This window comes from Comamonas fluminis, from assembly GCF_019186805.1.
GTDB classification, from domain to species: domain Bacteria; phylum Pseudomonadota; class Gammaproteobacteria; order Burkholderiales; family Burkholderiaceae_C; genus Comamonas; species Comamonas fluminis.
In genome coordinates, this window is record NZ_CP066783.1 from 2,524,485 (window position 1) to 2,639,827 (window position 115,343).

A 115,343-nucleotide genomic window follows, 5' to 3' on the forward strand; every position below is an offset into this window, starting at 1 on the left:
TCTGCTGGGTATCGTCGGCCAGACGAATACACTTGGCGCTATCAATGACCGAGACAGCACCTGCGGGTGCGGCCAAACCATAAGGACAATCCTGCACACCGTGAATCGGCACCACCGCACCGCCTACCGTGATCTCCAGCCCGTTGCGAAAGTAGATCGTGGGCTCCTTGAAGGAAGTCTGCACCGAATGGTCTTCAGCAGGGGTGCAGGCGGCAATGGCAGCCAGTGCCGCAAGAGAGGTCAGCAAAAAGGCGGGAATACGTTTCATGCAGAAAGCAGCGGTACACAAGTACGCCGCGCAGGCCAGTTGAGTTTGAATGTGTGGCGATGCCATCTGACAGCCCGAGGCTTGACAACATCAAGGACGCGCATCATGCCGCATAAAAACATGACACTTTGTTAACTACACATCAAACTTTTTTATTCAGGCTGGCTGCTCGTCCGCACCCTGGAAACTTCCGCGCCTGTAAGTCAGCACCAGCGTGTCGCGCACGCCCGCATCGCCCAGCGGCTGAATCGGCGTGGTTTCATGGATCATGCGCGCATCATCGAGCAGCAGCACCGACCAAGGCTCGGTCAGCGTAAAACGCTGGCCGCTGGGGCCGGTGGCTTCAAACACCCGCGTCTCGCCGCCTTTGACATCCTGACGGTGCACCACCACGACCACGACCAGATCCACACCATCGCGGTGCGCACCCTCGGGTGTGGGGCGGCCAATGCCGTCGGACGTGTCGATACGGAACTGATGAGCTTCCACAAACCATTGCTCATGCTGGCCTGCGGGGCAAAACACCTCGTCCGACAACTCGGCCAGAGACTCCAGCATGTGCTGCCAAGCAGGGCTTTGCACCGTGGCGTCCTGCATGGGCGCGAATAAGCGCTGCATGCCGCCGTGCAAGGCGTTGTATTCCACAGGCTGCCAGTGCGCACGGTGCGGCACCTGCGCCAGTTGGTCTGACCTGGCCACAAAGCAGGAATGGCGACGGCGGCGATAGCGTCCGCCATCCTTGAGAAATTCATCGGGCGGCAGACCTTGCCAGTCCGCACTCAACGCCTGCAGGTCTTCGAGATTCACCCCCATCCACTGCGCGAAATCATCGGGCCTGAGCACGGCAAAGCCCTGTGCGCGCAAGGACCGGGCGGCGTCCGCAGCCGCTGTATAGGGAGGAAGAAAGGAGATATGCGCCATAAGACGGGTGAGCTTACTCCTGCGCAGGCAGATGCAGCGCCGCTGCGGCCACGAAATTTGCGCAAGGCTGCATCAACCAAATTGCATGGATACAAAAAAACTGCCTGCATCGCTGGGGAGATGCAGGCAGTTAAACACTGGCGACAGGTCTGGCGCCAGCGGTTCATCACGACAGTGACGAGAGCAATCAGAGATTTCTGGCTCAGACCAGAGGCAGGCCCACGTAGTTTTCGGCCAGCGAGGTAGAGCCCGCTTCGGAATGGACGATGTAGTCCAGCTCGGCTTCCTGCACCTTGGTGTTGAACTCGCCCTCATTGGGGAAGTTGTGCAGCATCGATGTCATCCACCACGAGAAGCGCTCGGCTTTCCAGACGCGGCGCAGGCACTGCTCGGAGTAGCGGTCAATACCGGCTTCGGACTTGTCCTGGTAATACTCGACAAAAGCCTGCGACAGATAGCCCACGTCAGAAGCAGCCAAGTTCAGGCCCTTGGCACCTGTGGGGGGAACGATATGCGCAGCGTCGCCCGCCAGGAACATGCGGCCAAAGCGCATGGGTTCGGTCACAAAGCTGCGCAGCGGCGCTATGCTTTTTTCCAGCGATGGGCCGGTCACCAGATTGGCGCGGGCTTCGGGGTCCAGACGCTTTTTCAGCTCTTCCCAGAAAGCTTCGTCGCTCCAGTCTTCGACCTTGTCGGTCAGCGGCACTTGCAGGTAGTAGCGGCTGCGGGTGGCGCTGCGCTGGCTGCACAGGGCAAAACCGCGCTCGGTGTTGGCGTAAATCAGCTCGTGAGATACGGGTGGCGTATCGGACAGCAGGCCCAGCCAGCCAAAGGGATAGACCTTCTCGAAAGTCTTGATCTTGTCCTGAGGGGCGCTGGCGCGGCAGATGCCATGGAAGCCGTCGCAGCCGGCGATAAAGTCGCATTCGATTTCATGCACCTGGCCGTCTTTTTCGTAGCGCACCTTGGGCTTGTCGCTCTCAAAGTCGATGGGCGTGACATTCGAGGCTTCGTACACTGTGGTCAGGCCCTCTTCGGCGCGCACTTCCATCAGGTCGCGCGTCACTTCAGTCTGGCCATAGACCATCACGCGCTTGCCGCCGGTCAGGTCATGCAGATTGATGCGGTGACGCTTGCCCTTGAACAGCAGCTCGATGCCATCGTGGGGCAGGCCTTCTTCATTCATGCGCTTGTCAGCACCGGCTTTCTTGAGCAGATCCACCGTCACCTGCTCCAGCACGCCTGCGCGGATACGGCCCAGCACATAGTCAGCGCTGCGCTGCTCGATGATGATGTTGTCAATGCCTGCCTTGTACAGCAGTTGACCCAGCAGCAGGCCCGAGGGACCGGCACCGATGATGGCGACTTGAGTGCGCATGATGTATGACTCCTTGTTATGGCTCAAAACTTCGTCAACCGGCTCGCTTGAAGCAGCGGTTGCGACATGCCTGCAAGACTAAGTTTTGTGCTGCATCAAAGCACAGGCCCCATGCGCTTGTTTGCGCGATAATCGCACAAGCAGATCGATAATCGCACAAAACCATCATCCCGCCCGCCATGACAGACCGCCCCCCCGCCTCCATCGCCCCTGCAGACTTTATTGCCGGCCTGGCCAAAGGGCTGGCAGTGCTGGAGAGCTTTGATACCGAACGCCAACGCCTGAACGCCACCATGGCTGCAGAGCGCGCGGGCATTACAAGAGCCGCAGCAAGACGGCATTTGCTGACGCTCACCTATCTGGGCTATCTGGAAACCGATGGCAGCTATTACTGGCTGGCGCCCAAGGTGCTGCGACTATCAGGCAGCTATCTGGCGTCGGCGCGGCTGCCGCGCATCGTGCAGCCCATACTGCACCGGCTGGCGGCGCAAACCGGGCTTTCTTACTCCTGCGTGGTGCGCGAAGGGGCGGAAGTCGTCATCGTGGCGCGCAGCGCTGTGCATGAAAAAGGTGAGCGGCTGATGGCCCACGGCCTGCACCTGGGTACACGCCTGCCCGCACACGCCACGTCCACAGGTCGCGTTCTGCTGGCATCCCTGTCGCCCGCAGAACTGGATGACTGGCTGCAGCGCTATGACCTGCCCAAGCTGACTGCCCATACCGTTACCGATATTCCGGCCCTCAAACGCGTGCTCGACGAAGTGCGCCGCCTGGACTACTGCCTGGCCCAGGAAGAGCATGAGCTGGCCATTCAAGCCGTGGCCGTGCCGCTGCGCGATATGCAGGGCCGCACGGTGGCTGCGTTGAATATGGTGACTTCGGCCAAGCGCATGAGCGGCCAGGTCATGCAGCAGGAAATACTGCCGCTGCTACAGGAAGGTGCGCGAACCTTGCGCCCACTGGTTTGACGATATCGTTTGACGCTATATTTTTAAAAGCTGCTACCGCTTATTGCGCAATCATTTCAGGCAGTTAATGATGTGAAATCAATCAATATCAAGCGCTTGCAGCCATCATATTCATAGCAAACACTATGAATGAAAGCTGCATGGCATTGCGCTGTCACACGCTTGAACTTCATCACTTAGATATGCCCGCTCTCCACAGAGCACACCTGCAGGCTCAGGCGGCGCAGCAGCTCGGCCGTGCGGCGAATCAGCGGCGTCGATTTCTTCTTGGCAGACTGCACCAGACACAGCGTGCTCACAATATGCGGTGACTTGATCGGCACCTCAACCAGTTTCGCGTCCGTTGCGTGGCTGTGCATGGCACTGTCCGTCAGCGCCGCAAAGCCATAGCCACCGCGCACCAGATCCAGAATGGCAGGCACACTGGAAACTTCCCACACCACATTGAGCTTGACCTGCGACAGCGTCGCCTGCGCCTCCATCAGCTTGCGAAAAATCTGCCCGCGCTGCGGCATGATGAGCGGAAATTCGTTCAGATGCTCAAAAGGAATGCTGGTGCGCCCGGCCAGGGCGCTGGCGGGCCCAATCAGGTTCAGCCGCTCTTCCAGAACAGGCGCCACTTCGATGTGCGGGTGTGGCTCGGGCGTATAGACCAGCCCCAGATCCATGCGCCCCGAAGTCAGCCATTCCGAAATATTGACGGAAAAGCCCTCCACCACCGCCAGTCGCGCCTTGGGCATTTCGCGGCTGAAGCCATCGATCAGCGGCAAGGTCAGGCGCCGTGCAAGGCTTGGCGGCAGGCCCACGGTAATACGGCCCACGGGTTCATCGCGCTGGCTGCTCAGATCTTCCTTGGCCATGGCCACGCGCTGCATGATGGCGTGACCGTGTTCCAGCAGACGGCGCCCCGCATCGGTCAGCGTCACGCCGCGCCCTGTGCGAATCAGCAGCGTCTCCCGCAGCTCGGTTTCCAGTGCGCGCACCTGGCGACTTAGCGCGGGTTGAGCAATGTCCAGTAACACGGCGGCTTTGCTGAAGCTGCCTGCTTCGGCCACCTGAACAAAGGTTTCTATCTGCTGCAAATTCACGGCTCACTCCCATCACTCAAGCCATGCTATTTTGCTATAACTGCTAGCAGCTGGTAGAACTATGAACACAGATCTTGAATGCCACAATGGAAAAACTGGGCATAAAGAATCAAGATAACAAGCCGACGATATCAATAGTGCGTGATAACACACGCCGCTCATCATCGACAGTCCTATCCAGGGAGACAAAATGAACCAAAAGTTCAACATGAGCCGCCGCCAGGCCGCATTTGCGCTGGGCGCCATCGCTGCATCTGTAGCAGCCCCTTCTTTCGCCCAAGGCGAAAAGTGGCCCACCAAGTCATCGCGCATCATCAACCCCTTCCCCGTCGGTGGCGGCCCTGATGGCGTTTCGCGCCTCGTGGCCGACAAGCTGGGCCGCGCCTGGGGCCAGCCTGTGGTGGTGGAAAACCGACCCGGTGGCAACGGCTTCATCGCCATCGAAGCCTTCAAGCGTGGCACGACTGACGGCACGGACATGATCCAGCTGGACAACGTCCACATCGCAGCCTACCCCCACCTGTTCAAAAAGCTGCCCTACGACCTGAACAAGGATTTCGACATCCTGATGCCCTTGTTCCGCAACTACTTCTTTGTCTGCGTGCCGGTCAACAGCCCCTACAAGACCATCGCCGACCTGATTGCCGATGCCAAGGCGCACCCCGGCAAGCTGAACTACGGCTCCTGGTCCGTGGGCAACCCCGTGCACCTGGGCTCGGCCCTGCTGGAAAACCAGACCGGCACCAAGATGGAACACGTCATCTACAAGGAAACCAGCCAGCTGTATCAGGGCGTTGCCAATGGCGAACTGACCTTTGCGCTGGGTTCCCTGGGCACGGCTGGCCCGCTGGTGCGTGGCGGCAAACTGCGCTTCCTGGCCGTGGCAGCGCCTGCCCGAATTGCCGGTTTCGAGAACGTGCCCACGGTGTCCGAATCGGGTGGCCCCAAGGATTTCACGGCCATCGGCTGGAACGCCCTGGCCGTGCGCCCTGGCACACCAGCGGCCGTGGTCGAGAAGATTCGCAACGATGTGCGCCAGGCCCTGACGGGCCAGGATGTCAAGGACAAGTTCGCCGCCTTCGGCTACGAATCCTTCAACCCCACACCTGCCGAGTTCAAGGCCTTCATGGCCTCTGAAAGCAAGCGCTTTGGTGAAGTGATCAAGAAGGCAGGCCTGGCACTGGATTGATCTCCAAGCTTATGCCTGCGCTTTGAAAAGCCGCCTCTTTCAGGCGGCTTTTTTCATGCCTGATCAAAGGCGCGACAGACATCAGCGAAACAAAAAGCCCGGTGCATGCACCGGGCTTTTCTAATGTCGCCCTATCCCTCTATCGCTCTGCACCTTAATGCGTCAACCAGCGCGGGTCTTCAACGATGCCCCTGTCTGCGCTTGCGTGTCTGTCTTCCGGTCATGCATGTCTTTGGCCACCAAGGCAGCAGCAACTACCAATGAGGGAATCATCAGGAAGTTGAACACATGCTCAAAGTTCCAGCCCCAGCTGATCATTTGAGCGCCAGCAAATGCGCTCAGAATGCCACCCCAGCGCCCCATGCCATGCATCCAGCTCAAGCCAGTGGCTCGCGACTCCAGCGGGTAGTACTGTGCAGCCAGCGCACTGGTACCCACGCTGGTTCCAGTGATGCAGATACCAGCAAGAAAGGCAAACACAGCCAGCAGTGCAAACTGATGCGAGGACTGCCCCAGCAGATAGACCACGGCAGCCCCCACCACATAGATAAGAGCCATGGCCTTGTGCCCATTGACGCGATCAAGGAAGTAGCCAATGGTCAATGCGCCAGTCGTGCCGCCGATCTGGTAGAGCGAAGTCACAATGGCAGCCTCACTGACCGTGTAACCAATATCTTTGACCAGCGTAGGCAACCAGCTACCCAGCAGATAGACCAGAAACAGGCCCACAAAATACGTCACCCAAAGCATCAGAGTGCCAAACAGGTAGCGCCCTGAGAGAATCATCTTGATCGGGTTGCTTTGCTGGGCTGAACCAGACTTTTCAGCAGACTCAGACTGCTCCCAGAGAAATTGAGTCTTGGCATTGGCAACACCCGGAGCCACCCGATTGACCACCCTGGCGATTCGCTCCCGGGGTGCCCCTTTGACAATCATATGGCCGACGGATTCCGGCATCCACAACCACAGCACCGGCACCAGTATCAGCGGCAAAACTCCGCCCACCAGCACCACGCTTTGCCAGCCAAAGGCCGGAATCATCCAAGCAGCCAGAAAGCCACCGCCTGCCGCGCCAAAGCTAAAGCCAGTGAATGCCAGCGTGACCACCAGAGCGCGTCGTCTCTTGGGGGCAAACTCTGCAACCAGCGTTCCGGTATTGGGCATGGCTGCGCCGAGACCGATTCCGGCAAAGAACCGGTAAATCACCAGCTCGGTGACTGACGTCGAAAAAGCCGTCGCAATGGTCCAAACCGCAACAAAAGCCACACTGATCAGGAGCACGCCTCGGCGCCCGAAGCGGTCCGCCATCGGGCCTGCCACGACTGCGCCTACCGCCAGCCCGATCAAGGCTGCACTGATGACCGGCCCCAGCATCTGCGCCGTAATGCCCCAGCTGCTGCGCAACTGCGGCGCGATAAAGCTGATGACGGACACATCAAAGCCATCCATGGCAATGATCAAAAAGCCCAGAAACACCACCAATTTCTGATAGCTCCCCATGGGACGCTCGTCAATCATCCTGCCCACGTCCAGGGCATTGTCTCGTTTCATTTTTCAACCTCTTATGGATCGGTAATCAACATGCCCAAGCCGTGCAAGACTTGGGCATGCGTTTTTCTCCGCGTCAGGCCTGTGCAGTACGCAGGCTGGGCAGATCAATGCGTTTGATCAGGCGGTCTTCCTGCGCCACGATCAAACCTTCAGAGGCCTTCAGGTAAGCCGCGAAGTCGGGGTGCGTATCACGTGCGTTGCAGCGCCGCTCGTAATCCGCCATGTCCTCATAGGCCCACAAATGCACAACCTGATTCAGCGGGCCGACATGGCTCATGTAGAAGCCGACCGGAGTACCCAGGGTCTGCAGCAGCACAGGCATGGCCAGGCGGTCAAAGACCTCCAGAAACTGCCCCATCTTGCGCGGCTGAATGGTGTAGATGCGGTGATCGATCAAAGGGCCGCTCATGCCGCCTCCTTCTGGGCTTGCTTATTTTGTTGCTTGCTACCTGTCTTTTGCGAGGCCTGGTCTGCGATGTAATTGCCCGTGACATAACCAAAGGTCATGATTGGGCCCAGAGTGATGCCCGCGCCGGGGTAATTGCCCCCCATGATGCTGGCCCGGTCATTGCCCACGGCAAACAGGCCTGGAATCGGGTGGTTACCATCGGCCACCACCTGCCCTTGCACGGTGGTGCGCAGGCCGTCGAAAGTCCCCAGATCCCCCATCACCACCTTCAATGCATAGAAGGGCCCCTTGGCAACCGGTGCCACACAGGGATTGGGCTTGTGTTCGGGGTCTGCCAGATAGCGATTGAACGAGGTCGTACCGCGGCCAAACTGGCGATCTTCGCCTTGGGCAGCGCCTTCGTTGAACTCACGCACCGTGGCTTCCAGTCCCTTGGCATCGATACCGGCTTTCTGCGCCAGCTCGCCCAGCGTTGCCCCCTTGACCAGATAGCCGTTCTTGATCAGATCACCCTTGGGCAGTGGTGCAGGCTTGGCATAGCCCAGGCCGTATTTGTCGATGGTGGGCTGATCGCAGATCAGCCACATGGCCGTCTCCTTATCGCCCTCGCAAGCCTTGACCATGGCTGCGCCCACATCGTGATAGGACTCCGACTCGTTGCAAAAACGCTTGCCATGGCGAGTCACACCAATCATGCCGGGCTTGTACCGATCAAGCAGATGCGGAAAGACACCGTGCGAGCCATCCTTGCGCGGCACCAGAGACACAGGCATCCACGCTGCTGCCGATGGGTACCGAATATCCAGCTTGCCACCAACAGCCTCGGCCATGCGGCTACCATCGCCAGTGTTTTCCTTGGGCGCTGGCGAGAAGTGCTTGCCGCCATTGCGCACATGGGTGAAGGCCTGCTTCACACGCTCCTGATCCTGCGGGAAACCACCGCAAGCCAGCACCACGCCTTGCTTGGCTGTCAGGCGCAGTTCGCCATCAGCGCCCAGAGCCACCACACCGCTGATACGTCCGTTATCTTGCAGCAAGCGCGTCACCCGAGTACTGGTGAGAATCGGAATGTCCAGATCCAGCGCTGACTTGGCCAGACGTGCCGCAAGCGCATTGCCGCTAGTCACGTTAATGCCTCGGCGGTATAGCGCCAGCTCCTTGATATGCAGAGCCAAGCGCTTGGCTACATACATGGCCGACTTCAGAGACTTGGTCGCCTGGAAAAAATGCTTGAGGTCGGCATTGGAGGAGTTAAACATCATGCCGATAAAGGTGATGGTTTCCAGTGGCGGACGCAGACGCGCCATATCCTTGCCCAGGCCACGGATGTCAAAAGGTGCAGCCAAAATCGAGCGTCCGATATCCACACCACCCGGCACTGTGGGGTGATAGTCCGGATACAGCGTAGGCAGAAACTTGACCGAGGTTTCACGCTCAAAAAATTCCACCATCCTGGGTCCATTGCTCAGGAATTCCTGAACAGCAGCATCGTTATAGAAACTGCCAGCCTCATTGCGCAGATAGCGCTCGGCCTCTTCAGCGCTGTGCTTGATACCCGAGCGCGCAGACACAGGGTTGCCCGGAATCCACAGCACGCCTCCCGAAAATGCAGTTGTGCCACCAAAGACATCGGCCTTTTCCAGGACGATGACCTTGAGGCCACGTTTGCGCGCCACTACGGCCGTTGAAAGTCCACCTGCGCCTGAACCCACGACGATCAGGTCGTACTCCTGCTGCTCGACTGGCTTGTTTTGATTGTTCATCTTGTTTCCTTGTATTTCTCAGAGTTCTTCGCTTGCCTGATGAGCGGCAATCCAGATCCCGCAATAGCTCAGCTCACGCCTGCTGGAGAAAAGCCCGGCCGGGGGACCATGTCCATCAACTTGGCCGACATGCCTCCATCCACAACGAGTTCGGCAGCGTTGACATAGCCCGCCCTTGGGCTGGCCAGAAAAGCCGCCACCTGCGCAATGTCTTCTGGCTCTCCGACTCGACCGCTGGCCGTCATGTGCGCGCGAGCCAGCTCGATCCCTGGGTGCGAATAAATGCCGGCACTCAACGGCGTGCGGATCATTCCGGGGCTGATGACATTGCTGCGAACGCCATCGGCTCCCCATTCGATTGCGATCTGGCGAGAGAGCAAACAGACCCCCGCCTTCGCTGCGCTGTATGCCCCGCTATAGGCCTGCGGAAAATGTGCGGCAATAGATGCAACGTGAACCACGCCAGCCCCTCCAGCCGTTGCATGAGAGCGAAGCTGTTCACCAAAGGCCTTGGAACAAAGCCAATACGCGCTGAGGTTGACTGACAGCACCTCGTTCCAGTCGTCCAGGCTCATGCTGTCGAGCGCGCCTGCACGCAGTATTCCCGCGCAGTTAATCAAGACCTGCGCCGCCCCTTGCTCCTGTTGAACCTTCTCTGCAGCAGCAACCAGTTGAGCTTCACTGGTGGTATCGCATGCGACAGCGCTTGCCTTGATACCGCGCGCGCTAAAGCCCTCCACAGCCCGGTTGAGCAGCTCTGCATTCCTGTCAAGCAGCACCAGGCGCGCACCATGTCGGGCCAGCTCCTCAGCGATTGCCAGGCCAATACCACTGGCGGCCCCCGTGACCACGCACACCTTGTGCTGCAGCTGCAGCCATTGAGCGCAAGCAATTTCGGTTGTCATTGCGACCCTCCTTGAATTCGAAGAGCCGCATTGTTTAATCCAAATCAAAAACTTTCATTTCACAAATGGAGCAACAAATAGGACATTTCATGCATTACGATCGATACAAGGGCAATCCCCAAAAGACATTTCGTGCATGAGTTAGGACATTTCACGCATGCCAGCGCACTCCAACGAACACACACCCAAACGCCAACGCTCTCGCCGCATCCCCAACTACGCGCTGTATGGAGACAACGCACCTGCTGGCGGCAGCAATATGTTCAATTTCGAGTGGATTCCCGAGCGTTCCCCTCTTTACGGTTGGGAAATAGACCCGCATGAGCACCAGTCACTGATCCAGATTCTGATGCTCACCGAGGGGCACGGTTCCACCCTGCTCGAAGACGTTCACTGGCCTTTGCGCGCACCGGCTCTGGTTGTCGCCCCAGCCGGACGCGTTCATGGCTTTGACTTCAAGCCCCAGGTCAACGGAGTGGTTGTGACCGCTGCCCAGAAGCCACTGGAGGCCATGGCACAAATCGTCATGCCCGAGTTGCTCAATACCTTGCGTAAACCGCTGGCCATCAACCTGCCAGAGCAAGGCCGATATTCCGATGGACTAATGCCCATCTTTCTGAGCATCGAGCGTGAATGGCGACTGGCTGCACCCGGCCAAGTTGCCGCAGGCCTCTCGCTGATTACTGCGCTACTGGTGCAAATTGCAAGGTTGAACGAGACACTGGAACCGTCCACATGGCCCGCACAATCACGCAAAGCCCTGCAACTGGAAAGGTTCAGAGATCTCATCGACGAACACATGCGCCACCGCTGGGGCGTGAGTCAATACGCAGAGCAGTTGGGAATCAGCGCTGGCCAGTTGACTCGGCTGACGCAGGAAAGCCTGGGAAAATCCAGCAATGCACTCATCAACGAGCGTGTCCTGGTTGAAGCGCAGCGAGAGCTGATCTACACCAACTCCAGCATCAAGCAAATTGCAGATGGCCTTGGCTTCGAGGACGAGAGCTACTTCGGGCGCTTCTTTCGCAAGCACACAGGCCTGAGCCCTCTGTCCTTTCGAGACCAGGAGCTTGAACGCCTTCGCTCGACGCAATAAGTCTTTCCGCATACAAAAACGCCCGGGCAAGCCGGGCGTTTTGCGCAAAGAGCGATGGATTACTGATCGCGTGCCTCAATGGCGCGGTTGATGCCCAGAGCCGCCAGAGTGCACAGCGCACCGGACAGCAGGTAGATGCCCAGAGCGACCAGACCGAACTTGGCAGACACCCCCAGAGCCACCAGCGGCGCAAAGGCTGCACCAATCAGCCAGGCCATATCGGTGGAAAGCGCTGCACCGGTATAGCGGTAGTGCGCCGAGAAGTTGGAAGTCACCGTGCCCGAAGCCTGACCGTAAGACAGACCCAGCAGGATGAAGCCCACAATGATGAACACATTGTTGCCCACCGTGCCACTACCCAGCAGCCAGGGCGCCAGGAAGCTAAAGATACCAATCAGGCAAGCCATGGTGCCCAGTGTGTTGCGGCGGCCCACGCGATCAGCCAGCCAGCCCGAGAGCATGATGGCCGCACCCGCCAAGATTGCCCCAATGATCTGCACCACCAGCACATCCGTCATGGACTGGTCGGAGTACATAGAGATCCAGGACAGAGGGAAAACCGTTACCAAATGGAACAGCGCAAAGCTGGCCAGTGCAGCAAAGGCACCGATCATCACATTGCGGCCCTCATCACGCACCAGGCTGGTCACGCTGATGGGCTCCAGTTCTTTTTCCTGCAGCAGCTGTGTATAGGATTGCCCCACCACCAAGCGAAGACGCGCGAACAAAGCTACTACATTGATAGCAAATGCCACACAGAACGGATAGCGCCAGCCCCAGCTTAGAAACTGATCGGCAGTCAGACTGGAATAGAGGTACGCAAAGATGGCTGCGGCAATGATGAAGCCCAGCGGCGCGCCCAGCTGGCCGATCATCGAATACCAGCCTCGCTTGTCCTTGGGTGCAGACATGGCCAGCAGCGATGGCAGGCCGTCCCAGGTTCCGCCCAGTGCCAAGCCCTGCCCCACGCGCAAAATCACCAGCGCCCAGACGGCCTTCATGCCAGCCGCCTCGTAACTGGGCAAAAAGGTCATGCCCACCGTGCAGACGCCCAGCAGCAGCAGGGCCAGGGTCAGCTTGGTTGCGCGGCCCCAGCGCCGCTGCACGGCCATGGACAGCGCGGTGCCCACAGGCCGCGCCACAAAGGCTAAAGAGAAGATAGCGAAAGCCGCCAGCGTTCCATCCAGCTTCGAGAGGTAGGGGAAAAGAAGGGTCGGAAACACCAGCACGCAGGCGATGCCGAACACGAAGAAGTCAAAGTACTCGGACGAGCGACCAATGATCACACCAACCGCAATTTCACCAGGAGTGACATCCTCATCGGTGTTTGCATAGGCCAGCTTTTCCGAGTTGTCATAGTCTTGCGGAGTAAGACCAACGGATGGGTTCATGCTACTCATATAGATACAGCTCCTTGTCTTACTTGTCTTGTCCCTTGGACAGTTCTGTTCTACGCCCAAGCATGTGCAGCTGCAATAGAGTTTTTGCCCTCAGGGATGTCGGCAACAGGCTGATGCGCCAGGCTCTGTGGGGCATCTTCTATCTTTTACAAGAGCTTTCTCACGCTTCTTCAGGCAAGCTTCCGACAACGCTAAGCCCTTGTCACATAGCGGATTTCACCTTCAAAGACCTTGACCTTGGACAAAATGTCCAATGGACAAATGTTAAGTTGGTATTACATTTGACGAGATCCAGTAATCCGCGTTTACACCTAAGCGAGACTTTGTCACGCCCAAAGCATGTTAAAAATCAAGGAAATCCGTGGGCCCGCGTGGCTCACTGCGGCCGCGTTGACCGCAAGCCTCGCTGGTTGCAGCAAGGCTGTCGTTCTCAACCCGGCTGGCGATATTGCCAAGCAACAAGGCGATCTGGTCGTTACGGCCACTTTGCTGATGCTGCTCATCATCGTCCCCGTCATCTTTTTGACGCTGCTGTTTGCCTGGAAATACCGCCAGTCCAACACCGAAGCCAAGTACGACCCCGAATGGCATCACTCCACAGCGCTGGAACTGGTGATCTGGACGGTGCCTCTGCTCATCATCATTGCCCTGGGTGCCATCACCTGGATCAGCACCCACAAGCTGGACCCCTATCGTCCCCTGGACCGCATCTCCTCGACCAAGGCGCTGGACCCCAACGTCAAGCCTCTGGAGATTCAAGCCGTGTCGCTGGACTGGAAGTGGCTGTTCTTCTACCCCGAGCAAGGTATTGCGACGGTTAACGAAGTGGCTGCCCCGGTGGACCGCCCTATTCACTTCAAGCTGACTTCCAGCCACACCATGAACGCGTTCTACGTTCCTGACCTGGCAGGCATGATCTACACCATGCCCGGCATGCAGACTGAACTGAACGCAGTGATCAACAAGCCCGGTGTGTATGGCGGCAAGTCCTCCCACTACAGCGGCGCTGGTTTTGCAGGCATGACCTTCAAGTTCCATGGCCTGGAAAACGATCAGTTTGACCAGTGGGTTGCCAAGGCCAAGACCGAAGGCAAGGCCCTGACTCGCGATGCGTACCTCGACCTGGCCAAGCCCAGCGAGCGTAACCCTGTCGAGCGTTTCGCCACTGTGGACGAAGGCCTGTACAGCAAGGTTCTGAACCGCTGCGTGGAAGACGGCAAGATGTGCATGAACGAAATGATGGCCATTGACGCTGCTGGCGGCAAGGCTCCTGCACACCACAGCAAGGCCTCCAGCGCGATCCTGCCGATGGACGTCTGCACATCGAAAGATGCTGACCGCGTTGTCGCTTTGCTCGACGAAGTCGCCACCTCCGGAGCTGTCGCACAGCAATAAGTAGTTCACGGCGCGGGTGAGCCTCTGGCTCTACCGCTCCAATACGACAAAAGAGACTCAACATGTCTGAAACAACAACCCCGGCCGCCCACTGGCTGTTGGGCCGCATCACATGGGATCAGATTCCCATGACGCATGAGCCCATCGTGCTCATGACCTTTATTGCCGTGGTGCTCGGTGGCCTCGTCGTCATGGGCGGCATCACCAAGTTCCGCCTGTGGGGCCCGCTGTGGCGCGACTGGATTACGTCCATCGACCACAAGAAGATCGGCATCATGTACATGATCCTCGGTCTGGTCATGTTCCTGCGCGGCTTCGCGGATGCCGTGATGATGCGTCTGCAGCAGTCCATGGCCTTTGGCGACAGCATGGGCTATCTGCCTCCTCACCACTACGACCAGATCTTCACCGCCCACGGCGTGATCATGATCTTCTTTGTGGCCATGCCTTTCGTGACCGGCCTGATGAACTACCTGGTTCCTCTGCAGATCGGCGCACGTGACGTGTCCTTCCCGTTCCTGAACAACTTCAGCTTCTGGATGACCACAGGCGGCGCCGTGCTGGTGATGATCTCCCTGTTCCTGGGCGAGTTCTCCACCTCCGGCTGGCTGGCTCTGTCCAACCTGGGGCACCAGAATCCTGGAACCGGTCTTGACTACTACATCTGGGGCCTGCAGGTCGCAGGTGTCGGCACCACGCTATCGGGTATCAACCTGATCGTGACCATCATCAAGATGCGCGCTCCTGGCATGAACCTGATGAAGATGCCCGTCTTCACATGGACTGCTCTGTGCACCAACGCCCTGATTGTGGCTTCCTTCCCTGTGCTGACCGCCGCTCTGGTGCTGATGTCGCTGGACCGCTATCTGGGTACGCACTTCTTCTCGAACGACTTCGGCGGCAACCCGATGTTGTACGTGAACCTGATCTGGATCTGGGGTCACCCTGAGGTTTACATCCTGATCCTGCCTTGCTTCGGTGTGTTCTCCGAAATCGTGGCAACGTTCAGCCGCAAGCGTCTGTTCGGTTACACCTCGATGGTTTACGCCACCGTGTGTATCACAATCCTGTCCTACCTGGTGTGGCTGCACCACTTCTTCACCATGGGCTCGGGTGCCAGCGTGAATACCTTCTTCGGTATCACCACGATGATCATCTCGATTCCTACTGGAGCGAAGATCTTCAACTGGCTGTTCACCATGTACCGTGGCCGCATCCGCTTCACAGTGCCTATGCTGTGGACGATCGGCTTCATGGTGACCTTCGCCATTGGCGGTATGACCGGCGTGCTGCTGGCCGTTCCTCCCGCAGACTTTGTGCTGCACAACTCGCTGTTCCTGATCGCCCACTTCCACAACGTGATTATTGGTGGCGTGGTGTTTGCCGTGTTTGCCGGTATCAACTACTGGTTCCCCAAGGCTTTCGGCTTCCGCCTGAACGAGTTCTGGGGCAAGGCTTCCTTCTGGTTCTGGCTGGTCGGTTTCTGGGTTGCCTTCACTCCCCTGTACATCCTGGGTCTGATGGGCGTGACTCGTCGTGCCAACCACTTTGACGATCCTTCTCTGCAAATCTGGTTCATCGTTGCTGCCTGCGGCGCTGCCCTGATTGCTGCGGGTATCGGCTGCTTCTTCATCCAGCTGGGCGTGTCCATCTGGAAGCGCAACGAACTGCGTGACGAAACTGGCGACCCATGGGAAGGCCGTACCCTGGAATGGGCCACCTCCTCTCCTCCTCCCCAGTACAACTTCGCTTTCACCCCCGTGGTGCACGAAATTGACGCCTGGACTGACATGAAGAAACACGGCTATCAGCGTCCGCTGACCGGTTTCGAGCCCATCCACATGCCTGCCAACACTGGCGCTGGCGTGGTGATCGGCGGCCTGTCCACCGTTCTGGGTTTTGCGCTGATCTGGCACATGTGGCCTCTGGCGATCGCTTCGTTCGCCGCGACCATCCTGGCTTCGATCATTCATACCTTCAACTACAAGCGTGACTACTACATCCCTGCAGCCGACGTGGCAGCAACGGAAGCAGCACGCACCAAGCAGCTTGCAGCAGCCCATGTCTAATACACATATCAACGCTGGCGGCGCGGCCGCCCTGGCTCCACGCGAGTACCACCTCGCGCACGAGCCCCACCCAGAAAACGGCACCTCGCTGGGCTTCTGGCTCTACCTGATGAGCGACTGCCTGATCTTTGCAGCCCTGTTCGCCACCTATGGCGTACTGGGTCGCAACTATGCAGGTGGTCCTTCCGGCAAGGATCTGTTTGATCTGTCGCTGGTGGCCATCAACACGGCCTTCCTGCTGATGTCATCCATCACCTTCGGCTTTGCCATGCTGCAAAAGCAAAAGAAGAACGTGAACGGCACTCTGCTGTGGCTGGCCATCACCGGCCTGCTGGGCGCAGCCTTCCTGGCTGTGGAACTGTATGAATTCCACCACCTGATCCACGAAGGTGCAACGCCTCAGAGCAGCGCCTTCCTGTCGTCCTTCTTCACACTGGTGGGCACCCACGGTATCCACGTGACCTTCGGTCTGATCTGGCTCATCACCCTGATGATTCAGATCAAGAAGCACGGCCTGATCAATGAGAACGTGCGCCGTATCAACTGCCTGTCCATGTTCTGGCACTTCTTGGACGTGGTCTGGATCGGTGTGTTCACCTTTGTGTATCTGATGGGGGTGCTGTAAATGAGCGCACACGATATCCACGCTGGTCACGACGATCATCACGATCACGACGACCTCCACGTCACCATGGGTGACTATGTGAAGGGCTTCATCCTGGCCGTCATCCTGACTGCCATCCCCTTCTACCTGGTCATGAACAATGTGATCACGGACCGCAGCACGGCTGTGCTGGTTCTGGGCCTGTTTGCCATTGTTCAAGTGGTGGTGCACATGGTGTACTTCCTGCACATGAACGGCAAGATTCAAGGCGGCTGGACCATGCTGTCCACCATCTTCACCGTCATCTTCCTGGCGATTGCGATCTCCGGCACCTTGTGGGTCATGTTCCACATGAACACCAACATGATGCCCGGTCATGAGATGCACCAGCCTGCCAGTCAGGCCGATCATGCTGGTCACACTGCTCCTGCAGTTGTTACACCTTGACTGACCCCATGAAGAACCAGAGCGCTGCGCGGCAGCGCTCTCCCTTCGCCAAGGCGATGCTCGCGATAGTGGGCATCGCCTTGTTTTTAGGGTTTATGACTCTGGGCACCTGGCAAGTCCAGCGCCGCGCCTGGAAGCTTGATCTGATCGAGCGTGTGGACCAGCGCGTGCATACCGCCCCCACACCCGCACCAGCCTCCGGGCAATGGCCACAGATCAATGCTGCCAGCTACGAATACCTGCCCGTCAGCGCCCAGGGCGTATGGCTGGACAAGCAAACCGTACTGAGCAAGGCTCTGACCGAAGCCGGTGCCGGTTTCTGGGTCATGACCCCGCTGCAGCAGGCCGATGGATCGCAGATTCTGATCAACCGCGGCTTTACCCCCGAAAACCTGCGCAGTACCTGGCTCAAGCAGGTTGCCGAATCCACGCCTTCCACCGAGACGGTAAACGTCATTGGCCTGATGCGCATGAGCGAGCCCGGCGGCGGCTTTCTGCGCAAGAACGATGCGGGCAATGGCCAGTGGTTCTCGCGCGATGTGGCAGCCATGTCCCAGTCCATGGGCCTGAGCCATGCCGCGCCCTACTTCATCGACCAGGGCGTGCCTGCTGGCAACCCCGCCTATACCAAGGACGCCTTCGGCGCCGATGTACTGCGCCCCGGCATGACCGTCATCAAGTTCTCTAACAGCCATCTGGTCTACGCCCTTACCTGGTACGGGCTTGCAGCTATGGTTTTAGGTGCAGCATGGCTGGTTCGCCGCCATGACAAAGCCCTGAGCAAGCAGGACTGAAGCCACCGAGCTTTGTCCATTTGTGACCATGAAGCGCCCTTTCAAGGGCGCTTTTTTTATCTCCACTCAAGCACAGCCCTGCCCGCCTACACCAAAAGCGCATAGCCCCAATGCCTCAGGCAGTTGATGAGTCAAGGACAATTGCAGGGTGAGCAAAAATTCTGATTCCCTGTTCCGCGTACAGCGCCTGACCGAACGGCAGAACATGCAGCTGCTGATTCAGCTGCGCTGGATCGCCGTGGTGGGTCAGGTCGTCACCATCTCGCTGGTGCACTATGGTTTTCATATCACCCTGCCCTTGCTGCCCATGGCTCTGGTGCTGGTGGCACTGGTCGCCACCAATCTGGCCTACATCTACTGGAGCCAGGGCCTGCACCGGCGCGTCACCTCGCGCAGCCTGTTCTTTGCGCTACTGGCCGATGTGCTGGCCCTGACGATTCAGCTCTATCTCAGCGGCGGCGCCAGCAACCCCTTTATTTACCTGTATCTGCTGCAAGGCATCTTGAGCGCCGTGCTGCTGCGCCCCCACTACACTTGGTGCGTGGTGGCCGCCTCGTTTGTCGGCGTGATTGGCCTGACGCTGTTTCACCAGCCGCTGCATGTACAGTTTCATAGCCAGGAAGGCCTGCCCAGCCTTTATGTGGTGGGCGTGCTCATCAGCTTTGCGCTGACCAGCATTCTGACCATCGTATTTTTGACCCGCATTGTGGACAATATGCGCCGCCGCGACACCCGCCTCTCGGACATGCGCCAGCGCGCCAGCGATGAAGAACACATCGTGCGCCTGGGCCTGTTGGCCACCGGTGCGGCCCATGAGCTGGGAACGCCCATGGCCACCATGTCCGTCATTCTGGGCGACTGGCAGCATATGCCCGCCCTGATGCAGGATGAAGACCTGCGCGAAGACCTGCATGAGATGCAGCGCCAGTTGCTGCGCTGCAAATCCATCGTCTCCGGGGTGCTGCTCTCAGCCGGAGAAACCCGGGCCGAAGGTGCAGAAAGCACTACCTTTGTGAGCTTTGTCCAAGGCATCGTCAGCCACTGGCAATCGCACCACAGCGTGGTTCACTTCGCCCTCAACAACCAGGGCGTGGACGATTTCGCCATGCTCTCAGATACTGCGCTGCAGCAAATGATTTGTAATTTGCTGGACAATGCACTGGAAGCCTCACCGGACTGGGTGGAGCTGAGCCTGAGCAGCGATGCCCAGCAAGTGCTGCTGCAAGTGCGCGATCATGGCCCCGGCTTTGATCCTGCCGTGCTGCAGCAACTGGGCCAGTGCCATGTCTCCACCAAGCAAGAGCGCCCCGGCCGTGGTCTGGGCCTGTTTCTGGTGATGAACGTGGTGCGCGCACTCAACGGTCAGGTTCAGGCCCGCAATCTGCCCGCCCACCAAGGCGGCGGCGCGCTGGTCGAAGTCCGGCTGCCGCAGGCCGCCATGGCGATTTGAACCGTTTGTTTGCATGCAAGAAGAACGACTACTGCTGCTCGTCGAAGACGATGCAGCCTTTGCCCGAACCCTCAAGCGCTCTTTTGAGCGCCGCGGCTACCGCGTGCTGCATGCCGTCAGCGGTGAAGATGTGCATTCTCTGCTGCTGCACCACCAGCCCCAGTATGCGGTGATGGACCTCAAGCTCGCGGGCAATGCCTCGGGCCTGAACTGCGTGCAGATGCTGCACCAGCAAAACCCTGAAGCCCTGATCGTCGTGCTGACCGGCTACGCCAGCATTGCCACCGCCGTCGAAGCCGTCAAACTCGGCGCCTGCCACTATCTGGCCAAACCCTCCAACACTGACGACATCGAAGCCGCATTTGGCCGCATCGAGGGCCGCACCGATGTGGAAGTCAGCAACCAGACCACCTCCATCAAAACACTGGAGTGGGAACATATCCACGAAACGCTGGCCGAAACCGGCTTCAACATCTCTGAGGCCGCACGCCGCCTGGGCATGCACCGCAGAACCCTGGCACGCAAGCTGGAAAAACGCCAGGTCAAATAAGGCCTGAGACGGTAACGCCTTACTGCTTTCATTATTTTCATAGCAGTCAGCGCATAGGTCTCCTTGGCTTTCTCTGCAAAAGCACCTGAAAACCTTAGATCGCTTACGCAAGCTGCTTCATAAGCAAGAGCAGCGCCAGCACTCACCAGCGAAATTGCTGCGGGCGACATTCCCCTGACAAACAAGCGCGCAAAAATCACAGCCCCCGCCCCCTCGGGGAGGCTTGATTTCACGACAAAAACGCGATGCATAAAGCAATTGGTTGCAGCATACAACTTTATAGTTGTATCATGCAACCATCCTGCTTTCATGTATCTGCCATGACGACTTCCGAAGTTGATTCCATCCGAAATGCCTCTCGCTTGCTGGTGAGAGAGCTGGGCTTTATGCAGCCAACGCTTGCCTCCACGAATTACTCTGCATCTGCAGTACATGCGCTGCTGGAAGTTGATGGCAGTGAAACCATGACGTCGGCACAGCTTGTGCAGCGACTGGGGCTGGAAAAATCCAGCGTCAGCCGCATGCTGGCAAAGCTGATTACAGCCGGAGAACTGTACGAAGAAGCAGACAGCAGCGATGCACGCATCAAACTGCTGCGGCTGACAGGGCAAGGCCGCACCACGGTGGCGCACATTCATGCGTTTGGGCAGGCACAGGTACAAAGTGCGTTCAAACACCTCAACCGTTCTCAGCAGCAAGCCGTCGCACAAGGACTGTCTGCCTACGCGGGCGCGCTACAGGCGCATCGCCTGAACAGTCAGGCGCCAGAGCCATCAAGTGCAGTAACGGTGACCACCGGATACCAGCCCGGCATGGTGGGGCGCATTACAGAGATGCACGCCACTTTCTACGCGGCCAATTCAGGGTTTGGGCAGTTTTTCGAGAGCCAGGTTGCTACAGGCGTCGCCGAATTTGCGGGGCGCCTGCAAGAGCCCTGCAACCGCGTGTGGCTGGCCATGCTCAACGGCCGAATCGTTGGCTCATTGGCCATCGACGGTCAGGACCTGGGCGACAACAAAGCTCACCTGCGCTGGTTTGTGCTGGACGACGGCTGCAGAGGCAGCGGCATTGGCCGCGCCATGATGGCCGAAGCGATGGCGTTTTGCGATCGCCGAGGGTTTGCCGAAGTCCACCTCTGGACTTTCAAGGGCCTTCATGCAGCACGCAAGCTGTATGAAGCCTCGGGCTTTCAGCTGATGCATGAAGAGCAAGGCGAACAATGGGGAAGCACTGTCACAGAGCAGCAATTTGTTCGCGTGTGCCAACCTGCTTGATGGGACGGCTTCATATGGCCCACACATCAAGATGCAGCAAGCGAGTCTTATTCAATATTGATAGCTGTCAGCGCTTGCCACATCTGAATTTCACAAATAATTCATTTAAATCTGGCGTGTAGAAAGCGCTTATCGCTCCTGCAACAAGAGCAATCGCCAGCAAAGTGCAGACAAAAAAACCGGCAGCGTCACCACTGCCGGTTTTTTTTGTGGGGTTAAAGACTTTCGTCTTTGGCCTTAATCGGCCACCGCCTGCTCAGGCTGGTCCTTGGGCTGGTCCTTGGGCAGTTCGGTGATCTCGAGCTTGACATCGCCCTTGCCTTCGTTACCGGCTTCGTCCCAGTCCACTTCCAGGCGACCGCCGTTGACCAGACGGCCAAACAGCAGCTCATCAGCCAGCGAGCGGCGGATGGTGTCCTGAATCAGGCGCTGCATGGGGCGCGCGCCCATCAGCGGGTCAAAGCCCTTCTTGGCCAGATGCTTGCGCAGGTTGTCGCTGAAGGTGACATCCACCTTCTTCTCGGCCAGTTGCTGCTCCAGTTGCAGCAGGAACTTGTCGACCACGCGCAGAATGATCTGTTCATCGAGCGGCTTGAAGCTGACGATGGCATCCAGACGGTTGCGGAACTCTGGCGTGAACAGGCGCTTGATGTCGCCCATTTCATCACCCGCCTCACGGGGGTTCGTGAAACCGATGGTGGCCTTGTTCATGGTCTCGGCACCCGCATTCGTGGTCATGATGATGATCACGTTGCGGAAGTCGGCCTTGCGTCCGTTGTTGTCGGTCAGCGTGCCATGGTCCATGACCTGCAGCAGCACGTTGAAGATGTCCGGATGCGCTTTCTCGATTTCGTCGAGCAGCAGCACCGAATGCGGCTTCTTCGTCACAGCTTCGGTCAGCAGACCACCCTGGTCAAAGCCCACGTAGCCGGGAGGCGCACCAATCAGGCGCGACACCGCATGGCGTTCCATGTACTCCGACATGTCAAAGCGGATCAGGTCCACACCCAGGATGTAGGCCAGCTGCTTGGCGGCTTCCGTCTTGCCGACGCCCGTGGGGCCGGAGAACAGGAAGGAGCCAATCGGCTTGTCTGGCTTGCCCAGACCCGAGCGCGACATCTTCACGGCAGACGACAGCACTTCCAGCGCCTTGTCCTGACCGAAGACCACGCTCTTCAAATCACGCTCCAGCGTCTGCAGCTTGCTGCGGTCGTCGTTGCTGACGTTGGCAGGCGGAATGCGCGCAATCTTGGCCACAATGGCTTCGATCTCGGCCTTGCCAATGGCTTCCTTGCGCTTGTCCTCAGGGGCAATGCGCTGGGCAGCACCGGCTTCGTCGATCACGTCAATCGCCTTGTCGGGCAGGTGACGGTCGTTGATGTACTTGGCCGACAGCTCCGCCGCTGCCTGCAGGGCTTCCTGCTCGTACTTGATGGCGTGGTGCTCTTCAAAGCGCGACTTCAGGCCCTTGAGGATGTCCACAGTCTCGGCCACGGTAGGCTCAACCACATCCACCTTCTGGAAACGACGCGACAAGGCCGCGTCTTTTTCGAAGATGCCACGGTATTCCGTGAAGGTGGTTGCACCAATGCAGCGCAGCTGACCGCTGGACAGCGCAGGCTTCAAGAGGTTGGACGCATCCAGCGTGCCGCCAGAAGCAGCACCAGCGCCGATCAGCGTGTGGATTTCGTCGATGAACAAAATCGCGTGCGGCTTGTCCTTGAGGGACTTGAGCACGCCTTTGAGGCGCTGCTCGAAATCACCACGGTACTTGGTACCCGCCAGCAGCGCGCCCATGTCCAGCGAGTAAACCACGCCGTCCTTGAGCACATCGGGCACCGTGCCTTCGGTGATGCGCCATGCCAGACCCTCAGCAATCGCGGTCTTGCCCACGCCAGCTTCGCCCACCAGCAGCGGGTTGTTCTTGCGGCGGCGGCACAGGATCTGAATCGTGCGCTCGACTTCGTATTCGCGCCCAATCAGCGGATCGATCTTGCCTTCCTTGGCGGCCACGTTCAGGTTGAGCGTGAACTGCTCCAGTGGCGAGGCTTTTTCGTTTCCACGCTCACCACCAGCGCCCTCTTCACCTTCCGAAGGGGCTTCGGACTTGGCGGGCTCTGGAGGCTCACCCTTTTTGATGCCGTGGGCGATGAAATTGACCACATCCAGGCGCGTCACGCCCTGCTGGTGCAGGTAGTACACGGCATGGGAATCTTTTTCACCAAAGATGGCGACCAGCACATTCGCGCCCGTCACCTCTTTTTTGCCATTGCCTGTGGACTGCACATGCATGATGGCGCGTTGAATCACACGCTGGAAACCCAGCGTGGGCTGTGTATCCACCTCTTCGGTGCCCTCGACCTGCGGGGTGTTGTCCTTGATGAAGTTGGACAGCGATGCACGCAAATCGTCGATATTGGCCGCGCATGCGCGCAGCACCTCGGCTGCACTGGGGTTGTCCAGCAAGGCCAGCAGCAGATGCTCCACGGTAATGAACTCGTGGCGCTGCTGCCGGGCCTCGACAAACGCCATGTGCAAGCTGACTTCCAGTTCCTGAGCGATCATGTGCGACTCCTTTCGGCTTGCTTGGTTTGACTCACTGCTAACTAATCTTGGGGCGACTGGCGCTTATTCAACAGGCTCAAATGTCGCCTGCAGCGGATGGCCTGCTTTTTGTGCGGCCTGCAGCACCTGCTCGACCTTGGTGGCCGCCACGTCCTGCGAATACACACCGCAGACACCGCGACCATCGAGGTGGATCTTGAGCATGATCTGGGTGGCGGACTCACGGTCTTTACCGAAAAGCTCCTGCAGCACGGCGATCACAAACTCCATGGGCGTGAAGTCATCGTTGAGCATCACGACCTGGTACATGCGCGGCGGCACAAGGCGCTGACGGCGGCGCTCCAGCACCACGGAATCACCACCGTCAGGCGGATTGCTGATCGCTGGTGGAACCGGAGGAATTGAAGGGGGTTGGGTAGCCATGAAATCCATTCTAGCGAGCCATTGCGCTGTTTTTGCGCTGGCATATGCATAGCATTGTTAAGGATTTCAAGCCCTGTTGTGCGGAATCAATGACTTAGGCCAAAAACCACGGTCAAACCCTGATAAATAAAGCGCTCGCCGCTATGAAATTAAGTAGCGAGCGCTTCAGGGATTTGCGCGGCACGCACACCGCGCCATTCATCAGTCGTAAACCACCTTGACCTGGCCCGAGCCGACCGAGCCAAACCAGGCCGCCAGCGCGGCGTCTGAGGGGTAGAAGCGGCTGCTCTCGCCCAGCGCCAGCTCGCAGCTGGCCGAGCCGCGCTGGTCGCGGCAGATCAGATCCAGCCGCACCTTCACACCGTGGTGAATATTGCCGTTCTCGGTTTCTTCCACCTTGGCCGGGAACTGGCGCAGCAGCGCCGGCACATCGGGCATGTGTTCGCCCACGCTGACCTGCAGATAGCGGGCAAAGCGGCAGCGTGCATCGGCCAGACTCCACGCCTGCTGCACCTTCATGCGCAGGCCGCCGCTGAAGCGATCGGGCTGCAGACGGCCTGAAACGACGACAAATTCGTCTTCCTTGAGCACATCCGCGCAAAGGGCCATGGTTTTTTCGTCGATGGAGGCTTCAATCGTGGCCGATTTATCGTCCAGCGCAAAAATACTGAGCTTGCCGCGCTGGCCGTTGATGGTGCGCAGCCCGCTGATGATGCCTGCCATGACCTGGGGCTCGCGGCTGTCGCGCATCTCGCCAATGGGCGTGCGCACAAAGCGCCGCACCTCGGTTTCCACCTCATCGAACAGGTGCCCGGTCAGGTAAAAGCCAATGGCCGTCTTTTCCAGCGTCAGCTTTTCCTTCACGCCCCAGGGCAGTACATCGGCCATGGGTGGCTCTGCCGTGCTGGAGCCCAGGGCATCGTCGCCCATCATGTCGAACAGACCGCCCTGGTCGGCATTGGCAATCGAGGTTGCCGCAAAGCCAAACGCGGTATCCAGCGTGGCCAGCAGCGAGGCGCGGTTCATGTCGATGTTGTCGAACGCACCACCCTTGATGAGCGCTTCCACCGTGCGTTTGTTGAGCTTGCTGCGATCCACGCGCAGACAGAAGTCAAACAGGCTCTTGAACGGGCCTTTTTCATGGCCGTTGGGACCCGTGCCCTCGCCGTTACGCGCAGCCACTATCGCTTCGATAGCAGCCTGCCCTGTCCCCTTAATGGCTCCAAGGCCATAACGTATGACTTTATCGGTCACCGGCTCAAAACGGTGCACGCCGCGGTTCACATCGGGCATCTCGAAAGTGATGCCCTGCTTGAGCGCGTCTTCGTACAGCACCTTGAGCTTGTCGGTGTTGTCCATTTCCACGGTCATATTGCCGCAGTAGAACTCTGCCGTGTAGTGAACCTTGAGCCAGCCCGTGTGATAGGCCAGCAACGAGTAGGCCGCCGCGTGCGACTTGTTGAAGCCGTAGCCCGCGAACTTTTCCATCAAGTCGAAAACTTCGTCGGCCTTGGCTTCGTCCAGCCCGTTCTTGGCCGCGCCTTCCCGGAAGATCATCCGGTGCTTGGCCATTTCCTCGACTTTTTTCTTGCCCATGGCGCGGCGCAGCAAGTCGGCGCCGCCCAGCGAGTAACCGCCCAGCACCTGGGCGGTCTGCATCACCTGCTCCTGATAGACCATGATGCCGTAGGTCTCGGACAGCACGGGTTCCACCAACGGATGCGGGTATTCCACCACCTCCTTGCCGTGTTTACGGGCAATAAAGGTGGGAATCAGGTCCATGGGGCCGGGACGGTACAGAGCGTTCAGGGCAATCAGGTCTTCTAGGCGCGAGGGCTTGGCTTCCTTGAGCATCTGCTGCATGCCGCGCGATTCAAACTGGAAGACGGCTTCGGTCTTGCCTTCCTGGAACAGCTTGTAGGTCGGATAGTCGTCCAGCGGAATGTTCTCAAACTGGAAGTTCTCCTGGCCCTTGTGGCGCTTCATGATGAATTCGCGCGCAATTTCCAGAATCGTCAGCGTGGCAAGGCCCAAGAAGTCGAACTTCACTAGGCCGACGGCTTCCACGTCGTCCTTGTCATACATGGCCACGGCTGAGGTACTGCCGGGCTGCTGATACAGCGGGCAGAAATCAGCCAGCTTGCCCGGCGCAATCACCACACCACCGGCGTGCATGCCGATATTGCGGGTCATACCCTCCAGGCTTTGCGCCATCTCGATCAGGGTCTTGACGTCTTCCTCGCGCTCAATGCGCTCGGCCAGAATCGGCTCTTCCTTGATGGCGTAGGTGTATTTATCGCCTTCCTTGGGCGGATTGGGCGGGTACTTGAGCGTGACGTGCAGACCCGGCTTGTTCGGGATCAGCTTGGAGATGCCGTCGCAAAACGTATAGCTCATGTCCAGCACGCGGCCCACGTCGCGGATGGCGGCGCGCGCCGCCATGGTGCCGAAGGTCGCAATCTGGCTCACCGCATCGCGGCCATAACGCTGCTTGACGTACTCAATCACCCGGTCGCGGTTCTGCTGACAGAAGTCCACGTCAAAGTCAGGCATGGAAACGCGTTCCGGGTTCAGAAAGCGCTCGAACAGCAGGTTGTATTCCAGCGGATCAAGGTCGGTCACCTTGAGCACATAGGCCACCAGCGAGCCAGCGCCCGAGCCACGGCCCGGGCCCACCGGGCAGCCATTGCCCTTGGCCCATTTAATAAAGTCCGACACGATCAGGAAGTAGCCCGGGAAACCCATCTGCATGATGGTGTTGAGCTCGAACTCCAGCCGCTCCACATAGCGCGGACGCTCAGCCTCGCGCTTGGCCGCATCGGGATACAGGTGAGTCAGGCGCTCATCCAGGCCGTGGTAGGACTCATGGCGGAAGAACTCGTCCATAGTCATGCCATCGGGCACAGGGAAGTTGGGCAGTTGCGGGTTGCCCAGCACCAGCGTCAGGCTACAACGGCGGGCAATTTCCACCGTGTTTTCAATGGCGCTGGGAATGTCGGCAAACAGCTGCTCCATCTCGGCAGCGGTCTTGAAGTGCTGATCGCGCGTGAATTTGCGCACGCGCTTGGCGTTGCCAAGGATTTCGCCCTCGGCAATGCAGACCCGCGCCTCGTGTGATTCGTAGTCGTCCGGCTTGAAGAACTGGATGGGGTGCGTGGCCACCACGGGCAGATTCAGGCGGCTGGCCAGCTTGACGGCAGCCGTCACATGCGACTCATCATCGGCGCGGCCACAGCGCTGCAGCTCGATATAGAAGCGGTGCGGGAACATGGTGGCTAGGCGCTGGGCAATCTCGGCAGCGCCCTTTTCATCACCACGGGTCAGGGCAATACCCACAGGGCCGGCCTGCGCGCCGGAGAGCACGATAAGCCCCTCGCCCAGCTCCTGCAGCCATTCCCACTTGTGCTGCGCCTGGTCCTTGACCACGCCGCGCGTCCAGCCACGGGCCAGCAGCTCGGCGATGTTGTGATAGCCAAGCTTGCTTTGCACAAGCACGATGATGCGCGAGGCAGGCGCGTCTCCCACGCCCTCCATGACGATTTCGGCGCCCAATACGGGCTTGACGCCCTTGGCGCGACCTTCGCGGTAGAACTTGATACCGCCAAAAAGGTTGTTGAAGTCAGTGATGGCCATCGCCACCTGCCCGTCTTCGGCGGCAGCCTTGATCAGGGCATTGACGCGGTTGGTTCCGTCAACGACGGAAAATTCTGTGTGCAGGCGCAGGTGGACAAACATGGGCGCTATTGTAGAAAGAGCGACTCGCCCCTGCCCGCTCAATGACTCTGCAATTGGCTCAAACGGTAAAGACTGGCCCAAGTGACGACGCGCAGCAACATCAGCCCATTACAATGCCTTGCTTCCGGTCCCCCATTGTGCTGGTGTATGGTGTAGGTTTTACGCCCTCTCACAGTGCCTGACCGGCCTGTTCTACTTCCAGCCAATGTTTGTCAGAAAACTGTCCACCATGCCGCGTATTTCACTGACTCTAGTTCCTGCCGTGTTAGTTGCCGCTGCCCTGGCAGGCTGCTCCAGCACCAAGGACGACCCAACGGCAAAGTGGACACCCGATCGCATCTACACCGAAGCGCGTGACGAATCCTCTTCCGGCGCCTACGACAAGGCCGTGCCACTGTTTGAAAAGCTGGAAGGCCGTGCCGCCGGTACGCCTCTGGCCCAGCAGGCCCAGCTGGAAAAAGCCTATGCCCAGTACAAGGGTGGTGAAAAAGTGCAGGCTCTGGCCACGCTGGACCGCTTCATGAAGCTGCACCCCGCCAGCCCCGCCATGGATTACGCCCTGTACCTCAAAGGCCTGACCAACTTCAACGACAACCTGGGCATGTTCGGCTGGCTGACCCGCCAGGACTTGTCCGAGCGTGACCAGAAGGCCGCCAAGGATTCGTTTGAGTCGTTCCGCGAGCTGGTTACGCGCTTTCCCGAATCGAAATACGCTGAAGACTCCCGCCAGCGCATGCAGTACATCGTGAACTCGCTGGCCCAGTACGAAGTTCACGTGGCCAAGTACTACTACAGCCGCGGCGCCTATGTGGCGGCCATTGCACGCTCGCAAGCCGCCATCAAGGACTACCAGAACGTACCCGCCGTGCGCGACGCCATGGTGGTGCTGGTCAAGTCCTATGACGCACTGGGCATGACCCAGCTGCGTGACGATGCCCAGCGCGTGCTGGAGACCACCTACGCCAATAACTCTGAGCTGAAGTACAGCAAGGAAGAGAAAAAGTCCTGGTGGAAGCTCTGGTAAGAAACACCAAGCGCTCTTGCGGCGCCTGATGTTTGAGGGCTGCAAGCTTTCCCATCGCGAGGAACTTGCAGCCCTCGGTGTTTCAAGCCTCTGAAATTGCAGTCTCTCAAGCCCCTGGCCCTCTGCCTTGGGCAAGATCATCAAGGGCTTGCTCAAACGCTGGCTGCCCGCCCAGCAGCCGCATCGGGGGCAATGCGGCCACCAGCTCTGCGCCATAGCTCATGCTGATCAGGCGTGTATCGCAGACCACCAGCACTCCCCTGTCGGTTTCACTGCGAATCAAACGGCCCGCCCCTTGCTTGAGCGCCATGGCTGCCTCGGGCAGCATGTAATCGTGAAACGCAGTTCTGCCCACAGATTCCAGACGTCTGGAGCGCGCTTCCACCAGAGGGTCGTCCGGCGGCGGAAATGGCAGCTTGTCGATGACTACCAGTTGCAGCACGTCCCCGGGCAAATCGACCCCTTCCCAGAAAGTGGCTGACGCCACCAGAATGGCGCCGCGCTGAGAGCGCACCGAGCCTGCGACCATGAAGCGCTCGACCAGCGCCAGCTTGGGCGCTTCCCCTTGCACCAGAACATCGAGTTCGGTGAACAGCCCCAGAGAGGCGCGCAGGGCTTCGCTGATGGCCTGCAAGGCCCTGAGCGTGGTGGTCAGCACCAGAGTGCGCCCGCCTATGCGCTGGGCTGCATCCAGCACCAGTTGCGCCACCTGCTGGCTGTGCTGGGCGCTGCCTGCAGCAACAAAAGGATGCGGCACATACAGCCCGGCGTGACTGGGGTAGTCAAAGGGGCTGTCCACCGTCAGCACCCTGGCACCGCGCAGGCCGCAGGGCTCGGTAAACCAGCTCAGCTGTGCATCGCTGCCCAAAGTGGCTGAGGTAAAAATCCAGCTCTTGCGCTCATGGGCATTTCGCTGATCGCTATCTATTTCTTCATCTTCCCCCACATTGCGACGCAGCAGCCGCTCGCGCATGATGCGGGCAATCGACAGTGGCGACTCCAGCATGCGCAAATGCAGCCGCCCCACTTCCAGCCAGCGCACCGAGTCTTCATCGGCTGCCCCGGCAAAGCGGGCCAGCCGGGTCAGCAGCTCACTGCCGCGTTCGTACAGACGCTGCAAATCAGCGGCCATGGCCTCCATGGCTGCCAGCGGCAGGAGCAAGGCCCGCAGGCTCTGGCCCAGCCTCACCAGCGCCGCCCGCCACAGCGCGGCATCCAGCCCCTGCGGCGTGACGGCCGGCCAGGGCAGCCGCCCGCCCGCGGGAATATCGCCGGCCTGCAGGCGCAGCTCGCGCACGGCCTGCTCCAGCGTGGCGCACAGCACCAGCCAGTCGGCCATGCCACGCGCATGTTCCTGGGTCACGCGAAGCGCATCCCGGGCGTAGCCAATCAGTTGCTGGCTCGATAGCGCATCGCCCGCGAACTGCACGCCCGTGTCGTTGAGCTGATGGGCCTCATCCACCACCACTACACCCGTGCTGGGCAGCAGTTGCGCCATGCCGGAGTCCCGCACGTCCAGATCGGCAAACAGCAGGTGATGGTTGATAACCACCACATCGGCCTGCAGCGCCTGCTGGCGTGCCTGGTTGACGTGACAGCCTTGCCAGTGCGGGCAGTCCGAGCCCACGCAGTTGTCACGGGTCGATGTCACCAGCGGCACGACAGCAGAGCGCTCATCCAGCGCTGTCATCTCTGCCATGTCGCCGGTGGTGGTGATTCTGGCCCAGCGCTCCACATCAGCTACCTGGCGCAGCACCTGCGGATCTTGCGGCGCGGTACGGCCCTGGCGCACCCGATCCAGCCGCTCAAGGCACAGGTAGGCCGAGCGCCCCTTGAGCCGCGCCATGCGCAGCGGCAAGCCCAGGCCATGCACCAGACGCGGGAGATCGCGGGCAAACAGCTGATCCTGCAGCGCCTTGGTCGCCGTAGAGACCAGCACGCGCTGGCCACTGTAGAGCGCAGGCACCAGATAGGCATAGGTCTTGCCCACACCGGTGCCAGCCTGCGCCACCAGCACAGCGCCGTCTTCAATCGCCTGAGCCACGGCCATGGCCATCTGCGTCTGCCCGGCTCGCGGGTGAAACGCAGGTTCGGCCACAGACAGTGCACCATCCGGGGAAAAAGCGGCTGCCACCGCGTCCGACAATTGACTCAAGACGATTTTTCACTTTCCAGTCCCACACAGCGCACCGACCGGCGGGCGATAAAATACGGGACTTACAGATACACGTATTACAAGCTTTACATGTCACCCAACTACCGTATCCAGGCTGCCACAGGCATTCACCGTGGAGACCGGGAGTACCAGCAAGACCAGGTCCTGCTGATGGCCCACCCTTATGCCAAAGGCTGCATTCTGGGTGTGGTGGCGGATGGCATGGGCGGACGCAGCGGCGGCCGCAAGGCCTCAGACCAGGTCATGCTGACTGCACGCCAGCTGTTCGAGCGATTCGAGCCTGCCCATGAAGACTGCGCCCGCATGCTGCGCACCATTGTGCAGGATGCGCACACCGTCATCCGGCTCACGGCCATTGCTGCGGAGCAAGAGCCGCACAGCACCATCGCTGCGTTTGTTGTTTTGCCCGACGGTGTCTGCCACTTCATGCATTCGGGCGACTCGCGGCTGTATCACTTTCACGGCCAGCAGCAAATGCATCGCAGCAAGGACCACTCCTATGTGCAGGCACTGGTTGACCGTGGCGACATCACTGACGAGCAGGCTCAGAACCACCCCCAGTCCAATATTTTGCTGGGCTGTCTGGGTGCCGCCACAGCTCCGCCGATGGAGCACCATGTCATCGCCAAGCTCCAGCCCGGTGACAGCCTGATGGCCTGCTCGGACGGCGTCTGGCACTACTTCACCGCCCAGGAGCTGGGGGCTGTGCTGGAGGCGCTCTCTCCACGCGAAGCCTCGCAGTTTCTGATCGAAAAAGCGCGCCTGCGCTCCAATGGCGGCGGTGACAATCTGTCGCTGGCCATTCTCAAGCTCGAAGCTGCAGCCGCCAACTGACTGATTGCACAAAAAAAGACGCAAGCCCTTGATAGGATTGCGTCAGCAGCAATTATTTTGATAGCACTAATCGTGCTTGCCGTGTCTGCCGTTCTTACGGTGCTGGTGCGGGCAAGGGCGCTGCTTTCTTGCCGCCCTCCTGCGCCTTTTTCAGCATGCTGGCCTTGTGCGCCTCGGCTTCCCTGAGCTTGGCTTCGTGATCGGCCCGGGCCTTGGCTTCGCGCTCGGCACGGCCCTGATCGGCCTGGGCACGATTTTGCTCATGGCGGCGCACATAGTCGCTTTGTCTGGCTGCGCGCTGCTGCGCCTCCGTCTGGCGCTGTGCACGCGCGGCCTCTTCATCCACCGCAGGCTTGGCGCCTGAGCCCTGAGGGCCTGGCGCAGAGCGAGGCGTCTTGTCGCGCTGCTGCGCCTTCATGGGCACAGCAGCATTCTCAGCTTTCTTCTCTTCGATGGTTTTAAGGCGCTCAGCCGCTTTTTCCTTGCGCTCCACCTCGTTGATCTGCAGCTCTCGCGCACGCAATGGTGCATCTTTTTCGCGGGCAGCCGCCCGGGCATCAGCCAGGCAGCCTTCCACCGCAAACTTCTGATAGCAGAGCTTTTCGTCTTCTAGGCTCTGGTGCTCAATCATGCTGCGCTTGGCCTGAATCTCTTTTCGCTCTGCTTCCCACTCTTTGCGCAGGCGTTCACGCTCTTTGTCCTGAGCCACTTTTTTCGCCTGTTTGGCATCCGCACTCCCCGCTGGCACTGCCGGTGCAGCGGATGCCGGAGCGGGCACGGGCGGCGTGGATGGTGCAGATGGCGTCGCAAGCGCAGAACCCGCCACGCACAAAGCAGCCAGCGACAGCGCCGCAGTGCGGCCACTGCGTTCAAGAGAGGCAGAAATCAAAGCAGAGAGTTTGGACATCTTCATGAGCGATATACGGGCCATAGGGGGACCATAGGGGCCATACAGGGGCACACAGGGCATAAGCCCAACAGCCACATCTTAAAACTCCCGCAGCACCATTCAGGTCAACCGGGTGTCCACCACACGGCGCTCCAGTGCCAGATATTCCTTGGAGCGCATCTCGTTCAGACGCGAGACCGTGCGCGGGAATTCGTGGGCCAGCGGGCCTTCGGTGTAGATTTTCTCGGGCGGTACGGCCGCTGAGATGATGAGTTTGACGTGGCGGTCATACAGCACGTCCACCAGCAGCGTAAAGCGCCGCGCAGCCGATGCCATGTTGACATGCAGTTCCGGCACATCCGACAGCAAGATGGTGTGAAACTGCGTGGCAATTTCCAGATAGTCATTCTGCGAACGCGGGCCACCGCACAGTTCGCGGAAATCAAACCAGATCATGCCGCCCGCACGGCGCTTGGCCGCAATCTGGCGGGTCTCGATCTGCATCACCGGCTCTTCGTCATGCGCTTCTGCTAGGCGGTTGAAGGTTTCCTCCATCTCGGCATCGGCCTCAGCACCCAGCGGGCAGTGGTAGAGCTTGGCGTCTTCCAGCGTGCGACGGCGGTAGTCGGTGCCGTTGTCCACGTTCACCACTTCCATGCGCTCCTTGAGCAGCGCAATCGCGGGCAGGATACGGTCACGGTGCAAGCCGCCGGGGTAAAGCCCGTCTGGCTCGAAGTTGGAGGTGGTGACAAAGCCCACGCCGTTGGCAAACAGCGACTCCAGCAGCTTGTAGAGAATCATGGCATCCGTGATGTCGGAGACATGGAATTCGTCAAAGCAGATCAGCTTGTACTTCTTGGCAATCTTGGCACCCAGCGCATCCAGCGGATTCTGCGTGCCTTGCATCAGGTGCATCTCGCGGTGCACCTCGCGCATGAATTCGTGAAAGTGCAGGCGCACCTTGCGCTTGATGGGCACGGCATTGAAGAAGCAGTCCATCAGAAAGCTCTTGCCGCGCCCCACACCGCCGAACATATAGACACCCTTGGGCAGATCGGGGTGGTTGATCAGTTTCTTGAGTGCATTGGAGCGCTTGCCCTTGTACACCGTCCACTCGTCGGCACAGCGCTGCAGCGCCTCGACAGCTCGCAGTTGCGCGGGATCGCTTTTGAAACCCTTGGCGGCCAGTTCTGCCTCGTAGGCCTGTTTTACATTCACCGTCTTGTCTCCAGATGCTCAAAAAACAATAGCTGCTAGCGCTTATGGACTAAGCGATAGCAGCCATTTTGTTCTGAATTCTAAAAGAAACTTCAGCTTGCGCGCCGACACATCACAGCCATGTCATAAGTCTGCGCGCAAGACTGAAAAAACTTTAGAAGTTCAAAGTGCGCTTGTCCACGGCCAGGGCCGCTTCCTTGGTGGATTCGGACAGCGATGGGTGTGCGTGGCAGATGCGGGCAATGTCTTCGCTCGATGCCTTGAACTCCATGGCCACCACGGCTTCAGAGATCAGCTCGGACACCATGGGGCCCACCATGTGCACGCCCAGGATTTCGTCGGTCTCAGCATCCGCCAGGAACTTCACCATGCCGGTGGTATCGCCCAGTGCGCGTGCGCGACCGTTGGCCAGGAAGGGGAAAGTGCCAGCCTTGTACTTCACGCCATCGGCCTTCAGTTGCTGCTCGGTGCGGCCCACCCATGCCACTTCAGGGCTGGTGTAGATCACGGAAGGCAGCGTAGCGAAGTTCACGTGACCGTGCTGGCCCGCAATGCGCTCGGCCACGGCCACAGCCTCTTCTTCGGCCTTGTGCGCCAGCATGGGGCCACGCACCACGTCGCCCACCGCCCACACGCCTGGCAGATTGGTCTTGCACAGGTCATCCACCACAATGCAACCGCGCTCGTCCAGGGCCAGGCCCACGGCTTCAGCGTTCAGGCCATTGGTGTTGGCAGTACGGCCAATGGAGACAATCAGCTTGTCCACTTCCAGCGACACGGCTTCGCCCTTGGCGTTGGTGTAGGCAACGGACACGCCCTTCTTGCCAACCTTGACTTCGCCAACCTTCACGCCCAGCTCGATCTTCAGACCTTGCTTGTCGAAAGCCTTCTTGGCTTCCTTGGCGATTTGCTCGTCCACGGCGGGCAGGAACTTGTCCATGCCTTCGAGCACGGTCACTTCCGTGCCCAGACGGCGCCAGACCGAACCCATTTCCAGGCCGATCACGCCGGAACCGATCAGACCCAGCTTCTTGGGCAGCTTGCCCAGGCTCAGAGCGCCGTCGTTGGACAGGATGTGCTCTTCGTCGAAAGGCACGCCAGGCAGTGCACGGGCGTTGGAGCCTGTGGCCACCACGATCTGCTTGCCGGTGATGGTTTCTTCTTCCTTGCCAGCCACCTTGATTTCGTAGCCGCCTTCAACAGCCTTGACGAAGGAGCCACGGCCGTGGAAGAAAGTGACCTTGTTCTTCTTGAACAGGTACAGGATGCCGTCGTTGTTCTGCTTCACGATCGCTTCCTTGCGACCGATCATCTTGGCCACATCCATCTCGACCTTGCCGGTGGAGATGCCGTGGTCAGCAAAGTGCAGCTTGGCATGCTCGTAGTGCTCGGAAGACTGCAGCAGCGCCTTCGAGGGGATGCAACCCACGTTGGTGCAAGTGCCGCCAGGAGCAGCGCCGCCAGCGGCGTTCTTCCACTCGTCGATACAGGCGACGTTGAAACCCAGTTGTGCAGCACGGATGGCAGCGATATAGCCGCCGGGGCCTGCGCCGATCACGACGACGTCAAATTGCTTGCTCATGATTCAAATCTCTTGGTGTTGGGTACTTAAAAAACCCACCGCAGGGCTGCGTGGCCAAGGGTGGGTTTAGCTCATCTCAGATCGTCTGAAACTACTTCAGTTCACTGCGCCTGAACTTGCGCGGCACATGCCAGCGGCAGCCGCGCAAGGGCCGCCCCGCCGCGCTGGCTGCGTCCCCCTACCCGAATTGCAAGGCAATTCGAGAGAAGGGGGAAGGCGCGCAGCGCCACAGGGGGTTGGCTCATGTTTACAGGTCAAACAGGAGGCGGGAAGGATCTTCCAGCGCGTCCTTCATGGCCACCAGGCTCAGCACGGCTTCGCGGCCGTCGATAATGCGGTGGTCATAAGACATGGCCAGATAGTTCATGGGGCGAACCACCACTTGACCGTTTTCGACCACAGCGCGGTCCTTGGTGGCGTGCACGCCCAGGATGGCGGACTGAGGGGGGTTGATGATGGGGGTGGACATCATCGAGCCGAAAGTACCGCCATTGGAGATGGAGAAGGTGCCGCCAGTCATTTCGTCAATGCCCAGCTTGCCTTCCTTGGCCTTCTGACCGAATTCGGCAATCTTCTTTTCGATGTCGGCGAAGCTCATCTGGTCTGCATTGCGCAGGATGGGCACCACCAGACCGCGAGGCGAGCTCACAGCGATACCGATGTCGAAGTAGCCGTGATAGACGATGTCGTTGCCGTCGATCGAGGCGTTCACTGCGGGGAACTTCTTCAGGGCGTGCACAGCCGCCTTGACGAAGAAGGACATGAAGCCCAGCTTCACGCCATGTTCCTTGGTGAACTGGTCCTGGAACTTCTTGCGCAGGTCCATCACAGGCGCCATGTTCACTTCGTTGAACGTGGTCAGGATGGCGTTGGTCGCTTGCGATTGCAGCAGACGCTCGGCAATACGGGCACGCAGACGTGTCATGGGCACGCGCTGCTCAGGACGGTCACCCAGCTCTTCCTTAGAAGCAGGAGCTGCCACCTGAGGCAGAGCCGCCTTGGGAGCGCCAGTGGGGATGGAGGAGCCAGCCTTGATGGCACCCAGGGCGTCGCCCTTGGTCACGCGGCCGTCCTTGCCTGTGCCAGCCACGTTGGCGGCGGACAGGTTGTTGTCGGCCAGGATCTTGGCAGCAGCGGGCATGGCCACACCGCTCTTGTCGGCGCTGGCGGCAGGTGCTGCAGCGGCAGGAGCCGAAGCAGCGGCTGCCGGGGCAGCAGCAGGCGCAGCGGCGCCAGCCACGGCGTCAGTGTCGATCTTGGCGATCAGTTGCTCGGCGGTAACGGTTGCGCCGTCGCCTTGCAGGATTTCGGTGATCACACCAGCCGAGGGAGCGGGCACTTCCAGCACGACCTTGTCGGTTTCCACTTCGATGAGGATTTCATCGACAGCGACAGCCTCGCCAACCTTTTTCTTCCAGGTCAGCATGGTGGCTTCAGTGATGGATTCGGACAGCTGAGGAACTTTGACTTCAACGATGGCCATTTTGATTCTTTCCAAAAAGTGTTTTGTCTGATACGTGTGCGAACGTAGATAAAGGGGTTACTGCCTTACTTGGTCAGGACAAAACCCTTGAGCTTGGCGAATGCGCCTTCCACCAGTGCCTTTTGTTGCTCTTGGTGCAGATGCGAGTAGCCCACAGCTGGCGATGCGGACGCAGCGCGACCGGAGTAGCCCAGCTTCTGGCCTTCACGCATGTTTTCGTGAATATTGTGCTGGATGAAGAACCAGGCACCCTGGTTCTGTGGCTCATCCTGGCACCACACGATGTCAGTCGCGTTAGCGAACTTCTTTACTTCAGCAGCGAATGCCTTGTGAGGGAAAGGATACAGCTGCTCGACGCGGATGATGGCCACGTCCTTGCTTTCCTTCTCTGCGCGCTTCTTGACCAGGTCGTAGTACACCTTGCCCGAGCAGGCAATGATGCGCTTGACCCTGGCGGCGTTCTTGACCACGGCTTCGTCCTGCTCGGGAATCACGGTCTGGAAACCGCCATTCGTGAACTCGGACAGAGGCGATGTCGCATCCTTGTTACGCAGCAGCGACTTGGGCGTGAAGATGACCAGAGGCTTGCGCAGGTTGCGAACCATCTGGCGACGCAGCACGTGGAAGATCTGGCTGGCCGTTGTGGGCTGCACGATCTGCATGTTGGCGTCAGCGGCCAGCTGCATGAAACGCTCCAGACGCGCCGAGCTGTGCTCAGGACCCTGACCTTCGTAGCCGTGAGGCAGCATCAGTGTCAGGCCATTGATACGGCCCCACTTCACTTCGCCGGAGGCGATGAACTGGTCGATCACCACTTGAGCGCCGTTGGCGAAGTCGCCGAACTGAGCTTCCCAGATCACCAGAGTGTTGGGGTCGTTCGATGCATAGCCGTACTCGAAGCCCAGCACTGCCTCTTCGGACAGGATGGAGTCAATGACGGTGAAGTCAGCCTGATTGTCAGCCACATTCTGCAGAGGAATGTAGGTGCCTTCGTCCCACTTTTCACGCTTTTGGTCGTGAATCACAGCGTGACGGTGTGTGAAGGTGCCGCGGCCCGAATCTTCACCCGACAGGCGCACGGGATAGCCGGAAGCCACCAGAGAGCCCAGAGCCATGGTTTCGCCCATGCCCCAGTCCACGTTCACATCACCACGGCCCATGGCAGCGCGGTCGTCATAGACCTTCTTGACCAGAGCGTGAGGATTGACGGTGGCAGGCAGCGTGGTGATCTTGTCGGCCAGACGCTTCCACTCGGTCAGAGGAATCGCAGTATCGCCAGCATCGGTCCAGGTCTTGCCCACGAAGGGGCTCCAGTCCACGGCGTACTTGCTCTTGAAGTTGGTCAGCACCACTTCCTGAGTGTGACGGCCTTCGTCCATGGCAGCGCGGTAGGCCTTGACCATGTCGTCGCCCAGCGTTTCGCCCAGACCCTGGGTGGCCAGCTTGTCTGCGTACAGCTTGCGCGTGCCGGGGTGGGCACCAATCTTCTTGTACATCAGAGGCTGTGTCAGAGCGGGAGTATCCTGCTCGTTGTGGCCCAGCTTACGGAAACAGACGATGTCCACGACCACGTCCTTGGAGAATTCCATACGGAAGTCCAGGGCCAGCTGCATCGCCAGACACACGGCTTCGGGATCATCACCGTTCACGTGCAGAACTGGAGACTCCACCATCTTCACGATGTCCGTGCAATAGGTGGTCGAGCGCAGGTCGCGGGGGTCAGAGGTGGTGAAACCGATCTGGTTGTTGATGATGATGTGAACCGTACCGCCTGTGGTGTAGCCACGGGTTTCGGACAGTGCCAGGGTTTCCTGGTTCACGCCCTGACCAGCGAAGGCCGCGTCACCGTGCACCAGCACGGGCAGCACTTGCTTGCCCTGAGGGTCATCACGACGGTCCATGCGCGAGCGCACCGAACCTTCGACCACGGGGTTCACGATTTCCAGGTGGGAAGGGTTGAACGCCAGCGACAGGTGCATGGGGCCGCCCTTGGCGGACACATCAGAGCTGAAGCCCTGGTGGTACTTCACGTCACCAGCAGGCAGATCTTCTGGGGCTGTGTGATCGAACTCGGCGAACAGGTCCTTGGGCATCTTGCCCAGGGTGTTGACCAGCACGTTCAGACGGCCACGGTGAGCCATGCCGATGACCACTTCCTGCACGCCCTTGGCGCTGGCGGAGTTGATCAGTTCGTCCATCGCTGCGATGAAGGATTCACCACCTTCCAGCGAGAAGCGCTTCTGGCCCACGTACTTGGTGTGCAGATAGCGTTCCAGGCCTTCGGCCGCTGTCAGGCGGTCCAGAATGCGCTTCTTTTCTTCGGCGTTGAAAACGGGCTTGGAGCGAATCGACTCCAAGCGTTGCTGCCACCAGCGCTTCTGGTTCTGGTCGGTGGCATACATGTACTCAGCACCCATGGTGCCGCAGTAGGTCTCGCGCAGCGCATTGAGCAGCTCGCGCAGAGTCATGGAATCCTTGCCGAAGAAGGTATTGCTGGTGTTGAACACCACTTCCTGGTCGGCGTCGGTGAAGCCGTAGAAAGAAGGCTCCAGCTCGGGGATTTCGGGGCGCTCAGTGCGTTTGAGGGGGTCGAGATCAGCCCAGCGCTGACCCACGTTGCGGTAAGCAGCAATCAGCTGCTGCACTGCGGTACGCTTGCGACCCAGTTCGGAGTCTGCGCCCGAAGCGACAACAACCTTGGTGCCGCCCTGCTTTGCACGTTCGGCAAAGGCGTTGATGACAGGCAGGTGAGGAATGTCTTTGGAATCTGTACCGTCGACTGCAGGCACGTGCTGCAGTGCGTCGAAGTATTCACGCCACGAATCCGGCACGCTGCCAGGATTGGCCAAATAGCTTTCGTACATCTCTTCGACATAGGGGGCATTGCCGCCGAAGAGGTAAGTATTGCCTTGATAGGCTTTGTAAACCGATGACTGATCGCTCATCTTGCGCTGACCTCCGCTTTCCTTCAGAAAGCATTAGCTGGTTTGTGGAACCTTCCGCGACACGGCTGTACCGATTGGCGGATGCGACTGTGGCTAGGGAAGGGCCTTGAGTTGCTGGCGCCATTGTGCCACTGTTCGAGCACTCACTCTTATAAAAGACCATATGTTTACGTTCGCAAGCCTCGCTTACATTGGGCAGGCCCTCTAAACAAGGAAAACCATGCCACTTTTGCCTCTGCACAAACGCAGCTTCATTCTTCTTTTGATAGCAGTCACCGCCGCATTCATCTGGGTTCTCTCGGAATATTCCATGGCAATCTTTTGGGGGGTTGCCTTTGCCATCGTCTTCGCGCCCTTCCACAAACGCGTTGTTGCGCGCATGCCCAACAAGCCCACTCTGGCCGCGATCCTGACTTTGCTTCTCAGTCTTTTCGTCGTCATCTTGCCGCTGGTGCTCATCAGCCTCTCGCTGGTCAAGGAAACCTCTGCCATCTACGAGCGCATCAATAGTGGCAACACCTCGTTTGGCAGCTATCTGCAGCAAATCTTTGACGCCCTGCCCAGCTGGATGACACCGTGGCTGGAAAAGCTGCACCTGGGAACGCTGGAGGAATTGCAAACAAAGCTGTCCAATATTGCGCTGCAGGCCAGCAAGCTGGCGGCCAGCAAGGCCGTGGGACTGGGCCAGAACACGCTGGGCTTTGTCGTGGGCTTCGGCGTGATGCTTTATCTGATGTTCTTTCTGCTGCGCGACGGCAAATCGCTGATTGAACGCATCTGGCGCGCAACCCCGCTGGCACCTGACCACAAGCGTGAACTGGCCATCAAATTTGCCACCGTAATCCGCGCCACCGTCAAAGGCAATCTGGCCGTTGCCGCGGCCCAGGGCGCACTGGGCGGCCTGATTTTCTGGATTCTGGGCATTCAGGGCCCGGTGCTGTGGGCCGTGGTCATGGCGTTTCTGTCCCTGTTGCCCGCCGTAGGCGCAGGTCTGGTCTGGGGGCCGGTGGCCATCTATTTTCTGGCCACTGGCGACACCACCAAGGGTCTGGTCCTGGCCGCCTATGGCACGCTGGTGATCGGCTTTGTGGACAACATGCTGCGCCCGCTGCTGGTTGGCAAAGACACCAAGATGCCTGACTACATTGTGCTGATCTCCACTCTGGGCGGCATGGCCGTCTTCGGGCTGACCGGCTTTGTTCTGGGCCCGGCGATTGCGGCCCTTTTCATGGCCACCTGGGCTATGTTTGCCGAGATGCAGGAGCAGGATGAAGCGACCTGGACCGCCGAGCACGCGGAGTTAGCCCGCAAGCAAGAAGTGGCCACACCCGAGCCCTTGCCCGCTACCACAACCAGCACGCCTCCTTTGCCTGCAGACGCTTCCAGCGAAAGCCCAGAAAACGAAAAATTGCAGTCACCCGACCAAAAACAAGGCTAGAGCGCTGAAATCCGCCACCAATTTCCCCAACTCGCCTAATTCCTGCAAGCGCGACTAGCTATAAATTTTGATGATCGGCATCATTGAAATTTCAAAAGATGCTGACATTCACGAATTTACTGTCAAAGGCGCACGGCTGAGGTCAGGAATTAAGGGATTGTTATCTGGGCCAATTGGTGACCAAACCGTAAAATTTGCTTTCACACAAAGCGTTATTTCGAAAAGGTACCCCACAATGGTCCAATTCTCCAGACGCCAGTTCATGAAAGTGACTGGTTCGACTCTGGCGGGTTCCAGCCTGGCGCTGATGGGTTTCTCACCCACAGCCGCTCTGGCCGAGGTGCGGCAGTACAAACTGTCCGCCACCACCGTGACCCGCCAAACCTGCACCTACTGCTCTGTAGGCTGCGGCATCTTGATGTACTCCCTGGGCGACGGCGCCAAAAACGCGCATCTGTCCGTGATGCACGTGGAAGGCGACCCGGATCATCCGGTCAATCGCGGCACACTGTGCCCCAAGGGTGCATCGCTGCTGGACTTCGTTCACAGCCCCAACCGTCTCAAGTACCCCGAGTACCGCGCTCCTGGCTCCAGCGAGTGGAAGCGCATCTCTTGGGATGAGGCGCTGACTCGCGTTGCCAAGCTCCTCAAGGACGACCGCGACGCCAACTTTGTCGAAAAGAACGACAAGGGCCAGACGGTCAACCGCTGGCTGACCACCGGCATGCTGGCCGCTTCGGCCGCCAGCAATGAAGCCGGATACATCACGCACAAAGTGGCCCGTTCCTGGGGCCTTCTTGCACTCGATAACCAAGCACGTGTCTGACACGGCCCGACGGTGGCAGGTCTTGCCCCGACGTTTGGCCGTGGAGCGATGACGAACCATTGGGTCGACATCAAGAACGCGGACGTTATTTTGGTGATGGGCGGCAATGCCGCTGAAGCACACCCTTGTGGTTTCAAGTGGGTGACCGAAGCGAAGGAGCACAACAAGGCTCACTTCATGGTGGTCGATCCGCGCTTTAACCGCTCTGCATCCGTAGCTGATTTCTATGCCCCTATTCGTTCGGGCTCGGACATCGTGTTCCTGGGTGGTGTGATCAATTACCTGCTCACGAACGACAAGATTCACCACGAGTATGTGAAGAACTACACGGACTTCACCTTCATCGTGCGCGAAGACTTTGCGTTCAACGACGGCATCTTCTCGGGCTACAACCCCGAAAAGCGCACCTACGAAAAGGGTTCGTGGGACTACGAGATGGGCGACGATGGCTTTGCCAAGGTTGACCCGACTCTGCAGCACCCCCGTTGCGTCTTCCAGCTGCTCAAAAAGCACTACGAGGGCTATACCCCTGAAAAGGTCGAGAGCATCTGCGGCACACCCAAGGAAAAATTCCTGCACGTGTGCGAGAAGCTGGGATCGACGGCTGTGCCAGGCCGCTCGGCCACGATGATGTATGCCCTGGGCTGGACCCAGCACACCATCGGCGCCCAGATTCTGCGTACCGGCGCCATGATCCAGCTGCTGCTGGGCAATATCGGTATTGCTGGCGGCGGCATGAACGCGCTGCGCGGCCACTCCAACATTCAGGGCCTGACGGACCTGGGTATTCTGTCTGCTTCGCTTCCTGGGTACCTGACGCTGCCAAACGAAGCCGAACAGGACTACGGCCAGTACATCGCCTCGCGCACGCCCAAGGCATTGCGTCCCGGCCAGATGAACTACTGGGCCAACACACCCAAGTTCCACGTCAGCCTGATGAAGGCATGGTGGGGCCCTGCAGCCACAGCCGAAAACAACTGGGCTTTCGACTACCTGCCCAAGCTCGACAAGCAGTACGACATGCTGCAGATCTTCGAGATGATGACGCAGGGCAAGGTCAACGGCTACATCGCACAGGGCTTCAACCCGCTGGCGGCTCTGGCCAACAGTAACAGCGTGCGCGAAGGCCTCAAGAAGCTCAAGTTCCTGGTCATCATGGACCCGCTGACGACTGAAACGTCCGAGTTCTGGAAGAGCCATGGCGAGTTCAACGATGTGGATTCCGCATCGATTCAGACCGAGGTGTTCCGTCTGCCAACCACCTGCTTCGCTGAAGAAGATGGCGCGGTGGTCAGCTCCTCGCGCGTGCTGCAGTGGCACTGGAAGGCTGCAGAGCCCCCAGGAGAAGCCAAGACCGACATCGCCATCATGTCGGCCCTGCACCTGCGCCTGAAGGCCCTGTACCAGAAGGAAGGCGGCAAGTTCCCCGAGCCCATCACCAACCTGTACTGGCCCTACGCTCAGGCGGCTCACCCCTCCTCCGAGGAAGTGGCCAAGGAGTACAACGGCCGCGCACTGGTGGACCTGTTTGACCCCAAGGACCCCACCAAGCTCATCCGCAAGGCGGGCGAACAGTTGGGCGGCTTTGGCGAAATGCGCGACGACGGCACCACCCTGGGCGGATGCTGGATCTGGGCTGGCGCCTGGACTTCGTCCGGCAACCAGATGGCCCGCCGCGACAACAGCGACCCTACCGGTATCGGCAATACGCTGAACTGGGCCTGGGCATGGCCGGCCAACCGCCGCATTCTGTACAACCGTGCATCGTGCGACCGCGAAGGCAAGCCTTTCAACCCCGAGCGCGTTCTGATCAAGTGGAATGGCAAGACCTGGGGCGGCCCGGATGTACCCGATATGGGTCCAACCATGCCTCCGGAGACCACCGATCCGTTCATCATGAACCCCGAAGGTGTGGCTCGTCTGTTTGCACGCAAAGGCATGGCCGAAGGTCCGTTCCCAACGCACTACGAAGCGTTTGACAACCCGCTGGGATACAACCCCATGTATCCCGAAAACAAGCTGGCCGTCAGCAGCCCCGTGATGCGTATCCTGGCAACCGCCAAGGACACCATGGGCGCCCCCAAGGACTACCCGCATGTCGGCACGACCTATCGCCTGACCGAGCACTTCCACTACTGGACCAAGCACGTTCACCTGAACAACATCGTTCAGCCTGAGCAGTTTGTGGAAATTGGTGAAGCGCTGGCCAAGGAACTGGGTATCGAAACCGGTCAGCAGGTCAAGGTCAGCTCCAAGCGTGGCTTTATCAAGGCTGCAGCCGTGGTGACCAAGCGCATCAAGCCCATGAAGATTGACGGCAAAACCGTCCATCACGTGGGTGTGCCAATTCACTGGGGCTTCTCTTCACAGGGGCGCAAGGGCTATCTGGCCAACAATCTGACAGCCTCGGTGGGTGACGGTAACAGCATGACCCCTGAATCCAAGACCTTCCTCGTGAAGGTAGAAAAGATCTAAGGAGCAGCTGATGTCATCAACCATGTCTTTAGATATCAAGCGCCGTTCGGCCACCACCACTCCCGCGCCCAGCGGGCGCGAAGCGCACGCAGGCGAAGTGGCCAAGCTGATCGACGTCTCCAAGTGCATTGGCTGCAAGGCTTGCCAGACAGCTTGCATGGAGTGGAACGACCTTCGTGACGAAATCGGCACCGCCGCAGCCGGCGTCTATGACAACCCGACGGATCTGACGTCGGAGTCGTGGACCGTGATGCGGTTTACCGAGTACGAAAACGAAGCGACCGGCAATCTGGAATGGCTGATCCGCAAGGACGGCTGCATGCACTGCGAGGACCCAGGCTGCCTGAAGGCCTGCCCCTCGCCAGGCGCCATCGTCCAGTACGCCAACGGCATCGTGGACTTCCAGCAAGACCAGTGCGTGGGCTGCGGCTACTGCGTCACGGGCTGCCCGTTCAACATTCCTCGCATCTCCAAGAAGGACAAGAAGGCATACAAGTGCACCTTGTGCTCGGATCGCGTGGCTGTTGGCCAGGAACCTGCCTGCGTCAAGACCTGCCCTACCGGCGCCATCCAGTTTGGCACCAAGGAAGCCATGAAGGAACACGCTGCGCACCGCGTCGTGGACCTCAAGGAACGCGGCTACGAGCAGGCGGGTCTCTACGACCCGCAAGGTGTGGGCGGCACCCACGTGATGTACGTGCTGCATCACGCGGACAAGCCTTCGCTGTACAAGGGCCTGCCGGATGATCCATCCATCAGCCCCATGGTGGCGCTGTGGAAGGGCGTGGCTAAGCCTCTGGCGCTGGCAGCCCTTGGCGCAGCGGCCGTTGGCAGCTTCTTCCACTACATCACCAAGGGCCCTCTGGAAGTACCCGAGGAGCTGGAAGAGGAAGAAAACCGTGCAGCCAAGCGTGAGGAGGACCGCACATGACCAGCCGCAAATCTCGTGACATCGTGCGCTACACGGCCAGCGAGCGCGTCAACCACTGGGTAGTGGCCATCAGCTTTGTGCTGCTGGCTCTGTCCGGTCTGGCGTTCTTCCACCCCTCGTTCTTCTTCATGACGAACCTGTTCGGTGGCGGCCCCTGGACCCGCATCCTGCACCCCTACATCGGCGTCATCATGGCCGTCGGTTTCCTGCTGATGTTCTTCCGCTTCTGGCAGCTGAACATCATCAAGGACCGCGATGTGGAATGGCTCAAGAATGTCGGCGCACTGGTCAACGGCGAGCATGAAAAAATGCCTCCCGTTGAAAAGTACAACGGCGGCCAGAAGGTCTTGTTCTGGCTGCTGGTGCTGTGCATGCTGGGCCTGACGGTGACGGGTGTGCTGATGTGGCGCGCCTGGTGGAATCTGCCTGTGACCGTGGTTCGCATCGGCTCACTGGTGCATGCCATCAGCGCCTTTGGCCTGATCGGCCTGATCATTGCCCACATCTACGCCGCCATCTGGACCAAGGGCACCATCCGTGCCATGACCCGTGGCACCGTGACCCGCGCCTGGGCACGCTTCCACCACCCCTTGTGGTTCCGCAAGGTTACCGGCGAAGACAAGTAATTGTCCTGACCGGCTTCAGGCCTAGCGCCTGAATGGAGCCGCCGTCCCCCATCATGGTGGTCGGCGGCCATTTATTTTTGGGAATGAATATGCAACGCATCCTCCAACCCGGTGAAATCGAAGCGCTGGACCACACCAGCTTTCCCCGTGTTCTGCTGCCCCAGGCTGGCAGCCTGTTCGCCGAGCGTGCAGCGCGTCTGCGTCAACTGGCCAATGGCAACCCCATTGCCGACTATCTGCAGTTTGTGGCGCAGATCATGGATGCGCAGCACAAGGCTGCCGCCCTTGTCGACATTGCGCCTGCCGATGCCGAAATCATCGCCCGCTCGCAGCAGCACTCCATGCCGCTGCTGCCCGCCGTCGACCATATCGACCCCGCATGGCAGTCTGTTCTGAACAATATGCTGGACAGCCTGGAAGGCGGCGCCGACGCGCTACCCGCACCGCTGCAGCCTCTGCTCAAGGAACTGCGCGCCCTGCCCGCTGAAACACGCAACGACATCGCCAAAAAGCTGCTGCAAAAAGAAGTGGCAGCCCGCCATATCGGCATGGCCCCCTTCATCATGGCCGCCCTGCAAGTCGTGTTCACCAAGCGTGCGGCCAGCATTGCCCTGCATGATGTGCCCATGACCGACCCGGCCAGCATCTGCCCCATCTGCGCCTGCGAGCCTGTTGCCAGCGTCATCCGCATTGGCGGCAAAATGGCCGGCCACCGCTATCTGCACTGCGGCACCTGCGCCTGCGAGTGGCAGATGGTTCGCGTCAAATGCTCGCACTGCGAGTCCACCAAGGGCATCCACTACCAGGGCGTAGAGGGTTCTGGCGAGACCGTGCTGGCCGAAACCTGCGACGAATGCGGCTGCTACCGCAAAATCGTGAATCAGGAAAAAGACCCCATGGCCGACCCGCTGGCCGATGATCTGGCCAGCCTGATGCTGGACCTGCTGATGAGCGAGACCTCTTTCCAGCGCGCCAGCGCCAACCCCCTGCTGTTTGTGGCCGTCGCCGAAGAGCAGCAAGGCGATCTGGACAACTCCCTGATCGACCCCGCGGCCTGAACACCGCACCACACACGCCCGGAGCCACCGTGCCCTGGGCCACAATGCAAGGGCGGCGGAATGCTTTTCTGCCGCCCTTTTCTTTCGTCACACCATCATTTTTGTAGCATCCTGCGCAGTGCCCTGCTGCGCCTGGACCTGAAACATGTCAGAAATTACGCACCCGTCCCAGTTGCCCGCCGTTGACAAGCTTTTGCTGCAAAAGCCCATGGAAGCCCTGCGCCAGAGCTATGGGCTGGATGCTTGCACGCGGGCCGTGCGCGAGGTGCTGGCCCAGACGCGCAGCCGCGTTCTGGCAGGCGAAGCCATTACAGCCACACCCGCTGATCTGATTGCACTGGCCGAGCAGCAACTGAAAAAGCAGTTTGCCCCCAGACTGCGCCCCGTCTTCAACCTCACCGGCACCGTGTTGCACACCAACCTGGGCCGCGCCCTGCTGCCCCAGGCCGCCATTGATGCCGTGGTGCAAGCCATGAGCGCGCCCGCCAATCTGGAATACGACCTGGAAGACGGCAGCCGCGGCGACCGTGATGATCTGGTGGAGTCGCTGATCTGCGAGCTGACGGGCGCGGAAGCTGCCACCATCGTCAACAACAATGCCGCCGCCGTGCTGCTGGTTCTGTCCACCCTGGCGCTGAACAAGGAAGTCATCGTCTCGCGCGGTGAACTGGTGGAGATTGGCGGCGCTTTTCGCATTCCCGATGTGATGACGCGTGCCGGTGCAAAGCTGGTGGAAGTTGGCACCACCAACCGCACGCATGAAAAAGACTATGCAGGCGCCATCACCGAAAACACTGCAGCACTGATGAAGGTGCACTGCAGCAACTACGCCATCAGCGGCTTTACCAAGTCGGTCAGCGACGCCGACGTGGCTGGTATTTCCCATGAAAAGGGTCTGCCCATGATCGTGGACCTGGGTAGCGGCACGCTCATCGATATGCGCGACTGGGGCCTTCCCTACGAGGTAACGGTGCGCGAAACCGTAGAGTCTGGTGCCGACATCGTCACCTTCAGTGGCGACAAGCTGCTGGGCGGTCCACAGGCCGGCATCATCGTGGGCAAGAAAGAGCTGATTGCCCAGATCAAGAAAAACCCGCTCAAGCGCGCCCTGCGCGTGGGCAAGATCACCATGGCTGCACTGGAGCCCACACTGCGCCTGTACCTCAACCCCGAAACCCTGGCGCAGGAGCTGACGACGCTGCGCCTGTTCACACGCAAAGCGGCCGATATGCAGGCCCAGGCCGAGCAACTGCTCGCGCCGCTGCAAGCCGCGCTGGGTGCGAACTTTGTGGTGGAGGTCGCGCCCATGACCAGCCAGATCGGCAGCGGCGCCCTGCCTGTAGAAAGCCTGCCCAGCTTTGGCCTGAAAATCTATCCCGCCAGCGGCAAACAGGCGGGCCGCCAGCTCAATCAGCTGGAGTCACGCTTTCGCGCCCTGCCCCGCCCCGTCATCGGCCGCCTGCGCGATGATGCCTACTGGCTGGACCTGCGTTGCCTGGAAGCTTTCGCCCAGGCCGAGTTCGTTCAGCAGTTTCCCCAGTTAACCTCCGCTTAGGACAGCTCCATGGCCCCAGCAGACCTTGACGACAGCGAAGACCGCCAGGTCGATGTGCACAGCGCCGAAGTGCCTGCTGGCATCAGGGCCGCAGCACTCTCGCGCTGGCAGCCGGGGCACAGCCTGTGGCGCTGCCCGCGCCTGTCGGCGCCGCGCGGCCCACTGGGCATTCTGGGCATAGGCCAGCGCAGCGTTGTCATCGAATGGTGGCAGCTTGATGCCGATGGGGATCTGGTGGAAGCCTACTGGGAAAAATAGAAAAACTGCCTTTTGCGCTTATCCATAAAGCGTTATTAGCTAGCATAAAGATAGTAAAAACAATGATTATTGGCACAGCAGGCCATATTGACCACGGCAAAACCACCCTGGTCGGCGCACTCACCGGCGTGGAGACAGACCGCCTCAAGGAAGAAAAAGCACGCGGCATTTCCATCGAACTGGGCTATGCCTACGCGCCGCTGGCCAACGGCGATGTGCTGGGCATTATTGATGTGCCCGGCCACGAAAAATTCGTGCACACGATGGCCGCCGGCGCCGTGGGCATTGACCATGCGCTGCTCGTCATTGCCGCCGACGACGGCATCATGCCGCAGACCATAGAGCACCTGGAAATTCTGCAACTGCTGGGTGTTCAGCAAGGCACGGTGGCGCTGACCAAGGTGGATCGCGCTGCCCGTGAGCGCATAGACGAAGTGCGCGCCGAAATCGAAGCCATTCTGTCAGTCACCGCTCTGGCCGATGCCCCCATCTTTGAAACCGCCGCCGCCCAGCCCAATGACCCCGGCGTCTGGGCCCTGCGCCAGCACCTCGATCTGCAAGCCCAGCAAATGCCCGCGCGGGCACGCGACGGGCTGTTTCGCCTGGCGGTGGACCGTGTGTTCACCCTCTCCGGGCAAGGCACGGTTGTGACCGGCACCGTCTTCAACGGCCAGGTCAAAGTGGGCGACACACTGATCCACTCCGCCACCGGCAAGCCCGTGCGCGTGCGCAGCATTCATGCGCAAAATCAGTCCAGCGACACAGGCGTTGCCGGCCAGCGCTGCGCGCTGAACCTGGCAGGCATTTCCAAAGAAGAAATCGAGCGCGGCGACTGGATGGCCGATGCACGGGTGCTGCAATCCACTGACCGCATCGACATCCACCTGCTGGCCGAAGCCCCGCCCCTGCAGCAATGGACGCCTGTACACGTGCATCTGGGCACCCGTCGCACCACAGCCCATATTGCGCTGCTGCAAGACGCGGCCATTGAGCCTGGCACCGAAGCCCGCGTGCAACTGGTGCTGGATGCACCCATGTTCACTGTGCCCGGCGACCGCTTGATTCTGCGCAACGCACAGGCCAGCCGCACCATTGCTGGCGGCATGGTGCTGGACCCCTATGCCCCCGCGCGCAAGCGCCGAAGCGCCGAGCGCATGGCCTATCTCGATGCGATGGAGCAACTCATCCGCCATCAGGACTTTGCCGCCCTGATTGCTCAAGCACCGCACGGCATTGCACTGTCGCAGTTGATGCGACTGAGCGGTCACGCCCTTGACTCCAGCAAGCCCGTGCCGGGCACCATCACCTTGCCTATCGGCAACGGCGATGCCCTGGTTCTGAACGAGCAACGCTGGCAAGCCCTGCAAAACCAGACGCTGCAGGCGCTGGAGCGCTTTCACGAAAAATCCCCCGACGAGCCCGGCGTCAACGCAGCACGCCTGCGCCGCATGGCCCTGCCCGGCCTGCAGCAAGCCGCGCATGATGCGCTGTACCAGGCCCTACTGGAAGCCCTGCTGGCCCAAAAGCTGCTGGCCAGCTCCGGGGCTTGGCTGCACCTGCCAGCACACAGCGTGCAGCTGTCAGATGCTGAACAGACACTGGCGCAAAAGCTGCTGCCCGCTATTGACGCAGGCCGCTACGACCCGCCCTGGGTGCGCGATCTGGCCCGCGACCATGGTGCGGGCGAAGAAGTGGTGCGCCAGCTGCTCAAAAAGCTCTCACGTCAGGGCCTGCTGTTTCAGGTGGTCAAAGACCTGTTCTACACGCCCTCTCGCATGGACGAACTGGCTGCTCTGACAGCCCAGCTGGCAGCAACCGCAAGCAACCACGAGGTGGAAGCCCGGGCCTTCCGTGACGCCACCGACCTGGGCCGCAAGCGCGCCATTCAGATTCTGGAATTCTTCGACCGCATCGGCTACACCCGCCGCGTGCGCGATGCGCATATGCTGCGCCCCGATGTGCAGTGGCAGACCTCCACATCACAGTAACGCCGCTGCAGCGCAATAGTGCATTGCGCTGGCAGCTATCAGTTTGATAGAAGACTGTTTCAGCAGGCCATCGCTGTGTGAGCCCAATCGCCTGCTCAATGCTGGCTACAATCCTCTATCTTCTACAAGAGTGAAGCGCTGCCTTCGCTGCTTGCACAAGGAAGGCAATCGTGCCCGGTGGCGCGGCCAGGCTTCAAACCTGGTGGGGGGCGTCAGCCGCTCCCGGGTTGGTTCGACTCCAGCTGCTTTCCGCCATTTCTTTTTACCTTATCTATCTCACATGAATCGCGCCTGTGAGATTGCCTTGTTCATAAACAAGCTCAATGGCAGCCCCCGCATGAGCAGGATGCTGGGCCAGGTACTCGATTCCCGCCAGCCGCTGGAACTGATAACCCAGTCCAGAAAACAGTGCCAGCAGTTCCTCCCGCTGCTGAGCAAACCAGTCGTGATCCCAAGCTTCAAACAGAATCGGCGGGTAACCATGATCGGCAAGAAACCGGAGCCCCCCGCGAAGCACTTCTGCCTCCAGCCCCTCTACATCCATCTTGATCAAGCAAGGCGACTTTCTGAGCGCCAGCTCATCCAGTCGAATCATCCGCACAGAGTGTTTCTCTGCCTTCATGGACTGCTCGATCGCATGGTTTTCACGATAGGTCTGAACCAGAGAAAAAGCACCAATATTGGTGTTGCCTGAATAATTCACCTCAGGAATATCTATCTCGCCACTCTCTCGCCCCAGCGCCTGCTGATAGGCGTGACAGTTATCAAGGCGGTTAAGCAAAATATTGGCGCACAGCTGATAGAACACAATTCGCTGAGGCTCAAAAGCAAGCACTTGGCCCGAGGATTTGGCAATATCCTTGGCCACAGGCACGGCATAGGCACCAAGATTCGCGCCAATATCCAGAATCAGCGGCGCCTCTGCACCCTGGTAGAACAATCTGGAGATATCCAGAATGTGCTGCTCCCAGCGCCCATCGCGAAACAAGTGGTTGGAGATGTAATCAGGCCCGGCAAACAGTAAAAAATCCCCGCTATCCGTCTGTACCTGGCTCAATCTTGGAAGCATGTCATCAACTCCATTTCGATTTAGAAGATCTATTCCTGCTGCGGCTCTTTCAGCCTTGGCCAATGCGATAGTGATAGCCATACACCGGTTCAAAGCCCAGTGATGCATACAGCGTCTGCGCCACATGGTTGCTGCCTGCCACCTGCAGATCGGTACTGCGAACACCTTGCTCTGCCGCCCAACGCAGCAGCCCCTTGATCAGCATACGGCCCAGACCCCGGCCACGCATTTGCGGCGCCACCACCACGTCATACAAACCAGCGGCCTCTTTTTCCAGCACCGCCAGGCCCCATGCCACGGCCTGGCCATTTTGCACAATGCGGGCATAGCCGCAGCGCAGGCCAATGCGGTCCACGATCGCGCTGTGTAAGGCTTGCTGGTGTGGCGAGAGGGAGCTGGCTGTGCAAACACCCTCCAGCCAGGAGTGACTCAAAGCCTGCTCCACCACGATGGCCGGCCCCTGCAAATCGGCTTGCTGCCCTCGCCTGTGCATGAACAAGGATGGGTCTTGCAATTGGTAGCCACGTGCTTGCAGCAGCGCGTCCACCTCAACATTGGCCAGCGGCGAGATTCTGAAGATGCACGGCTGCCCCATGCGGGCATAAACCTGCTCGATTTCATGCAGCAGTGGCTCATCCAGCGCTGCGCCTGCCTGCATGGCATTGGCCGAGTTTGCCCGCTTGGTATAGCCGCCCGCCGCGCGCACAACCCAGCCGCCCATCAGCAGGGTCTGCGGGGCCGGCCATGCATTGAAACTGCGCCGCTCCAGATGCAGAACATCGGCCCCCTGCAAACTACCCTGCAACGGCCACCGGCAAAAGCTGGCATTGAGGGCTTGCGGCTCCAGAAACGCTACGGGTGTCTGTCTCGTCATGATTTGATGGGCGCTACCCGCATGGGGCCAATGTCCTGACGGCTTGCTGCAGGATGGGCCGCGACTGCCCTTTGTTTATCTGCGGGGTCGATAATAGAAGACTGCCGTGCAAATTTTGCCGCTGGACTCAACCCAAAGGCTAGTCGCGCGGCCATTTTTTATCAATGCAGTCCTGCTGTGGCTGCTATTTGTCTCGATTGCCATGAACACAAACTCCGCCTCCGAACCCTCCACGCCTCGCCTGACTTCGCTGTCCCACGGCGGCGGCTGCGGCTGCAAGATCGCCCCCGGTGTGCTGTCGGAGTTGCTGGCCAAGAGCAATCTGCCCAAGCAGTTTTTCCCCGACCTACTGGTCGGCACCGAGACCGCTGATGACGCCGCCGTCTACAAGATCAACGACGAGCAGGCCATTGTGGCAACGACGGACTTTTTCATGCCCATCGTCGACGACCCGTATGACTTTGGCCGCATTGCCGCAACCAATGCGCTTTCCGATATTTACGCCATGGGCGGCACGCCGCTGATGGCGCTGGCCATTGTGGGCATGCCCATCAATGTGCTGCCCCACGATGTGATTGCCAAGATTCTGGAAGGCGGCGAATCCGTCTGCCGCGACGCGGGCATTCCCCTGGCGGGCGGCCACTCGATTGACTCGGTCGAGCCCATCTATGGCCTGGTCGGTATCGGCATCGTCAACCCCAAACAGATGAAGCGCAACGCCGATGCCAAGGCGGGCGACGTGCTGATTCTGGGCAAGCCCCTGGGCGTGGGCATTCTGTCGGCTGCGCTGAAAAAGAACCTGCTGGACGACGCGGGCTACCGCGCCATGGTGGATGCAACCACCAAGCTCAACCGCCCCGGCGCAGACCTCTCCAAGCTCGATGGCGTGCATGCACTGACCGATGTGACCGGCTTTGGCCTGCTGGGCCACGGGCTGGAACTGGCACGCGGCGCAGGTCTGACTGCCCGCATCGACAGCGCCAAGCTGCCCGTGCTGCCCGGCGTGCAGGCGCTGGCCGAGCAAGGCGTCTTCACCGGCGCATCGGGCCGCAACTGGGCGTCCTACGGCGCGTCCGTCGAATTGGGCGCATCGGTCAGCGATGCACAAAAGGCTTTGCTGACGGACCCGCAAACCTCCGGCGGCCTGCTGGTGTCCTGCGCACCTGAAGCGGTGCAGCAAGTGCTCAAGGCTTTTGCCGACAGCGGCTTTGCCGATGCTGCCATCGTTGGAAAAATGGAGTCGGGCAGTGCCAAGGTCTGCGTAGATTAAGCGCAGGAAGCTATAAAAAAGGGAGCCGGATGGCTCCCTTTTTTCTTCCCCAGTTGTTTACTCACTCACAGTCTGGGTACTGTAGTTTTTGTCAGCTGCGATGGCCGCATCGGTAAACGGCTGTCGCACCCATTGCTTGGCCCCATAAGACTGGGTGTAGTCCGCATAGTGGGGGTTCTTCGGATCATCGGACAAAGAGAAGGTCAGGAAGGTATGGGCCTCCACTCCGGCAGCAGGAAAGCTCACCACCTGCATATAGCTATTGCCATGGGGTTGACCATCCATGGAGTAGTTGCCTGTGCTGATGCTGTTTTCCGAACAGTTGATGGTGAAATAGCCCACATTGCCACAGCCGCCGTACAACGCTGTCGTCGTTCCAGCTTTTTTGGAATACAGCAGGCTGCCCCGCTCTGCAGCCATGGCAACACCACCTGTGTTGACCGCCTGCACTGCCTGGCCAAAAGCGAATTTCAGCGCACTTTGAGCTGACGCCTTGATGCCACTAGGCGTGTTAATGGGGTCACTGCTGCTGAATGGAGTCTGATACAGCTCCGCCTCCTTGATCTGGCTTGCCACACGTGACCAGAATTCATCCCAGATATGCGAGCCCTTGGCCTGGCTATCGCCCACACCATTCCATTGCATCAGCACCTGACAAGCTTCAGTCACAGGCACCTCCGTGCCACTGACAGAAACCGTGGCCTTGTCACAGACCAGTTGCAAAGCTTGGTCCTTAAACTTGGTGGAATAGATTCGGCTGTCCAGAACCATCTGACGCACGATCTCGCTGCTGGCATTCTTGCCTGCATAACCATCAGATCCCGCCAGACGCTGCAAAGCCATGGTGTGACCCAGCCTTGTGCGCAGGCTTTGCGATGAAGAAGTCGACCCGAAGATGGACGGATAGCCTGTTAGCGGGGCTGTGGCATTGGACAGCCAGTAGCTGTCATTCATATTGCCCACGTAGTCGTCCCGCTTGAGACTGGGCATGCGCGAAGGACCAATCGCGCCATCCTGCACAGAATCTGCATCCTTGACCCAGTCACACTGGCTGCTGCTGCCCACCAGCACCGGCACTTCGGGCAAGCTCGCGTTCAATGCTGCTGACAAAGGTGATGCGCATGCCTTGAGCAAGGCTGGCGGCGCATTGGGCACCGCCCCCATATCGGCATACCAGACCTGCGCACTTCCCCGTCCCGCCGCGACTGTGTTGACCCAAGGAATGGCGGCTTCTTCCTTCTGAACCTGAATGAACTCGTCGAGAGACTTAGCCTGATTCCAGCGCAACCAGTTTCGGAAAGTGCGGAAGTTGTAGGCATTGATATCTCGGATGGCCAGCACATACTGGCTATTCCAGCCCAGAGCGGGATTCATCGCCGCCAATGTCAGCACGGGGCCATGCTCGGTCTTGTAGAGCGTGCGCTTGACAGTATCCGTTCCACCCGAGGCATTGCGCACCCTGACGCTGATCTCATTGGCCTGCATGGCCTTGGGCTGGCCGTCGCGCATGTACTGCGTCGGATCACTGGATGAGAGCTGATAGAAGAAGAATCCAAACCGTCGAGCTGTGGAGACGGTATGGCTCCATGCCACATCGTTATTGAACCCGATCAGTACCAGCGGGATGCCAAGGAACGACGCACCGCTGACGTCGATCTTGCCGGGGATGGTGAGCTGCTGCTGATAGAAGCGGTCCGGCCCCTTCCAGTACCAGTGCGGATTGCCGAACAGCACACTGCTGTCGCCACCCGTGACCTGCTGGCCAAAGCCGTACATATTGCTGCCAATACCTGTGGTGCCTCCCACTTGCAAAGCGGGAGTCTTCACACTGCCAGGCTTGAGCATTGCCAGTTGCACCTCTGCGGCCTTAGCATCTTTTGCGCGCAGGCTTTTGGCTCTAGCGTTGGGCTTGCTGCTCAGTGCCGCTGTTTTCGTGGCCTGGGGTGGCTGAGCATTGGCAATGGCCGCAACAAAATTGCTCAAGCCGCCGGCCAGATTGGCCGTGTACATGCGCCGCCAGACATCATCACGCGTGATCGGCTGCAGCCAGGCCTCCTTCGCGCAAGCCGCATGGCGATCGCTGCCTTTTTGTGTCTCGGCCAGCATGCGGTTATAGCCTGCAACATAGCCGTCGACCAGTTGCAGCAAATTATCGGGCTGCGCTTTTTCCATCTGCGCGATCATGTCTGCCGAGACAACATGACGAAAGAAAAAGTCCGAGTCGATATTGCGCGGCCGGTCTATGGTGCTGTCATACAAAGCCGTCGCATCGCCACCGAAATATTGAGAACGCTCTCCTCGGTACGTCACAAACGAATCGGCCAACGTGCAAAGATTGTCCTGCGCCTGGGCATAGCCTGATCCATAGCCCAGGCCACCCCAATCCTGCGCCTTGATGTGGGGCACCCCCATGGCTGTACGCCGAATTTCGGCTTTGTACTTGCTCTGAACCTCTGGTGCAGGGCTGTCCGAACCACCACAAGCCGCAAGCGCAGCCGCAGCAACAAGTGACAGAGACCTCCACGAACTGCGAAACACTGTCTGGATCATCGCGTCCCCTTCATTGATATGGATGTACCTCATGCGGCGCATGAGCACTCCAGCATAGAAAGGCACCGACTTGGTGCATAGCAAGCATAAATACCGAGATTCTGAAATCACGCTGAACAATGTCCTGCTGTAAACCCTTGGACCCTGTGATTTAGCGCAGACAATACAGCCCGCGTTTTTGGACTTTCAACCGCGCAGCACAAAGTTCTGCTGCGCGCTTTCTCATGACAAACAACACAGTGGCTGTTCTGGGCGCCGGCATGGTCGGCGTGGCAACAGCCTTGGAATTACAGCGTCGCGGCCTGCGGGTAACGCTGATGGACCGGCGCGCGCCGGGGCTTGAAACTTCTTACGGCAATGCGGGCGTGATTGCACGCAGCTCGCTGATGCCGTTCAACCATCACAAGCTCTGGGGCACTCTGCCCGGCTTGCTCAAAAACAAAGGCGCGGGTTTTCGCTACAACCCGTTTTTTGTCGCCAGCAATCTGAAATGGGCTCTGGGCTTTCTGGGCAATGCCCGCCAGAAAGTCTTTGAAGAAACCGCCGCCGCGCTGGACGGGCTGATTCGCCTGTCCACCACCGAACACCTGCGGCTGCTGACCGAAGTCAACGCCCGGGACAGGCTGCGCGACAACGGCTGGCTGTTTCTGTATCGAACCGCCCAGGCTTTCAACACGCCCGGCGCCCAGCTGGGCCGCGACACCATGGCCCGCTTCGGCATCAGGACACAGACCTTGAGCGGGTCTGAGCTGCAGGCGCTGGAGCCTGCGCTCAACCCCGTCTTCGAAAAAGCCCTGTGGGTGCAGGACAGTTACTCGGTCAACAGCCCCGGTGCTGTAGTCAAAGCCTACGCCGATGCCTTTGTGGCCCGTGGCGGGCAGATTCAAAATACCGAACTGCGAACCCTGCGCTCTGCGGCCAATGGCCAGTGGCAGGTGGTGGATGGCAGTGGGCAGACACAGGAATTTGGCCGCGTAGTTGTGGCACTCGGGCCATGGGCGCCCAAATTTTTGGCCGATCTGGGGGTGGACATTCCCATGGGCTTTGAGCGCGGCTACCACATGCACTACGCAGGCCAATCAGGCTCCCAACACGCATTGCAGCGCCCTATCTACGACACGGCCGGCGGCTATGTGCTCTCGCCCATGGAGCAAGGCCTGCGCCTGTCCACCGGCGTGGAGCTGAATCGCTGTGATGCCCCCATGAAGCCGGTGCAGCTGGAAATTGCCGAAGCCGCCGCCCGCAAGGCCCTGCCATTGGGTGAGCGACTGGAGCACCCGCTGTGGATGGGCCGCCGCCCCACCCTTCCCGACAGCCGCCCCATCATTGACGAAATGCCGGGCCGCCCCGGCCTGTGGCTGGCTTTTGGTCACCAGCACATCGGCTTCAGCACCGGCCCCGGCACAGCCGCGCTGCTGGCGGGCATGATGCTGGGCGACAAAAATCTGCCTCTCAATCCTCACCCATTCCGGGCCAGCCGATTCCTGTAGGACTCATTGCGATACGCTTGGCTCGGTGTCTCCAGCGCGGGCCGGGCATCCCAATAGCGCTCTCCGTACAGATGCAGCATGGCCCAGTGCCAGGCTTCGTCGTGGAAAATCAAGGCGCGGAACTCATCATCGGCTGATTCATAGGGGTAGCGCTCAAGCGCTTGCTTTTGTGCCTCGGCTTCGGGCAAGCCTCCATGCTCGCGCAGCACAAAGGCATAGAGGTGCCGCTCCACTTCCAGATAGCGGCAATACTCTTCTTCGCTGGGCCAGGTGGCGTCTTCGGCTTGATTCACACTCTGCCCCTTCCACCATGAAAATGCCTGAACGCTTTCAGGCCGCTGGCTGACTCACCACTTCCGCCGTGGTGCGGCGGTCAATCTTGCGGCTGAGCACCACCGAGGTATAGGTCTGCTGAATGCCGTCGATAAGACCAATGCGGTCCAGCAGCGCATCCAGTTTTTCATTGCTTTCGCAGCGCACAAACACCATGTAGTCGTACTGGCCGCTGACGGCGGAGACTTCCTCTACCTCAGTGAAGCGGTTGAGCGCCTGCATGACGGAAGTAGCTGTCTTGGGCAGCACGCGAATGCCGCAATAGGCACGCACTGCGGATTGCTCCATGCGCGAGCCCAGGCGCACGCCGTAACCGGCGATCACGCCCTCCTGCTCCAGCTTGGCAATGCGCGCCACCACGGTGGTACGCGCCAGGTTCATCTGCCGCGCCAGGTGCGCTGTAGAGGCACGCGCATTGGTCTGCAGCAGGCGCAGCAGCTGGCGGTCGGTTTCGTCGAGTCGATATTCCATAAATTGTCCGTTTCTTGCTCAGCCTCTGGCCGCCACATGGCTGCTGCCCAGAATCCGCCCCAGAAAGCTGCGCGTGGCTTCCTGCTGCGGATTGTCGATCACCTGCACGGGCGGGCCAGATTCCACCACCACACCATCGCGCATGAAGACCACCTTGTCGGCAACCTCCCGCGCAAAAGCGATTTCGTGGGTGACCAGAATCATGGTCATGCCTTCGCGGGCCAGTGATTGAATCACACCCAGCACCTCGGCCACCAGTTCGGGGTCCAGCGCAGAAGTGGCTTCGTCAAACAGCATGACCGATGGCTCCATGGCCAGCGCCCGTGCAATGGCTACGCGCTGCTTTTGTCCGCCGGACATTTTGTCAGGGAACATATCCGCCCGTTCCGCCAGGCCCACCTTGGCAAGCAATTCGCGTGCCTTGGCCTCTGCCTCACGCCTGCTTTTCTTCAGCACCGTGACGGGGCCTTCCATCACGTTCTGCAGCACCGTCATATGCGGAAACAGATTGAAGTGCTGAAACACCATGCCGGTGCGTGCCCGAAAGCCCGCCAGCACCTTGTCGGCTGGCAGCGCAGTGGCCTTGCCGCTGAAGGCCAGCGACTGCTCGCCTACGCGAATCTCGCCCCCATCGGGCACTGTGAGCAGATTCACGCAGCGCAGCAGTGTGGATTTGCCCGAGCCTGACGGCCCGATCAGCGCCACCACGGTGCCACGCTCTACGGACAGGGAAATATTCTTCAGAACCTCAAGATTGCCAAAGGACTTGCGCAGGTTCTTGATCTCAATAACAGGAGCACTCATCGCTTATGCCTCCTTGGCTTGAGAGTGATTTTGTTCAATCCGCTTGGCCCACATGGTGGCCGGCAGCAGGATGATGAAATACGCCACGGCGATGAAGGTATAGACCTCCAGCGGGCGATAGGTGTCATGCGCAATCACCTGGCCCTGGTACAGCAGATCGGGCACAGCCAGCACCGACAGCAGCGAAGTGTTCTTGAGCTGCATGATGGACTGGCTCATCAACGGCGGCACCATGCGCTTGAAAGCCTGCGGCAAGATGATGCGGCGCATGACCTGAAAGCGCGTCATGCCAATGGCCTGCCCTGCTTCGGTCTGCCCGGGGTCAATGGAGATGATGCCGCCACGAATGATCTCGGAGTAAAAAGCGCCGCCATACAGAGACAGGCAGATGCCTGCCGCCATGGGCGCCGACATCTCGATGCCGGTCAGCACCGGCAGCGCGTAATAAAACCAGACCAGTTGCACCAGCACAGGCGTGCAGCGAAACACTTCCACAAACGCGCGCAGCGGCGTCGTGATCCATTTGTTGCTGGACAGGCGACCCAGCCCTGCAATCAGGCCCACGGCCAGACCGCCGATCACGCAGATCGCGGTGAACAGCAGTGTGTAGCTTATGCCCTGCAGCAGCAGGGTCTTATAAGTCCACAGCAGGGAAAAATCCCATTCGTACATTTGCTACTCCTGAACGAAATACGGCCACGCACAAGGGTGGCCGCCTTCCGTCCTTGATGCGGAACGATCACACGTCCCGCTGATTCAATGACGCTTTGAACGCGCTTACGATCTCAAAACTTGACTTGCTTGGGGAAGCTGTCTGGCTTCACGCCAGCCAGCTTTTCCATGTTCTTGACGATGACGGACTGCACTTCACCCTTGCCGCGCGCTTCGGTCAGCCACGCGTTGACGGCCTTCTCGAAGTCCTTGTTGGCACTTTTCTGCAGGCCAATGTGGGTGGGCGATGTGGTCACGGGCTCAGGCACAAACATGCTGCCAATATCGGGACGCTTGGCCAGCAGCGGCTGCGCCAGCAGAACCATCAGAATCTGGCAGTCTGCGCGGCCCGTCTGCACGGCCATGGAGGCTGCGCCCGAGCTGTCCAGACGCGAAATCGTGGCCTTGGGCAGCATGCGGGTGGCGTACTGGTCCTGGTTGGAGCCCACATCCACCACGATCTTCACCTTGGGGTCGTTGAGCTGCTCCCAGGTCTTGACCGGGCCAAAGCCTTTTTTGCAGACCGCCGTCAGCGTGTTGTTGAACAGCATGTCCGAGAAATCAACCATCTCGCGGCGCGCTGGCGTAGGGCCCATGCCAAACATCACATCAATCTTGTTGGCCTGCAAGTCCATCACCGAGTTGCCCCAGGTCGTTTCCACCAGCTCGATCTTGGTGCCCAGCTTTTGCGCCAGGCTGGCCGCGAAATCGGGGCCAAAGCCTTGCCATTTCTGGGTGACCAGATCCTTGTGGAAATAAGGGGTGGCGCCCGAAATCACGCCCACGCGCAGCGTCTTGGTGCGTTCCACGCGCTGCATGGGGGTTTCCTGCGCCATCGCGGCAGTACCAAGGGCCAAGCTCGCAGCCAGTGCCACGGACTTGAGAATCGAAAACTTGCTGACCATATCTGCCTCTGAAATCCAGGAATCAACTTCGACCCAATTCGAACAAAAATCGAATCCAAGTCGAACAAAAGTGATCAGAGTCTAAAAGCAGTTTTTGCTTCCCAAGTAAACAAAATGACGATCTGTCGAAAACCAAACGTCACTTCGCACCATTTCTCTGGATAATTATCGACAGATAGGTGGTAACCCTAGTATTTCTGAGCAATTACGACAGGGATTACTCACATCGCAGGGCAACGATTCGTCAGGATATTCAGGCAATTCGCTTGATCGCGCCGACAGGTGCACCGATCACAGGCGCAATCTGCGCACTGGCTTGGTCAGATTCAAGTGCCAAAAACCGCTGATGCCCAACAAGAGGCTACGCTAGCAGCTATCACATTGAAAGTATCAGGCGTGATGCACATAGATTTCAGGCAACAAAAAACCCCGTCCACTTGCGTGAACGGGGCTCTTAATTTTGGCAGGGGAAGAAGGATTCGAACCTTCGCATGCTGGAATCAAAATCCAGTGCCTTAACCAGCTTGGCGACTCCCCTACGATGAACGTGATTGTACAACGACTTTCAGCGCACAATTTCGAAGTTGCTCAAAATTGTGCGCTTGCACAAAAACCGGGGCGAAAGCGGCTGTCGGGGGCTGAACACTGCAGCAGAAAAGTCGCCTGTTATTCCACCACCACGGCTGTGCCGCTGGCAGACACCATCAGCATGCCATTGCCCTGCCCCAGAACTTCGAAGTCCAGGTCCACGCCGACGACTGCATTGGCGCCCGCTTCGCTTGCACGCTCTTGCATCTCTTTGAGCGCGATTTCGCGTGCCTTCTGCAGCTCTCGCTCATAAGTGCCCGAGCGGCCACCCACGATGTCGCGAATGCCGGCAAAAAAGTCCTTGACCACATTGGCGCCCAGAATGGCCTCGCCAGCCACCACGCCGCAGTAGCGGGTGATGCGCTTGCCTTCAATGCTGGGCGTAGTTGTCACGATCATGATGCGTCCTTGTGATGCCTGTGAATGCACAAATCCTAAGCCAGTTTGGCAAAGCATCTGCCAAAAACCTTCTCAAGCCCATAGATTGCAAGCGCTTGCAGCTATCTATTTTGAATAGCAGGCGTCGCTACGCGGGGCAAAGCTGGGAGCGCATGGACTGCACGGCGTCGCGCAGAAAACTCCAGGTCGTGGCAATACGCGGAATCTGACGTGATTCCACGGGCATGCTCATCCAGAAGGTGCGGGTAAAGCAGGCTTGCTCTGGCAGCACGCGGCTGAGGATGGGGTCTTTATCGGCCACAAACGCGGGCAGCACGGCAAGACCTGCCCCGGCGCGCACGGCTTCGTACTGCGCGGTGATGCTGGTGCTGCGCAGCGCAAAGCGCTCTGGCCGGTGCAATGTGTCCAGCAGTTGCAGCTCCCGCGTGAACAGCAGATCGTCCACATAGTGCACAAAGCTGTGGTGGCGCAGGTCTTCGGTCTTGGCTACCAGCGGCTTTCGCGCCAGGTATTCGCGCTGACCGTAGAGGTAAAGACGGTAGTCGGCCAGCTTGGTCACGACGATGGAGCCGCGCTTGGGCCGCTCCAGCGAGATCACGATATCGGCCTCGCGGCTGGACAGGTGCAGCATGCGCGGCAGCGCCAGCAAATCCACGCTGAGCAAGGGGTAGCGCAGCGTCAGCCGCGCCAGCTCGCCCGCCAGCATTTGCGTGCCAAAGCCTTCGGTAGCGCCAACTCGCACCAGGCCTGCGGGGCCTTCGCTGGCAGCGGTCTGTACCAGCGGGCTGTTTTCCAGGCTGTCCACCGCGCTTTGCATGGTGTCGGCCACGGCCAGCAACTGGCGCCCGGCCTCGGTCAGCCGCCACTGCCCGGCGTCGCGGGCAAAGAGCACGGCGCCCAGCTGCTTTTCCAGCGCCTGAATGCGGCGCGAGACGGTGGTGTGCTCCACGCCCATGCGCCGCGCAGCCGCCGCCATGCTGCCGCTGCGAGCCAGCTCTCCGAAAAAGCGCAGATGGTCCCAGTCCATGCGCGGTGACCTCAGTCTTCGTTCAGACCGGTTTGCCGGGCTTTGCCGGTCAGGCCTTTGACGGCTTTAACCGCCTTGACGGCGGCAGAGCGTTTGCGCTCGGCGCTGCGCTGCGCCACAACGCTGGGGGCGCGGGCAAATTCGTCGTTTTCATGAATCAGCAAGGACAGCATTTCCATGAACTGCGCACGCTTGTCGTCGGGCAGCGGGTCCAGCATGCGGCGCTGGGCGCGCAGCACCGAGGGTTCGGCCTGCTGCAGCAGCAACTGGCCGTCTTCGGTCAGCGTCAGCAGGCGCACCCGCCGGTCAGTGGGACTGGTGTTGCGCAGCATCAGGCCACGGGCTTCGAGCCGGTCAATCACGCTGCCGATGGTGGAAGTATCAAAGCCGATGGTGCGTGCCAGCGTGCGTTGATCCACGCCAGGCTGGCGCAGCACGGCCGACAGCGCCGCGTACTGCACGGGCGTGACGGCGAACTCCTCGGTCTCTTCCATGAACACGGCAACAGCGATCTGCTGCAGTCGGCGGATGTGATAGCCAGGATAGTTTTCTAGTTCTGCTGGTTGGTATTGCATGGTGTTCTGAAAACTGCGCCCAGAGCGCAAAACGTGCCTGCACGGGTGCGGCAGCACAACGGCTCATTGTCCACCAGCCACAGGCTTGCTCTGCAGAAATCCGCCATGCGGCTTTGTCTGATGCGTGCGTGCATCAGTGCGCTTTCTCCAAAACCCTTGAACAAGGGTTAACCCCATAAGTTTCTTATTCAAATAAAAACTACACTGATCGTCAGCACACTGTTTATTGTTCAAAAACAAAACAGCCGAGACAAAACTGTGCCAGCGCCACGGCACTGACATTGCCCCACACCACAGTCACCCGAAAGAGAGTTGCATGATGAACAGCCCCACCTCCTCGAACCTGCCCGTACTGATCGCCGGCGGCGGCATCGGCGGCGTTGCAGCGGCTTTGTCGCTGGCGCGGCTGGGTTATGCCGTCAAGGTGCTTGAGCAGGCGCCCGAGCTTGGCGAGATTGGCGCGGGTATTCAGCTCGGCCCGAATGCGTTTGCGGCGTTTGATGCACTGGGCATTGGCGAGCTGGCACGCGCTCGCGCCGTCTATACCGATGAGATGGTCATGCACGACGCGCTGGACGAGCGCCTGGTCGGGCGCATTCCCACCGACCAGGCCTTTCGTGAACGCTTTGGCAACCCCTATGCCGTGATTCACCGGGCCGACATTCACACCTCGCTGCTGGAAGGTGCGCAGCAGCACGGCAATATCGAAACACTGACGGGCACGCGCATTGAACGCGTGGAGCAGGATGGCGACAGCGTCACCGTCTATGACCAGCACGGCAATGCCCACAAAGGCCAGGCGCTGATTGGGGCAGATGGCGTCAAGTCCGTCGTGCGCCAGCAGTATGTGGGCGACCCCGCCCGCGTCTCCGGCCATGTGGTTTACCGCGCCGTGGTGGAAAAAGAGGAGTTTCCTGCAGACCTGCGCTGGAATGCCGCCAGCATCTGGGTGGGCCCCAACTACCACCTGGTGCACTACCCGCTGCGAGGCGGCGAGCAATACAACGTGGTCGTGACCTTTCACAGCCGCGAACAGGAAGAATGGGGCGTGCGCGAAGGCAGCCGCGAAGAAGTGCAGAGCTACTACCAGGACTGCTGCCCTCGCGCCCACCAGCTCATCGACATGCCCAAGAGCTGGAAACGCTGGGCCACGGCCGACCGCGAACCCATTGGCCAGTGGACTTTTGGCCGTGCCACCTTGCTGGGCGATGCCGCCCACCCCACGCTGCAATACATCGCCCAGGGCGCCTGCATGGCGCTGGAAGATGCGGTGACGCTGGGCGAAGCCCTCAAGCACACCGGCCACGACTGGCCCAAGGCGCTACAGCTTTATGAGCAGTCACGCATTGCCCGCACAGCGCGTGTGGTGCTTTCGGCGCGGGAAATGGGCCGCATCTTCCACGCCAAGGGTGTGGAGCGACTGGTGCGCAACGACCTCTGGAAAGGCCGCTCGCCCGAGCGTTTCTACGACGCCATGGAGTGGCTGTACGGCTGGACCGTGGACAAGGCCCTGGCCACCTCCTGACCAGACCCCGATCGCAGCACCGCGCAAAAAAAGCATTGGCAACACACATGACGATAGAACAAGCAATCCCCTCCCCCGTCAAGCTCACGGCCAGGGCGGCGCCCGGCCAGCCTGAGCCCACGCCTGCGCTGGAGCAGCTTTACCGCGGCTTCGAGCAGGAAATGCTGGTGCCGCTGTGGACGGAAATCAGCGGCCTGATGCCCGCCCATCCCAAAAGCCAGGCTGCTGCCCACCTCTGGCGCTGGGACCATCTGCTCAAGCTGGCCGATGAAGCGGGCCGCATCGTGCCCGTGGGCCGCGGCGGCGAGCGGCGTGCCATTGCGCTGGCCAACCCGGCGCTGGGCGGGCGCCCATTTGCCACGCCCACGCTGTGGGCCGCCATCCAGTACCTGATGCCCGGCGAGGATGCGCCCGAGCATCGCCACACCCAGCATGCGTTCCGCTTTGTGGTGGAGGGTGAAGGCGTGTGGACCGTGGTCAACGGCGACTCCATCCGCATGTCGCGCGGCGACTTTCTGCCCCAGGGCGGCTGGAACTGGCATGCCCACCACAATGCCGCCAGCCAGCCCATGGCCTGGATTGACGGGCTGGACATTCCGTTTGCCTACTACACCGAGTCTCAATTCTTCGAGCATGGGCGACTGAACCTTGATGCCCATGAGCGCATCACCCCCGAGTTTTCACGCTCGGAGCGGCTGTGGGCCCACCCCGGCCTGCGCCCCGTCGCCCATGTGCAGGAAAGCCCGGTCACCCCGCTGCTGGCCTATCGCTGGGTAGATACCGACCGTGCCTTGAGCGAGCAACTGGCGCTGGAAGCCGAAGGCTATGCCGCCACGGTCAGCCCCGGCCACGCCGCCGTGCGCTACAGCAACCCCACCAATGGCCGCGATGTGCTGCCCACCATTCGCTGCGAAATGCACCGCGTGACCTGCGGTGCCAGCACCCAGCCCAAGCGCGAGGTTGGCTCCGCCGTGTTTCAGGTCTTTGACGGTGAAGGCACGGTCACCGTGGGCGACAAGCAGTGGCACGTGCGCCGCGGCGACATGTTCGTCGTGCCGTCCTGGCAGCCTTTCACCGCACAGTGCGATGCCGACCAGCCGCAACTGGACATGTTCCGCTTTGCAGACACGCCGATCTTTGAGGCTGTTCACGCGTATAGAGCAGAAACCCCCTGAGGCGCTCCGCGCCTTCCCCTGGAAGGGGGACGACAGCCTTTGCTGGGGCAGCCCCTGCTGCGGGGCGGCGGGGCCGCCCAGGCCCTTGCTGGCTGTCTTGCTCGGCACACACGCCACTTTTCCCCAGCAGCACCCCATACCGATATCTATAAGGAACCACACCATGACCCAAGCCAACTACCTCTGGACTCCCGCCCCCGTTCAATCTCTGCCCGTGCGCGGCAGCGAGCAGCGCCTGCCCATCAACCGTCTGTTCTTTGTGGGCCGCAACTATCACGCCCACGCCGTGGAAATGGGCCGTCCCGTGGACAAGAGTGTGGAGCGCCCCTTCTATTTCACCAAGGCCCCCCAGACGCTGACGGAATCCGGCGCCACCGTGGCCTACCCACCCGAAACCAAGAACTACCACTTCGAGATGGAGCTGGTTGTGGCCATTGGCAAGGCCGGCTTCCGCATCCCTGCCGAGCAGGCCCATGAATACATCTACGGCTACGCCTGCGGCCTGGACATGACCCGCCGTGACCTGCAACTGGTCGCCCGCGACAAGGGCCGCCCCTGGGATCTGGGCAAGGACGTGGAGCAATCCTCCGTCGCCACCGAAGTCGTACCCATGCCCGGCAAGGTGATCGAGTCTGGCGAGATCGCGCTGTCCGTCAACGGCGAAGTCAAGCAGCAATCCAATGTGGACAAGCTGATCTGGAACATCCGCGAAATCATTGCCGACCTGTCCCTGTTCTACCACCTGCAGCCCGGCGACCTGATCTATACCGGCACCCCCGAAGGCGTGGGCGCCGTGCTGCCTGGTGACCAGATCACCGGCCGCGTGGAAGGTGTGGGCGAGATCAGCCTGACCGTGGGCCAGCCCGAGTAAACACAGAAAGACGCAGTCATGAAGCTCTACAGCTTTTTCCGCAGCGGCACCTCCCACCGCCTGCGCATTGCGCTCAACCTCAAGGGCCTGAGCCCCGACTACATCCCCGTCGATCTGCGTGTGGATGAACAGGCCGAGGCCGCGTTCAAAAGCGTGAACCCGCAAGGCTTGGTACCCGCCCTGACGCTGGACAGCGGCGAGACACTGATCCAGTCACCCGCCATCATCGAATGGCTGGAAGAGCGCTACCCCAGCCCCGCCCTGCTACCCGCAGAGTCCGAGGCCCGCGCCCATGTGCGCGCCCTGGCGGCCATTGTGGGCTGCGACGTGCACCCCATCAACAACCGCCGCATTCTGCAGGCCCTGCGCCAGCAGTTCGGCGCCGATGAGAACGCTGTCAACGCCTGGTGCGCCACCTGGATCACCGCTGGCTTTGACGCCATCGAGGCACTGCTGGCCCAGGACAAGACACGCGGCGCCTTCTGCTTTGGCAACACACCAGGCCTGGCTGACGTCTACCTGATTCCCCAGGTAGAGAGCGCGCGCCGCTTTGGCGTGGACCTTGCCCGCTGGCCGCTGATCAGCGCCGTCGATGCGGCCTGCGCCGCGCTGCCAGCCTTTGCCCAGGCTGCGCCGCTGGCCCAGCCTGATGCACCGCAGAAGTAAGCTAAAAAATCGACAAAAACTTGCGCAGGACTTGAGCCTAAACAGGCTCAAGTCCTTTATCTACAAGCGCTAACCGCTCATTTAAAAGAAGCGGAAGCCAGGGTAAGGACCCAAAGGCAGACATGCCGGCCCGCAGACCTCTGCGTTCGCTGGCATGCCTGCCGTCCCAACGATTTTCAACGAGGAGACAAACTGTGAAAAACCAGCAAAACACGCACCCAGCCCATATTCAACCAGCGCCAGCAGCTATCAAAACTGCAAGGCGCAAGCTCATGGCTGCAGGCGTGCTGCTGGCCCTGGGCGGCACCGCCATGGCCCAAAGCAGCACGGCAGCCAGCTACCCCACGCGGCCCGTTACCGTGGTCACGGCCTTTGCCGTGGGCAGCGGCCCCGACGCCGTGCTGCGCATCGTGGGCGAAAAACTGGCCACACGCTGGAAGCAGAGCGTGACCGTGGACAACCGCCCCGGCGGCGGCGGCTTTGTCGCCATCGAATACGCACGCCGCGCCAAGCCCGACGGCTATACCCTGCTGCAGCTGGACAGCGAACATGTCTCGGCCCTGCCCTATCTCTACAAGAACAAAAACTTCAACACGCTGGACCACTTCGACCCCGTGGCCCCGCTGTTTCTGACACCGTTCTTTGTGGCCGTGCCCACCGGCTCGCCGTGGAAGAACATGGCTGACCTCATCAAGTCTGCCAAGGCCGAACCCGGCAAGGTCAGCTACGGTTCATGGGGCGTGGGCAGCCCCGGCCATCTGGGCGGTGAGTGGCTGGACTACCTGACCGGCAGCAAGATGACCCACGTGCCCTACCGCGAGGTCAGCCAGCTCTTTACCTCGGTGGCCAACGGCGACCCCGCATGGAGCTTTGGCAGCCTGCCCTCCAGCCAGGGCATCTACAAAAGCGGCAAGATCCGCTACATCGCCGTGGCCGCGCCCAAACGCATTCCGCAGATGCCCGATGTGCCCACCGTGGCCGAAGCCGGTGGCCCCGCCGAGCTGGATGTGAACTCCTTTGTCTCCCTGCTCTCGCCCAAGGGGCTGGATGCCGCCACCCGCGACAAGATCCGAAGCGATGTCGTGGCCGTGCTGCAGGACCCGCAGGTCAAGGAAAAGTTCTCCACCTTCGCCTTCCAGCCCATCACCTGGACCGTGCCCGAGATGCAGCAGTTTGCCAAAAAGAAGTCCGAGCAGTACAAGCTCTTGATTGAAAAAGCGCATATCAGCCTGGACTGACAAGCGCTGATAGCTATTGATTTCATAGTGAAATCAGGCCCTGCCAGCCCTGCTGCGCAGGGCTTTTTATATTCCACCGGGCACAGCATCCATTGCGCGGGGTTCCCGCAGCTTCACCAGCCGCAGCGCAGTGGCACGCGCACCTTGCGTTACATTTTCGCCAGATGTTTCAGAAAGCCCTGAATTTTTGAAGCCTCTGCGCGGCCTAGCCATGTTTCTGATCCGGCAAAGGCTTTCGCCACATAGCCGCTGCATCAGCCCCGTCACGTCATGAGTTCATGCGCTGCGGGTTTCTCTTTTTCATGACAAGCATGCATTTCTCCCTCAAGCGGGTCGCAGCCCTCGCCATTTTTTCCACTGCAGCACTCTCTCAGGCTGTAGAGCCAGAGCCATCTTCCGCCGTCACTGCCGCCGTCACTGCCGCCGACCTCTATCTGCGCACTCTGGTCAACCACGAGGAAAAAGCCGTTGCCGACCTCAACAGCTATCTGCGCCCGGACCGCCTGCGCTCGGGCCGCAGCGCCGACTATGCTGATTTCGCGGCGCTGAAAAAAGCCGATCAGGAATTCCCCGCCGAAGTCACTGCGATGGCCCTGCCGCTGTTCCCCGAAGCCCAGCGCAGCAGTCTGAAAGAACCCATCGAAAAGCTGATGCTGGCCGTGCAACAGGCCCGTCAGAAGTCCGAATGCAAGGCGCTGACTGCCAGCGAAGCCGAGACTGGCGCGCATGGCGTGCTCAACACCCAGGTGCAGTTCCAGTGCTTGCTGGTCAAGACGCCTGAAACCTGGGCCCATAGCATTCAGCGCATGGCCCGCGCCAAGCAGGGCGCGGCCAAGACGGTGGCCGAGCTGGAATCGCTGCAGCAAGCCTATGCAGGCCCGGCCAGCTACCAATACGAAGGCGTGTTTCCGCTGAGCACCGTGCCCCAGGACAAGGATCTGGCCTGGCGCAATGACTTTGCGCGCGAAGTGGTGGACGCAATGTTCCGCCAGTTTTAAGCGGCCCAATCACCTCTGCCGCAGCGACGCCAGCCACTGCTCAGCCTGCTGCGGCGTGTGAAACTCCAGCCACTGCGCCTGCGCAAACTGACCGCTGGCGCGCAGTTCGCGGTATCGGCGCTGGTTCTTGGTAAAGGTCTTCCAGGACCACAGCAGGATGGAGTCCTTGGAAAAGAATGCGCTGCGCCAGCTCTCGCGGTTGCCATGAAACAGTGGCGTGCGCAGCGCCACGCTGCGAATGGTGCGCCATAGCACGCGTGAAAACACCGTCCCGCGTCCATAGTTGAGCCACACAATATGCGTGGCGCGTGGCCATAGCTGATCGCGCACCACGCTGTAGTTCCCATCCATGACCCAGCGCTGGCCCGCTGCCGCCTGCGCCGTGGCACGAACAAACTGCTCGGTAGGCGCAGGCGTCCAGCCTGGCCCCCAGTGCAGCTGATCCAGCTCGGTATGCTGCAAATTCATGGCTGCGACCAGAGCGTTCGCAAACGTGGTTTTGCCAGCGCCGCTGGTGCCCACCACCACCACGCGCATCTCTGCCAGCTCAGGCTTCATCGACCCCATCCAGTTTGCGCACCCGCGTTTGATCGGGCCGTAGCTCCTGGCCCTGCGCATCCAGCACACGCAAAAGCGGCACGGGCTGGCCGCTGGCCTGGTCCAGCAGCAGCGAATGCGCCTCGCCCGGCGCAAACAAATTCCCTTCCCCCCACTGGCGCAAGGCCAGCACCACGGGAAACAGGCTTTCGCCACGCGGCGTGAGCACATAGGCCTGATAGGCCGAGCCTTTGGCGGCGGCTTCGGTTTGGAGAATTCCCGCATCAACCAGCTTTTTGAGCCGATCCGAGAGGATGTTGCGCGCCACCCCCAGGCTGCGCTGAAAGTCGCTGAAGCGGCGCATGCCGTCAAAAGCATCGCGCACGATCAGCAGCGACCAGCGGTCCCCGATCAGATCGACCGAGCGGGCCACAGGGCAAGGCTGCCCACTCACGGTTTCGGAATCAGGCGCAGAGGTGGACATGGCGTTCCTTGAAGGCTTTCCATGCATTCTAGTTGCATTTCAAAACTGAATTAATTAGCATCCATCTAGTTTTGTTTTGAAACCAAAAAGGCAAGCCATGCCAGACCCCGCACACTCCACGTCAAGCTCCACCGCGCACAAACTGCCCTTGAGTCTGGTATTGCTGTTTGCCATTGCCAGCGGCCTGAGCGTGGCCAATGTCTATTACGCCCAGCCCCTGCTGGAGGCACTGGCCAGCGATTTCGGCATTGCGCTGGCCGCCGTGGGGGGCGTGGTCACCGCCACACAAACCGGCTGCGCGCTGGCCCTGCTCTTGCTGGTACCACTAGGGGACTTGATGAATCGGCGGCGTTTGATGCTGCTGCAACTGCTGGCACTGGTCGCCGCACTGCTGCTGGTGTCGGCGGCAACTGCGCCTTCTGCCCTGCTGGTAAGCATGCTGCTGGTGGGCCTGCTGGGCACGGCCATGACGCAGGGGTTGATTGCCTATGCCGCCAGCGCCGCAGCGCCCCAGGAGCAGGGCCGCGTCGTGGGTGCGGCGCAAAGCGGTGTCTTTGTGGGCCTGCTGCTGGCGCGGGTCTTTGCCGGGGCAGTGAGCGACCTGGCAGGCTGGCGCGGTGTTTATCAGTGTTCGGCCATGCTGATGCTGTGCATGGCGCTATTGTTATGGAAGCACTTACCGGCGCTGCCCCCCTCGCCTGCCGCAGCCAGCGGGCTGCGTTACCGCGACCTGATTGCCTCCATGTTCACACTGCTGCGCCAGGAACGCCTGCTGCAAATACGCGGCCTGCTGGCACTGCTGATGTTTGCGGCCTTCAACATCTTCTGGAGCGCCTTGGTGCTGCCGCTCAGCGCAGCGCCATTTCATCTCTCTCGCACCGCCATTGGCGCCTTCGGGCTGGTGGGTGCAATGGGTGCGCTGATGGCTGCACGGGCCGGGCAATGGGCCGATCGCGGCTACGCCCAGCGCACCAGTGGCGCGGCACTGCTTTTGTTGCTGCTGGCTTGGGGGCCGCTGTCGCTGCTGCACAGCTCTTTATGGGCCTTGATGCTGGGCATTGTGCTACTCGACCTGGGCGGCCAGGCCCTGCATGTCACCAACCAGAGCATGATCCTGCGCTCCCGCCCCGAAGCCAGCAGCCGCCTGATTGGTCTTTACATGTTGTTCTATGCCGCAGGCAGCGGCCTGGGGGCGATTGCCAGCACCATGGCCTACGCCCATGAAGGGTGGCAAGGCGTGTGCCTGCTGGGTGCGGTGGTCAGCCTGCTGGCCTTGCTGTTGTGGTGGGGCACGCGGCGCTCTGCGCCAGCGGTCTCTTGTACCAGGGGGTAACAAACGCCCCATCCGTGCACATTTGCACACCCTATGTGCAACAAACTCTATTGCCTGCGCAAAACCGCACACATACCATGAGGACCAAATTCACCACCACCGGAGACTCTTCATGAACGCACCCACTTCCGCCAAGGTTCTGGCGCCCACGGTCAAGCTGCTCATCAATGGGCAGATGGTCGAATCCAAAACCACGCAATGGCGCGATGTGGTCAACCCTGCCACGCAGGAAGTGCTGGCCCGTGTGCCGTTTGCCACGCCCGATGAAGTCAACGCCGCTGTGGCCAACGCCAAGCAAGCGTTCAAGACCTGGAAGAAGACCCCCATCGGCGCACGCGCCCGCATCTTTCTGAAGCTGCAGCAGCTGATTCGTGAAAACATGAAAGAGCTGGCCGCCCTGCTGACGGCCGAGCAAGGCAAGACCCTGCCGGACGCCGAAGGCGACGTCTTCCGCGGCCTGGAAGTGGTGGAGCACGCGGCCAATATCGGCTCGCTGCAGCTGGGTGAGCTGGCCAACAACGTGGCCAACGGCGTCGATACCTATTCCATCATGCAGCCGCTGGGCGTTTGCGCAGGCATCACCCCGTTCAACTTCCCCGCGATGATTCCGCTGTGGATGTTCCCCATGGCCATTGCCACGGGCAATACCTTTGTGCTCAAGCCTTCGGAGCAAGACCCCATCGTCACCATGCGCCTGTGCGAGCTGGCCCTGGAAGCGGGCGTGCCCCCCGGCGTGCTGAACGTGATTCACGGCGGCGAAGACGTGGTCAACGCGATTTGCGACCACCCCGATATCAAGGCCATCAGCTTTGTGGGCTCTACCAAGGTGGGCACCCATGTGTACAACCGCGCCTCGCTGGCTGGCAAGCGCGTGCAATGCATGATGGGGGCCAAGAACCACGCCATCGTCATGCCCGACGCCAACAAGGAGCAGTCGCTCAACGCCCTGCTGGGTGCAGCCTTTGGCGCAGCCGGTCAGCGCTGCATGGCCGTGTCGGTGGCCGTGCTGGTGGGCGATGCACAGAAGTGGATTCCCGAGCTGGTGGCCAAGTCCAAGACCCTCAAGGTTTCTGGCGGCACCGAAGCGGGCACGGATGTCGGCCCGCTGGTCAGCTGCGCAGCGCTGGCACGCGTGGAAGGCCTGATTGAGCGCGGCATTGCCGAAGGCGCGGTGCTGGAGCTCGATGGCCGCAAGCCCACCGTGGCCGGTTACGACAAGGGCAACTTTGTCGCCCCCACCATCTTCAGCGGCGTCAAGCCCGGCATGAGCATTTATGAGCAGGAAGTCTTCGGCCCCGTGCTGGCCCTGATGGGCGCCGATACGCTGGAAGAAGCGATTGAGCTGATCAACGCCAATCCCAACGGCAACGGCACCGCCATCTTCACCCAGAGCGGCGCGGCTGCGCGCAAGTTCCAGGAAGACATCGACGTGGGCCAGGTCGGCATCAACGTGCCAATTCCCGTGCCCGTGCCCCTGTTCTCCTTCACCGGCAGCCGCGCCTCCAAGCTGGGCGATCTGGGCCCCTACGGCAAGCAGGTCGTACTGTTCTACACCCAGACCAAGACGGTGACCGCACGCTGGTTCGATGACTCGACCACCAGCCAGGGCGTGAACACCACCATCAGCCTGAAGTAAGCCCGGCGGGCCCTGCACATGCCACTGCACCCACCCATCACCCTTTCAAAACCTTTGCGGATTTTGAACAAGGGGCTGGGTGCGGTGCTGCTGTGCGTGGTGACCAGCGCTGCCTGGGCGCAGCCTGCCCCTGTGCCGCCCGCGAGTTCGGTATGCGAGCCCGGGGAGGATTGGCCGCGCACGCTGGAGTGCCTGCGCGAGAAAACTGGCTTTATCGACATTGCGCTGCAAGACAGCCTGCGCCAACTGCACGAAAAACTGCCAACCGAGCTGCGCGAATCCCTGCAAACCCAGCAAGACGACTGGGAGCAGCGCCGCGACACAGATTGCACACCTACGGACCGCCCCGCCTCTGACAGCAACGCACTGGCCTACGCCATGCTGTGCCGCAGCAAGATGGCACTGCAGCGCACCAAGCTGCTGCAAAGCCTGCTGGAGGCCAGCGAGCTACCGCCCGCACCCACAGACATGAACTGCCCCAAAGAACAGGCAATGAGCCCGCAATGTCTGCAAAAGCGACAAGCTGTCATTGAAAACGGCATGAATGGCATCTACCGCTCTTTGCTGCTGCGCCTGCCCGAATTGCAGGCCCAGAAGCTCTACGCCGAGCAAAGCAGTTGGGAGGAAGATCGTGAAGCCGCCTGCCAGCGCATTGCAGGCGCGCATGAACCGGCAGACCAGGCCGTCTGCCACTTTGTCATGGCCATGGAGCGGGTCAAAGTCTTTCGCGAGGTCTGGAACCCTCTTGCCAAACAAAACCAGACAAAGAACCAGACAAAAAACCAGTCAAAGAGGGAGCCATGAGCGCCAGACCAGCCCGTCTTCGCCAGTTTCACGCCCGCAACTGCGATGATGGACGCATGATTTCATGCATTCAGAAATTTCAACAAAAACAAGCTATTTTCCTTGGCAGATATGCGCTGGCCGCTATGGTTTTAGCGAGCAGCGCCAGCGCCCAGGCCCAGGCAGGTGCCGACTGCGTGCCCGGCGGCAACACCGCCCAGACCAATGCCTGCGCCATCAAGGATTTTCAGCAGGCCGATAGCGACCACCAGATTCTGTACGGCGATGTGATGCGCTCCCTGTCCGCCCATGAGCGCCCGGCCCTGCGCAAAGAGCAAAGCGAATGGAGCCGCCAGCGCATCACCCAGTGCAAGCAAAGCAGCAAAGCCTTTGAAGCGCAGGCCGACTGGCCCAGCCGCTATCACCAATGCCTGATCCAGCAGATCAAGGCCCGTGACAGTGTTCTCAAACGCTGGCTGCACCAGGGAGCACCAGATTGAACCGGTGGCAAAAACATCGAATTTGATAGCTGACAGCGCTTGAACATCAAGGGCTGGAAGGCAAATAGAACAAAAAAGGAGACATGAGATGGACTTTGAACTCAGCGAAGATCAGCGCGCATTTGCCGACACCGCCCGCCAGTTTGCGCAGGCAGAACTGGCCCCCCATGCCGCGCAGTGGGACCGCGAAGCCCACTTCCCCCGCGATGCCATTGCCAAGGCCGGTGAGCTGGGTTTCTGCGGCCTGTACGCGCCCGAAAACGCGGGTGGCCTGGCCCTGCCACGCCTTGATGCCACGCTGGTGTTCGAGGAACTCGCTGCCGTCGATCCATCCACCACCGCCTTTATCACCATCCACAATATGGCGACCTGGATGTTGGGCACCTGGGCCACCGACGCCGTGCGTGAGCAATGGGGCGAGCAGCTCACCAGCGGCCAGAAGCTGGCCAGCTATGCCTTGACCGAACCCGGCGCAGGCTCAGATGCCGCATCGCTCAAAACCCGCGCCGAGCTGGTGGGCAACGAATATGTCATCAACGGCAGCAAAGCCTTTATCAGCGGCGCAGGCAGCACCGATGTGCTGGTGCTGATGGCCCGCACGAGTGATGCCAGCTCTGGCGCGTCGGGCATCAGCGCCTTTGCCGTGCCCGCAAATACCCAGGGCATCAGCTACGGCAAAAAAGAAGAAAAAATGGGCTGGAACAGCCAGCCCACGCGCGTCATCAATTTCGACAATGTGCGCATCCCCGCCAACCACCTGCTGGGCCGCGAAGGCGAAGGCTTCAAGATCGCCATGAAGGGGCTGGACGGCGGGCGCATCAATATCGCCACCTGCTCAGTTGGCGCCGCACAAGGCGCCCTCACCCAGGCGCAGAGCTATATGCAAGAGCGCAAGCAGTTCGGCAAACCCATCGCCAGCTTTCAGGCCCTGCAGTTCAAGCTGGCCGATATGGCGACCGAGCTGGTCGCAGCCCGCCAGATGGTGAGACTGGCTGCTAGCAAATTAGATGCGGGCGCCCGCGATGCATCGACCTACTGCGCCATGGCCAAACGCTTTGCGACCGATGCGGGCTTCAATGTCTGCAACGAGGCGCTGCAGATTCACGGCGGCTACGGATACCTGAATGACTTTCCGCTGGAGCGCCTGGTGCGCGACGCCCGTGTGCACCAGATCCTGGAAGGCACCAACGAAATCATGCGCGTCATCATTGCGCGGCGCATGCTGGATGGCGATGCTTGTGAGGCCATTCGCTGAAACTGCCTGAAAACGGATCCCATGCCAGCCAAGCCCATCGCCCCCGAAACCCTGCAGCTCATTGACGCCGTGCGCGAGGCGCTGGCGGCGCATGCGCCCGGTGCCGAGGTGGAGGAGAAGGCCATGTTTGGCTGCCTTGTGTTCATGGTCAACGGCAAGATGTGCCTGGGCGTAGAAAACGACGAGTTGCTGGTGCGCCTGCCACCGGATACGCACGATGCCGTGGCCGAGATGCCGGGGCTGCGCCCTCTGTCCAGCAAGGGGCTGATGCAGGGCTATTTCCTCGTCGGCCCCACCGCGTATGCGAGCCGCGAGGCCTGGCAGCAATGGATTGCCCAGGCGCTGGCCTTTAACCCGCTGGCCAAGGCCACACCCAAACGTAAAAGCCAAAGCCCACCCGCTGCGCAGGCCCCCAAAGCACCCGCCCGCAAACGCCACAGTGTCTTCGAGAGCGATATCTGACAGGAGAACCGCCACCATGTCCCTACGCATTGTTCAGCTGGGAACGCCCCGCGCACCGGGCGAAGGCAGCCGCATCGGCACCGTGCGCCGCCCGCCACGCGGCGTGCCCAAGGCCGAGTTTGCCAGCCGCAATTACTACGACACCTGGCTGCCCGAGCTCTCGCCTGAGCCAGAGCTGATGCAGGCCGCACAGGCTGCGGCCAAGCTGCTGGAGTCTGGCGACAGTGCCGAAGGCAGCAAGCAGTGGAAGACGTTTGAAAAGCAGTTTCGCAAGCAACTGGCCGAAGCTCCCGCCGCCCGCACGCTGGACTTGCTGGCTGCCCTGTCGCACAGCGGTGCGTTTTCCATCGGCTGTTACTGCGATGAAGAGTCGCGCTGCCACCGCAGCATCTTGCGCGGCCTGCTGCAGGAGCGCGGCGCTGATATCACCGCCTGAAAACATTCATCAAATCCGCCTCTAGCGCAGTATTGATAAGCACAAGCAGCTATCAAATCAGATAAACCACAGGAGACAAAAACATGCAAATCGCATTCATCGGCCTCGGCAATATGGGCGCCCCCATGGCCATCAACCTCGTCAAGGCGGGCCACAGCGTCAAGGCGTTTGACCTCAGCGCCGATGCGCTGGCCCGTGTCAAAGCCGAAGGCGGCCACACCGCCGCCAGCGCCAGCGAGGCCGTTCAGGGCGCTGAAGTGGTGATTTCCATGCTGCCAGCCAGCCAGCATGTGCAGGCGCTGTATCTGGGCAAGGATGGAGAGCCAGGTCTGCTCAGCAGCATCACCAAGGGTGCGCTCATCATCGACAGCTCCACCATCGCCGCCGCCACCAGCCAGAAGGTGGCGCAGGCGGCCGTCGCTGCTGGCATGGGCTTTATTGATGCGCCGGTGTCAGGTGGTACGGGCGGCGCGATTGCAGGCACGCTGACATTCATGGTGGGCGGCTCGAATGCCGATCTGGAACGCGCCCGCCCGCTGCTGGAGAAAATGGGCAAGAACATCTTCCACGCCGGTGATGTGGGCGCAGGCCAGACGGCCAAGATCTGCAACAACATGCTGCTGGGCATTTTGATGATTGGCACCAGCGAAGCCATTGCGCTGGGCGTGGCCAACGGTCTGGACCCCAAGGTGCTCAGCGAAATCATGCGCCGCAGCTCGGGCGGCAACTGGGCGCTGGAGGTATACAACCCCTTCCCCGGCGTGCAGGAATCCAGCGCCGCCACACGCGGCTATACCGGCGGCTTTGGCACCGATCTGATGCTCAAAGACCTGGGCCTGGCCCAGGAAAGCGCCATGACCGTCAAGGCCAGCACGCCGCTGGGCGGCATGGCCCGCCAGATCTACGCCGCGCACAGCCTGGCAGGCCATGGGCCGGAGGACTTTTCCAGCGTTATCAAGATGCTGCAAAAGCCTGCCTGAACTCCGCTACAGTGCTTTCGTAAGTCACCTCAAGGCCGCGCCATGCAATACCCTGTTCAGCACGAAGAAGCCCAGTCCAAGGGCGTGTTTCATATTGACAAGAATGGCCAGCGCGTAGCCGAGATGACTTACAGCCGCACCAATGCCACCATGATCATCATCGACCACACGGATGTCGATGAATCGCTGCGCGGTGAAGGCGTGGGCCGCCAGTTGCTGGATGCGCTGGTGGCCTGGGCGCGCAACACCGGCACCAAGGTGCTGCCGCTGTGCCCCTTTGCCAAAGCACAGTTTGCCAAGGACGCCAGCATTCGTGACGTGCTGGTTTAAAGCCGCTAACGCATTCTTGCCCGCATGATTCTGGCCTCGGTTCTGCTGTCTCTGCTCTCCTTGCCGCTGCTGTGGCTGGTGCTACCTATTTTTGTCATGCCACCTCTGGCTTTCTATCTGGGCTGGGTCGGCTTCAAGCGTGCGGTGCTGCAGGCACCCGAGCCCGTCAGCACGGTCATGCAAGTGCTCTATGCCCTGCCCATGGTGCTGGCGGTAACGGTTCTGGTACTGGAGCTGTGGATCATGAACACGGGCTACAAGGCCTGATACGGCACAACGCCGCGCATTCCGCCGCGATTGTCATCAAACTGTGATTGAACTTGCACCGCAGGCGCGGGACAATGGTGCGTTGTCGCTTGTGCAAGAGGTGTCGCCATGGACCATGTTCTCTCCATGCCCGCTCAGCCGCTGGATGTAGCGCCGTTTGGCGCCAGACTCACGGGCGCGCGCTCTGCGGTGCTGTTCAAGGCCGAAGATATGGAAGTCATCCGTATCGTGCTCAGAAAGGGCCAGACCCTGCCCCCGCACCGGGTGCCGGGCAGCGTCAGTCTGCAGTGCCTGGAAGGCAGTCTGGAAGTGATGCTGGGCCAGAACCTGCACGAGCTGCAGCGCGACCAGCTCATTCACCTGCCGCGGGGCATGCCCCATGCGGTGCGGGCGCTGGAGGATTCCTCGGCCATTGTCACCATCGTTTTGTGTGACAGCTGATTCAGCGCACTGGCAAAAACTGCATGAATGGCCCGGCGATCAAGCCCTGCCCATAGCCGATGACGGCGCGGCGATAGCGCTCTGTGGTGTAGCTGGCGATCAGGTCCAGCCTGCCAATGATTTTTCCCATTTCCCGCTCAAAGCTGAGGTTGCGCTCGCTGTCTGCTATCTGATTTGATAGCAGCAAGGGCTTGCCATCTGTGGCGCGGCGCGAGTTGAGAATCCAGTTGGCAATTTCCAGATTGCGCGCTGCATTGAAGACATGCTGCGGGTCCAGACCATCGATCAGGGTGAACGAGGTACGCCCGCCGTGCGCAGTAATCAGCATATCGCCCGCCGCGTAGATAAAAGCCGCAATGCGGTCGCCGGCAAAATCGGGCTGCAGCGCCAGTGACAGCGCAGCCACATCGCGCTTGCCCTGAAGCTCATGCCAGGGCTGGCGCTCGAGCACGGCAATGCGCACATAGGCCACGGCGGCTTCCCGACTCTCGGCTGTGGCACGCCACTGGCCGGGGTTGCGGCGGTAGAGCTTGTCCATCAGCGCAAACAGACTGTCCAGGTTTTCCTTCATGGCCAGCGTGGCCATGCGGTTGCTGTCGGATTGCAGCAGCTCACCACCGCGAAAGCCCTCCCCTTCCACCTTGCCGTGGTTGGTGGGCGCGCTGGAGCAGCCTGCCAGCAGCACGCTCAGCAGCGCAGTCGCAAGCACAGCCCGCAGGCTGGGATGGCTTAACGCGGTCTCATGGCAAATGGCATGGGCTGCAGACATTGGGCAAACATAGCAGCAGATGCCGCTTGTTTGCTGGGGTTTGCGCTACAGATTTGTTATCAATCGTGAATCACGAGCCGTGCAAGCCTAGGGTCTGTTGAGAATTGAGCGGGGTCGCGAAGGATTCTGGCCGCTTGCCAATCTAGGCGCGTGACGCCGTGCGGGTGCCTACCCGATGTATCCCCATAACTGGAACGCAACAACGAGTGGCGGGCGGCCAGATTCCTTCCCTTCGGGTTGCAGCGACAGGATCCCCGCCTAAATCTCAACAGACCCTAGCGCCGCAACTGCGCCAAAAGCTGCTCCAGCAGCTTCCAGGGCGCTGCCTGATCGGCCATGGCCACGGGCACACGCAGCATGCTGCTGCTGACTTGCTGAGGCGAAAATAGTACGCCCGGAGCCAGCAGCAGCTCGCTGGCCGCCGCCTGCCTTGCCAGCACTTCGGTATCCACACCGCAGTCCACCCAGGCAAAGGTTCCCGCAAGAGGTTCGTGATGGGCATGGCAGCCCAGCGTTTCAAGCTTGCGGAGGCAGCGGTTGCGGGCCCTGTCCACGCGCTCGCGCAGCCGGTCCACATGCTTACGGTAGGAACCATCGGCCAGGATGTGGTGCACGATCTGCTCGGCAGGCAGCGACGAAGTCAGCCCTGACAGCAGCTTCATATCGGTGAGCCGGTGCACATATTCAGGCCTGGCCGCCACATAGCCCACACGCAGGCAGCCGGACAAGGTTTTGGAGAAGCCGCCCACCAGAATCACGCGCTGCAGCCTGTCCATCGCCGCCAGCCGCAGCGGCATGCTGCCCAGAAAATCGGCATAGGTATCGTCTTCAACCAGCAGAAAATCGTGCCGCTCGGCAATGCGCAGCACCTCGTGGGCCACACCTGCGGACAAGCTCAGGCCCGTGGGGTTGTGCACCACGGTGTTGAGGATGAAAAGCCGGGGCTTGTGCTGCTGGGCCAGAGACTCCAGCGCCGCAACGTCCGGCCCACCGGGCAGGCGCGGCACGCCCACCACGTTGACGCCCATGAGCTTGAGCCGCCCGAAGATCAGAAACCATGCGGGATCTTCCACCAGCACGGTATCGCCAGGCTTGAGAAAGCAGCGCACGATGAGATCAAGACCCTGGGTAACGCCGCCCACGGTCATCAGATTCAGCTCCGGGTGAGCGGGAACCTCTTGCGCCTGCAGTTGCGATGCAATCTGCTGGCGCAGTGGCAAATGGCCTTGTGGCTGGCCGTAGCTCAGCAGGCTCAGCTCCGCCTTGGGACCCTGGCGGGTAATGGCCCGCATGGCGCTGGTTATCAGGCCCTGATCCATCCAGTGCGCAGGCAGGCAGCCCGCGCTGCCCGTGCCGTCCCCTCCCTCTCGGAAAATGCCACGCAGCAAGTAGGCCGTATCAAACTCCAGAGACTGCGCCGCAGCCGCCTGCATCTGCGCCGCAGGCTCGACCACACGGCGCTGCGCTGCCACATAAAACCCGCTGCCGCGCCGCGACTGAAGCAGCCCTTGCGCAGCCAGCCGGTCATAGGCCTGAACCACCGTATCACGGCTCACGCCTGAGGCCTGCGCCAGCGCCCGCACCGACGGCAGGCGCATACCGGCGCGCATTCCGTGGTTGCGAATCAGGGTGCCGAAATGCTCCACCAGTTGCTCTGCCAGCCCGATGGCGCTGGAGCGCATGGGCTGCCAGCCCATGGCGGCGGCTGTAGTGCCAGAGGTCTGGGCTGCAGAGGCGGATTCGGATTCGGATTCGAGCTCGGGCTTGGCGTCCAGCATGGCTTGGCTCCAACAGGGTCAAGAAGAGTCAGGAAGAAAGTGTCCGGGTCATGAAAGCAGGCCAGCTCATTAACTGGCCTGCACAAGTGTACTGCTACTGTACTGATTTCAGCCATTAGCATGGAGCACACAACAAGCCCCGACCAAGACTGCCATGTCCTATCTGACCACCTCCACTGCTTTCATCCTGCCGCTGGCCATGTTTGCCTTTGTCAGCTCCGTCACGCCCGGCCCCAACAATGTGATGCTCACCGCCTCCGGTGCCACCTTTGGCTACCGCCGCAGCGTGCCGCATATGCTGGGCATCTGTCTGGGCGTGGTGGTGATGGTGCTGCTGATTGGCGCAGGCCTGGGCAAGCTGTTCGAGGCCGAGCCCCGCATTTACACCCTGCTCAAATACGTGGGCGCCGCCTATCTGGTCTGGCTGGCCTGGAAGATTGCGCTGTCTGGCAGCGTGGACCAGGGCAAATCGGGCAGCCAGCCCTTCAGCTTCTGGCAAGCCGCCGCCTTTCAGTGGGTCAACCCCAAGGCCTGGATCATGGCGGTGGGGGTGGTGGCCACCTACACCCCGCGCGAGGGCTTTTTCATGAACCTGCTGCTGTCAGCACTGGTGCTGGGCCTGGTCAACTACCCCAGCATCAGCGTCTGGACCCTGTTTGGCAGCACCGTAGGCCGTGCGCTGCGCACGCCTCAGGCCTTGCGCATCTTCAATGGGGTGATGGCGGGGCTGCTGCTGCTGTCGCTGGTTCCGATTTTCATGGAGCATGTCTAAGGTCTGTTGAGATTTAGGCGAGGATCCTTCGCGACCTCGCTCAATTCTCAACAGACCCTAAACTTGGCGCATGCCCTATGAGATACGCCCACTGACCGAGTCCGACCTTCGCAGCTATCGCGCCCTTCGCCTGCAGGCTTTGACGGAGTGCCCCAGCGCCTTTGGTGCCACGCCCAGCACCGAACAGGCACTGGAAGATGCGCAGATACTGCATCGCTTTGGTGGCGGGCCCGGTCAGATCATGTGGGGCGGATTTGATGAAGATGACAAGCTCTGCGCCACGCTGGGCATGTACCGCGATACCGGGGAAAAGACGGCGCACAAAGGCCATCTCTTTGCCATGTATGTGAGCCTGCAGGCGCGTGGTCAGGGCTTGGCCCGTCGCCTGCTGGAGGTAGCCATCGTACACGCCAGCGCTCTGCAACTAAGGCAATTAATGCTGGGATGCAATACCACCAACCACAATGCGCTACGTTTATATGAGCAAGCAGGTTTTCAGACCTATGGCCGAGAGCCTGCTGCTCTGTATGTCAACGGGGAGTTTTTCGACGAAGTGCTGATGGTGCGCCCGCTGGCATCCATCTGAGCCCATTCAGCACCGCCAAAGGCCTGAGGCCAATCAACGCGCCTCCAGCGCCATGACCTGCTCGGCCAGGCGGGCAATCGCCTCGTCCGACAAATCATCGGTCTCCAGCACCTGACGCTGGGGCCATTGCTGGAAGTGGTTGGACTGGGAGCGTTCGTAGTGCGGGTCGTAGTGGCGCAGCATCAGCTCTTCAAACAGGGGCGACAAGTCCTTGGCTCTGGCCCATTGCTGCCATCGGCCCACGGTTTCATTGCCTTGCAGTTCCTTGAGCCAACCCAGCTTGGTGGCCAGAGCTTCGGGGTCATCGCCCAGATAGGCATAGTCGCGCAGCAGATAGGACAGGCGCGCAGCCGTGGTGGCGCGCACCTCAATCACCGGCGCCTTGTGCAGATGCTGCACCAGCACCAGCGGCAGGCCCACGCGGCCGATCTTGGCGCTCTCGCCTTCCAGATACACGGGGCGCGAGAGGTCGAACGTCTCCAGTTGCTCTGCCAGCAGCGTCTCAAAACGCTTCTGGCTGGGCTGCTCAATGCCAGGCAAACCGCCAAGCAGCGAGCCCTTGTGGTTGGCATAGCCTTCCAGGTCCAGCACCTGCTCGCCGCGCTCGGCCAGCGCATGCAGCACGCGGGTCTTGGCCGAGCCAGTCGCGCCGCACAGCACACGCATCTGCAGCTGCGGCACCTGGGTTTCCAGCTGCTCGATCACATGACCGCGAAACGCCTTGTAGCCACCGGCCAGCTGCTGCGCATCCCAGCCCACCAGGCGCAGCCAGGTCACCATGGAGCCGCTGCGCAGGCCGCCGCGCCAGCAATAGACCAGTGGCTTCCAGTTGGCAGGCTTGTCGGCAAAGGTTTCGCGCAGGTGCCGAGCCAGGTTGGCCGACACATAGGATGCGCCCAGACGCTTGGCCTCGAATGGGCTGACTTGCTTGTAAATAGTGCCGATCTCGGCACGCTCTTCGTTGCTAAGCACGGGGCAATTGATGGCGCCGGGAATATGGTCCAGCGCGAACTCGGCAGGCGAGCGGGCATCGATCAGAGCATCGAACTGGTGGCGTTCAGGAACGCGAACGGGCTGGCGGTGGGACACGGCAGACATCCATGGCTACGCCCGCGTCATCAGAGACCTGCGGGCAATGGCGTGGTCGGGCATCGGCAGGCTGCCATGAATCGGCAGTCGGCCTGAAGGCTCGGCAACATGAAGAACCCGCTGTCATTGATAAAAGCCAATCTGGCAGCAGGCCACGAAGCAAGGGTGTGGATCGAGCCTCGATACGCACGACGGCTGCGACAAACTTGCCAGCCCCGCTCATTCCCTGAGATGGGGCGTATTTTCGCAGATGCTGGGCAGGGCTTCAGAGCGCAGCGCCAAAACCGCACGGGGCGCAGCTGCTTGCACAACTGCGCCCCGGCGTATTCAACAAATCAAGCTCCAGCCCCTATCCATAAAGCGCTGGCAGCTATCAAATCAGAAGTCCTTGAATTTTCAATCCCGCTTACTTACGCGGCCGCAGCAACATTTCATCGCCGCTCATCTGCACATCAAAGTAGCGCAGAAAGTTCTGCCCCAGCAGTGCATCGTCGCTGTCATCGCCGGTGTAACCCGTTCCCACATGCAGATCGCGCACCACCAGGCTGGCCACGCGCACCTCGCTGGCCACCACGATACGGCCATCGCGCTCGCCGTTGGCCGTGCGAAAGCGGGCTTTTTCACCGCCTTCAAGCCCCGCCTTGCTGGCCAGCGCATCCGTCACGCTCACCGAAGTTGCCCCGGTATCGACCATGAACGTCACCGGCTGGCCATTGACGGAGCCACGCGCGCGAAAGTGGCCATCCATGCCGCGCTCAATGCGCACGCTGCCGTCGGCCTGCACCCGAGCCTGCGCGGGCTTGAGGAAATGCTGCATGGCCAGATACATCACCCCCATGACGACCAGCCAGAACAGCAAAAACATCATGGTGCTGCGCCGCGCCACCGATTGGGTGGACGGTTCCTGGCTTGCAGTGTTCTTCTGGGGCGGTGTGGCGTTCAGGCGCATGGACAGCTCAAAACAATGAATGACGCTGGCATTTTGCCAAGTTCACAGCCAAGGTCATCTGTTTGCTGCATTCACGCGTCCGTGCATCTGCGCGTACATTGCCAGCTGTCTGCAATCTCGTGATCAGCGCACCATGAATAACAACACGCTTCCCCCACTCGTTCTGCACTATGTCTTTGATCCGCTGTGCGGCTGGTGCTATGCCGCTGCGCCACTGGTCAAGGCGGCACGCAGCGTGCCCGGCATCGCCGTGCAGTGGCACGCCGGCGGCATGCTGACCGGCGCGCACACCCGCACCATCACCGCCGACTGGCGGGAAAAAGTGATGGCCAGCGATCAGCGCATTGCCGAAATGACGGGCCAGCCGTTTGGCGATGCCTATTTCAACGGTCTGCTGAACGACATCGGCGCACCATTGGACTCCGAGCCGCCCACCACCGCCCTGCTGGCAGCCGAATCACTGGGCGGCCTGGGCCTGGAAATGCTTTCGGCCGAACAAAAGGCCCACTATGTCGATGGCCGCCGCATCAGCGAAAGCGCCGTGCTGCGCGAACTGGCTGGCAGCATCGGCCTGGACAGCACGGCTTTTGACGCCGCCTATGCCGAGCAAAGCGGCGCAGCTACGCAAAAGCACATTACAGAAAGCCGCCAGTGGCTGAACATGCTCCAAGGCCAGGGCTTCCCCACCATTGGCCTGGAGTTTGACCACCCCGAACAACCCGGCCAGCGCGCTATTCAGCGCATCGACATTGGCGAATGGCTGGGCGATGTGGACGGCTGGACCCAGCAACTGAGCGACTGGGCCGAACAGGTGGCTGGCCTCAAGCAGCAAACCAGTGACAGCACGGACCCCAGCTGTGGCCCTGACGGCTGCGAACTGCCACAGCGCTGAAACAGCAGCGCCAAGCAAAACAGCCCTTTTCAGGGCTGTTTTTGATTCGGGCGCAGTACAAAAAACCGCGAGGCCCAACAAAGGGACGCCAAGCAAGAGCCGCCTCGCGGCGAGGGCGTCGTCCCCCTTGCGGGAAGGCGCAGAGCGCCTCAGAGGGTAGACAAATCAGTCCATCATCCCGATCACGACATCTCCAAAGCGCGAGCAGGAAACCTGGGTTGCGCCATCCATCAGACGGGCAAAGTCATAGGTCACATGCTTGCTCTGAATGGCTTTTTCCAGCGAAGCCACGATCAGATCCGCCGCCTCGCGCCAGCCCATGTGGCGCAGCATCATCTCGGCGCACAGAATCATGGAGCCTGGGTTCACATAATCCTTGCCTGCGTAGCGCGGCGCCGTGCCGTGCGTGGCTTCAAAGCAGGCAATGCTCTCTGACATATTGGCGCCCGGTGCAATGCCGATACCGCCCACCTGCGCCGCCAGCGCATCCGAGATGTAGTCGCCATTGAGGTTCAGCGTCGCCACCACCGAATACTCGGCCGGACGCATCAGGATCTGCTGCAGGAAGGCATCGGTGATCGAGTCCTTGATGATGATGTCTTTGCCCGTATTCGGGTTCTTCAGACGGCACCATGGGCCGCCGTCGATCAGCTCGGCACCAAACTCGCGCTGCGCCAGCGCATAACCCCAGTCACGGAAAGCACCTTCCGTGAACTTCATGATGTTGCCCTTGTGCACCAGGGTCACGCTGGGCTTGTTGTTGTCAATGGCGTACTGGATGGCCTTGCGCACCAGGCGCTCCGTACCTTCACGCGAGACAGGCTTGATGCCGATGCCCGAAGTTTCGGGGAAGCGAATCTTGTTGGCGCCCATTTCCCGGGACAGGAAATCGATGAGCTTTTTGGCGCTGTCGCTGCCCGCAGCGTACTCAATGCCCGCGTAGATGTCTTCCGAGTTCTCACGGAAGATCACCATATTGGTCTTCTCTGGCTCTTTCAGCGGCGAAGGCACGCCCTTGAAATACTGCACAGGGCGCAGGCACACGTACAGGTCCAGTTCCTGGCGCAGCGCCACGTTCAGCGAGCGAATGCCGCCGCCCACGGGCGTGGTCAGCGGGCCTTTGATAGACACCGCATAGTCACGCACAGCAGCCACGGTTTCTTCCGGCAGCCACATGTCGGGGCCATACACACGCGTGGCCTTTTCACCGGCAAACACTTCCATCCAGGCAATCTTGCGCTGGCTGCCATAAACCTTGGCCACCGCCGCATCCGCCACCTTGCGCATCACGGGCGTCACGTCGATACCCACGCCATCGCCTTCGATAAAGGGAATGATGGGCTGATCGGGCACATTCAACGTCTTATCGGCATTGACCGTAATTTTCTCGCCCTGCGACGGAACCTGGATGTGGGACTGGCTCATGCTGTGGAATCTCCTAGTCTTGAATACTGTGCGGCGGCGCACCTTTATGGTGCTTTATCTTGCCCTCGATTTTGGCATCACGAACAAAGCAAATTTTAAGAAAAGCCGGATAAAAATCTGTCAAACACGAAACAGTGTTTCCCGCGCCTGTCCTCCATCACCAGCCTGTGTGTCAGAACCTGTAAAACCCGATTCTTATGGCATGCTGGCTGATGCACACTGTGCACAAACAGCGGCTTTCTGTCCTGACGCGTCAGATTCCCGCTTGTGGCGCCCACCCCTCTCCGTTTGGCAAGCTAGGCTCATGAAGAACCTCACCCCTGACAAGACAAGACCTCAACACCAGCGCCCCGGCAAGAATTCCCTCTTGCGCAGTGCCCTGGCCACCCTGGCCTGCTCCACCTTGCTTGGTTTTTTTGCCCCCGCCGCCGTGGCGCAAAGCAATGGTCAGCCGCAGATGAACCTGCGCCGTGTTGATCTGACAGCAGGCATGTACCGCATTGATACGCAGCTGGCCATCACCGAGCAGCAGCGTGAAATTGGCCTGATGTTCCGCCGTGAAATGCCCCAGCAGGAAGGCATGCTGTTTATCTTTGAAGTGCCCGGTGTGCAGTGTTTCTGGATGCGCAACACCGTGCTGCCACTAACGGCGGCCTTTGTGGCCGATGACGGCACCATCGTCAACCTGGCCGATATGAAGCCCATGACCGAAGACTCCCACTGCTCGGCCAAGCCCGTTCGCTATGTACTGGAGATGAACCAGGGCTGGTTTGCCAAGCGCGGCATTCAGGCGGGCAGCAAGCTCAGCGGCGAGCCTTTCAGGCGCTGAAACCTCCCAGCCATACTCCAGCCCCATGCGCTATCAGCCGCAGTTTCCAGCAGCCCTGAAGGACATTGCGCCTGATCTTCTGCAACGGCTTGGCAAGGGCGAGGCGTTCGAGCCCTACCCCGGCTTTACCGTCAACGTAAATGAAGAGTTGCTGCATGTGCCGTATCGCGTGTATTACGACGAACACCGGCTGCAGCAATGCATTCAGAAAACCACCGGCCCCACGCAGTGGCTGGCCTTGTGCCTGGGCAGCCGCCACGCCAACGGGCATGTGCGTGAAGCCTGCCTGCGCCAGCTCATCGCACAGGACTGCGCCTGGGTTGTGCCCTTCATCGTCCCACTGGGCGGAGACTATGTGCTGGAAATTGCCGAGTTTCTGGCGGCCCACATCCATCAGCTTTCTGCCCCGAGTTACGGGCGCTTTGCGGCCCAAAACCCGCAGCTTGTGACACTCTGCAAACAACAGGCGGCCAGCTACTGGGATTGCTATCACCGCAGACGCTATCCGCTGCTGCGCCAGCACCCGAGTATTCGGTTTCTGCAATGGGTGGATGCGGCAAGGCGATCACTGCTGCACGCAGACTGATGCCACTTTGTGCAGCACCCGTGGCTGGTGCTGATATCGGCCGCGCTCTGCGGGTGCAAGCACGCTTTTGCGCGACCGGTAATCACAGGCGCCAAAGTACTGAAAATTGCGCCGCCCCTCGCGCAGTGTCATGTGATTGGGGCCTGAGTATTGGTCGGGGCTGTCCACATCCCAGCCGCTGTCTTCCCAAAAGCAGACGGGGCAAATGTCGTACTCGCCACGGTCACTGAGCGTGAAATAGTCGCAGCACGGGCACTGATACAGCGGCATGTTCATGCCATCCTCCCATTGAAGATAAATCAGCCTCTAGCCTATGCATATCATGCGCAAAAAGCTTCTCTTTTAATAGCGACAATTTGCAAAAAGCGGCTGTCAATGCACGGGCCTGCCTAGGCGCTTGCTTGCCCGCGAGATTGCATAGTTCACCAGGCAGTAAATCGCCGCAACGACAAGATACACCGGCACCAGCGACTGATAGTTCGCGATCAGCACCTTGGCGTTCTGCATCAATTCGCCATAGGTGACGACATAGCCGAACGTGGTGTCCTTGACCACGATGACCAGTTGCGCCACCAGCGCGGGAACGATGTAGCGCAGCGCCTGCGGAAAGATAACGAGGAAGAAGGCCTGAGCCTCCGTCATGCCCAGGCTTCTGGCCGCATCGCTCTGCCCACGCGGCACAGCCAGCACGCCTGCGCGGTACACCTCGGCCACCACAGCAGCGGTACTCAGGCCTATGGGCAAAGTCAGCATCCAGTAGGTGCTGAGCTTGATTCCCACAGACGGCAACACCAGAAAACAGACATAGATCAGCAGCAACGTGGGCGTACCGCGCAGAAATTCGATCACTGCAATGCTAGGCCAGCGCACCAAACGCACAGGCGATAACCGCCCCAGCAGCAGCACCAGCCCCAGAAGCAGTGCAATCACAGCCGCCATGGCCGACGAGGCCAGTGTGCCCAGCAGGCCTTTGCCCAGAAAGGCCCAGGTGGTTGGCAGGGTAAAGAATTCCCAGAATGGCGCTTCGAGCTGACCGGCCTCCTGAAACTGCAGCACAACACCGACCAGCAGCGCCAGCAGCAGGACAGCGGCCACCGCACTGACCACCTTGGTGATGGTCTGGGCTCGTGGGCCAGGCGCCCCGAACAGAATGTCTTCCAGAGAGCGGCTCATCGCAGTATTCGCAGCTTCTTTTCAAGAGTGGCGCCGGCCCAGGCTATCAGCAAGCCGGTCAGCACATACAGCGCCGCCGCCACCGCAAACGCCGCGATTCCGGCGGCAGAGTCATTGGCGATCTTGGAGACCAGCGCTGTCAGCTCGCGCCCTTCAAACGGAACCTGAGAGGCCAGAGACGTCGAGAGCATGATGGCAATCAGCAATGAGGTCATGGGCTGCACCACTGCACGCAGCGCCTGCGGCAGCACCACCGCTGTGACGATCTGCATGGGCTGCATGCCCAGACTCATTGCCGCTTCGATCTGCCCGCCGGGAATGGTGTTGATGCCGGTACGCAGATAGTCTGCCGTGAACGCCGAGCAGACCAGTGCCAGAGTCAGAATCACGCTGGGCTCGTAGTCGATCACCACATTCAGATCGGGCAGCGCAAACACCATGAAAATCAGCAGCGCCACGCTGGGGATGTTGCGGAAGATTTCAACGTAAATGGTGAGCACAAAACGCAGTGGTGGCACTGGCAGCAGCCGCAGCACGGTCACGACCACACCCAGCAGAACGCCGGGTATGAACGATGCGATTGTGAGCTTCCATGTCAGCAACAAGGCCTGCACAAAGGCAGGCCCATACTCCGCCAGAAGCTTGGAAACTTCACCCATTATTTAAGGAAGCACAGGCGGCTTGGGGGCCACTGTGGCGCCCGTGCGCTGCCCGATGGAAACCATCCAGAGCTTGGCCCAGGTGCCGTCAGCTTCCAGCTTCTTCAAGAAGCCATTGATGAAGGCCACGCCGTCAGATCCTTTGGGCAGCCCAATGCCATAGGGGTCTTGCTCGCCAAAAGGCGCTCCGGCCAGCCGCGCATTGGCAGTGCCAAGGCTCAGGGCATTGAGCAGCAGGGTGTAATCCGTCACATAGGCTTGCACACGGCCCTGTCGCAGGGCATCCAGCGACTCCTGATGGGTCTGAAACTCTTGCACCACGGCCTTGGGGGCGAACTTCGCCAGAATGACAGGCCCGGTAGAGCCCGCCTGCGTGGCCACCTTTTGGCCTGCCAGATCCGCGTAAGACTGAATCGACTTGTTGTTGGCCTTGACCAAGACTCCCGCCTGCGAGGTGTAGTAGGGGCCCGCGAATGAAATCTTCTCGGCACGGGCAGGCGTGATGGAATACGTGGCGATCACCATATCCACCTGGTTGTTGATGAGCACCTGCTCGCGCGTGGACGAGTTCACCTGCGCAAACTGGTACTTGCTTGCATCGCCCAGGATGTAGCGCGTGATCAGCTCGGCCACACCGGCGTCAAAGCCACGAATCTTTCCATCTTTTTCATTGAGCAGCGAGAAAAGATTGGAGGTCTGCGTCGTGCCCAGGCGCAGCTTGCCCGCCTGCTTGATCTTGGTGGCCCAGGTGCTGGAGGCAATGGTTGCGGCATCCGCCACGGGGCCTTGGGCCACCAGTGCATCAAACGCAGCCGCATTGATGGGCGTGCCCTGCGCAAAAAGAGAGCCACTGGAGGCAATCGCCAGAGCCACCACGGTGGACTTCAGAAGTTTTTTGATGGGCATGTGGTCTTTTGAATGGGTCTGTGGCGCGAATGGATACTGCGGCAACGGGCGTTTGCACCACTGGAACTTGGCAAACCATGGCACATTGCCGCTCAGGCATTCATGATAGCCGCCCGCGCAAGCAGGCGCCGGGTATGCGCAGAGTTCCTGCCAGTCAGCCCAGTGAACGTACCTGAAGCCGGAACTGACCGCGTTCTTCAACTGGCAGCACATGCTTGAGCATTTGAGGGTCGCAGGCGCCAAGTTCCTGAAAATTGCGGCGCCCTTCGCGCAGCGTCATGCGGTTGGGGCTTGATCGCTCATCGGGCTGATCCACATCGATTCCATCGTCTTCCCAGAAGCAGACTTTGCAGATGCTGTAGTCGCCAGAACTATCGAGCGAAAAATAGTCACAGCAGGGGCATTGATAGAGTTTCATGTCAAACAGCCTTCCAGCGCTTATTCAATATGCGCGAGCAGCTTCTGTTTATATAGCAATCCGCCATCAAAAAAGCCGGTGGCCTTTTCAGGCGCACCGGCTTTTCGTTTCTGCAGGCGGGCTACCCCGCTCTGCAAAACCCTTGCTTACGCTGCAGCGATAGCGGCGTTGAAGGTGGCGCTGGGGCGCATCACAGCGTCCAGCTTGGCCAGGTCGGGCATGTAGTAGCCGCCGATATCAGCAGCCTTGCCTTGCACTTCCTTGAGCTCGCCCACGATCTTGGCTTCGTTCTCGGCCAGAGTCTTGGCCAGAGGTGCGAACTTGGCAGCCAGTTCTGCGTCTTCGGTCTGAGCGGCCAGAGCCTGAGCCCAGTACAGAGCGATGTAGAACTGCGAACCACGGTTGTCCAGCTCGCCTGTACGGCGCGAAGGCGACTTGTCCAGATCCAGCAGCTTGCCAGTGGCTTCGTCCAGGGTCTTGGCCAGCAGCTTGGCGCGGCTGTTGTTTTCCTTGATGCCCAGCTCTTCGAAGGACACGGCCAGTGCCAGGAACTCGCCCAGCGAATCCCAGCGCAGGTGGTTTTCTTCCACCAGCTGCTCAACGTGCTTGGGAGCCGAGCCGCCTGCGCCAGTTTCGTACAGACCGCCGCCTTGCATCAGAGGTACCACGGACAGCATCTTGGCCGAAGTACCCAGTTCCAGAATGGGGAACAGGTCGGTGAGGTAGTCACGCAGAATGTTGCCGGTCACCGAGATGGTGTCCAGACCACGGGCCACGCGCTCCAGCGTGTAGCGCATGGCGCGCACTTGCGACAGGATGTGGATTTCCAGGCCGTTGGTGTCGTGATCCTTCAGGTACTTCTGCACCTTCTTGATCAGCTCGGCTTCGTGAGGACGGTAGGGGTCCAGCCAGAACACGGCAGGCATGCCGGAGTTGCGGGCACGGGTCACAGCCAGCTTCACCCAGTCACGGATAGGATCATCCTTGACCTGGCACATGCGCCAGATGTCGCCAGCTTCCACGTTCTGGCTCAGCAGCACTTCGCCAGTGGCGATGTCCACGATGTTGGCCACGCCGTCTTCAGCGATTTCGAACGTCTTGTCGTGCGAGCCGTACTCTTCGGCCTTTTGCGCCATCAGACCCACGTTGGGCACGGTGCCCATGGTCTTGGGGTCGAAGTTGCCGTGCCACTTGCAGAAGTTGATCACTTCCTGGTAGATACGGGCAAAGGTGGACTCAGGCATCACGGCCTTGCAGTCGTAAGGCTTGCCGTCAGCCGCCCACATCTTGCCGCCGCCGCGAATCATGGCGGGCATGGATGCGTCAACGATCACGTCGTTGGGCGAATGGAAGTTGGTGATGCCCTTGGCGGAATCGACCATGGCCAGACGAGGACGGTGCTCTTGGCACTTGTGCAGGTCACGGATGATTTCTTCGCGCTTGGAAGCTGGCAGCGCTTCGATCTTGGCGTACAGATCGGCCATGCCGTTGTTCACGTTCACGCCCAGTTCGTCGAACAGCGCGCCGTGCTTTTCAAAGGCTTCCTTGTAGAAGATCTTGACGCAGTGACCGAACACGATGGGGTGGGACACCTTCATCATGGTGGCCTTGACGTGCAGCGAGAACAGAATGCCCGATTCGCGGCAGTCTTCGATTTCCTTTTCGTAGAAATCGCACAGAGCCTTCTTGCTCATGAACATCGAGTCAATGACTTCGCCGTCCTTCAGAGCAACCTTGGACTTCAGAACGATGGTCTGGCCGGACTGGGTCACCAGTTCCATCTTCACGTCGCGGGCCTTGTCCAGAGTCATGGACTTTTCGCCGTGGTAGAAGTCGCCCTCTTCCATGTGGGACACATGGGTCTGCGACCATTGCTTCCACTCACCCATGGAGTGAGGGTGCTTCTTGGCGTAGTTCTTGACGGCTGCAGGTGCGCGGCGGTCAGAGTTACCTTCGCGCAGCACGGGGTTCACAGCGGAGCCAATGCACTTGCTGTAGCGCGCCTTGATGTCTTTTTCTTCGTCGGTCGTGGGGTTCTCAGGGAAGTTGGGAACCTTGTAACCCTTGGACTGCAGTTCCTTGATGGCAGCAGTCAGCTGGCCCACGGAAGCGGAGATATTGGGCAGCTTGATGATGTTGGCTTCAGGGGTCAGCGTCAGCTTGCCCAGTTCGGCCAGGTTGTCAGGCACGCGCTGCTCGTCTGTCAGCACTTCGGGGAACTGACCCAGAATGCGGCCGGCCAGCGAGATGTCGCTGGTTTCCACATTGATACCTGCAGGAGCCGCAAAAGCGCGGATCACGGGCAGGAATGCGCTGGTGGCCAGGCGAGGAGCCTCGTCAGTCAAGGTGTAGATGATGGTGGGTTGCTGCGTACTCATCTCTTGTCTCAGGTAATGAAAAGGTGGGGGCGTGCCTTGGGCCTTCATCCCGAGCTTTCGCAATGGGGCCTGACACAGCAGGAAGCATTGCTATTCCTTGCAATACGTTCCCACAATACAAAATTCTAAGCGCAACCGGTGCAAAATTTTTAAGTCTTGTACAAGACCTAGGGTTTTACATTCACTTTATCGCCCTGTTTTCATTGGGAAAGTGGCGAAAGACCTTCATTTTCCAGCATGTAAAAAATGTGGCACTTGATGAACCTCAGCCGCTTCTCACTTTATGCCACCCTATAATTTTGTAACGGCAAGGCAGATACCGGTGCGCTTCACCCAGTCAATTGCGTCGCGCCGCCTTTGGCACAAATTTGCACGCGCTTTGGCACAAATTTGCGCCGCCTTTGGCACAGAACCTAACAGACCTTTAAAAAAGTCCTGCCGGTTCCTCACTTCTCGCCCAGCTGTAAATCACCAGCTCGCCACGCTCCACGCGATTCGCGCCTCCTCCGACCGTGTAGTCCAGTTTTAAAGCCTCCATCTCGAAGTCTTTAAAGCATTCCCGAATCGCCGGATGGTCGTTGATACTGATCACGGCCTTGCCCTTAATCCCCTTGAGCTTCGCTGCCATCAGCTCGTACTGATCCCACTCAAACGGCACGCCGTAGCCTTCAGTCTCCCAATAAGGCGGGTCTAAGTAAAACAACGTGTGCTGCCTGTCGTAGCGATCAATGCATTGCGCCCAGTCCAGTTGCTCGATGTAAGTGCCGCTGGCCATCCTCAGATGCGCTGCAGACAGGTTCTCCTCGATCCGCAGCAAATTGATCGCCGGAGCCGTCGTCGCAGTACCGAATGTCTGGCCCGACACCTTCCCGCCAAAGCTCTGCTGCTGCAGGTAAAAGAAGCGAGCAGCCCGCTGAATGTCCGTCAAAGTCTCGGGCCGTGTCTCCTGCAGCCATTTAAAGACCTGCCTACTGGTCAAGGCCCATTTAAATTGCCTGACGAACTCTTCCAGGTGGTGCGTCACCACCCGGTAGAGGTTGACCAGGTCGCCGTTGACGTCGTTCAAGACTTCCACGTCAGCCGGGTGGCGGGCAAAGTAAACCGCCGCACCACCGGCAAAGACCTCCACATAGCAGCTATGGGCAGGAAAGCGCTTCAAGAGCATGTCCACCAGGCGGCGCTTGCCTCCGATCCAAGGGACGATTGGGTTTGTCATAAGTTTCAGCTGTAGACCCTCTGAGGGGCTCTGGTTCGGCGCTCCTGGCGCTCAGCTGATTGAATGCCCCACACCTGGGGCACTTGATGTTCAGGCGCAGAAACACGCCCTCACCTAACTTCTCGCGGCAGTTGCCGCAGCGAATCTCGTCCATTTGCAAGCCTTTAAAACCTTTAAAAGTCTGGTAGGCTCAGCGCGCTCTGTACAGGGTGAGCGGGCCTTGCCAGCTTGCAGGCTGGTTCTGCGGCTGGGGTCTGGTCAGGTGTTCGTAGCACTTGGCCAGGTCGCCCGTTCTTTTTTGTGGCTACACCTCCCCCTGCGTGTAAGTCAGGCTTGGAGCCTCGCCCTCAATCACGCCGTCGCGCACAAAGACACGCTGGCCAGCTTGCGCCGCACCTCTCGCCTGAAGTCGCCCACCGCCAGGCATTTCGATCGTGGCCACGCCGTTGACCACAAAAGCGACCGTCCCCACTTCCAGCGGCCTAGGTGACTGCAGGTCCATGAACTGCTTATAGAGGTTAGGCATGTGTCTCGACCTCCAGTGTTTGACGCAGCTTGGGCGCGGCCCAGTTGACCGATGTGGAACGCACGATGCCCATAGAGGTTTCATACCCCTGATGACGCACAAAATTTCCCGGCAAAATCACGCCTACCTCTGGCAAAACTTGCATCGTCAGAGTTAAAATAGCTTGTCTATTGGTGTTTGCTAATTCAGCAAGGCCGCGCTGTCTTTGCGCCGTCGCATCAGTAATCAAGGCATGCGTCACTTGAGGTGCTATCAAGTCTCCTGCCGTTCCCGCTCTGGTGATCGGCCCAAACACTCCCGCACTTACACCGCCCACAAACACACGGTTGTAGTCGGGCTTGTCCACGAACTCAGTACCCTCTACCTCGGCCACAGCTGCTGGGATCTCAAAATCCGGCGTCACATCGCCCCAGTTCCATGGAGCGACTGGGTACTTCGGCAGAATGCGGAGCACCTGGTCAGTGTTGTGCGGCTGCACATAGCCGCCAGCTGCTTCAGCGATATCGTTGATCGCGTCCATGTAGCTTCCCTGCAGCGCCCAGGCTCCAGCTGGCACTTGCCAGTCTTCTAGCTGCCAGTCGACATCCCAGCCAATCGACACGCCATTGACTTTGAGCGCCTCGATCGCCAGTTGCTGAGCTGTCAGTGTTTGCGTGGGATTACCAAAGGGCATGGACTTCGCCCAAGGCTCTGACAACACTGCTGCAATGCCGCGCCCAGATACCGACCAGCGCTCCTGCGGCATGAAGCCGCGATCACGACTGGTGCGCTCCAGGCGCAGCTTGAATGGCACACCATTGATGTTGGCCATCAACAGCGCTGGATCGCCATCTCTATCGCGACCCAGGTGTACCGCAGCATCTTTATGCAGTGATGCCGTCCAGTTCCATGTCCAGCTCTGGAAATCCAGCGACATATTGAAGCCCAGCGCAGGCAGCTCAGCGCCGGTATCCAGCCGCGTCAGCATGACTTGATTAAGCACGACGTAAACCTTTCTGACGGGAACAATGACCTTGCCAGGCTGTGGCCCGCTGCTCTTACAGCAGGCAAATACCAATGCGCTTGATGCAGACCATGGTTTGCAAAACAGCAGCTCAATCGGCCCGCCGACGAGCTGCTCGTAACAGCCGCTTTTTTCCGGCTCTGGTGGCTTGGGTACCGACTTGCCTGCAGGCGGTTTCATCGCCTGCTGGTATCTGACCAAGTAGCCCGTGTACAGCGGCACCGATGGACCCGCTCCATCAGTGAGCAGGTACTGCAGCCCCACTGCATCCTGAGCCGATGTCTCCAGCAGCAAGCGGCGATCGCGTAGGCTTTCCTGAAACCGCACCCGCCAGCCAGCACGCGTGGCCACGGCATCCTGGGTAGTGGCCACCGTCCCCACCCGCACGCCTATGCCGTTCTGCCAGCGCGCCTGCGCGGCAGCTCCCTGCAGTGCCTGCGCCTGCTGAAACCGCCCCAAGGCAGCTGCATTCAGGCGCTGACCGTCCTTCCAGACCACACCAAACTGGTCCAGCAAAGGTGTTGCCTCCTGCGCAGCTGATGTCCAACCCTCTGGCAGTGAGTCTGTCGATTGCCAGCCCGAGATCCAGGCCTCGGCAACTGGCCGTGCCTGCTGGGCCATAGATGCGACGTCGGCCACGACAGGCCGGGGCGTGTCTGTGTTGTAGCGCACCACTGCGCTACAGCGCACGCCTGGCATACGGCAAGCTGCAACCAGGTCTCTGCGCACATGCACCAACGACCGGATGCGCAGGCCCGGCATACGCGCAGCAATGAGCAGCGTCGCATCAGGAATGCCCGAGCCACCGCCGTCATCACCAAAAACCAAGTCGACCGGATTTCCGGCCTTCCATGGCTTTTTAAAGACAAGATCGATTGCAGGCATCAGTAGATCCGCGTTTCGCCCAGAATGGCTTTGCCGCCTGCGTAGAGCTGGGTGCCCGTGCTTCCGAGCAGCTTAAAGTGGCCCTGGCCAGCCTCATCAGTCACCAAACCGCGCCCGATGAGTTTGCCGTCGCTTGTGCTCCAGATGCCGATGGAGGCCTGGCCGCTGGAGATGATCATGTCGCCACCGCCGTTAGCTTGCGTCAACAGCAAAGAGCCATCGGCAGTGATCTGACCACAGGGCTTGGTCAGAGTGAGCGTGACCAGCAACTGCTCATTCGCGTCATACAGCGCGATACGTGACGGCTCCTGCTCAGCATCAACATATGCGAGCGTTGCTTGCAGCCGCACCAGCGCATGGGCTGCCGAGATCTCGAATTCAGGCAACTCGCTCATGGAGTCACCTCGGGCAGCTGATTGTTCGCTACGACCGTGAAATAGCCTTTTTCGTGATCCCAGGCCTCGATGTCGTACTCATAGCGCTCATTGACTTCATCAAATCTGTAGCTGCCGTCCGCCGCACTCCAAGTTTCACGAGCCAGCATCCCATCGCGACTGCGGAACAAACGAACTCGCCTTTGCAGCACATGCTGACCCGCATCTTCCCGAACAGTGCCGTAAATGCTGCCCAAGCCACTGAATTCTCTGTCGCACAGCAGCTCTGCACGTAACTCGGCACCGACAGATAAGCCCTGCGGGATCGTCTCAGATTTGATCGGCACAATGATCGTCGCGCCCAGCACATCAGAGATCGGCACTGCGTCATTCAAAAGAGCGATTTCTGCACCGGATAGCACGCGATTGAAAATTGCGACGCTCCCAATCATGCTGCCTGCGGGCAGACCGCTGGTCCCATTTCTCGAACCGATACACAAATAATTCGTGTTGTATGTTGGAAGCCGGTACCCTGCAGCGATAGCCGGCCGCATCGTATCCAGTGCGCCATCTACATAAATACGTCCGTAGTTGACAGAGTCGAACGTCAGCACAACTCGGTGCGGCTTTCCGTCATTGACGGGCCTGGTAGTCGCATACACACTATTTGCGCTGCCCACAGGAATGAGTAGGCATCCTGTTGAAACGCGCATCTCCGGATTTGCCACCCCACTCCATGTTTGAATAGACCAGCCTTGATTGTCTGAGCCGTGTTCAACAACTACTAAGTTATCAGTCGTTGTTGTCTGCATATCTAAGACAACAGAAAACGTCGAAGCGTCGACCCCTGTGATACCCGGAACTACAACTTTCCCCGTTGTTTGCGGATCAAAAGCCTGCGCACCATCACTCGTCAACTGAGCAGGCACAATCGCACCACCGGTACGAGTTGCGGTTCGAGTGCCAGCAATGTCTGCCTGCGTTGTCCCAGACTCATTAAGCAGCCACATCCCCGATGGGTTTAAGTTCTGTGCGTCTGCAAGCTTTCTTGGATTTCTGCGAAACCAAGACTCTCCTGCTTCTGATGCTGCCCACGCTGTAAATCCAGCCTCTTGATCCACCGACGTTAGGGAGGCTCTGCGAGGCAAAGATGCCCCAGTGAGCACCAGTCCGTCGATGCTGTAGCTCGCAGATAGGGTGATCTCAATATAAAAACCAGGCATCGCAACATCGAGCGCTGAGAATGTGCAGCTCGTCTGCGCATCGCCATCGAGCAAAGCGCTCAAGCTCCCTGCAGTTGGGGCGAAACTCGATGTCAGTACAGCACCGATTTCCACTCTCACACCCGCTTGCGTGAGCCCCAGCCCTGACAGCGCCAATGCCGCCCCCTGCAGATCAAGCCCCGTGATGCGCCAAATCTGGGATGCCATATCACTGTCTCCAGTTAGTGTTCGCCGCCCAGAAGGCCACGCCATTACCCGTTGTTGACGACGGGTTGCCTATCGCCAGAGACAAAACTGCCTGGTTTACGAATGCGCCGGTTCCGGGCGAGATTTTCAAGTTGCCGCCAAACCCTGCGACCAGGTCATTCTGCGGACAAAAATAAGCGCCTGGCATCGTTCCGCGAGGACCGGCAGCTATTGCACCATCCATCACAAGAACATCTACAAGCCGCAATCCGTTATCCGCACGACTGGGAAATGCCCCCATCAGAGAATTGGCGCCAGAAGTAGCGGAAGTGGAGCCAAAAGCAACTTTGTCATAGATGACCGCCGACCCAATCCCGTGACTTGCACGCATAAGCGTGCGCCCATTAGGGTCCCCGCCCTGAAACACGCAACCCTCACGTGCTGCATAGCTGGAGCCTGTACTTCCCGTGAGACAGCCACACCAAGCGTCGCCACTGCGGTAACTATTAATGTCGCCGACATAGTTTGCGACTGCACCGTATGAGGCAGCACTCGCTGCCGAACTAGCCTCATACGGCACAGGAACGTAATAGAAGCCCCGGCTGTCACCGATCAGCATCCAGAAAACTCCCGTTGCCGAGGCTGCCGAGCGCTTGTGCCAGTAATAGCCGCCCGCCAGGGCTGGTGCGATGCCTGTGCCAGTGTCCACATCGGTCATTGACTCGTACATCTGCACCCGGGCAAACAGGGCATTGCTGTCATCGATGCGGATAAATGGTCGCGTACCTCGTGGGTCTACAGGACGAAACACCGACACGTTGGTCTTGCTGAAAACCTCTTCCCAGCCGAGCGAGGGCATCTTGAAACTGAGAGAGCCCGTCACCGGGCCATCGGGCAAGTCTGTTTTAAATTCCACCCAGCCAGAGGCGACTGCAGTCACTCGCTGCTCGCCGTTGAGCGCCGCTGGCGAAGCACCGGACAGTGCTATCACGGCATGAATCTCTGCTGCACTCTTGCCACTGGCGAACGTCAAGCGACACACACCATTGGTGATAGCCGCAGAGTCCACGGCTTTTGTGCCCCAGCCAGTGACGAGAAATGCTCTTAGCGCTGCGTTCAGAGAGCCTGCCGTACCGTTGATGACGGATGCCCCTGTCATTGAGCTGTATGCGTGCTTGACGCTGGTGTCTACGATAGATGCCATATCTCTCTCCGGGGAATCAGTTGGATTGCGGGCGGTTCACGTCGCCCCGCGCAAGGATGGAAAAGTTGTGCTCGATGCCAGTCTCTGGCCCCGGCTGGATGGTGCGCACGATCCAGAACGGGTACAGCGCCCCGACGGTGTTGATACGCAGAATGTTTCCGATGGCCCAGCCGCCGCCAAAGCCCAGAGGATGAATAGTTAAAAATGGCTTTCCCGTGGCCGAGTTCAGGGGCGCGCAGACGGTATTGATATCGCCCGTGGCAATCACCCCCACATGCTCACCAATCACCCGATACTGGGTGGTCGATGTGAACTCCAGCACCCAGCGCTCGGTAGTGCCACCCGCGTTGGTGATCTCGATAGGCGAGACGCTCTGGTCGTACTTTGCAGGAGGCTCCTGCCCCATGAGCGCGTCTGACCAGGCGTTGTCAACCCAGGTCTTTTGCGCAAATACGAGGCTCACCCGAGCAAACCGGTCACTGGCCTGCAGAGCGCTGGACACATAGGTGCCATCCTTGGGATAGTCATGCGTGAGCGCCCGGTTGAAGGTGATCTCGCCGGAGATCTGCACGTCCGTGGCCGTGGCCATGTCTTCGATGCGGTCCTCGATCACGATAGGCATGGTCATCGCCGCAACGTCGGTGAAGCTGACAGTGCCCGCTTCCAGATTCGCTGTGAAGCCCGTCAGGTGGTTTGTGCCGTTCGCATCACGAACCGCCACGCGAGACAGACGCGTGCGGGCCAAGTTGATGGTCTGGTTGTTGCTGACATTGAGCTGGGACGTGGTCTTGGTATGCCCCACTACGCACAGCGAACCTGCTCTAAAAATAGGCACTTTGCCGTCGCTTGGAAGGCGCACTGGGTCGATACCGATGATGTCGGCATTCATAGGCAGATAGGCATAGGCCACTGCCGAGTAGCGCAAGGCGCTGGCCACAATGGGCGCGGGTTTAAAGATGCGGCCATCGAGCTGCACATTGGCGGGATCAAACCAAGGCTCGGACTCATTGCCCACTGCCACGACCATGCCGCCAAAGCCCAGACGCACCAGGCCGGTCTCAAAGTCCACCGTGCCGACCACGCCCGAAGCGCTGATGGTTCCATCAGTGGCAGCCGTGACGTTCTGCACACCGCCGCCAACGCGGGGTACCTGTACTGTGAGTGAGCCAGGACGCAGGGGAGCCGCAGCTGTGCGAAACACAAAGGCGCTGCTGAGCGCATCCCCCAGCGTCGTGACGCAGCTGGCCCTGCGCAGGCTGTTGCTGCTGCCTGTCGTCCAGGACGTGAGTGCCACGCGCCCCGTCGCGTAACTGAGCGTGCCGCGTGTCACAAAGCCGCCTGCTGTCAGAACCCGCAGCGCGCCACGGCCATCGTCACTCCATGGCTGACCACTTACGGGCAAAAGCACAGCAGAGCCAGGCACCACGGGCGCCCGCACGCCAGTGACCAGGTCAAACTCGGGTGCGAAGACCACCTGCAGTGTCTTGCGGGTTGCGCTGCCAGTGGTCCGGAACCGCAGCTTGACGTAGCCGCTTTCGTCATTGGGATAGGTGCTGGGGGCCGCTACATACTCAATGCCTTCATAGTTCAGGCGATACTGGGCTGTGCCCACCCACACATTGCCGCTGGTTTGCGTAGCCGAGTAGCGAGGCTTGGGAATCCGAATGGACACATCAGGGTTTAAGTCAATCGCTCCGGTTGCATAAGTCACGGTGCCCACTTGCACACCATCCAGCATCAACTTGCCTGCACCGTCATCACGGGCGATCTGGATCGGGTCCACCAGGCTCACACCCATCTCATCAATCTGAGCCTTGCTGTATGTGCCCAGCACGCTGGTGTCCGTGAGCGTGTTCCACTCAACTTCGACCGTATAGGGCACAAGCGAACCCTGGCCAGCCGAGACTGCCAGTCGGCCCTGGCCGTTGCGCGATGGGTGTGCAAGATTGACTTCAACCGCAGGAGCTGTGTCGACCGTGACATCGAGCACTGTGCCCACGGCTGGCATCAGCTTGGGGGCAAACAGCACCTCGGAGCGGCCCACACGCACTTCGCCGGTGGCGTCGCCCTGCAACTGCCAGGCAGCATTGGCCGTAGCAGTGCGCTGGATCTGCCCATCCATCCATTTGATATCGAAGGCACCGGGGTACAGCGCCTGGCCAGCGGGCAGTTGCAGGGCAATGGTCTGGCTGATGAGCAGGTCAACGGCTGCGTGCACGGTCTCTTGCGTAGGCACACCCCATTGCCAGACGATGGAGCTGCCCACATCGGGCAATGCACCCAGTGTGACCACATAGCTGCCAGTTTCTGCGCTGTACGTTCCCGCGCCATAGCTGGAATCGGTACCGCGCAGCGCGCCGTCTCCAGCGTCGGAAAGCACATACCAGCGCCCCTGCGCACGATACGCTGCAGACAAGGTGCCGCGTGCAGGAGTCGGCGTGATGAAGCCGGTATAGGACTGACTGCGGTTCTCAGCCGTGATGCGGATCTCGCTGGACTGAGGCATGCGCTGCATATACGCAGCAGGCCGGTAGGTCACTGTCTTGGTGCCTGGGTAGCTGCCAGAGCTGGAGGTCACCACGCCATTGGCATAGTCCACGATGCCAATCTGCTGGGTACCAGACATGAGGATGCCTCCCACGTCCGTGAAGGTCGCACCGCCCACGACGATCTTGAGTGAACCGGGCAAGCAGCCACCGGGCAGCACCATGCTGGTGATGGTGCTCCAGGCCTGATCTGTCGCGAAGGTCACTGCCTCGGAGCCTGACACTGGCAAACCTGCAGCAGCATAGGGAATCGCCGCAGGTATGGGCGTCTCGCTCTGCGCCGAAGGCACGATCTGCGTCATGATCGTCTTGGCGATGATCGTGAAGTCGCCCAGCGCTGCGGCTTTTTGCACAGGGGTCACGCCCACATAGCTGCCAGCATCTGCGACCACAGTGTCGCGCAAGCGGGCGCTATTGGCCGCACGAGCGAACTGACGACTGGCCGGAGATCCGACAAAGTCATTGCGCAACGCATCCGACAACTCCACAGTCACCACCAGAGCCTTGTAGTCTTTGTCCGTGTCGTAGGTAAACGTGCGCTCCAGACTGGTCACGCGAATGGCGCGAACATATTGCTCGTATTCGTTGCTCAGACCTTCATTGCCCACCAGAACCAGCGTCTTGCCCACGGCTGGCAGCTCAGTGCCAGAGCGCTGGAAAATCTGAATGACGCGCTGGCCTTTGATGTGGTTCTCATAGAGATAGCCTGGCCATTCAGCCCCCTTGTTGAGGTAAGCCTCCAGCCGAGCTTGCGCCTTGGCCCGTGTGTCATAGACCTCACCCGTCGCAAACAAGGTGATGGAAACATTGGGGTCCTCGGGCGGCTTTGCCACGATGACATTGCTGCCCTGGTAGGTGTCCCGGTCGTCAGTGCGCACAGACACATGCACCTGACGCAGGTTTGCGCGGCCCGTGGCGCGGTCCATCTCCGAGATATCGGGGACGATGGCATTTTCTTGGCCTGACTCAATCACGACCGACGATGGGCCACCACCGCCCTCGGGCACATCGTCCATGACGCGGCTGGCACGCAGCTGGATGTCGCCTTGCAAAATAGGCATGTCAAACCTCTAAAAATCTGAAAGTCGGGAGATAGAGCTGCTCGTCGGACTCTTCACCGTCCTGGAGCTTGAAAACGGGCTGACCTGTAAATCCACCCTTGGCGTGGTCAAACATGACCTTCCGTGCCTGGCCACGCAGAATCAGGGTGAGCTGGATGCCAGGCAGCTCGGCCCAAGCCTGCAGCGTTGAGCACAGGGCACGAGTGATCCAGGCGGCTGTCTCGGTGCCCATCAGCGTGATCGGGCGACCTGCCTGCTTTAAAGCCACGTCGACCAGGAGCGCTCCTGTGGTGCTGTAGCTGGTGGCCTGATCCACTGGGCTCCACGAAAACTCGTCCTGCCAGTCCAGGCGATCGCTGATATGGGCAGTCGTGCCGTTGTATGTGAGGGTGATCATGTCGAGGCCCCTTTCTGGCGCTCTACAGCAGCCAGCCATTGATTCATGGATGCCGCTCCTGCAGGGTCTGTGTTGACAGAGCCATAGGGCTGACCATTGATCTGCAAATTGAAGGTAGAGACCTGGCGTGACGCCATGGCCTCAAGCGGTGTCTTGCCGGAGGTTTCAGCGTTGCCATTGCCCTTCATGGTGTTGCGCAGCTCCATGGCCCGCACCTCCCGATCCCACTCAAACATGGCCATGTCGTAGCCCAAATTGCCCAGCGCTCCCATGCTGTTAGTGGCAAATGGGTTGTCCTTCTGGTACTGCTCTTTGTATTTAGCAAGCCAGGCATCTGCTTGAGCCTGGCTCTCAAAGGCTGGCACTGCATCGACACCGCTGATAGTTCCAGCCTTGCGCTTGGCCTCCATCAGCTGCAGCTCACGCGTTGCCAGGTCGTTGGCCTTCTCTTGGGCGGCTATGCCACGCTCACGCTCGGCGTTCAAGCGCTCCAACTCCGAGGTGTGGCGGTTGACGGCATCGGCTGCACGGTTGTGTGAGCCAGCGACATCGTCTACTGCACCCTTCAAACGCAAGGTGCTCTTGCCTGCGCTGTCGACCGCAACCTCATATCCACGGGTTGCAGCTTCAACCTGCACCCAGGATGGGGCGATACCAGCATTGGCTGCGATCGCAGATTCAGCCGACTTTTTAAAAGCCTCGCTCAGCTCACGCGCACTTGCGGTACCGCTGTCACCCAGCACGTCATATGCGGCTTTTGCGTCTGCTGCCGTTTTCTTTAAAGTTTCCTCAGAGGTAATGCCCAACTGTTTCAGGGCTTCGCGCACGCTATTGACGCCTGGCGTGGCAGCATCCAAAGCATCTTTGAGCGCATCCGCTTTGCGTTTAGCCTGGTCAAGCAGGCCATCGGTCAGTTGCTGACCCAGTGCACTACGCACAGATTCAATCTGGTCACGAATGGCTTTCAGGGCCGCTTCGCTATCGGCACTTTCAATGGCTTTGCTGAAACTAGCAGTCAGTACTCGGCCAGTGTCGATACCCTCCTGCTTGAGCTTGCCCATCTGGTCAATCAATGCCTGGGTGTCATTGATCGCGCTGCGCGATGCCACACCGATGTTGCCCTTGAGGACGTCATATTCCAGGCCTGCACGCTTAATGGCCTCGCCAAGCACCGCCTCAGTTAATTGAGCCAGGCGCTCAGCTTCACGAGTGCTGCCAATAAATGCCGCACGAGCCTTTGCTTCAAATACCGCTAAATCTTTTCCAGATAATGCTTTCGCCCAGGCAGCCTCAACTTCAGAGGCAGTTACTTTTCCGGTTTCGCCTAATTTATCCAGGGTGGCCGCAAAATCCTTAATACCTTGAATCTTGGTTAAATCAAAACCTTCGGTGACGCTTTTCAAAGCATCTGCACTGGCTTTTCCCGATTTAGTCAGTTGGTCATATTCAGCAACGGCATTTCTTGCGGCTTTAGATAAATCAAATAATTTATCTGCAGCACCTTGTTCTTTTTGGGCTTGCGCTGCACGAGCTGCAGCAAGCTCTCGCGCAGCAGCTGCTGCTGCTTTATCGGCTTTCTCAAGCTCTTCGGTGCGATCCTTATAGCCCATCAACTTGGCAGCGCTCTCACCGATCCATTTACCAATATCTTGGAAATTGGAGACTATGCCGACAAGCGTGAACGTCTTGAGGCCACCCATGACTGCTGCAAAGCGACCTGTGCTGGCAGCAGCCCCTGCAGCTGCAGCCTGCGTGGCCACGAGCTGAGCATTGGCTGCAGCAATGCCAGTTGCGGCAATTTGAGTCGCCTGGCCAATGCCCAGAAAATGCTGCGCCAGACGCAAAGCCGTAAACGCAGCTGCTGCCTGGCCAAGGTCCATCAGCAAGCCTGCAATGTTCTGCAGATTGTTGGCAAGCAACTGGATCGCCTTCGCCGCAGCTGCGCTTGCTCCGTTGGCCTGGTCGACTTTCTGAACATACAGGCTCCACTGGGTGGACAAGTCCTGCATGGCTCGTCCCACCGTTGGTGGAAGGCGCTGGAATTCCGCAGCAACAGCAGCACTTTGCCCCTGCAGTGCAGCAATCACCGTCTGTGTGGTCAGCAGACCTGACTCTGCCATCTTGCGCAGCTCGCCTGTGGTCACCCCCAAGCCATCTGCCAGTGCCTTGGCCAAGCGTGGAGCCTGCTCCATGACACTGTTAAATTCTTCGCCGCGCAGCACTCCACTTTGCAAACCCTGAATCAGCTGGGTGATAGCTGCAGAAGATGCCTCAGTGCTGGAGCCGCTGATTTGGATTGTCTGATTGATCGTCTCCGTCAGGCCCAAGCTCTGCTGACTAGCTTTCTGCGCGCTGAGCCCCGCATCCAGTCCTGCTTGGGCAATGCGCGAAAACAGAACACCAGTGTCTTCAAGGGCGCTGTGCGTTCGCAACGCAACCTCTGTCACCCCCTCCCAAGATTGCTTGAAGTTCTCGCCCTCACCAGTGACGAGTTTCATTCGCCCCTGAAGGTTATTGGCCTGGTCTGCAGTTGCAGCCAAATCCAGCGCCACACTCTTCAGGCCAATCAGCGATTGCAAGCCCACATAGAACTTTTGCAGTCTGTCGAGCTGCTGGCTGATGGACTCCACGCCATCGCCAATCTGACGGTGGGTACGTACTATGCTGGCACCGGCACCTTGAGCGCCTGCAGCTGCTGCTTGATGGGCAGGGACCAAGCCCTGCACAGAGTCACGGACAGATTCGACCTCTTGACGCAGTCGCTGCTGGGCCTGCTGGGCGTTCTGGCCAGCCACACCAAAGCGCTGCAGCTCGGCCTGTGCCCCTGACAAAGCCTGCTTTTGCTGGTCGAGTGTGGAGCGCGCAGCATCTACCGTGGTATTGAGCTGACGCAATGCCGCCACTTCTTTTTCGGTGGGCGGCCCCATGGCCGTGATCTGACGGCCATAGTTCTTGGCTTCGGCCTCTGCCTGGCGCAAAGCTGCAGCCGTGGACTTGGCCTCCGACTCCAGCTTTGTAAAGGTAGTGATTGCCGCATCCTGCTCAGCCAGCTCACGCAGCCTTGCTGCTGCAGTACGCGCCTCTGCAGACACTTCCCCTTCCAAGACTTTTGCAACATTCTCCAGATCGTCAGCCAGGCCAACAATGGACTGCTGTCCGCTAACCCCGGCGTCAATCTGCAGTTTGATTTGCTTATCTGTCATGGCTTCTTACAATGGCGGGATGTCACGTCTCATCGCCTTCATTGCTTGCATCGCCGTCCTGGTCGGCGCAGGGGTGTCTGCGCGGGCAGGAATGACACTGGCTGTTGTGGCCTATGGCCTGCTGGGTGCCTATGTCGTTTGGAATGGGCTGCAGATTGTTCTCAGCCCAAGACGGTGACGCTGCCCGAAAGCGGCTCTCAGGCATGACTGTCGTTTTTTGAGCGCCAACAAAAAAGGCCAGCGAGTGCTGGCCTTAGTCTTTTAAAGGGTCTAGTGCGGCGTTAAGTCTTGCGCACGCGGTAGTACTTGCTGATGCCATCCCCCACCTTGGTGGTGTCCATCAGGACTGAGCCGGTCACCTTCAGATTGATGAACCCGCTTTCCTGCAGCAGCGCGATGGATGATGCCACGCCCTGGCTTGCACGCCAAATTTCCACAATGGCCAGCTTGCCGTCATCGGCTTCGTTCAAGCCTTCCAGGATGATTTCCAGCTCCTTTGGCTTGGTGGTCAGCGCCTCGATCACCGCGTAGCCCACATGCGAGTAGGAGATTTTGACCTCATCATCTTCTGCCAGCTTCGTTGCGTCCAGGTACACATAAATGCCCGCTGGACGCACCTCATAGTTACCAGCAGCCGGAATGATCTCCCCCTGGATTGCATATTTGTAATTGACCCAGATGCCCTTGCCATCAGTCACGCCCGGTGCGGCAACTTCGAGCTGGATGCCAGCCTCCGTCAAGGTGTAATTGCCCGCCATTTCAAGCGCGGTCGCCGTGGCCACGCTGTCTCCAATGCGGACCGTCACATTTGTGGCCTTCGAATGTGCCAGAACGATCAAATCGCCTTTTTTCACGCCCAGGTGCTCTTCATCAGTCACAGTGGCTTCACTAGCAGCCGTACCCTTGGTCAGCACCACATTGCTGGGCTGCAGGTGCTTGGTGCGCAGCAGGCCACCGAGTGTCACCTTCAAGGCTTCACTGACAGCCTGGCCACTCTCCACCCCACTGACCGTGCCCTGCGTAGCGCGTGCTAGGTTGATGGGGTTGATGTCTGCCAGCGTCATGGACAACTCGACATCGGTCACCTTGCGGATCTCGGCATGGGTACCACCGCCCAGCGAGGTCATATTGTTTTGCTTCTTCACATCTTCCTTGTGAGAAAGCTCGGCTGCCAGCACGTTGCCGATCGGCATTGGCGCACCGGCAGAGCCGTATTCACGAACATAGATCTGGCCAACCAGTGCGGCAGGGGCAAATACGCGCTTGATGATGGAGTCAACTTCAGACATTGCTCAGTCCTTTGGATTAACGGTTTGGGTTGCAGGTTGAGACAAGGGAACCACTCCCATGGCCTGCAGCCACTGGGCGGTATCGGGATGCACAGTGATCTCGGCACCAGCCTTGAGGTCTTGGCCAAGGTGCTTGTGGTCCTTGGCCAGCGTCACGGCGACCATGGCGGGCTGTGCAATAGGTGTGGCCTTGCGGCGGGTAGGTTTCATGCTTTCCTCCAGTCGACCCAGCTGCGCGTGCTCAGCTCCAGCATGGCGCTGTGGCATAGCAGGCCTGTAAACATCACAGGGCCAGCGCTGGCTACCTGCACACCGCGCTCGCTTTCGATAGATCCGCCCAGCAGACCAGGCAGGCCCAGCGTCGTGTCAACACGCACGGCAGAGCGAATGCGCTCGACCAGGTCGTCAAAGATCAGCTCGCTCTCCACAGAATCTTTAAAAGCCATGTAGCCGCGAATCAACCAGCGGTGCTCATTCATGATTCGGCTATTGGCATTGACCTCGGTGGTGGCCGTGCGGCGCACATACCAGCCCCGGATATGCGGGTCAGTACCAAAAGCGTCCTCGGCTTGGTCCGGGGTGTACTGGTACAGCTTTCTGAACTCAGCCTCGCTACTGGCAAAGCGCTCGCGCGAGTGAACAATGCCGATAGCAGGCACAGCGCCCAGCACCGCAAGCAGGGCCGAGCGCGCTGCGGATAAGGTGGCAGCCGTCATGCTTTGCCTCCGGTAATGAATTGAAGAATCTGGCCCGCCGCCTCCTCGAACATGGCGATGACCTGGCTGCGCGTGGACAAGGCGGCGCGCTCCATCGGGCGCTGCGGCTCGGTACCCTCGCGGGCAATCTTTCTGGCGACCAGGAAGGCCACCCGCTTGACTTCCTTGGGCTCACGGATACCCAGCACGGCCTTGACCCATGGTTCCATTGCGGCAATAGGTGGCATATGAGGCCCGGTGCCCAGCTCTATAAACAGGGCCGAAGGCTGGCTGCTTCCCACAATTCCCAGCACCCCGGCAGGCGTACTGGCCACATCGCTGGTAATGCTGCGAGCTGTGAGGCCACTGACGCGGGGCATGTTCTCCTGCCACTCGCGCTGCACCAGCAGCGTGGCCTGGTGCATGGTGGCTTCCAGCACCTTCTGCGAGTACTCAGGAGCCTCGCGCAGACCGCGCTCGATCGCGCTCATGTCGCCCAGGCTGATGTCGAGGTTCATAGACCACCTCGGCTGACCAGGCGGTGGCGTGGGTTGCGCTTTGGCCAGCTCACGACCGCAGACGCTGCCGAGCCTGCGACCGCATCCTGCAGCGCCGGGTCCAGCTGACCAATGCCAGCAAAATAAGCAGCCCTGTAATCCTTGGCACGGGCCGCATAGTTGCGCGAGCGGCTCTCGGTGCGGGACATATCAGAGCCCAGCGTCGTCTCGCGGTCACCGGCAAAGCGTGTGGCCAGCTGCTGGCACAACAGGTAAGCTGCAAACGATGCGACCGCCAGGCGGTGGCGTCTAGGGATGCTGTCTGCCGTGGCATCCAGCGCATGAGGCAGCTGATAGCAGACTCTGACCAGAGCATTGGCAGGCAGCGCCTGCTCACTCTCCAGCCCCCAGCCAGTGACCGTGCGGTAAGCGTCCGCAAACACCAGAGAGGCTGGTCGCCTGCCCACCGGAAACTCCACGGACTGGATGACCGAGCTGTCCGTCCAGCCATCCGGTACCGGGCCAAAGACGCCGGTTTCAGGCCATACAACATCCTCCAGCTCCAGGCGCGGGGCATCGGCGCTGTAACACATACGTGCCTCATCCAAGGCACGGTCGCGCACTTCAGCCGTGACCACATCGTCCTGGTCAGAGACCATGTCCTTGATCAGTTCCTGAAAATCCTCAAGCGCCACAGCGGCTCCTATTGTTTAAAGATGAGGGTTCGACCATAGGTTTGCAAAGGCACCGGCAGGCATCAGGTGTGCTGGAGGCTTTGCAAACCCGCCCCTTGTGGGGGCGGGCCGGGCCGCGTCAGGCCGGGTTGATTCATGCGGGAGGACCACTCCCTGGCCGGTCAGGCCCTTCGCTCTCAGTGGGGTGTCAGATCAGGCGGGCACCTAGGCAACCACCGCCTTGGTCGTGCCCTTTTCGCCATCGACCAGCACAGTGCCGCCGTAGATGTGGCGAATCTTGTAGGTCAGCTTGTCGTTGCTGAACATGGAGCCACCGTTAGGCTGGTCCTGGACAAACAGCTCAGGGTCTTCGCGCCCGTCCAGGAAGCCGATCTCCAGCACCGGCAACACCATGGGGTCCGCGACCGTGCACCAGTCGTTGCTGTCGGTCCAGTAACTGACAGGGATCACCTCGGGGTTGATCGTCTGGATATAGGTCTTGTCCAGGTTCTGGCCACGTACAAACAGGTCATAGGCTGTTTCCTGCAGCTCAAACGGCACCAGAATTGCAGCAGGGTCTGTGGCCAGACGCTTGGCGCTGCCCGCACGGGTCTGCTTGAGCATGGCCATGCGGTGCGCTGAAAACTCTTCAGCCGTCAGCGCCCCAGTGAACAGATTGCCGTGGTCAGCGTGGTACAGCGCCTTGGTGTCATAGATCGCGCTGTTGACGCGGAAAAAGTCAAACACGAACTCATAGAGCGTGTTCTTGGCCGCCAGTGCCAGCTCGGTAGGAATGCGGCGCAACGCTTGCACATCATCATTCTTGATGGCTTCCAGCGTCACGTCTTCGGTACCACCACGCTTGGTCACCGCAAAGGTGGCCTTGTCATCACCAGGCGAATTCAGGGACTGGTAGGCGGCACCTTGGGCAACTGCAGGCAGGTTTCCATAGCCGCCAATACGGATACGTTCCTGAGTGCGGAAGTCCGTCACCGGGCCGCTGCTAGCCACGCGTCGCCAGGCATCCAGCTTCGTCAAACCGGTGTAGACAGCCTGCATGCGGCGGGTGATGCTGTCGCCCAGTGCATCGCTCCAGGTGCTGCTGGTGACCGACTCGCGCATGACGCCAAGGCTTTCTGCCATACGGCCCATATCACAATCGCGCACCTGGCCGGTGACACGACGGTCGCCAGTGATCTCGATATAGCACTCGCGCAGCGACTGCACGTTACGGTGTTCTTTGTGAGCCGGGTCGAAGAACGCATTGAGCATGTCACGAATGGAGATGCTACGGTCTTCGACCGTGATTGCGCCAGAGCCAAAGGCAGGCACACGCACCGTGCCCGACTCGGTCAAGCGGGCCACGTAGTCACCTTCGCCCTTGATCAGCTCGCCCACGGCAGCTTCGGTCAGGCGGTCAGCTCCTGCTGTGGCCACCTGGGCCTGCAGACGATCCTTGGATGCCTGGGGCAGTCGGGCTGCGTTGATGCGGTCACGGGCTGCACCACGCAGCTCAAAGGTCTGCAGGTCGGCACGGGTCAGCGGCGTGTTGTCGACCGCAGCTTCCGTCACGCGCTGTGTGCCAGGCTCGGCCACCATGGAGCCACAAACAGATTCATACAGATGGGTGACCTCATCGTCAGTGATGGTGTCCTGATTGACGGCGGCATGCTTCGCCGGGTCTTTGGCCTTGATGGCCTCCAGCATGCGTTGCTTCCACAGAGGCATGGTCTTGCTTCCTTGTTGAGATTCAGAGGGGGATAGATCGGCGGCGGCTTCGGTCAAACGATCCAGGCCACCGCCCGCGCCTGGCTCGACAATCAGATCCACGGAATGCACCTTGAAGAACTTCACGGCTTCGCGCAGGGTTTCGCTGCCGCTGGTGCGTTTACGGGTGCGGGCTTCTGCGTCGATCGACAGGCCCAACAGCCCCTGCATGCCACGCTTGACGGAGCCAACCATCTTGGTGACCGTCGCATCGCTGGGGTCGATGGCTTTAAAGGTGCCGACCAGGCTGCCGGTGTCTGGGGTCTTGCCTTCCACAAAGCGCACGCTGTAAATGCCGCCAATCAGGTTGCGAACGTCCTTGCCCTTGCCCGCACTGTGATCGGCGTCAGACTTGGCAAACACACGCACACCTTCAAACATGGGGGCGGCTTCTCGCAGCGCCTGGTCGGGGTAGTAGTTGCGGTTACCGCTGCGGCCAGAGCGGATCAGCGTGACTTCGATCGTGCCGTCCTGGGCTTCGCGGAAAGCTGCATCCTCCAGTGACTCGCGCACGACGTCGGAAAGCTTGACTCGGCCTGCAGCGCGGTCAGCTTCAGAGATATCGGGGAAGATTGCCGCCGACTTGTCGGCCACGGGCTGAAACTGCGCCACCACCTCTTCGCCTTCAGCCAGAGCCACGGTGTTATCCGCTCCAACGGTGTAGGCGTAGCTGTAAAGGCGCCCCTTTACCTGTACGACAGCGTGGTCAGGCCAGATGCCACGCATGTCCACGTAGTAGTCGCTATTGACCGTCAGGCGCAGCTTGTCGCGCACCGCCTGGCGCACCAGCTCAATCAGCTGGCCATACTCGGAAGTAACCGCCTCCGTCAGGCGGGCAAAGCCGGTGCCCTGGGGGA

104 protein-coding genes and 2 tRNA genes (2 of these 106 cut by a window edge) are annotated in these 115,343 nt (G+C 59.9%); 47 read left to right on the top strand and 59 right to left on the bottom strand.

Annotated features, from left to right (window positions below):
• From JDW18_RS11910 to pobA, 3 genes are all read right to left on the bottom strand, one after another.
• Positions 1-268, bottom strand: partial view of a hypothetical protein gene (locus JDW18_RS11910; protein ID WP_218239676.1) — the 5' portion only. 203 nt of this gene lie to the left of the window's left edge; 268 of the gene's 471 nt are visible here — the first part of the coding sequence; it begins with the start codon at positions 266-268; its stop codon lies beyond the left edge, outside the window.
• A 156-nt stretch (positions 269-424) separates the two neighbouring features.
• Positions 425-1,189, bottom strand: a complete 765-nt coding sequence (locus tag JDW18_RS11915; protein ID WP_218239677.1) for a 2OG-Fe dioxygenase family protein — start codon at positions 1,187-1,189, stop codon at positions 425-427.
• 202 nt (positions 1,190-1,391) lie between these two features.
• Positions 1,392-2,567, bottom strand: a complete 1,176-nt coding sequence (gene pobA / locus JDW18_RS11920) for a 4-hydroxybenzoate 3-monooxygenase (RefSeq protein ID WP_218239678.1) — start codon at positions 2,565-2,567, stop codon at positions 1,392-1,394.
• 179 nt (positions 2,568-2,746) lie between these two features.
• Between pobA and JDW18_RS11925 the strand changes: the two genes are divergently transcribed.
• Entirely contained in the window at positions 2,747-3,535 is a 789-nt protein-coding gene (locus tag JDW18_RS11925) for an IclR family transcriptional regulator domain-containing protein (protein ID WP_218239679.1), read from the top strand.
• Between the two features lie 176 nt (positions 3,536-3,711).
• Here the strand turns inward: JDW18_RS11925 and JDW18_RS11930 are convergent, their stop codons facing one another.
• Positions 3,712-4,623, bottom strand: coding sequence for a LysR family transcriptional regulator (locus JDW18_RS11930; protein ID WP_218239680.1), 912 nt, complete (start codon positions 4,621-4,623; stop codon positions 3,712-3,714).
• 190 nt (positions 4,624-4,813) lie between these two features.
• Here JDW18_RS11930 and JDW18_RS11935 point away from each other — a divergent pair, with 190 nt between their 5' ends.
• On the top strand, positions 4,814-5,812 hold the full coding sequence (locus JDW18_RS11935; RefSeq protein WP_218239681.1) for a Bug family tripartite tricarboxylate transporter substrate binding protein: 999 nt from the start codon (positions 4,814-4,816) through the stop codon (positions 5,810-5,812).
• A 162-nt stretch (positions 5,813-5,974) separates the two neighbouring features.
• Here JDW18_RS11935 and JDW18_RS11940 read toward each other — a convergent pair whose 3' ends face one another.
• The 4 genes from JDW18_RS11940 to JDW18_RS11955 form a co-directional block, all read right to left on the bottom strand.
• A complete protein-coding gene (locus JDW18_RS11940) occupies positions 5,975-7,363 on the bottom strand; it encodes an MFS transporter (RefSeq protein ID WP_218239682.1) in 1,389 nt (462 codons plus the stop codon).
• A 73-nt stretch (positions 7,364-7,436) separates the two neighbouring features.
• Positions 7,437-7,772: an NIPSNAP family protein gene (locus JDW18_RS11945; RefSeq protein WP_218239683.1), complete on the bottom strand. Its 336-nt coding sequence runs from the start codon at positions 7,770-7,772 to the stop codon at positions 7,437-7,439.
• Entirely contained in the window at positions 7,769-9,535 is a 1,767-nt protein-coding gene (locus tag JDW18_RS11950) for an FAD-dependent oxidoreductase (RefSeq protein WP_218239684.1), read from the bottom strand. Before JDW18_RS11950 ends, JDW18_RS11945 begins: the two co-directional genes overlap by 4 nt.
• 68 nt (positions 9,536-9,603) lie before the next feature.
• A complete protein-coding gene (locus JDW18_RS11955; protein ID WP_218243875.1) occupies positions 9,604-10,440 on the bottom strand; it encodes an SDR family NAD(P)-dependent oxidoreductase in 837 nt (278 codons plus the stop codon).
• A gap of 157 nt (positions 10,441-10,597) precedes the next feature.
• On the opposite strand from JDW18_RS11955, the gene JDW18_RS11960 reads away from it, so the two are divergent.
• A complete protein-coding gene (locus JDW18_RS11960; RefSeq protein ID WP_218239685.1) occupies positions 10,598-11,536 on the top strand; it encodes a helix-turn-helix domain-containing protein in 939 nt (312 codons plus the stop codon).
• 59 nt (positions 11,537-11,595) lie between these two features.
• On the opposite strand, the gene JDW18_RS11965 is transcribed toward JDW18_RS11960, so the two are convergent.
• Positions 11,596-12,936 carry an MFS transporter gene (locus JDW18_RS11965; protein ID WP_218239686.1) on the bottom strand — a complete coding sequence of 447 codons (1,341 nt, stop codon included), beginning with the start codon at positions 12,934-12,936 and terminating at the stop codon, positions 11,596-11,598.
• A gap of 339 nt (positions 12,937-13,275) precedes the next feature.
• Here JDW18_RS11965 and cyoA point away from each other — a divergent pair, with 339 nt between their 5' ends.
• The 8 genes from cyoA (at position 13,276) to JDW18_RS12005 (ending at position 21,519) form a co-directional block, all read left to right on the top strand.
• Entirely contained in the window at positions 13,276-14,331 is a 1,056-nt protein-coding gene (gene cyoA, locus JDW18_RS11970; RefSeq protein ID WP_218239687.1) for a ubiquinol oxidase subunit II, read from the top strand.
• Positions 14,332-14,393: 62 nt separating this feature from the next.
• Positions 14,394-16,400, top strand: a complete 2,007-nt coding sequence (gene cyoB / locus JDW18_RS11975; RefSeq protein WP_218239688.1) for a cytochrome o ubiquinol oxidase subunit I — start codon at positions 14,394-14,396, stop codon at positions 16,398-16,400.
• Positions 16,393-17,025, top strand: coding sequence for a cytochrome o ubiquinol oxidase subunit III (gene cyoC / locus JDW18_RS11980; protein ID WP_218239689.1), 633 nt, complete (start codon positions 16,393-16,395; stop codon positions 17,023-17,025). The genes cyoB and cyoC overlap by 8 nt, the downstream gene beginning before the upstream one ends.
• A complete protein-coding gene (gene cyoD, locus JDW18_RS11985) occupies positions 17,026-17,451 on the top strand; it encodes a cytochrome o ubiquinol oxidase subunit IV (protein ID WP_218239690.1) in 426 nt (141 codons plus the stop codon).
• 8 nt (positions 17,452-17,459) lie between these two features.
• Positions 17,460-18,245, top strand: coding sequence for an SURF1 family protein (locus JDW18_RS11990; protein WP_218239691.1), 786 nt, complete (start codon positions 17,460-17,462; stop codon positions 18,243-18,245).
• Between the two features lie 148 nt (positions 18,246-18,393).
• Positions 18,394-19,695 carry an ATP-binding protein gene (locus JDW18_RS11995; RefSeq protein ID WP_218239692.1) on the top strand — a complete coding sequence of 434 codons (1,302 nt, stop codon included), beginning with the start codon at positions 18,394-18,396 and terminating at the stop codon, positions 19,693-19,695.
• A gap of 13 nt (positions 19,696-19,708) precedes the next feature.
• A complete protein-coding gene (locus JDW18_RS12000; protein ID WP_218239693.1) occupies positions 19,709-20,245 on the top strand; it encodes a response regulator transcription factor in 537 nt (178 codons plus the stop codon).
• A gap of 320 nt (positions 20,246-20,565) precedes the next feature.
• A complete protein-coding gene (locus JDW18_RS12005) occupies positions 20,566-21,519 on the top strand; it encodes a bifunctional helix-turn-helix transcriptional regulator/GNAT family N-acetyltransferase (RefSeq protein ID WP_218239694.1) in 954 nt (317 codons plus the stop codon).
• 237 nt (positions 21,520-21,756) lie between these two features.
• On the opposite strand, the gene clpA is transcribed toward JDW18_RS12005, so the two are convergent.
• From clpA to dnaE, 3 genes are all read right to left on the bottom strand, one after another.
• Positions 21,757-24,084, bottom strand: coding sequence for an ATP-dependent Clp protease ATP-binding subunit ClpA (clpA, locus tag JDW18_RS12010; protein ID WP_218239695.1), 2,328 nt, complete (start codon positions 24,082-24,084; stop codon positions 21,757-21,759).
• A gap of 63 nt (positions 24,085-24,147) precedes the next feature.
• Positions 24,148-24,516, bottom strand: coding sequence for an ATP-dependent Clp protease adapter ClpS (gene clpS / locus JDW18_RS12015; RefSeq protein WP_218239696.1), 369 nt, complete (start codon positions 24,514-24,516; stop codon positions 24,148-24,150).
• 192 nt (positions 24,517-24,708) lie between these two features.
• Complete coding sequence (gene dnaE, locus JDW18_RS12020) at positions 24,709-28,242, bottom strand: DNA polymerase III subunit alpha (RefSeq protein ID WP_218239697.1); 3,534 nt, start codon at positions 28,240-28,242, stop codon at positions 24,709-24,711.
• A 229-nt stretch (positions 28,243-28,471) separates the two neighbouring features.
• On the opposite strand from dnaE, the gene JDW18_RS12025 reads away from it, so the two are divergent.
• Entirely contained in the window at positions 28,472-29,266 is a 795-nt protein-coding gene (locus JDW18_RS12025; protein ID WP_218239698.1) for an outer membrane protein assembly factor BamD, read from the top strand.
• A gap of 106 nt (positions 29,267-29,372) precedes the next feature.
• On the opposite strand, the gene yoaA is transcribed toward JDW18_RS12025, so the two are convergent.
• Positions 29,373-31,421 (bottom strand): DNA repair helicase YoaA, encoded by a 2,049-nt coding sequence (gene yoaA, locus JDW18_RS12030; RefSeq protein WP_218239699.1) that lies wholly within the window; start codon positions 31,419-31,421, stop codon positions 29,373-29,375.
• 90 nt (positions 31,422-31,511) lie between these two features.
• Between yoaA and JDW18_RS12035 the strand changes: the two genes are divergently transcribed.
• Complete coding sequence (locus JDW18_RS12035) at positions 31,512-32,276, top strand: PP2C family protein-serine/threonine phosphatase (protein WP_218239700.1); 765 nt, start codon at positions 31,512-31,514, stop codon at positions 32,274-32,276.
• 94 nt (positions 32,277-32,370) lie between these two features.
• On the opposite strand, the gene JDW18_RS12040 is transcribed toward JDW18_RS12035, so the two are convergent.
• The 5 genes from JDW18_RS12040 to JDW18_RS12060 all read right to left on the bottom strand — a co-directional run bounded on the left by JDW18_RS12040 (position 32,371) and on the right by JDW18_RS12060 (position 40,393).
• A complete protein-coding gene (locus JDW18_RS12040) occupies positions 32,371-33,183 on the bottom strand; it encodes a hypothetical protein (RefSeq protein ID WP_246609859.1) in 813 nt (270 codons plus the stop codon).
• Between the two features lie 102 nt (positions 33,184-33,285).
• Entirely contained in the window at positions 33,286-34,383 is a 1,098-nt protein-coding gene (zapE, locus tag JDW18_RS12045; protein ID WP_218239701.1) for a cell division protein ZapE, read from the bottom strand.
• Between the two features lie 154 nt (positions 34,384-34,537).
• On the bottom strand, positions 34,538-35,965 hold the full coding sequence (lpdA, locus tag JDW18_RS12050; protein ID WP_218239702.1) for a dihydrolipoyl dehydrogenase: 1,428 nt from the start codon (positions 35,963-35,965) through the stop codon (positions 34,538-34,540).
• A gap of 247 nt (positions 35,966-36,212) precedes the next feature.
• Positions 36,213-37,448 (bottom strand): 2-oxoglutarate dehydrogenase complex dihydrolipoyllysine-residue succinyltransferase, encoded by a 1,236-nt coding sequence (odhB, locus tag JDW18_RS12055; RefSeq protein WP_218239703.1) that lies wholly within the window; start codon positions 37,446-37,448, stop codon positions 36,213-36,215.
• Between the two features lie 65 nt (positions 37,449-37,513).
• Positions 37,514-40,393, bottom strand: a complete 2,880-nt coding sequence (locus JDW18_RS12060) for a 2-oxoglutarate dehydrogenase E1 component (protein ID WP_218239704.1) — start codon at positions 40,391-40,393, stop codon at positions 37,514-37,516.
• Positions 40,394-40,613: 220 nt separating this feature from the next.
• Here JDW18_RS12060 and JDW18_RS12065 point away from each other — a divergent pair, with 220 nt between their 5' ends.
• From JDW18_RS12065 to JDW18_RS12105, 9 genes are all read left to right on the top strand, one after another.
• Entirely contained in the window at positions 40,614-41,831 is a 1,218-nt protein-coding gene (locus JDW18_RS12065; protein ID WP_218239705.1) for an AI-2E family transporter, read from the top strand.
• 235 nt (positions 41,832-42,066) lie between these two features.
• Entirely contained in the window at positions 42,067-45,132 is a 3,066-nt protein-coding gene (fdnG, locus tag JDW18_RS12070) for a formate dehydrogenase-N subunit alpha (RefSeq protein ID WP_218239706.1), read from the top strand.
• A gap of 10 nt (positions 45,133-45,142) precedes the next feature.
• A complete protein-coding gene (gene fdxH, locus JDW18_RS12075) occupies positions 45,143-46,063 on the top strand; it encodes a formate dehydrogenase subunit beta (RefSeq protein WP_218239707.1) in 921 nt (306 codons plus the stop codon).
• On the top strand, positions 46,060-46,689 hold the full coding sequence (locus tag JDW18_RS12080) for a formate dehydrogenase subunit gamma (protein ID WP_218239708.1): 630 nt from the start codon (positions 46,060-46,062) through the stop codon (positions 46,687-46,689). Before fdxH ends, JDW18_RS12080 begins: the two co-directional genes overlap by 4 nt.
• An 89-nt stretch (positions 46,690-46,778) precedes the next feature.
• Positions 46,779-47,747: a formate dehydrogenase accessory protein FdhE gene (fdhE, locus tag JDW18_RS12085; protein WP_218239709.1), complete on the top strand. Its 969-nt coding sequence runs from the start codon at positions 46,779-46,781 to the stop codon at positions 47,745-47,747.
• Between the two features lie 145 nt (positions 47,748-47,892).
• Complete coding sequence (gene selA, locus JDW18_RS12090) at positions 47,893-49,302, top strand: L-seryl-tRNA(Sec) selenium transferase (RefSeq protein ID WP_218239710.1); 1,410 nt, start codon at positions 47,893-47,895, stop codon at positions 49,300-49,302.
• A 9-nt stretch (positions 49,303-49,311) separates the two neighbouring features.
• Positions 49,312-49,560, top strand: a complete 249-nt coding sequence (locus JDW18_RS12095) for a hypothetical protein (RefSeq protein ID WP_218239711.1) — start codon at positions 49,312-49,314, stop codon at positions 49,558-49,560.
• A gap of 62 nt (positions 49,561-49,622) precedes the next feature.
• On the top strand, positions 49,623-51,548 hold the full coding sequence (gene selB / locus JDW18_RS12100) for a selenocysteine-specific translation elongation factor (RefSeq protein ID WP_218239712.1): 1,926 nt from the start codon (positions 49,623-49,625) through the stop codon (positions 51,546-51,548).
• Between the two features lie 159 nt (positions 51,549-51,707).
• A tRNA-Sec gene (locus JDW18_RS12105) sits at positions 51,708-51,803 on the top strand.
• A gap of 16 nt (positions 51,804-51,819) precedes the next feature.
• On the opposite strand, the gene JDW18_RS12110 is transcribed toward JDW18_RS12105, so the two are convergent.
• Positions 51,820-52,698, bottom strand: a complete 879-nt coding sequence (locus JDW18_RS12110) for an FkbM family methyltransferase (RefSeq protein ID WP_218239713.1) — start codon at positions 52,696-52,698, stop codon at positions 51,820-51,822.
• A complete protein-coding gene (locus JDW18_RS12115; RefSeq protein ID WP_218239714.1) occupies positions 52,667-53,491 on the bottom strand; it encodes a GNAT family N-acetyltransferase in 825 nt (274 codons plus the stop codon). The genes JDW18_RS12110 and JDW18_RS12115 overlap by 32 nt, the downstream gene beginning before the upstream one ends.
• A gap of 202 nt (positions 53,492-53,693) precedes the next feature.
• Here JDW18_RS12115 and selD point away from each other — a divergent pair, with 202 nt between their 5' ends.
• Positions 53,694-54,761 carry a selenide, water dikinase SelD gene (selD, locus tag JDW18_RS12120; RefSeq protein ID WP_218239715.1) on the top strand — a complete coding sequence of 356 codons (1,068 nt, stop codon included), beginning with the start codon at positions 53,694-53,696 and terminating at the stop codon, positions 54,759-54,761.
• A 57-nt stretch (positions 54,762-54,818) separates the two neighbouring features.
• Here selD and JDW18_RS12125 read toward each other — a convergent pair whose 3' ends face one another.
• Positions 54,819-57,308, bottom strand: a complete 2,490-nt coding sequence (locus tag JDW18_RS12125; protein ID WP_484793088.1) for a penicillin acylase family protein — start codon at positions 57,306-57,308, stop codon at positions 54,819-54,821.
• A gap of 227 nt (positions 57,309-57,535) precedes the next feature.
• Between JDW18_RS12125 and JDW18_RS12130 the strand changes: the two genes are divergently transcribed.
• On the top strand, positions 57,536-58,801 hold the full coding sequence (locus JDW18_RS12130) for an NAD(P)/FAD-dependent oxidoreductase (protein WP_218239716.1): 1,266 nt from the start codon (positions 57,536-57,538) through the stop codon (positions 58,799-58,801).
• On the opposite strand, the gene JDW18_RS12135 is transcribed toward JDW18_RS12130, so the two are convergent.
• From JDW18_RS12135 to JDW18_RS12175, 9 genes are all read right to left on the bottom strand, one after another.
• Positions 58,771-59,094, bottom strand: coding sequence for a hypothetical protein (locus tag JDW18_RS12135; RefSeq protein WP_218239717.1), 324 nt, complete (start codon positions 59,092-59,094; stop codon positions 58,771-58,773). The two genes, JDW18_RS12130 and JDW18_RS12135, sit on opposite strands and share 31 nt — an antisense overlap.
• Before the next feature lie 37 nt (positions 59,095-59,131).
• Positions 59,132-59,605: an Lrp/AsnC family transcriptional regulator gene (locus JDW18_RS12140; protein WP_218239718.1), complete on the bottom strand. Its 474-nt coding sequence runs from the start codon at positions 59,603-59,605 to the stop codon at positions 59,132-59,134.
• A gap of 18 nt (positions 59,606-59,623) precedes the next feature.
• Positions 59,624-60,409 (bottom strand): amino acid ABC transporter ATP-binding protein, encoded by a 786-nt coding sequence (locus JDW18_RS12145; protein WP_218239719.1) that lies wholly within the window; start codon positions 60,407-60,409, stop codon positions 59,624-59,626.
• A 3-nt stretch (positions 60,410-60,412) separates the two neighbouring features.
• Positions 60,413-61,081, bottom strand: coding sequence for an amino acid ABC transporter permease (locus JDW18_RS12150; protein ID WP_218239720.1), 669 nt, complete (start codon positions 61,079-61,081; stop codon positions 60,413-60,415).
• A 113-nt stretch (positions 61,082-61,194) separates the two neighbouring features.
• A complete protein-coding gene (locus tag JDW18_RS12155; RefSeq protein ID WP_218239721.1) occupies positions 61,195-62,025 on the bottom strand; it encodes a transporter substrate-binding domain-containing protein in 831 nt (276 codons plus the stop codon).
• Between the two features lie 461 nt (positions 62,026-62,486).
• A tRNA-Gln gene (locus JDW18_RS12160) sits at positions 62,487-62,563 on the bottom strand.
• A 128-nt stretch (positions 62,564-62,691) separates the two neighbouring features.
• Positions 62,692-63,012, bottom strand: coding sequence for a heavy metal-binding domain-containing protein (locus JDW18_RS12165; RefSeq protein WP_218239722.1), 321 nt, complete (start codon positions 63,010-63,012; stop codon positions 62,692-62,694).
• A 127-nt stretch (positions 63,013-63,139) separates the two neighbouring features.
• Positions 63,140-64,039, bottom strand: a complete 900-nt coding sequence (locus JDW18_RS12170) for a LysR family transcriptional regulator (protein WP_218239723.1) — start codon at positions 64,037-64,039, stop codon at positions 63,140-63,142.
• Between the two features lie 11 nt (positions 64,040-64,050).
• Positions 64,051-64,614 (bottom strand): MarR family winged helix-turn-helix transcriptional regulator, encoded by a 564-nt coding sequence (locus JDW18_RS12175; RefSeq protein WP_218239724.1) that lies wholly within the window; start codon positions 64,612-64,614, stop codon positions 64,051-64,053.
• A gap of 319 nt (positions 64,615-64,933) precedes the next feature.
• Here JDW18_RS12175 and JDW18_RS12180 point away from each other — a divergent pair, with 319 nt between their 5' ends.
• The 6 genes from JDW18_RS12180 (at position 64,934) to JDW18_RS12205 (ending at position 71,087) form a co-directional block, all read left to right on the top strand.
• Entirely contained in the window at positions 64,934-66,139 is a 1,206-nt protein-coding gene (locus tag JDW18_RS12180; protein ID WP_218243877.1) for a 3-hydroxybenzoate 6-monooxygenase, read from the top strand.
• Positions 66,140-66,186: 47 nt separating this feature from the next.
• Positions 66,187-67,314 carry a cupin domain-containing protein gene (locus JDW18_RS12185; protein ID WP_218239725.1) on the top strand — a complete coding sequence of 376 codons (1,128 nt, stop codon included), beginning with the start codon at positions 66,187-66,189 and terminating at the stop codon, positions 67,312-67,314.
• Between the two features lie 163 nt (positions 67,315-67,477).
• Positions 67,478-68,185, top strand: a complete 708-nt coding sequence (locus JDW18_RS12190; RefSeq protein ID WP_218239726.1) for a fumarylacetoacetate hydrolase family protein — start codon at positions 67,478-67,480, stop codon at positions 68,183-68,185.
• A gap of 18 nt (positions 68,186-68,203) precedes the next feature.
• On the top strand, positions 68,204-68,851 hold the full coding sequence (gene maiA, locus JDW18_RS12195; protein ID WP_218239727.1) for a maleylacetoacetate isomerase: 648 nt from the start codon (positions 68,204-68,206) through the stop codon (positions 68,849-68,851).
• 272 nt (positions 68,852-69,123) lie between these two features.
• A complete protein-coding gene (locus JDW18_RS12200; RefSeq protein WP_425514802.1) occupies positions 69,124-70,089 on the top strand; it encodes a Bug family tripartite tricarboxylate transporter substrate binding protein in 966 nt (321 codons plus the stop codon).
• 311 nt (positions 70,090-70,400) lie between these two features.
• Positions 70,401-71,087, top strand: a complete 687-nt coding sequence (locus JDW18_RS12205) for a hypothetical protein (RefSeq protein ID WP_218239728.1) — start codon at positions 70,401-70,403, stop codon at positions 71,085-71,087.
• 9 nt (positions 71,088-71,096) lie between these two features.
• Here the strand turns inward: JDW18_RS12205 and JDW18_RS12210 are convergent, their stop codons facing one another.
• Together JDW18_RS12210 and JDW18_RS12215 are read right to left on the bottom strand one after the other, a co-directional pair.
• Positions 71,097-71,645 carry a P-loop NTPase family protein gene (locus JDW18_RS12210; protein WP_425514731.1) on the bottom strand — a complete coding sequence of 183 codons (549 nt, stop codon included), beginning with the start codon at positions 71,643-71,645 and terminating at the stop codon, positions 71,097-71,099.
• On the bottom strand, positions 71,635-72,108 hold the full coding sequence (locus tag JDW18_RS12215) for a winged helix-turn-helix transcriptional regulator (protein WP_218239729.1): 474 nt from the start codon (positions 72,106-72,108) through the stop codon (positions 71,635-71,637). The genes JDW18_RS12210 and JDW18_RS12215 overlap by 11 nt, the downstream gene beginning before the upstream one ends.
• Before the next feature lie 97 nt (positions 72,109-72,205).
• Between JDW18_RS12215 and JDW18_RS12220 the strand changes: the two genes are divergently transcribed.
• The 11 genes from JDW18_RS12220 to JDW18_RS12270 all read left to right on the top strand — a co-directional run bounded on the left by JDW18_RS12220 (position 72,206) and on the right by JDW18_RS12270 (position 80,531).
• Positions 72,206-73,441 (top strand): MFS transporter, encoded by a 1,236-nt coding sequence (locus JDW18_RS12220; RefSeq protein ID WP_218239730.1) that lies wholly within the window; start codon positions 72,206-72,208, stop codon positions 73,439-73,441.
• A gap of 112 nt (positions 73,442-73,553) precedes the next feature.
• Positions 73,554-75,077, top strand: a complete 1,524-nt coding sequence (locus JDW18_RS12225; protein WP_218239731.1) for a CoA-acylating methylmalonate-semialdehyde dehydrogenase — start codon at positions 73,554-73,556, stop codon at positions 75,075-75,077.
• Positions 75,078-75,095: 18 nt separating this feature from the next.
• Positions 75,096-75,881 carry a lysozyme inhibitor LprI family protein gene (locus tag JDW18_RS12230; RefSeq protein WP_218239732.1) on the top strand — a complete coding sequence of 262 codons (786 nt, stop codon included), beginning with the start codon at positions 75,096-75,098 and terminating at the stop codon, positions 75,879-75,881.
• A 125-nt stretch (positions 75,882-76,006) separates the two neighbouring features.
• The gene (locus tag JDW18_RS12235) at positions 76,007-76,360 is read left to right on the top strand and encodes a lysozyme inhibitor LprI family protein (RefSeq protein WP_425514733.1); all 354 of its coding nucleotides are present in this window, start codon (positions 76,007-76,009) and stop codon (positions 76,358-76,360) included.
• Between the two features lie 88 nt (positions 76,361-76,448).
• Positions 76,449-77,615 (top strand): acyl-CoA dehydrogenase family protein, encoded by a 1,167-nt coding sequence (locus JDW18_RS12240; protein ID WP_218239734.1) that lies wholly within the window; start codon positions 76,449-76,451, stop codon positions 77,613-77,615.
• 21 nt (positions 77,616-77,636) lie between these two features.
• Positions 77,637-78,077: a TfoX/Sxy family protein gene (locus JDW18_RS12245; RefSeq protein WP_218239735.1), complete on the top strand. Its 441-nt coding sequence runs from the start codon at positions 77,637-77,639 to the stop codon at positions 78,075-78,077.
• Positions 78,078-78,093: 16 nt separating this feature from the next.
• Positions 78,094-78,513: a DUF488 domain-containing protein gene (locus JDW18_RS12250; RefSeq protein WP_218239736.1), complete on the top strand. Its 420-nt coding sequence runs from the start codon at positions 78,094-78,096 to the stop codon at positions 78,511-78,513.
• 83 nt (positions 78,514-78,596) lie between these two features.
• A complete protein-coding gene (gene mmsB / locus JDW18_RS12255) occupies positions 78,597-79,493 on the top strand; it encodes a 3-hydroxyisobutyrate dehydrogenase (RefSeq protein WP_218239737.1) in 897 nt (298 codons plus the stop codon).
• A gap of 42 nt (positions 79,494-79,535) precedes the next feature.
• Positions 79,536-79,823 carry a GNAT family N-acetyltransferase gene (locus JDW18_RS12260; RefSeq protein WP_218239738.1) on the top strand — a complete coding sequence of 96 codons (288 nt, stop codon included), beginning with the start codon at positions 79,536-79,538 and terminating at the stop codon, positions 79,821-79,823.
• A gap of 24 nt (positions 79,824-79,847) precedes the next feature.
• Positions 79,848-80,090, top strand: a complete 243-nt coding sequence (locus JDW18_RS12265) for a hypothetical protein (protein ID WP_218239739.1) — start codon at positions 79,848-79,850, stop codon at positions 80,088-80,090.
• A gap of 108 nt (positions 80,091-80,198) precedes the next feature.
• Positions 80,199-80,531, top strand: a complete 333-nt coding sequence (locus JDW18_RS12270) for a cupin domain-containing protein (RefSeq protein WP_218239740.1) — start codon at positions 80,199-80,201, stop codon at positions 80,529-80,531.
• 1 nt (position 80,532) lies between these two features.
• Here the strand turns inward: JDW18_RS12270 and JDW18_RS12275 are convergent, their stop codons facing one another.
• Positions 80,533-81,300 (bottom strand): hypothetical protein, encoded by a 768-nt coding sequence (locus JDW18_RS12275; protein ID WP_218239741.1) that lies wholly within the window; start codon positions 81,298-81,300, stop codon positions 80,533-80,535.
• 275 nt (positions 81,301-81,575) lie between these two features.
• Entirely contained in the window at positions 81,576-83,078 is a 1,503-nt protein-coding gene (locus tag JDW18_RS12280; RefSeq protein ID WP_218239742.1) for an aminotransferase-like domain-containing protein, read from the bottom strand.
• A 154-nt stretch (positions 83,079-83,232) separates the two neighbouring features.
• Between JDW18_RS12280 and JDW18_RS12285 the strand changes: the two genes are divergently transcribed.
• Together JDW18_RS12285 and JDW18_RS12290 are read left to right on the top strand one after the other, a co-directional pair.
• On the top strand, positions 83,233-83,850 hold the full coding sequence (locus JDW18_RS12285; RefSeq protein WP_218239743.1) for a LysE family translocator: 618 nt from the start codon (positions 83,233-83,235) through the stop codon (positions 83,848-83,850).
• Positions 83,851-83,920: 70 nt separating this feature from the next.
• Positions 83,921-84,436, top strand: a complete 516-nt coding sequence (locus tag JDW18_RS12290; RefSeq protein ID WP_218239744.1) for a GNAT family N-acetyltransferase — start codon at positions 83,921-83,923, stop codon at positions 84,434-84,436.
• A 33-nt stretch (positions 84,437-84,469) separates the two neighbouring features.
• Here JDW18_RS12290 and mnmH read toward each other — a convergent pair whose 3' ends face one another.
• Positions 84,470-85,525: a tRNA 2-selenouridine(34) synthase MnmH gene (gene mnmH, locus JDW18_RS12295; protein WP_218243880.1), complete on the bottom strand. Its 1,056-nt coding sequence runs from the start codon at positions 85,523-85,525 to the stop codon at positions 84,470-84,472.
• A 406-nt stretch (positions 85,526-85,931) separates the two neighbouring features.
• The gene (locus JDW18_RS12300) at positions 85,932-86,474 is read right to left on the bottom strand and encodes a retropepsin-like aspartic protease family protein (protein ID WP_218239745.1); all 543 of its coding nucleotides are present in this window, start codon (positions 86,472-86,474) and stop codon (positions 85,932-85,934) included.
• Between the two features lie 133 nt (positions 86,475-86,607).
• Here JDW18_RS12300 and JDW18_RS12305 point away from each other — a divergent pair, with 133 nt between their 5' ends.
• Positions 86,608-87,366, top strand: coding sequence for a DsbA family protein (locus JDW18_RS12305; protein WP_218239746.1), 759 nt, complete (start codon positions 86,608-86,610; stop codon positions 87,364-87,366).
• Between the two features lie 165 nt (positions 87,367-87,531).
• Here JDW18_RS12305 and icd read toward each other — a convergent pair whose 3' ends face one another.
• Positions 87,532-88,791 carry an NADP-dependent isocitrate dehydrogenase gene (icd, locus tag JDW18_RS12310; protein ID WP_218239747.1) on the bottom strand — a complete coding sequence of 420 codons (1,260 nt, stop codon included), beginning with the start codon at positions 88,789-88,791 and terminating at the stop codon, positions 87,532-87,534.
• Positions 88,792-89,095: 304 nt separating this feature from the next.
• Here icd and JDW18_RS12315 point away from each other — a divergent pair, with 304 nt between their 5' ends.
• A complete protein-coding gene (locus JDW18_RS12315; protein WP_218239748.1) occupies positions 89,096-89,620 on the top strand; it encodes a DUF192 domain-containing protein in 525 nt (174 codons plus the stop codon).
• Between the two features lie 25 nt (positions 89,621-89,645).
• A complete protein-coding gene (locus tag JDW18_RS12320) occupies positions 89,646-90,206 on the top strand; it encodes a hypothetical protein (RefSeq protein ID WP_218239749.1) in 561 nt (186 codons plus the stop codon).
• Here the strand turns inward: JDW18_RS12320 and JDW18_RS12325 are convergent.
• The 16 genes from JDW18_RS12325 to JDW18_RS12400 form a co-directional block, all read right to left on the bottom strand.
• Positions 90,186-90,482, bottom strand: coding sequence for a CPCC family cysteine-rich protein (locus JDW18_RS12325; RefSeq protein ID WP_246609861.1), 297 nt, complete (start codon positions 90,480-90,482; stop codon positions 90,186-90,188). The genes JDW18_RS12320 and JDW18_RS12325 overlap by 21 nt on opposite strands.
• 96 nt (positions 90,483-90,578) lie before the next feature.
• Positions 90,579-91,379 carry an amino acid ABC transporter permease gene (locus tag JDW18_RS12330; RefSeq protein ID WP_218239750.1) on the bottom strand — a complete coding sequence of 267 codons (801 nt, stop codon included), beginning with the start codon at positions 91,377-91,379 and terminating at the stop codon, positions 90,579-90,581.
• Positions 91,376-92,038 (bottom strand): amino acid ABC transporter permease, encoded by a 663-nt coding sequence (locus tag JDW18_RS12335; protein ID WP_218239751.1) that lies wholly within the window; start codon positions 92,036-92,038, stop codon positions 91,376-91,378. Before JDW18_RS12335 ends, JDW18_RS12330 begins: the two co-directional genes overlap by 4 nt.
• Before the next feature lie 3 nt (positions 92,039-92,041).
• Positions 92,042-92,944 (bottom strand): glutamate ABC transporter substrate-binding protein, encoded by a 903-nt coding sequence (locus tag JDW18_RS12340; RefSeq protein WP_218239752.1) that lies wholly within the window; start codon positions 92,942-92,944, stop codon positions 92,042-92,044.
• 154 nt (positions 92,945-93,098) lie between these two features.
• Positions 93,099-93,362, bottom strand: a complete 264-nt coding sequence (locus JDW18_RS12345) for a CPCC family cysteine-rich protein (RefSeq protein WP_218239753.1) — start codon at positions 93,360-93,362, stop codon at positions 93,099-93,101.
• Positions 93,363-93,508: 146 nt separating this feature from the next.
• The gene (locus tag JDW18_RS12350; protein WP_218239754.1) at positions 93,509-95,740 is read right to left on the bottom strand and encodes an NADP-dependent isocitrate dehydrogenase; all 2,232 of its coding nucleotides are present in this window, start codon (positions 95,738-95,740) and stop codon (positions 93,509-93,511) included.
• A gap of 424 nt (positions 95,741-96,164) precedes the next feature.
• On the bottom strand, positions 96,165-96,956 hold the full coding sequence (locus JDW18_RS12355; RefSeq protein ID WP_218239755.1) for a DNA adenine methylase: 792 nt from the start codon (positions 96,954-96,956) through the stop codon (positions 96,165-96,167).
• Positions 96,877-97,110 (bottom strand): Com family DNA-binding transcriptional regulator, encoded by a 234-nt coding sequence (locus JDW18_RS12360; RefSeq protein WP_218239756.1) that lies wholly within the window; start codon positions 97,108-97,110, stop codon positions 96,877-96,879. Before JDW18_RS12360 ends, JDW18_RS12355 begins: the two co-directional genes overlap by 80 nt.
• Before the next feature lie 150 nt (positions 97,111-97,260).
• Positions 97,261-97,482 carry a hypothetical protein gene (locus JDW18_RS12365; protein WP_218239757.1) on the bottom strand — a complete coding sequence of 74 codons (222 nt, stop codon included), beginning with the start codon at positions 97,480-97,482 and terminating at the stop codon, positions 97,261-97,263.
• Entirely contained in the window at positions 97,475-99,370 is a 1,896-nt protein-coding gene (locus JDW18_RS12370) for a hypothetical protein (protein WP_246609863.1), read from the bottom strand. The genes JDW18_RS12365 and JDW18_RS12370 overlap by 8 nt, the downstream gene beginning before the upstream one ends.
• The gene (locus JDW18_RS12375) at positions 99,370-99,765 is read right to left on the bottom strand and encodes a hypothetical protein (protein WP_218239758.1); all 396 of its coding nucleotides are present in this window, start codon (positions 99,763-99,765) and stop codon (positions 99,370-99,372) included. Before JDW18_RS12375 ends, JDW18_RS12370 begins: the two co-directional genes overlap by 1 nt.
• On the bottom strand, positions 99,762-101,174 hold the full coding sequence (locus JDW18_RS12380; RefSeq protein WP_218239759.1) for a LamG domain-containing protein: 1,413 nt from the start codon (positions 101,172-101,174) through the stop codon (positions 99,762-99,764). The genes JDW18_RS12375 and JDW18_RS12380 overlap by 4 nt, the downstream gene beginning before the upstream one ends.
• Position 101,175: 1 nt before the next feature.
• Entirely contained in the window at positions 101,176-102,357 is a 1,182-nt protein-coding gene (locus JDW18_RS12385) for a hypothetical protein (RefSeq protein ID WP_218239760.1), read from the bottom strand.
• A 16-nt stretch (positions 102,358-102,373) separates the two neighbouring features.
• The gene (locus tag JDW18_RS12390) at positions 102,374-105,964 is read right to left on the bottom strand and encodes a hypothetical protein (RefSeq protein WP_218239761.1); all 3,591 of its coding nucleotides are present in this window, start codon (positions 105,962-105,964) and stop codon (positions 102,374-102,376) included.
• 1 nt (position 105,965) lies between these two features.
• Positions 105,966-106,361, bottom strand: coding sequence for a hypothetical protein (locus tag JDW18_RS12395; protein WP_218239762.1), 396 nt, complete (start codon positions 106,359-106,361; stop codon positions 105,966-105,968).
• Positions 106,358-108,946 carry a tape measure protein gene (locus tag JDW18_RS12400; RefSeq protein WP_246610536.1) on the bottom strand — a complete coding sequence of 863 codons (2,589 nt, stop codon included), beginning with the start codon at positions 108,944-108,946 and terminating at the stop codon, positions 106,358-106,360. The genes JDW18_RS12395 and JDW18_RS12400 overlap by 4 nt, the downstream gene beginning before the upstream one ends.
• A 9-nt stretch (positions 108,947-108,955) precedes the next feature.
• Between JDW18_RS12400 and JDW18_RS22595 the strand changes: the two genes are divergently transcribed.
• Positions 108,956-109,189, top strand: coding sequence for a hypothetical protein (locus JDW18_RS22595; RefSeq protein WP_246610591.1), 234 nt, complete (start codon positions 108,956-108,958; stop codon positions 109,187-109,189).
• A gap of 656 nt (positions 109,190-109,845) precedes the next feature.
• Here JDW18_RS22595 and JDW18_RS12405 read toward each other — a convergent pair.
• From JDW18_RS12405 to JDW18_RS12430, 6 genes are all read right to left on the bottom strand, one after another.
• Positions 109,846-110,853, bottom strand: coding sequence for a hypothetical protein (locus tag JDW18_RS12405; protein WP_218239764.1), 1,008 nt, complete (start codon positions 110,851-110,853; stop codon positions 109,846-109,848).
• Positions 110,854-110,856: 3 nt separating this feature from the next.
• Positions 110,857-111,063: a DUF7210 family protein gene (locus JDW18_RS12410; protein ID WP_218239765.1), complete on the bottom strand. Its 207-nt coding sequence runs from the start codon at positions 111,061-111,063 to the stop codon at positions 110,857-110,859.
• Positions 111,060-111,569, bottom strand: a complete 510-nt coding sequence (locus JDW18_RS12415; RefSeq protein WP_218239766.1) for a hypothetical protein — start codon at positions 111,567-111,569, stop codon at positions 111,060-111,062. Before JDW18_RS12415 ends, JDW18_RS12410 begins: the two co-directional genes overlap by 4 nt.
• Positions 111,566-112,066 (bottom strand): hypothetical protein, encoded by a 501-nt coding sequence (locus JDW18_RS12420; RefSeq protein WP_218239767.1) that lies wholly within the window; start codon positions 112,064-112,066, stop codon positions 111,566-111,568. Before JDW18_RS12420 ends, JDW18_RS12415 begins: the two co-directional genes overlap by 4 nt.
• Positions 112,063-112,740: a hypothetical protein gene (locus tag JDW18_RS12425; RefSeq protein ID WP_218239768.1), complete on the bottom strand. Its 678-nt coding sequence runs from the start codon at positions 112,738-112,740 to the stop codon at positions 112,063-112,065. Before JDW18_RS12425 ends, JDW18_RS12420 begins: the two co-directional genes overlap by 4 nt.
• Before the next feature lie 204 nt (positions 112,741-112,944).
• A protein-coding gene (locus tag JDW18_RS12430) for a phage major capsid protein (protein ID WP_218239769.1) crosses the window boundary here: on the bottom strand, positions 112,945-115,343 show its 3' portion. 16 nt of this gene lie beyond the right edge of the window; 2,399 of the gene's 2,415 nt are visible here — the last part of the coding sequence; its start codon lies beyond the right edge, outside the window; its stop codon occupies positions 112,945-112,947.

Excerpts from the sequence above, each read along its gene's own strand:
- JDW18_RS12340 (WP_218239752.1), bottom strand. The coding sequence starts at position 92,944 with ATGCCCATCAAAAAACTTCTGAAGTCCACCGTGGTGGCTCTGGCGATT.
- maiA (WP_218239727.1), top strand. The coding sequence starts at position 68,204 with ATGAAGCTCTACAGCTTTTTCCGCAGCGGCACCTCCCACCGCCTGCGC.
- JDW18_RS12040 (WP_246609859.1), bottom strand. The coding sequence starts at position 33,183 with ATGTCCAAACTCTCTGCTTTGATTTCTGCCTCTCTTGAACGCAGTGGC.
- JDW18_RS12245 (WP_218239735.1), top strand. The coding sequence starts at position 77,637 with ATGCCAGCCAAGCCCATCGCCCCCGAAACCCTGCAGCTCATTGACGCC.
- mmsB (WP_218239737.1), top strand. The coding sequence starts at position 78,597 with ATGCAAATCGCATTCATCGGCCTCGGCAATATGGGCGCCCCCATGGCC.
- JDW18_RS12280 (WP_218239742.1), bottom strand. The coding sequence starts at position 83,078 with ATGCTGGACGCCAAGCCCGAGCTCGAATCCGAATCCGAATCCGCCTCT.
- JDW18_RS12250 (WP_218239736.1), top strand. The coding sequence starts at position 78,094 with ATGTCCCTACGCATTGTTCAGCTGGGAACGCCCCGCGCACCGGGCGAA.
- JDW18_RS11955 (WP_218243875.1), bottom strand. The coding sequence starts at position 10,440 with ATGACAACCGAAATTGCTTGCGCTCAATGGCTGCAGCTGCAGCACAAG.
- JDW18_RS12410 (WP_218239765.1), bottom strand. The coding sequence starts at position 111,063 with ATGAAACCTACCCGCCGCAAGGCCACACCTATTGCACAGCCCGCCATG.
- clpS (WP_218239696.1), bottom strand. The coding sequence starts at position 24,516 with ATGGATTTCATGGCTACCCAACCCCCTTCAATTCCTCCGGTTCCACCA.
- JDW18_RS12360 (WP_218239756.1), bottom strand. The coding sequence starts at position 97,110 with ATGGACGAGATTCGCTGCGGCAACTGCCGCGAGAAGTTAGGTGAGGGC.
- JDW18_RS12060 (WP_218239704.1), bottom strand. The coding sequence starts at position 40,393 with ATGAGCGATCAGTCATCGGTTTACAAAGCCTATCAAGGCAATACTTAC.
- selD (WP_218239715.1), top strand. The coding sequence starts at position 53,694 with ATGAACACAAACTCCGCCTCCGAACCCTCCACGCCTCGCCTGACTTCG.
- JDW18_RS12175 (WP_218239724.1), bottom strand. The coding sequence starts at position 64,614 with ATGCAATACCAACCAGCAGAACTAGAAAACTATCCTGGCTATCACATC.
- JDW18_RS12380 (WP_218239759.1), bottom strand. The coding sequence starts at position 101,174 with ATGGCATCCCAGATTTGGCGCATCACGGGGCTTGATCTGCAGGGGGCG.
- JDW18_RS11945 (WP_218239683.1), bottom strand. The coding sequence starts at position 7,772 with ATGAGCGGCCCTTTGATCGATCACCGCATCTACACCATTCAGCCGCGC.
- JDW18_RS12325 (WP_246609861.1), bottom strand. The coding sequence starts at position 90,482 with ATGAACATGCCGCTGTATCAGTGCCCGTGCTGCGACTATTTCACGCTC.
- JDW18_RS12170 (WP_218239723.1), bottom strand. The coding sequence starts at position 64,039 with ATGGACTGGGACCATCTGCGCTTTTTCGGAGAGCTGGCTCGCAGCGGC.
- JDW18_RS12215 (WP_218239729.1), bottom strand. The coding sequence starts at position 72,108 with ATGTCCACCTCTGCGCCTGATTCCGAAACCGTGAGTGGGCAGCCTTGC.
- JDW18_RS12225 (WP_218239731.1), top strand. The coding sequence starts at position 73,554 with ATGAACGCACCCACTTCCGCCAAGGTTCTGGCGCCCACGGTCAAGCTG.
- JDW18_RS12235 (WP_425514733.1), top strand. The coding sequence starts at position 76,007 with ATGGTTTTAGCGAGCAGCGCCAGCGCCCAGGCCCAGGCAGGTGCCGAC.
- JDW18_RS12285 (WP_218239743.1), top strand. The coding sequence starts at position 83,233 with ATGTCCTATCTGACCACCTCCACTGCTTTCATCCTGCCGCTGGCCATG.
- JDW18_RS12185 (WP_218239725.1), top strand. The coding sequence starts at position 66,187 with ATGACGATAGAACAAGCAATCCCCTCCCCCGTCAAGCTCACGGCCAGG.
- JDW18_RS11935 (WP_218239681.1), top strand. The coding sequence starts at position 4,814 with ATGAACCAAAAGTTCAACATGAGCCGCCGCCAGGCCGCATTTGCGCTG.
- JDW18_RS12200 (WP_425514802.1), top strand. The coding sequence starts at position 69,124 with ATGGCTGCAGGCGTGCTGCTGGCCCTGGGCGGCACCGCCATGGCCCAA.
- JDW18_RS12330 (WP_218239750.1), bottom strand. The coding sequence starts at position 91,379 with ATGAGCCGCTCTCTGGAAGACATTCTGTTCGGGGCGCCTGGCCCACGA.
- selB (WP_218239712.1), top strand. The coding sequence starts at position 49,623 with ATGATTATTGGCACAGCAGGCCATATTGACCACGGCAAAACCACCCTG.
- JDW18_RS12395 (WP_218239762.1), bottom strand. The coding sequence starts at position 106,361 with ATGATCACCCTCACATACAACGGCACGACTGCCCATATCAGCGATCGC.
- JDW18_RS12390 (WP_218239761.1), bottom strand. The coding sequence starts at position 105,964 with ATGCCTATTTTGCAAGGCGACATCCAGCTGCGTGCCAGCCGCGTCATG.
- JDW18_RS12145 (WP_218239719.1), bottom strand. The coding sequence starts at position 60,409 with ATGAGTGCTCCTGTTATTGAGATCAAGAACCTGCGCAAGTCCTTTGGC.
- JDW18_RS12315 (WP_218239748.1), top strand. The coding sequence starts at position 89,096 with ATGAAGAACCTCACCCCTGACAAGACAAGACCTCAACACCAGCGCCCC.
- JDW18_RS12370 (WP_246609863.1), bottom strand. The coding sequence starts at position 99,370 with ATGCCTGCAATCGATCTTGTCTTTAAAAAGCCATGGAAGGCCGGAAAT.
- selA (WP_218239710.1), top strand. The coding sequence starts at position 47,893 with ATGTCAGAAATTACGCACCCGTCCCAGTTGCCCGCCGTTGACAAGCTT.
- JDW18_RS12405 (WP_218239764.1), bottom strand. The coding sequence starts at position 110,853 with ATGTCTGAAGTTGACTCCATCATCAAGCGCGTATTTGCCCCTGCCGCA.
- JDW18_RS11925 (WP_218239679.1), top strand. The coding sequence starts at position 2,747 with ATGACAGACCGCCCCCCCGCCTCCATCGCCCCTGCAGACTTTATTGCC.
- JDW18_RS12155 (WP_218239721.1), bottom strand. The coding sequence starts at position 62,025 with ATGGTCAGCAAGTTTTCGATTCTCAAGTCCGTGGCACTGGCTGCGAGC.
- JDW18_RS12065 (WP_218239705.1), top strand. The coding sequence starts at position 40,614 with ATGCCACTTTTGCCTCTGCACAAACGCAGCTTCATTCTTCTTTTGATA.
- cyoA (WP_218239687.1), top strand. The coding sequence starts at position 13,276 with ATGTTAAAAATCAAGGAAATCCGTGGGCCCGCGTGGCTCACTGCGGCC.
- cyoD (WP_218239690.1), top strand. The coding sequence starts at position 17,026 with ATGAGCGCACACGATATCCACGCTGGTCACGACGATCATCACGATCAC.
- JDW18_RS12240 (WP_218239734.1), top strand. The coding sequence starts at position 76,449 with ATGGACTTTGAACTCAGCGAAGATCAGCGCGCATTTGCCGACACCGCC.
- JDW18_RS12165 (WP_218239722.1), bottom strand. The coding sequence starts at position 63,012 with ATGATCGTGACAACTACGCCCAGCATTGAAGGCAAGCGCATCACCCGC.
- JDW18_RS12365 (WP_218239757.1), bottom strand. The coding sequence starts at position 97,482 with ATGCCTAACCTCTATAAGCAGTTCATGGACCTGCAGTCACCTAGGCCG.
- JDW18_RS12375 (WP_218239758.1), bottom strand. The coding sequence starts at position 99,765 with ATGAGCGAGTTGCCTGAATTCGAGATCTCGGCAGCCCATGCGCTGGTG.
- JDW18_RS12300 (WP_218239745.1), bottom strand. The coding sequence starts at position 86,474 with ATGCGCCTGAACGCCACACCGCCCCAGAAGAACACTGCAAGCCAGGAA.
- odhB (WP_218239703.1), bottom strand. The coding sequence starts at position 37,448 with ATGGCCATCGTTGAAGTCAAAGTTCCTCAGCTGTCCGAATCCATCACT.
- fdxH (WP_218239707.1), top strand. The coding sequence starts at position 45,143 with ATGTCATCAACCATGTCTTTAGATATCAAGCGCCGTTCGGCCACCACC.
- JDW18_RS12345 (WP_218239753.1), bottom strand. The coding sequence starts at position 93,362 with ATGAAACTCTATCAATGCCCCTGCTGTGACTATTTTTCGCTCGATAGT.
- JDW18_RS12320 (WP_218239749.1), top strand. The coding sequence starts at position 89,646 with ATGCGCTATCAGCCGCAGTTTCCAGCAGCCCTGAAGGACATTGCGCCT.
- JDW18_RS12210 (WP_425514731.1), bottom strand. The coding sequence starts at position 71,645 with ATGAAGCCTGAGCTGGCAGAGATGCGCGTGGTGGTGGTGGGCACCAGC.
- JDW18_RS12115 (WP_218239714.1), bottom strand. The coding sequence starts at position 53,491 with ATGACGAGACAGACACCCGTAGCGTTTCTGGAGCCGCAAGCCCTCAAT.
- JDW18_RS12420 (WP_218239767.1), bottom strand. The coding sequence starts at position 112,066 with ATGAACCTCGACATCAGCCTGGGCGACATGAGCGCGATCGAGCGCGGT.
- JDW18_RS12260 (WP_218239738.1), top strand. The coding sequence starts at position 79,536 with ATGCAATACCCTGTTCAGCACGAAGAAGCCCAGTCCAAGGGCGTGTTT.
- JDW18_RS12000 (WP_218239693.1), top strand. The coding sequence starts at position 19,709 with ATGCAAGAAGAACGACTACTGCTGCTCGTCGAAGACGATGCAGCCTTT.
- cyoC (WP_218239689.1), top strand. The coding sequence starts at position 16,393 with ATGTCTAATACACATATCAACGCTGGCGGCGCGGCCGCCCTGGCTCCA.
- cyoB (WP_218239688.1), top strand. The coding sequence starts at position 14,394 with ATGTCTGAAACAACAACCCCGGCCGCCCACTGGCTGTTGGGCCGCATC.
- JDW18_RS12230 (WP_218239732.1), top strand. The coding sequence starts at position 75,096 with ATGCCACTGCACCCACCCATCACCCTTTCAAAACCTTTGCGGATTTTG.
- JDW18_RS12385 (WP_218239760.1), bottom strand. The coding sequence starts at position 102,357 with ATGGCATCTATCGTAGACACCAGCGTCAAGCACGCATACAGCTCAATG.
- JDW18_RS12275 (WP_218239741.1), bottom strand. The coding sequence starts at position 81,300 with ATGTCTGCAGCCCATGCCATTTGCCATGAGACCGCGTTAAGCCATCCC.
- JDW18_RS12035 (WP_218239700.1), top strand. The coding sequence starts at position 31,512 with ATGTCACCCAACTACCGTATCCAGGCTGCCACAGGCATTCACCGTGGA.
- JDW18_RS11965 (WP_218239686.1), bottom strand. The coding sequence starts at position 12,936 with ATGAGTAGCATGAACCCATCCGTTGGTCTTACTCCGCAAGACTATGAC.
- JDW18_RS12025 (WP_218239698.1), top strand. The coding sequence starts at position 28,472 with ATGCCGCGTATTTCACTGACTCTAGTTCCTGCCGTGTTAGTTGCCGCT.
- JDW18_RS12335 (WP_218239751.1), bottom strand. The coding sequence starts at position 92,038 with ATGGGTGAAGTTTCCAAGCTTCTGGCGGAGTATGGGCCTGCCTTTGTG.
- JDW18_RS11915 (WP_218239677.1), bottom strand. The coding sequence starts at position 1,189 with ATGGCGCATATCTCCTTTCTTCCTCCCTATACAGCGGCTGCGGACGCC.
- JDW18_RS12350 (WP_218239754.1), bottom strand. The coding sequence starts at position 95,740 with ATGAGTACGCAGCAACCCACCATCATCTACACCTTGACTGACGAGGCT.
- pobA (WP_218239678.1), bottom strand. The coding sequence starts at position 2,567 with ATGCGCACTCAAGTCGCCATCATCGGTGCCGGTCCCTCGGGCCTGCTG.
- lpdA (WP_218239702.1), bottom strand. The coding sequence starts at position 35,965 with ATGAGCAAGCAATTTGACGTCGTCGTGATCGGCGCAGGCCCCGGCGGC.
- fdhE (WP_218239709.1), top strand. The coding sequence starts at position 46,779 with ATGCAACGCATCCTCCAACCCGGTGAAATCGAAGCGCTGGACCACACC.
- JDW18_RS12265 (WP_218239739.1), top strand. The coding sequence starts at position 79,848 with ATGATTCTGGCCTCGGTTCTGCTGTCTCTGCTCTCCTTGCCGCTGCTG.
- clpA (WP_218239695.1), bottom strand. The coding sequence starts at position 24,084 with ATGATCGCTCAGGAACTGGAAGTCAGCTTGCACATGGCGTTTGTCGAG.
- dnaE (WP_218239697.1), bottom strand. The coding sequence starts at position 28,242 with ATGTTTGTCCACCTGCGCCTGCACACAGAATTTTCCGTCGTTGACGGA.
- JDW18_RS12130 (WP_218239716.1), top strand. The coding sequence starts at position 57,536 with ATGACAAACAACACAGTGGCTGTTCTGGGCGCCGGCATGGTCGGCGTG.
- JDW18_RS12205 (WP_218239728.1), top strand. The coding sequence starts at position 70,401 with ATGCATTTCTCCCTCAAGCGGGTCGCAGCCCTCGCCATTTTTTCCACT.
- JDW18_RS11950 (WP_218239684.1), bottom strand. The coding sequence starts at position 9,535 with ATGAACAATCAAAACAAGCCAGTCGAGCAGCAGGAGTACGACCTGATC.
- JDW18_RS12355 (WP_218239755.1), bottom strand. The coding sequence starts at position 96,956 with ATGACAAACCCAATCGTCCCTTGGATCGGAGGCAAGCGCCGCCTGGTG.
- JDW18_RS12190 (WP_218239726.1), top strand. The coding sequence starts at position 67,478 with ATGACCCAAGCCAACTACCTCTGGACTCCCGCCCCCGTTCAATCTCTG.
- JDW18_RS12005 (WP_218239694.1), top strand. The coding sequence starts at position 20,566 with ATGACGACTTCCGAAGTTGATTCCATCCGAAATGCCTCTCGCTTGCTG.
- JDW18_RS12290 (WP_218239744.1), top strand. The coding sequence starts at position 83,921 with ATGCCCTATGAGATACGCCCACTGACCGAGTCCGACCTTCGCAGCTAT.
- icd (WP_218239747.1), bottom strand. The coding sequence starts at position 88,791 with ATGAGCCAGTCCCACATCCAGGTTCCGTCGCAGGGCGAGAAAATTACG.
- JDW18_RS12140 (WP_218239718.1), bottom strand. The coding sequence starts at position 59,605 with ATGGAATATCGACTCGACGAAACCGACCGCCAGCTGCTGCGCCTGCTG.
- JDW18_RS12305 (WP_218239746.1), top strand. The coding sequence starts at position 86,608 with ATGAATAACAACACGCTTCCCCCACTCGTTCTGCACTATGTCTTTGAT.
- JDW18_RS12110 (WP_218239713.1), bottom strand. The coding sequence starts at position 52,698 with ATGGCTATCACTATCGCATTGGCCAAGGCTGAAAGAGCCGCAGCAGGA.
- JDW18_RS11960 (WP_218239685.1), top strand. The coding sequence starts at position 10,598 with ATGCCAGCGCACTCCAACGAACACACACCCAAACGCCAACGCTCTCGC.
- JDW18_RS11990 (WP_218239691.1), top strand. The coding sequence starts at position 17,460 with ATGAAGAACCAGAGCGCTGCGCGGCAGCGCTCTCCCTTCGCCAAGGCG.
- JDW18_RS12415 (WP_218239766.1), bottom strand. The coding sequence starts at position 111,569 with ATGACGGCTGCCACCTTATCCGCAGCGCGCTCGGCCCTGCTTGCGGTG.
- JDW18_RS12095 (WP_218239711.1), top strand. The coding sequence starts at position 49,312 with ATGGCCCCAGCAGACCTTGACGACAGCGAAGACCGCCAGGTCGATGTG.
- JDW18_RS12150 (WP_218239720.1), bottom strand. The coding sequence starts at position 61,081 with ATGTACGAATGGGATTTTTCCCTGCTGTGGACTTATAAGACCCTGCTG.
- JDW18_RS12220 (WP_218239730.1), top strand. The coding sequence starts at position 72,206 with ATGCCAGACCCCGCACACTCCACGTCAAGCTCCACCGCGCACAAACTG.
- JDW18_RS12080 (WP_218239708.1), top strand. The coding sequence starts at position 46,060 with ATGACCAGCCGCAAATCTCGTGACATCGTGCGCTACACGGCCAGCGAG.
- JDW18_RS12270 (WP_218239740.1), top strand. The coding sequence starts at position 80,199 with ATGGACCATGTTCTCTCCATGCCCGCTCAGCCGCTGGATGTAGCGCCG.
- JDW18_RS12180 (WP_218243877.1), top strand. The coding sequence starts at position 64,934 with ATGAACAGCCCCACCTCCTCGAACCTGCCCGTACTGATCGCCGGCGGC.
- JDW18_RS11940 (WP_218239682.1), bottom strand. The coding sequence starts at position 7,363 with ATGAAACGAGACAATGCCCTGGACGTGGGCAGGATGATTGACGAGCGT.